Annotated in this window: 103 protein-coding genes, 3 tRNA genes and 2 pseudogenes (1 of these 108 cut by a window edge); 49 read left to right on the forward strand and 59 right to left on the reverse strand. The window is 67.5% G+C overall.

Annotated elements, in window-relative coordinates:
- Positions 1 to 217: 217 nt before the first annotated feature.
- On the reverse strand, positions 218 to 1063 hold the full coding sequence (locus ACZYZ9_RS16815; protein WP_463827392.1) for an LLM class F420-dependent oxidoreductase: 846 nt from the start codon (positions 1061 to 1063) through the stop codon (positions 218 to 220).
- Positions 1064 to 1263: 200 nt separating this feature from the next.
- Here ACZYZ9_RS16815 and ACZYZ9_RS16820 point away from each other — a divergent pair, with 200 nt between their 5' ends.
- The 6 genes and pseudogenes from ACZYZ9_RS16820 (at position 1264) to ACZYZ9_RS16845 (ending at position 9190) form a co-directional block, all read left to right on the forward strand.
- Positions 1264 to 2184: a DUF5336 domain-containing protein gene (locus ACZYZ9_RS16820; protein ID WP_463827393.1), complete on the forward strand. Its 921-nt coding sequence runs from the start codon at positions 1264 to 1266 to the stop codon at positions 2182 to 2184.
- A gap of 39 nt (positions 2185 to 2223) precedes the next feature.
- Positions 2224 to 3396: pseudogene (locus ACZYZ9_RS16825) on the forward strand (cell division protein PerM); the annotation flags it as partial.
- Between the two features lie 145 nt (positions 3397 to 3541).
- Positions 3542 to 4183 (forward strand): phosphoribosylglycinamide formyltransferase, encoded by a 642-nt coding sequence (gene purN / locus ACZYZ9_RS16830; protein ID WP_463827394.1) that lies wholly within the window; start codon positions 3542 to 3544, stop codon positions 4181 to 4183.
- Positions 4180 to 5745, forward strand: a complete 1566-nt coding sequence (gene purH, locus ACZYZ9_RS16835; protein ID WP_463827395.1) for a bifunctional phosphoribosylaminoimidazolecarboxamide formyltransferase/IMP cyclohydrolase — start codon at positions 4180 to 4182, stop codon at positions 5743 to 5745. Before purN ends, purH begins: the two co-directional genes overlap by 4 nt.
- Positions 5746 to 5829: 84 nt before the next feature.
- Positions 5830 to 7212 (forward strand): sigma 54-interacting transcriptional regulator, encoded by a 1383-nt coding sequence (locus tag ACZYZ9_RS16840; RefSeq protein WP_463827396.1) that lies wholly within the window; start codon positions 5830 to 5832, stop codon positions 7210 to 7212.
- Positions 7205 to 9190, forward strand: a complete 1986-nt coding sequence (locus tag ACZYZ9_RS16845) for a vWA domain-containing protein (protein ID WP_463827397.1) — start codon at positions 7205 to 7207, stop codon at positions 9188 to 9190. The genes ACZYZ9_RS16840 and ACZYZ9_RS16845 overlap by 8 nt, the downstream gene beginning before the upstream one ends.
- Here ACZYZ9_RS16845 and ACZYZ9_RS16850 read toward each other — a convergent pair whose 3' ends face one another.
- From ACZYZ9_RS16850 to ACZYZ9_RS16890, 9 genes are all read right to left on the reverse strand, one after another.
- Positions 9191 to 10825: an alpha/beta hydrolase gene (locus ACZYZ9_RS16850; RefSeq protein WP_463827398.1), complete on the reverse strand. Its 1635-nt coding sequence runs from the start codon at positions 10823 to 10825 to the stop codon at positions 9191 to 9193.
- Positions 10822 to 11127, reverse strand: a complete 306-nt coding sequence (locus ACZYZ9_RS16855) for a WXG100 family type VII secretion target (RefSeq protein WP_463827399.1) — start codon at positions 11125 to 11127, stop codon at positions 10822 to 10824. Before ACZYZ9_RS16855 ends, ACZYZ9_RS16850 begins: the two co-directional genes overlap by 4 nt.
- 106 nt (positions 11128 to 11233) lie before the next feature.
- Positions 11234 to 11836: a DUF1707 SHOCT-like domain-containing protein gene (locus tag ACZYZ9_RS16860; protein WP_463827400.1), complete on the reverse strand. Its 603-nt coding sequence runs from the start codon at positions 11834 to 11836 to the stop codon at positions 11234 to 11236.
- Between the two features lie 84 nt (positions 11837 to 11920).
- Positions 11921 to 12694 carry an enoyl-CoA hydratase family protein gene (locus tag ACZYZ9_RS16865; protein WP_463827401.1) on the reverse strand — a complete coding sequence of 258 codons (774 nt, stop codon included), beginning with the start codon at positions 12692 to 12694 and terminating at the stop codon, positions 11921 to 11923.
- The gene (locus ACZYZ9_RS16870; protein WP_463827402.1) at positions 12694 to 13860 is read right to left on the reverse strand and encodes an acyl-CoA dehydrogenase family protein; all 1167 of its coding nucleotides are present in this window, start codon (positions 13858 to 13860) and stop codon (positions 12694 to 12696) included. Before ACZYZ9_RS16870 ends, ACZYZ9_RS16865 begins: the two co-directional genes overlap by 1 nt.
- Positions 13857 to 15839: an acetyl/propionyl/methylcrotonyl-CoA carboxylase subunit alpha gene (locus ACZYZ9_RS16875; RefSeq protein WP_463827403.1), complete on the reverse strand. Its 1983-nt coding sequence runs from the start codon at positions 15837 to 15839 to the stop codon at positions 13857 to 13859. Before ACZYZ9_RS16875 ends, ACZYZ9_RS16870 begins: the two co-directional genes overlap by 4 nt.
- A 5-nt stretch (positions 15840 to 15844) precedes the next feature.
- On the reverse strand, positions 15845 to 17440 hold the full coding sequence (locus ACZYZ9_RS16880) for an acyl-CoA carboxylase subunit beta (protein WP_463827404.1): 1596 nt from the start codon (positions 17438 to 17440) through the stop codon (positions 15845 to 15847).
- A gap of 43 nt (positions 17441 to 17483) precedes the next feature.
- Positions 17484 to 18632, reverse strand: a complete 1149-nt coding sequence (locus ACZYZ9_RS16885; protein ID WP_463827405.1) for an acyl-CoA dehydrogenase family protein — start codon at positions 18630 to 18632, stop codon at positions 17484 to 17486.
- A complete protein-coding gene (locus ACZYZ9_RS16890) occupies positions 18629 to 20329 on the reverse strand; it encodes an acyclic terpene utilization AtuA family protein (protein WP_463827406.1) in 1701 nt (566 codons plus the stop codon). The genes ACZYZ9_RS16885 and ACZYZ9_RS16890 overlap by 4 nt, the downstream gene beginning before the upstream one ends.
- Before the next feature lie 223 nt (positions 20330 to 20552).
- On the opposite strand from ACZYZ9_RS16890, the gene rpmF reads away from it, so the two are divergent.
- The 5 genes from rpmF (at position 20553) to ACZYZ9_RS16915 (ending at position 25080) form a co-directional block, all read left to right on the forward strand.
- Positions 20553 to 20726: a 50S ribosomal protein L32 gene (gene rpmF / locus ACZYZ9_RS16895; protein WP_463827407.1), complete on the forward strand. Its 174-nt coding sequence runs from the start codon at positions 20553 to 20555 to the stop codon at positions 20724 to 20726.
- 79 nt (positions 20727 to 20805) lie between these two features.
- A complete protein-coding gene (gene mprA / locus ACZYZ9_RS16900) occupies positions 20806 to 21492 on the forward strand; it encodes a two-component system response regulator MprA (RefSeq protein ID WP_463827408.1) in 687 nt (228 codons plus the stop codon).
- The gene (locus ACZYZ9_RS16905; protein ID WP_463827409.1) at positions 21492 to 22973 is read left to right on the forward strand and encodes a HAMP domain-containing sensor histidine kinase; all 1482 of its coding nucleotides are present in this window, start codon (positions 21492 to 21494) and stop codon (positions 22971 to 22973) included. Before mprA ends, ACZYZ9_RS16905 begins: the two co-directional genes overlap by 1 nt.
- Before the next feature lie 116 nt (positions 22974 to 23089).
- Positions 23090 to 24535: a S1C family serine protease gene (locus ACZYZ9_RS16910; protein ID WP_463827410.1), complete on the forward strand. Its 1446-nt coding sequence runs from the start codon at positions 23090 to 23092 to the stop codon at positions 24533 to 24535.
- Positions 24535 to 25080, forward strand: a complete 546-nt coding sequence (locus ACZYZ9_RS16915) for a MogA/MoaB family molybdenum cofactor biosynthesis protein (RefSeq protein WP_463827411.1) — start codon at positions 24535 to 24537, stop codon at positions 25078 to 25080. Before ACZYZ9_RS16910 ends, ACZYZ9_RS16915 begins: the two co-directional genes overlap by 1 nt.
- Before the next feature lie 14 nt (positions 25081 to 25094).
- On the opposite strand, the gene mscL is transcribed toward ACZYZ9_RS16915, so the two are convergent.
- The 5 genes from mscL to ACZYZ9_RS16940 all read right to left on the reverse strand — a co-directional run bounded on the left by mscL (position 25095) and on the right by ACZYZ9_RS16940 (position 28239).
- The gene (gene mscL / locus ACZYZ9_RS16920) at positions 25095 to 25568 is read right to left on the reverse strand and encodes a large-conductance mechanosensitive channel protein MscL (RefSeq protein WP_463827412.1); all 474 of its coding nucleotides are present in this window, start codon (positions 25566 to 25568) and stop codon (positions 25095 to 25097) included.
- 64 nt (positions 25569 to 25632) lie between these two features.
- Entirely contained in the window at positions 25633 to 26448 is an 816-nt protein-coding gene (locus tag ACZYZ9_RS16925) for a polyprenyl synthetase family protein (protein WP_463827413.1), read from the reverse strand.
- A 65-nt stretch (positions 26449 to 26513) separates the two neighbouring features.
- Positions 26514 to 27173, reverse strand: coding sequence for an SAF domain-containing protein (locus tag ACZYZ9_RS16930; protein ID WP_463827414.1), 660 nt, complete (start codon positions 27171 to 27173; stop codon positions 26514 to 26516).
- A 61-nt stretch (positions 27174 to 27234) separates the two neighbouring features.
- The gene (locus tag ACZYZ9_RS16935) at positions 27235 to 27567 is read right to left on the reverse strand and encodes an FmdB family zinc ribbon protein (protein ID WP_463827415.1); all 333 of its coding nucleotides are present in this window, start codon (positions 27565 to 27567) and stop codon (positions 27235 to 27237) included.
- Positions 27568 to 27645: 78 nt separating this feature from the next.
- The gene (locus ACZYZ9_RS16940; RefSeq protein ID WP_463827416.1) at positions 27646 to 28239 is read right to left on the reverse strand and encodes a 5-formyltetrahydrofolate cyclo-ligase; all 594 of its coding nucleotides are present in this window, start codon (positions 28237 to 28239) and stop codon (positions 27646 to 27648) included.
- A gap of 78 nt (positions 28240 to 28317) precedes the next feature.
- On the opposite strand from ACZYZ9_RS16940, the gene ACZYZ9_RS16945 reads away from it, so the two are divergent.
- The 7 genes from ACZYZ9_RS16945 to ACZYZ9_RS16975 all read left to right on the forward strand — a co-directional run bounded on the left by ACZYZ9_RS16945 (position 28318) and on the right by ACZYZ9_RS16975 (position 34600).
- On the forward strand, positions 28318 to 29226 hold the full coding sequence (locus ACZYZ9_RS16945; RefSeq protein ID WP_463827417.1) for a UTP--glucose-1-phosphate uridylyltransferase: 909 nt from the start codon (positions 28318 to 28320) through the stop codon (positions 29224 to 29226).
- A 61-nt stretch (positions 29227 to 29287) separates the two neighbouring features.
- Positions 29288 to 30574 (forward strand): molybdotransferase-like divisome protein Glp, encoded by a 1287-nt coding sequence (gene glp, locus ACZYZ9_RS16950; protein ID WP_463827418.1) that lies wholly within the window; start codon positions 29288 to 29290, stop codon positions 30572 to 30574.
- A gap of 15 nt (positions 30575 to 30589) precedes the next feature.
- Positions 30590 to 31243, forward strand: a complete 654-nt coding sequence (locus tag ACZYZ9_RS16955) for a GNAT family N-acetyltransferase (protein WP_463827419.1) — start codon at positions 30590 to 30592, stop codon at positions 31241 to 31243.
- Positions 31244 to 31600: 357 nt separating this feature from the next.
- Positions 31601 to 32644, forward strand: a complete 1044-nt coding sequence (gene sepX, locus ACZYZ9_RS16960) for a divisome protein SepX/GlpR (RefSeq protein ID WP_463827420.1) — start codon at positions 31601 to 31603, stop codon at positions 32642 to 32644.
- 50 nt (positions 32645 to 32694) lie between these two features.
- A tRNA-Ala gene (locus tag ACZYZ9_RS16965) sits at positions 32695 to 32767 on the forward strand.
- Positions 32768 to 32871: 104 nt separating this feature from the next.
- Positions 32872 to 33555 (forward strand): hypothetical protein, encoded by a 684-nt coding sequence (locus ACZYZ9_RS16970; RefSeq protein WP_463827421.1) that lies wholly within the window; start codon positions 32872 to 32874, stop codon positions 33553 to 33555.
- Positions 33556 to 33652: 97 nt separating this feature from the next.
- Positions 33653 to 34600 carry a helix-turn-helix transcriptional regulator gene (locus tag ACZYZ9_RS16975; RefSeq protein WP_463827422.1) on the forward strand — a complete coding sequence of 316 codons (948 nt, stop codon included), beginning with the start codon at positions 33653 to 33655 and terminating at the stop codon, positions 34598 to 34600.
- 5 nt (positions 34601 to 34605) lie between these two features.
- On the opposite strand, the gene ACZYZ9_RS16980 is transcribed toward ACZYZ9_RS16975, so the two are convergent.
- The gene (locus tag ACZYZ9_RS16980) at positions 34606 to 35136 is read right to left on the reverse strand and encodes a hypothetical protein (RefSeq protein WP_463827423.1); all 531 of its coding nucleotides are present in this window, start codon (positions 35134 to 35136) and stop codon (positions 34606 to 34608) included.
- A gap of 156 nt (positions 35137 to 35292) precedes the next feature.
- Here ACZYZ9_RS16980 and ACZYZ9_RS16985 point away from each other — a divergent pair, with 156 nt between their 5' ends.
- A complete protein-coding gene (locus ACZYZ9_RS16985) occupies positions 35293 to 35538 on the forward strand; it encodes a hypothetical protein (protein WP_463827424.1) in 246 nt (81 codons plus the stop codon).
- Between the two features lie 3 nt (positions 35539 to 35541).
- Here the strand turns inward: ACZYZ9_RS16985 and ACZYZ9_RS16990 are convergent, their stop codons facing one another.
- Positions 35542 to 36288, reverse strand: a complete 747-nt coding sequence (locus tag ACZYZ9_RS16990; protein WP_463827425.1) for a class I SAM-dependent methyltransferase — start codon at positions 36286 to 36288, stop codon at positions 35542 to 35544.
- Positions 36289 to 36395: 107 nt separating this feature from the next.
- Between ACZYZ9_RS16990 and ACZYZ9_RS16995 the strand changes: the two genes are divergently transcribed.
- Positions 36396 to 37382: a GNAT family N-acetyltransferase gene (locus tag ACZYZ9_RS16995; RefSeq protein WP_463827426.1), complete on the forward strand. Its 987-nt coding sequence runs from the start codon at positions 36396 to 36398 to the stop codon at positions 37380 to 37382.
- A gap of 1 nt (position 37383) precedes the next feature.
- Here the strand turns inward: ACZYZ9_RS16995 and ACZYZ9_RS17000 are convergent, their stop codons facing one another.
- Both ACZYZ9_RS17000 and ACZYZ9_RS17005 read right to left on the reverse strand, forming a co-directional pair.
- On the reverse strand, positions 37384 to 37860 hold the full coding sequence (locus tag ACZYZ9_RS17000; protein ID WP_463827427.1) for a linear amide C-N hydrolase: 477 nt from the start codon (positions 37858 to 37860) through the stop codon (positions 37384 to 37386).
- The gene (locus tag ACZYZ9_RS17005; RefSeq protein WP_463827428.1) at positions 37860 to 38168 is read right to left on the reverse strand and encodes a hypothetical protein; all 309 of its coding nucleotides are present in this window, start codon (positions 38166 to 38168) and stop codon (positions 37860 to 37862) included. Before ACZYZ9_RS17005 ends, ACZYZ9_RS17000 begins: the two co-directional genes overlap by 1 nt.
- Positions 38169 to 38273: 105 nt before the next feature.
- On the opposite strand from ACZYZ9_RS17005, the gene ACZYZ9_RS17010 reads away from it, so the two are divergent.
- Entirely contained in the window at positions 38274 to 38945 is a 672-nt protein-coding gene (locus ACZYZ9_RS17010; protein WP_463827429.1) for a DUF5642 family protein, read from the forward strand.
- Between the two features lie 27 nt (positions 38946 to 38972).
- Positions 38973 to 39632, forward strand: coding sequence for a DUF5642 family protein (locus ACZYZ9_RS17015; RefSeq protein ID WP_463827430.1), 660 nt, complete (start codon positions 38973 to 38975; stop codon positions 39630 to 39632).
- 10 nt (positions 39633 to 39642) lie between these two features.
- Here the strand turns inward: ACZYZ9_RS17015 and ACZYZ9_RS17020 are convergent, their stop codons facing one another.
- Complete coding sequence (locus ACZYZ9_RS17020; protein ID WP_463827431.1) at positions 39643 to 40239, reverse strand: alpha-ketoglutarate-dependent dioxygenase AlkB; 597 nt, start codon at positions 40237 to 40239, stop codon at positions 39643 to 39645.
- A gap of 68 nt (positions 40240 to 40307) precedes the next feature.
- Between ACZYZ9_RS17020 and arcA the strand changes: the two genes are divergently transcribed.
- A complete protein-coding gene (gene arcA / locus ACZYZ9_RS17025; RefSeq protein WP_463827432.1) occupies positions 40308 to 41513 on the forward strand; it encodes an arginine deiminase in 1206 nt (401 codons plus the stop codon).
- A 416-nt stretch (positions 41514 to 41929) separates the two neighbouring features.
- Here the strand turns inward: arcA and ACZYZ9_RS17030 are convergent, their stop codons facing one another.
- The gene (locus tag ACZYZ9_RS17030; protein WP_463827512.1) at positions 41930 to 43432 is read right to left on the reverse strand and encodes a dolichyl-phosphate-mannose--protein mannosyltransferase; all 1503 of its coding nucleotides are present in this window, start codon (positions 43430 to 43432) and stop codon (positions 41930 to 41932) included.
- Between the two features lie 99 nt (positions 43433 to 43531).
- On the opposite strand from ACZYZ9_RS17030, the gene rsmI reads away from it, so the two are divergent.
- Complete coding sequence (gene rsmI, locus ACZYZ9_RS17035; RefSeq protein WP_463827433.1) at positions 43532 to 44395, forward strand: 16S rRNA (cytidine(1402)-2'-O)-methyltransferase; 864 nt, start codon at positions 43532 to 43534, stop codon at positions 44393 to 44395.
- 9 nt (positions 44396 to 44404) lie between these two features.
- Here the strand turns inward: rsmI and ACZYZ9_RS17040 are convergent, their stop codons facing one another.
- The 4 genes from ACZYZ9_RS17040 to ACZYZ9_RS17055 form a co-directional block, all read right to left on the reverse strand.
- Positions 44405 to 45814: a hypothetical protein gene (locus ACZYZ9_RS17040; RefSeq protein ID WP_463827434.1), complete on the reverse strand. Its 1410-nt coding sequence runs from the start codon at positions 45812 to 45814 to the stop codon at positions 44405 to 44407.
- Between the two features lie 139 nt (positions 45815 to 45953).
- Positions 45954 to 47207 (reverse strand): aminodeoxychorismate synthase component I, encoded by a 1254-nt coding sequence (locus tag ACZYZ9_RS17045; protein WP_463827435.1) that lies wholly within the window; start codon positions 47205 to 47207, stop codon positions 45954 to 45956.
- Between the two features lie 46 nt (positions 47208 to 47253).
- The gene (locus tag ACZYZ9_RS17050) at positions 47254 to 48162 is read right to left on the reverse strand and encodes an RNA polymerase sigma-70 factor (RefSeq protein ID WP_463827436.1); all 909 of its coding nucleotides are present in this window, start codon (positions 48160 to 48162) and stop codon (positions 47254 to 47256) included.
- Positions 48159 to 49346: an NAD(P)/FAD-dependent oxidoreductase gene (locus ACZYZ9_RS17055; RefSeq protein WP_463827513.1), complete on the reverse strand. Its 1188-nt coding sequence runs from the start codon at positions 49344 to 49346 to the stop codon at positions 48159 to 48161. Before ACZYZ9_RS17055 ends, ACZYZ9_RS17050 begins: the two co-directional genes overlap by 4 nt.
- 385 nt (positions 49347 to 49731) lie before the next feature.
- On the opposite strand from ACZYZ9_RS17055, the gene ACZYZ9_RS17060 reads away from it, so the two are divergent.
- The 6 genes and pseudogenes from ACZYZ9_RS17060 (at position 49732) to ACZYZ9_RS17085 (ending at position 59978) form a co-directional block, all read left to right on the forward strand.
- The gene (locus ACZYZ9_RS17060; protein ID WP_463827437.1) at positions 49732 to 51597 is read left to right on the forward strand and encodes a putative bifunctional diguanylate cyclase/phosphodiesterase; all 1866 of its coding nucleotides are present in this window, start codon (positions 49732 to 49734) and stop codon (positions 51595 to 51597) included.
- Positions 51598 to 51609: 12 nt separating this feature from the next.
- A complete protein-coding gene (locus ACZYZ9_RS17065) occupies positions 51610 to 53319 on the forward strand; it encodes a copper resistance CopC family protein (protein ID WP_463827438.1) in 1710 nt (569 codons plus the stop codon).
- Positions 53320 to 53417: 98 nt separating this feature from the next.
- Positions 53418 to 54923: a tyrosine-protein kinase domain-containing protein gene (locus ACZYZ9_RS17070; protein ID WP_463827439.1), complete on the forward strand. Its 1506-nt coding sequence runs from the start codon at positions 53418 to 53420 to the stop codon at positions 54921 to 54923.
- On the forward strand, positions 54920 to 56416 hold the full coding sequence (locus ACZYZ9_RS17075; protein ID WP_463827440.1) for an O-antigen ligase family protein: 1497 nt from the start codon (positions 54920 to 54922) through the stop codon (positions 56414 to 56416). The genes ACZYZ9_RS17070 and ACZYZ9_RS17075 overlap by 4 nt, the downstream gene beginning before the upstream one ends.
- Positions 56413 to 58377 carry an FkbM family methyltransferase gene (locus ACZYZ9_RS17080; RefSeq protein ID WP_463827441.1) on the forward strand — a complete coding sequence of 655 codons (1965 nt, stop codon included), beginning with the start codon at positions 56413 to 56415 and terminating at the stop codon, positions 58375 to 58377. Before ACZYZ9_RS17075 ends, ACZYZ9_RS17080 begins: the two co-directional genes overlap by 4 nt.
- Before the next feature lie 237 nt (positions 58378 to 58614).
- Positions 58615 to 59978 (forward strand): annotated as a pseudogene (locus ACZYZ9_RS17085) (HNH endonuclease signature motif containing protein).
- Between the two features lie 7 nt (positions 59979 to 59985).
- Here ACZYZ9_RS17085 and ACZYZ9_RS17090 read toward each other — a convergent pair.
- The 12 genes from ACZYZ9_RS17090 to ACZYZ9_RS17145 form a co-directional block, all read right to left on the reverse strand.
- On the reverse strand, positions 59986 to 61071 hold the full coding sequence (locus ACZYZ9_RS17090) for a glycosyltransferase family 4 protein (protein WP_463827514.1): 1086 nt from the start codon (positions 61069 to 61071) through the stop codon (positions 59986 to 59988).
- Positions 61072 to 61090: 19 nt separating this feature from the next.
- Positions 61091 to 62179 (reverse strand): transferase, encoded by a 1089-nt coding sequence (locus tag ACZYZ9_RS17095; RefSeq protein ID WP_463827442.1) that lies wholly within the window; start codon positions 62177 to 62179, stop codon positions 61091 to 61093.
- Positions 62176 to 63426, reverse strand: coding sequence for a methyltransferase domain-containing protein (locus ACZYZ9_RS17100; protein WP_463827443.1), 1251 nt, complete (start codon positions 63424 to 63426; stop codon positions 62176 to 62178). Before ACZYZ9_RS17100 ends, ACZYZ9_RS17095 begins: the two co-directional genes overlap by 4 nt.
- Positions 63423 to 65483 (reverse strand): glycosyltransferase, encoded by a 2061-nt coding sequence (locus ACZYZ9_RS17105; protein ID WP_463827444.1) that lies wholly within the window; start codon positions 65481 to 65483, stop codon positions 63423 to 63425. The genes ACZYZ9_RS17100 and ACZYZ9_RS17105 overlap by 4 nt, the downstream gene beginning before the upstream one ends.
- Positions 65480 to 66985, reverse strand: coding sequence for a flippase (locus ACZYZ9_RS17110; RefSeq protein WP_463827445.1), 1506 nt, complete (start codon positions 66983 to 66985; stop codon positions 65480 to 65482). The genes ACZYZ9_RS17105 and ACZYZ9_RS17110 overlap by 4 nt, the downstream gene beginning before the upstream one ends.
- Positions 66986 to 68485, reverse strand: a complete 1500-nt coding sequence (locus tag ACZYZ9_RS17115) for a sugar transferase (RefSeq protein WP_463827446.1) — start codon at positions 68483 to 68485, stop codon at positions 66986 to 66988.
- A 17-nt stretch (positions 68486 to 68502) separates the two neighbouring features.
- Complete coding sequence (locus ACZYZ9_RS17120; protein ID WP_463827447.1) at positions 68503 to 69348, reverse strand: WecB/TagA/CpsF family glycosyltransferase; 846 nt, start codon at positions 69346 to 69348, stop codon at positions 68503 to 68505.
- Positions 69349 to 69384: 36 nt separating this feature from the next.
- Entirely contained in the window at positions 69385 to 69948 is a 564-nt protein-coding gene (rfbC, locus tag ACZYZ9_RS17125) for a dTDP-4-dehydrorhamnose 3,5-epimerase (protein WP_463827448.1), read from the reverse strand.
- 51 nt (positions 69949 to 69999) lie between these two features.
- On the reverse strand, positions 70000 to 70665 hold the full coding sequence (locus tag ACZYZ9_RS17130; RefSeq protein ID WP_463827449.1) for a PIG-L deacetylase family protein: 666 nt from the start codon (positions 70663 to 70665) through the stop codon (positions 70000 to 70002).
- A complete protein-coding gene (locus ACZYZ9_RS17135; RefSeq protein WP_463827450.1) occupies positions 70662 to 71459 on the reverse strand; it encodes a glycosyltransferase family protein in 798 nt (265 codons plus the stop codon). The genes ACZYZ9_RS17130 and ACZYZ9_RS17135 overlap by 4 nt, the downstream gene beginning before the upstream one ends.
- A gap of 154 nt (positions 71460 to 71613) precedes the next feature.
- Positions 71614 to 72792 (reverse strand): PPE family protein, encoded by a 1179-nt coding sequence (locus ACZYZ9_RS17140; RefSeq protein ID WP_463827451.1) that lies wholly within the window; start codon positions 72790 to 72792, stop codon positions 71614 to 71616.
- Between the two features lie 19 nt (positions 72793 to 72811).
- Complete coding sequence (locus ACZYZ9_RS17145) at positions 72812 to 73111, reverse strand: PE family protein (RefSeq protein ID WP_463827452.1); 300 nt, start codon at positions 73109 to 73111, stop codon at positions 72812 to 72814.
- 238 nt (positions 73112 to 73349) lie between these two features.
- Between ACZYZ9_RS17145 and ACZYZ9_RS17150 the strand changes: the two genes are divergently transcribed.
- The 3 genes from ACZYZ9_RS17150 (at position 73350) to ACZYZ9_RS17160 (ending at position 74981) form a co-directional block, all read left to right on the forward strand.
- Positions 73350 to 73487, forward strand: a complete 138-nt coding sequence (locus tag ACZYZ9_RS17150) for a hypothetical protein (RefSeq protein ID WP_463827453.1) — start codon at positions 73350 to 73352, stop codon at positions 73485 to 73487.
- Complete coding sequence (locus ACZYZ9_RS17155; protein WP_463827454.1) at positions 73477 to 74154, forward strand: TetR family transcriptional regulator; 678 nt, start codon at positions 73477 to 73479, stop codon at positions 74152 to 74154. The genes ACZYZ9_RS17150 and ACZYZ9_RS17155 overlap by 11 nt, the downstream gene beginning before the upstream one ends.
- Positions 74155 to 74285: 131 nt before the next feature.
- On the forward strand, positions 74286 to 74981 hold the full coding sequence (locus ACZYZ9_RS17160) for a TetR family transcriptional regulator (RefSeq protein ID WP_463827455.1): 696 nt from the start codon (positions 74286 to 74288) through the stop codon (positions 74979 to 74981).
- Here the strand turns inward: ACZYZ9_RS17160 and ACZYZ9_RS17165 are convergent.
- From ACZYZ9_RS17165 to metG, 3 genes are all read right to left on the reverse strand, one after another.
- Positions 74978 to 75538, reverse strand: a complete 561-nt coding sequence (locus ACZYZ9_RS17165; RefSeq protein WP_463827456.1) for an LbetaH domain-containing protein — start codon at positions 75536 to 75538, stop codon at positions 74978 to 74980. The two genes, ACZYZ9_RS17160 and ACZYZ9_RS17165, sit on opposite strands and share 4 nt — an antisense overlap.
- A 66-nt stretch (positions 75539 to 75604) precedes the next feature.
- Positions 75605 to 75970 carry a PAS domain S-box protein gene (locus ACZYZ9_RS17170; protein ID WP_463827457.1) on the reverse strand — a complete coding sequence of 122 codons (366 nt, stop codon included), beginning with the start codon at positions 75968 to 75970 and terminating at the stop codon, positions 75605 to 75607.
- 71 nt (positions 75971 to 76041) lie between these two features.
- Positions 76042 to 77595, reverse strand: coding sequence for a methionine--tRNA ligase (gene metG / locus ACZYZ9_RS17175; protein WP_463827458.1), 1554 nt, complete (start codon positions 77593 to 77595; stop codon positions 76042 to 76044).
- 59 nt (positions 77596 to 77654) lie between these two features.
- Here metG and ACZYZ9_RS17180 point away from each other — a divergent pair, with 59 nt between their 5' ends.
- The 5 genes from ACZYZ9_RS17180 (at position 77655) to ACZYZ9_RS17200 (ending at position 83588) form a co-directional block, all read left to right on the forward strand.
- Positions 77655 to 78497: a TatD family hydrolase gene (locus tag ACZYZ9_RS17180; RefSeq protein WP_463827459.1), complete on the forward strand. Its 843-nt coding sequence runs from the start codon at positions 77655 to 77657 to the stop codon at positions 78495 to 78497.
- A gap of 180 nt (positions 78498 to 78677) precedes the next feature.
- Positions 78678 to 79805: a transglycosylase family protein gene (locus tag ACZYZ9_RS17185; RefSeq protein ID WP_463827460.1), complete on the forward strand. Its 1128-nt coding sequence runs from the start codon at positions 78678 to 78680 to the stop codon at positions 79803 to 79805.
- Positions 79778 to 80713 (forward strand): 16S rRNA (adenine(1518)-N(6)/adenine(1519)-N(6))-dimethyltransferase RsmA, encoded by a 936-nt coding sequence (gene rsmA / locus ACZYZ9_RS17190; protein WP_463827461.1) that lies wholly within the window; start codon positions 79778 to 79780, stop codon positions 80711 to 80713. The genes ACZYZ9_RS17185 and rsmA overlap by 28 nt, the downstream gene beginning before the upstream one ends.
- A gap of 37 nt (positions 80714 to 80750) precedes the next feature.
- Positions 80751 to 81704, forward strand: coding sequence for a 4-(cytidine 5'-diphospho)-2-C-methyl-D-erythritol kinase (locus tag ACZYZ9_RS17195; protein WP_463827462.1), 954 nt, complete (start codon positions 80751 to 80753; stop codon positions 81702 to 81704).
- A 249-nt stretch (positions 81705 to 81953) separates the two neighbouring features.
- Positions 81954 to 83588: a fatty acyl-AMP ligase gene (locus tag ACZYZ9_RS17200; RefSeq protein ID WP_463827463.1), complete on the forward strand. Its 1635-nt coding sequence runs from the start codon at positions 81954 to 81956 to the stop codon at positions 83586 to 83588.
- 112 nt (positions 83589 to 83700) lie between these two features.
- Here the strand turns inward: ACZYZ9_RS17200 and pth are convergent, their stop codons facing one another.
- The 3 genes from pth to ACZYZ9_RS17215 all read right to left on the reverse strand — a co-directional run bounded on the left by pth (position 83701) and on the right by ACZYZ9_RS17215 (position 86043).
- A complete protein-coding gene (gene pth / locus ACZYZ9_RS17205; protein ID WP_463827464.1) occupies positions 83701 to 84276 on the reverse strand; it encodes an aminoacyl-tRNA hydrolase in 576 nt (191 codons plus the stop codon).
- Positions 84277 to 84282: 6 nt separating this feature from the next.
- Positions 84283 to 84948: a 50S ribosomal protein L25/general stress protein Ctc gene (locus ACZYZ9_RS17210; RefSeq protein ID WP_463827465.1), complete on the reverse strand. Its 666-nt coding sequence runs from the start codon at positions 84946 to 84948 to the stop codon at positions 84283 to 84285.
- 228 nt (positions 84949 to 85176) lie between these two features.
- A complete protein-coding gene (locus ACZYZ9_RS17215) occupies positions 85177 to 86043 on the reverse strand; it encodes an oxidoreductase (protein ID WP_463827466.1) in 867 nt (288 codons plus the stop codon).
- A 92-nt stretch (positions 86044 to 86135) separates the two neighbouring features.
- Between ACZYZ9_RS17215 and ACZYZ9_RS17220 the strand changes: the two genes are divergently transcribed.
- Positions 86136 to 86579 carry a nitroreductase family deazaflavin-dependent oxidoreductase gene (locus ACZYZ9_RS17220; RefSeq protein WP_463827467.1) on the forward strand — a complete coding sequence of 148 codons (444 nt, stop codon included), beginning with the start codon at positions 86136 to 86138 and terminating at the stop codon, positions 86577 to 86579.
- Between the two features lie 12 nt (positions 86580 to 86591).
- On the opposite strand, the gene ACZYZ9_RS17225 is transcribed toward ACZYZ9_RS17220, so the two are convergent.
- The 5 genes from ACZYZ9_RS17225 to ACZYZ9_RS17245 form a co-directional block, all read right to left on the reverse strand.
- Positions 86592 to 87242, reverse strand: coding sequence for an LpqN/LpqT family lipoprotein (locus tag ACZYZ9_RS17225; protein ID WP_463827468.1), 651 nt, complete (start codon positions 87240 to 87242; stop codon positions 86592 to 86594).
- Positions 87239 to 87589 (reverse strand): arsenate reductase (glutaredoxin), encoded by a 351-nt coding sequence (gene arsC, locus ACZYZ9_RS17230; protein ID WP_463827469.1) that lies wholly within the window; start codon positions 87587 to 87589, stop codon positions 87239 to 87241. The genes ACZYZ9_RS17225 and arsC overlap by 4 nt, the downstream gene beginning before the upstream one ends.
- On the reverse strand, positions 87589 to 88569 hold the full coding sequence (locus ACZYZ9_RS17235; protein ID WP_463827470.1) for a ribose-phosphate diphosphokinase: 981 nt from the start codon (positions 88567 to 88569) through the stop codon (positions 87589 to 87591). The genes arsC and ACZYZ9_RS17235 overlap by 1 nt, the downstream gene beginning before the upstream one ends.
- A gap of 70 nt (positions 88570 to 88639) precedes the next feature.
- Positions 88640 to 90103: a bifunctional UDP-N-acetylglucosamine diphosphorylase/glucosamine-1-phosphate N-acetyltransferase GlmU gene (gene glmU, locus ACZYZ9_RS17240; protein WP_463827471.1), complete on the reverse strand. Its 1464-nt coding sequence runs from the start codon at positions 90101 to 90103 to the stop codon at positions 88640 to 88642.
- Positions 90104 to 90204: 101 nt separating this feature from the next.
- Positions 90205 to 90276 (reverse strand) — tRNA-Gln (locus ACZYZ9_RS17245).
- A 255-nt stretch (positions 90277 to 90531) separates the two neighbouring features.
- On the opposite strand from ACZYZ9_RS17245, the gene ACZYZ9_RS17250 reads away from it, so the two are divergent.
- The 9 genes from ACZYZ9_RS17250 to ACZYZ9_RS17290 all read left to right on the forward strand — a co-directional run bounded on the left by ACZYZ9_RS17250 (position 90532) and on the right by ACZYZ9_RS17290 (position 100924).
- The gene (locus ACZYZ9_RS17250) at positions 90532 to 90759 is read left to right on the forward strand and encodes a hypothetical protein (RefSeq protein ID WP_463827472.1); all 228 of its coding nucleotides are present in this window, start codon (positions 90532 to 90534) and stop codon (positions 90757 to 90759) included.
- A 118-nt stretch (positions 90760 to 90877) separates the two neighbouring features.
- The gene (locus tag ACZYZ9_RS17255; RefSeq protein WP_463827515.1) at positions 90878 to 91471 is read left to right on the forward strand and encodes a TetR/AcrR family transcriptional regulator; all 594 of its coding nucleotides are present in this window, start codon (positions 90878 to 90880) and stop codon (positions 91469 to 91471) included.
- Positions 91472 to 91616: 145 nt separating this feature from the next.
- Positions 91617 to 95273, forward strand: a complete 3657-nt coding sequence (mfd, locus tag ACZYZ9_RS17260) for a transcription-repair coupling factor (RefSeq protein WP_463827473.1) — start codon at positions 91617 to 91619, stop codon at positions 95271 to 95273.
- Complete coding sequence (locus ACZYZ9_RS17265) at positions 95270 to 96325, forward strand: nucleoside triphosphate pyrophosphohydrolase (RefSeq protein WP_463827474.1); 1056 nt, start codon at positions 95270 to 95272, stop codon at positions 96323 to 96325. Before mfd ends, ACZYZ9_RS17265 begins: the two co-directional genes overlap by 4 nt.
- 329 nt (positions 96326 to 96654) lie before the next feature.
- On the forward strand, positions 96655 to 97398 hold the full coding sequence (locus ACZYZ9_RS17270; protein ID WP_463827475.1) for a lytic transglycosylase domain-containing protein: 744 nt from the start codon (positions 96655 to 96657) through the stop codon (positions 97396 to 97398).
- Between the two features lie 79 nt (positions 97399 to 97477).
- Positions 97478 to 98767 (forward strand): phosphopyruvate hydratase, encoded by a 1290-nt coding sequence (gene eno, locus ACZYZ9_RS17275; protein ID WP_463827476.1) that lies wholly within the window; start codon positions 97478 to 97480, stop codon positions 98765 to 98767.
- A 6-nt stretch (positions 98768 to 98773) separates the two neighbouring features.
- The gene (locus ACZYZ9_RS17280; RefSeq protein ID WP_463827477.1) at positions 98774 to 99463 is read left to right on the forward strand and encodes an FtsB family cell division protein; all 690 of its coding nucleotides are present in this window, start codon (positions 98774 to 98776) and stop codon (positions 99461 to 99463) included.
- Entirely contained in the window at positions 99456 to 99944 is a 489-nt protein-coding gene (locus ACZYZ9_RS17285) for a DUF501 domain-containing protein (protein WP_463827478.1), read from the forward strand. The genes ACZYZ9_RS17280 and ACZYZ9_RS17285 overlap by 8 nt, the downstream gene beginning before the upstream one ends.
- A complete protein-coding gene (locus tag ACZYZ9_RS17290) occupies positions 99935 to 100924 on the forward strand; it encodes a Ppx/GppA phosphatase family protein (protein WP_463827479.1) in 990 nt (329 codons plus the stop codon). Before ACZYZ9_RS17285 ends, ACZYZ9_RS17290 begins: the two co-directional genes overlap by 10 nt.
- Here ACZYZ9_RS17290 and ACZYZ9_RS17295 read toward each other — a convergent pair.
- The 10 genes from ACZYZ9_RS17295 to ACZYZ9_RS17340 form a co-directional block, all read right to left on the reverse strand.
- On the reverse strand, positions 100887 to 101567 hold the full coding sequence (locus tag ACZYZ9_RS17295) for a response regulator (RefSeq protein ID WP_463827480.1): 681 nt from the start codon (positions 101565 to 101567) through the stop codon (positions 100887 to 100889). The two genes, ACZYZ9_RS17290 and ACZYZ9_RS17295, sit on opposite strands and share 38 nt — an antisense overlap.
- Positions 101564 to 104119 (reverse strand): DUF4118 domain-containing protein, encoded by a 2556-nt coding sequence (locus ACZYZ9_RS17300; RefSeq protein ID WP_463827481.1) that lies wholly within the window; start codon positions 104117 to 104119, stop codon positions 101564 to 101566. Before ACZYZ9_RS17300 ends, ACZYZ9_RS17295 begins: the two co-directional genes overlap by 4 nt.
- A gap of 8 nt (positions 104120 to 104127) precedes the next feature.
- Positions 104128 to 105051, reverse strand: a complete 924-nt coding sequence (locus tag ACZYZ9_RS17305; protein ID WP_463827482.1) for a potassium-transporting ATPase subunit C — start codon at positions 105049 to 105051, stop codon at positions 104128 to 104130.
- A gap of 1 nt (position 105052) precedes the next feature.
- Entirely contained in the window at positions 105053 to 107206 is a 2154-nt protein-coding gene (gene kdpB / locus ACZYZ9_RS17310) for a potassium-transporting ATPase subunit KdpB (RefSeq protein ID WP_463827516.1), read from the reverse strand.
- A 7-nt stretch (positions 107207 to 107213) separates the two neighbouring features.
- Positions 107214 to 108875 (reverse strand): potassium-transporting ATPase subunit KdpA, encoded by a 1662-nt coding sequence (kdpA, locus tag ACZYZ9_RS17315; RefSeq protein WP_463827483.1) that lies wholly within the window; start codon positions 108873 to 108875, stop codon positions 107214 to 107216.
- Positions 108875 to 108964 (reverse strand): potassium-transporting ATPase subunit F, encoded by a 90-nt coding sequence (locus ACZYZ9_RS17320; RefSeq protein ID WP_463827484.1) that lies wholly within the window; start codon positions 108962 to 108964, stop codon positions 108875 to 108877. Before ACZYZ9_RS17320 ends, kdpA begins: the two co-directional genes overlap by 1 nt.
- Before the next feature lie 218 nt (positions 108965 to 109182).
- A complete protein-coding gene (locus ACZYZ9_RS17325; RefSeq protein ID WP_463827485.1) occupies positions 109183 to 110712 on the reverse strand; it encodes a sensor histidine kinase in 1530 nt (509 codons plus the stop codon).
- A gap of 7 nt (positions 110713 to 110719) precedes the next feature.
- The gene (locus tag ACZYZ9_RS17330) at positions 110720 to 111493 is read right to left on the reverse strand and encodes a response regulator transcription factor (RefSeq protein ID WP_463827486.1); all 774 of its coding nucleotides are present in this window, start codon (positions 111491 to 111493) and stop codon (positions 110720 to 110722) included.
- A gap of 492 nt (positions 111494 to 111985) precedes the next feature.
- Positions 111986 to 113170 (reverse strand): PPE family protein, encoded by a 1185-nt coding sequence (locus ACZYZ9_RS17335; protein WP_463827487.1) that lies wholly within the window; start codon positions 113168 to 113170, stop codon positions 111986 to 111988.
- Positions 113171 to 113227: 57 nt separating this feature from the next.
- Entirely contained in the window at positions 113228 to 114109 is an 882-nt protein-coding gene (locus tag ACZYZ9_RS17340) for a PPE family protein, SVP subgroup (RefSeq protein WP_463827488.1), read from the reverse strand.
- A 350-nt stretch (positions 114110 to 114459) separates the two neighbouring features.
- Here ACZYZ9_RS17340 and ACZYZ9_RS17345 point away from each other — a divergent pair.
- A tRNA-Leu gene (locus ACZYZ9_RS17345) sits at positions 114460 to 114533 on the forward strand.
- Positions 114534 to 114548: 15 nt separating this feature from the next.
- Here the strand turns inward: ACZYZ9_RS17345 and ACZYZ9_RS17350 are convergent.
- A protein-coding gene (locus tag ACZYZ9_RS17350; protein WP_463827489.1) for a tyrosine-type recombinase/integrase crosses the window boundary here: on the reverse strand, positions 114549 to 115343 show its 3' portion. It continues 312 nt past the right edge of the window; only the last 795 of its 1107 coding nucleotides appear in the window; the start codon falls outside the window, past its right edge — the gene reads right to left on this strand; it ends in the stop codon at positions 114549 to 114551.

Consider the following 115343-nt stretch of genomic DNA (forward strand, 5'->3'; position numbering starts at 1 on the left):
GTGACGCTCGGCCCGCGAACCGATCGTGGGGGCGCCGCCGCTTGCGGGAGAGCTCACGCCAGTGTGACGTTCGGCGTGCGGCGTCACGCTGGCGTGACGCTCGGCCCGCGAACCGATCGTGGGGGCGCCGCCGCTTGCGGGAGAGCTCACGCCAGTGTGACGTTCGGCGTTGGGGGTCGCGCTGGTGTGACGCTCGGCGCGAAATCGATCGCAAGGGTCAGAACGAAGCCAACTTGCCGGCCAGCCGTTCCACATACGCGGCAACCTTGGCCTCGTCGCTGTCCGGCATGCCGAAGAGCACCTCGGTGACGCCCAGCTCGGCCCAGCGCGCCAACTTTTCGGCGTCCGGCTTGAAGTCCAGCGCGACGATCTGTGGCGCCCCCGCACGCCCGGCAGCGGCCCACGTGTCCTGGAGCAGTTTCACCGGCTCGTCGATATCGATGTCACGCGGCGTGGTGATCCAGCCGTCGGCGCTGCGCGCGATCCACTTGAAGTTCTTCTCGTTGCCCGCTGCGCCCACCAGCACCGGAATGTGCGCCTGCACCGGCTTGGGCCACGCCCAGCTCGGACCGAATTTGACGAACTCGCCGTCGTATTCGGCTTCTTCCTGAGTCCACAGCGCCCGCATCGCCTCGAGGTATTCGCGCAGCATGGTGCGCCGACGACCGGCCGGCACGTTGTGGTCGGCAAGTTCGTCGGTGTTCCAGCCGAAGCCGACGCCCAGGCTGACCCGCCCGCCGGACAGATGGTCCAGCGAGGCGATACTTTTCGCCAAGGTGATCGGGTCGTGTTCGACGGGCAGCGCCACGGCCGTCGACAGCCGGACGCGGGAGGTCACCGCCGATGCCGCGCCCAAACTCACCCAGGGATCCAGCGTGCGCATGTAGCGGTCGTCGGGCAGCGAGGAGTCGCCTGTGGTGGGGTGGGCCGCTTCGCGCTTGATCGGGATGTGGGTGTGTTCGGGCACGTAGAACGTGTGGAATCCGTGTTCCTCGGCGAGTTTGGCGGCGGGCGCCGGGGCGATGCCGCGGTCGCTGGTGAACAGAACGAGGCCGTAGTCCATGCCTCAATTTAGAACGTGTTCTAATTTTGTCCGCAGCCGCCCCTGCCGTCTCGGCGCAGATGCAGGCCGGCAGCGGCGCGCGGCTACGGGCATTTACTTTCCGGGGTGCGCTAGCGTGGTTGATCGAATGGCGTCGCACGGCAGCATGCGCACCGACGCCGCCCGGCAGCCGAAGGCACCGGAAGCAACAGGAGGAGTCCATGACCTTATCGCCTGGTAGCCCCGGCTACCCGCCCGGCCAGCCAGCCGGCCCCTACGGTTCCGGCGCCCCGGCCGCAGCGTCCGGGCAGGCCGAGCCCGCCACCCCGGCGGAAAGCAAGCTCGGCCTGTACCTGTCCATCGCGGTGGCGGCGCTGGGTCTGTTGGCCTACTTCTTCAGCTTCGGCCCGATCTTCACCTTCAAGTCTGAAATGGGCGGCATCGGCAGCGACGTGTCCGGTGACGTCGGTTACGCGGTACCGGTGGCCGTGGTGGCAGCGCTGCTGGCCGGAGTGGGACTGCTACCCAAGGCCAGGAGTTACGTCGCGATATCTGCGGTGCTCTCGGTCGTGAGCGTGCTGATGGTCATTTCCTTCACGTTCAGTCGGCCGGACTCTTACTCCGCCGGCTGGGCCCTGTGGATCGTGCTGGCGTGCGTGGTGTTCCAGGCGGTGGCGGCCGTGGCCGCGCTGCTGCTGGAAGCGGGCGTCATCACCGCGCCGACTCCGCGGCCCAAGTATGACCCGTTCAGCGGCTACCAGCAGTACGGACAGTATGGCCAGTACGGCGGTCAGCCGGGCGGGTACTACGGTCAGCCGGGTGCACAGCAGTCCGCGCCGAACTCGGCCCAGGGGGCGCAGCCGCCCGGGTACGGGTCGCAGTACGGCGGCTACTCGGGACCGAACCCGCAGTCCGGCGGCTTCCCGGCGCAGCAGGCCACCCAGGTGGTGTCCCAGCCGCAGCACCAGCCGCCGGCCAGTCACACACCGCCCACCGGGTTCCCCAGCTTCAGCCCGCCACCTCCGGTCAGCGCCGGCGGCGGATCGCAGGCTGGTTCAGCGCCGGTCAACTACTCCAACCCCCCCAGCGGACCGCAGTCCTACGGGCAGGGTCAGCAGTCGCCTGGTGGGGCACCGGTCTAAGCCTGCGCTCTCGCGCCCAGCCCGGTTCGCGCGCGAAGAGTGACAAGGGTGTCGGCAAGCGAGGACAACCGGACCGCGGGTGCCCGTCAGGCACGTGACCTGGCCAGGGTCGCGTTTGCGCCCGCCGTGGTGGCGCTGGTCGTCATCGCCGCGGTCACGCTGCTGGAATTGTTGATCGCCAACAGCGACATGACCGGTGCGCTCGGCGCCGTCGCCAGCATGTGGCTCGGTGTGCACCAGGTGCCGATCTCGATCGCCGGCCGCGAGCTTGGCGTCATGCCGTTGCTGCCGGCGCTGTTGATGGTGTGGGGGACGGCTCGCGCCACGGCGCGGGCGACCACGCGATACTCGTCGTTCCTGGTGGTGCGGTGGGTGATCGCCTCAGCACTGGGCGGGCCGCTGTTGATGACGGCCATCGCGCTGGCGGTCATCCACGACGCGTCCTCGGTGCTCACCGAACTGCAGACGCCCAGCGCGCTGCGCGCGTTCACCAGCGTGCTGGTGGTGCATGCCATCGGGGCCGCGATCGGGGTGTGGTCCCGGGTGGGACGACGAGCGCTGGCCGCCTCCCCGTTGCCGGGATGGCTGGGCGATTCGCTACGCGCCGCGGTCGCCGGGGTGCTGGCGTTGCTGGGCCTGTCCGGAGTGGTGACGACGGGCTCGCTGGTGGTCCATTGGTCGACCATGCAGGACCTGTTCGCAATCACCGACTCCATCTGGGGCCAGTTCAATCTGACGGTGCTGTCACTGTTGTACGCCCCCAACGTCATTGTCGGCGCGTCGGCGATCGCGGTCGGGTCCAGCGCGCACATCGGCTACGCGACCTTCAGCTCCTTCACGGTGTTCGGCGGCGACGTGCCGGCCCTGCCGATCCTGGCCGCCGTGCCCACCCCCCGCCTCGGGCCGGTGTGGGTTGCGCTGCTGATCATCGGCGCGGCCTCGGGGGTGGCACTGGGGCAGCAATGCGCGCGCCGGGCGCTGCCGTTGGTCGCCGCGATCGCCAAATTGCTGGTCGCCGCGCTGGTGGGGGCATCGGCGATCACGGTGCTCGGGTACGGCGGGGGTGGCCGGTTGGGCAATTTCGGTGACGTCGGCGTGGAGTTGAGCAGCCTGTTCCTCGGCGCGCTCTTCTGGTTCGTGGTCGTTGGCGCGATGACGGTGGTGATGGCCGGCGGGATCAGGCGGCGCCCGCGACGGCCCAGACCCACACCGGTGGCCGAACCGGTGCTGGGATCGTTCGACGACGATCTGGAGCCGGGGGAGTCGGCCGATCTGGCCGAGGAGGACGAAACGCCCAGCGACGAGGACGCCGAGGAGCCACAGGAACAGCCGCGCGAGAGTTGAGTATTGTCGCCGTGTGCCAGAACCGCTCCGTGTGCCCCCGAGTGCACCGGCGCGGCTGGTAGTCCTGGCGTCCGGGACCGGATCGCTGCTCAACTCTCTGCTGGATGCGGCCCAGGGTGACTACCCGGCGCGCGTCGTGGCGGTTGGGGTGGATCGCGACTGCCGGGCCACCGGGGTCGCCGCGGACGCCGGGGTACCGTCGTTCACCGTGCGCGTCGGCGACTATCCGAGCCGCGATGCCTGGGACGCGGCGATCACCGAAGCCACCGCTGCCCACCGCCCAGACCTGGTGGTGTCCGCTGGATTCATGAAAATCCTTGGACCGCAATTTCTTTCGAGGTTCAACGGGCGCACCCTGAACACCCACCCCGCGTTGCTGCCGGCCTTTCCGGGCGCACACGGTGTGGCCGAAGCGCTGGCATACGGTGTCAAGATCACCGGTTGTACCGTGCACCTGGTGGACGCCGGCGTGGACACCGGACCGATTTTGGCGCAGCAACCCGTCGAGGTGTTCGACGGTGACGATCCGGAGACCCTGCACGAACGGATCAAGGTCGTGGAGCGGCGACTGCTGGTGGACGTGGTGGCCGCAATAGCGACACGCGGCGTGACGGTGACGGCGAGGAAGGCGACCCTAGGGATGAGCACAACATGAGCATCGGCAAGAAACCGGTCCGTCGCGCACTGATCAGCGTGTACGACAAGACCGGCCTGATCGACCTCGCCCAAGGTCTCGCGGCCGCCGGTGTCGAAATCGTGTCAACCGGATCAACGGCGAAAACCATTGCCGATAAAGCGATTCCGGTGACGCGGGTCGAGGAACTGACCGGTTTCCCGGAAGTGCTGGACGGCCGGGTCAAGACGCTGCACCCTCGGGTGCACGCCGGGCTGCTGGCCGATCTGCGCAAGCCCCAGCACGAGGCGGCACTGGCCGAACTGGGCATCCAGGCTTTCGAGCTCGTCGTCGTCAACCTCTATCCCTTCACCCAGACCGTCGAATCCGGGGCGTCCGAAGACGAGTGCGTCGAACAGATCGACATCGGCGGTCCGTCGATGGTGCGCGCCGCCGCCAAGAATCACCCCAGCGTCGCCGTGGTCACCGATCCACGCGGCTACGACGGTGTGCTGGCCGCGGTCCGCGCCGGGGGATTCACCCTCGGTGAGCGTAAGAAGTTGGCGTCGCTGGCATTTCAGCACACCGCCGAATACGACATCGCCGTCGCGACCTGGATGCAGTCGACGTTGGCGCCTGAGGAGCCCGCGCAGGAATTCCCGCATTTCTTTGCCCGCAACTGGCAGCGCGAGGCGACGCTGCGTTACGGCGAGAATCCGCACCAGCAGGCCGCGCTGTACTCCGACCCGGCGGCGTGGCCGGGTCTGGCGCAGGCCGAGCAGTTGCACGGAAAAGAGATGTCCTACAACAACTTCACCGATGCCGACGCGGCCTGGCGGGCCGCCTTCGACCACGAACAAACGTGTGTGGCGATCATCAAACACGCCAACCCCTGCGGCATCGCCATCTCCGATGTGTCGGTCGCCGATGCGCACCGCAAGGCCCACGAATGCGACCCGCTGAGCGCCTTCGGCGGCGTGATCGCGGCCAACACCGAGGTCAGCGTCGAGATGGCGGAATACGTCAGCACCATCTTCACCGAGGTGATCGTGGCGCCCGCCTATGCACAGGGTGCCCTGGAGGTGTTGACGCGCAAGAAGAACATCCGGGTGCTGGTGGCCTCCGAACCGCTGGCCGGTGGCCACGAACTGCGGCCGATCAGCGGCGGATTGCTGATCCAGCAGCGCGACCAGCTCGACGCCCCCGGCGACGACCCGAACAACTGGACCCTGGCCACCGGGGATCCCGCCGATCCGGACACACTGACCGACCTGGTTTTCGCCTGGCGGGCCTGCCGGGCGGTGAAGTCCAACGCGATCGTCATCGTCGCCGGCGGTGCCACCATCGGCGTCGGCATGGGTCAGGTCAACCGGGTGGACGCCGCCCGGCTCGCGGTGGAACGCGGCGGCGATCGGGTCAGGGGCGCGGTGGCGGCCTCCGATGCGTTCTTCCCGTTCCCGGACGGCCTCGAGACCCTGACCGCCGCCGGCGTCCAGGCGATCGTGCATCCGGGCGGCTCGGTGCGCGACGACGAGGTCACCGCCGCGGCAGCCAACGCCGGGATCACGCTGTACCTCACCGGGGCGCGCCACTTCGCGCACTGAACCCTTGTCGTCCGTCTCCGGCCTTCAGTGCATTCCGGCCAGCGCGCCTGTGCCGAATCCATCGCACCGCCGTAGCGTGGAGAGGTGACTTCACCGAACAATCTGCCCCGCACCGTCGGCGAGCTGCGCGCTTCCGGTCATCGCGAGCGAGGGGTCAAGCAGGAAATCCGCGAGAACCTGTTGACCGCACTGGCCGACGGCGACGACGTATGGCCCGGGATTCTGGGTTTCGACGACACCGTGATTCCGCAGTTGGAGCGGGCCCTGATCGCCGGCCACGACTTCGTCCTGTTGGGCGAACGCGGCCAGGGCAAGACCCGCCTGCTGCGCGCGCTGACCGGTCTGCTCGATGAGTGGACGCCGGTGATCGCCGGGGCCGAACTCGGCGAGCACCCTTACACCCCGATCACCCCGGAGTCGATCAAGCGGGCTGCCCAGTCCGGTGAGGATCTGCCGATCGCCTGGAAACACCGCAGTGAGCGTTACACCGAGAAACTGGCCACCCCCGACACCAGCGTCGCCGACCTGGTCGGTGACATCGACCCGATCAAGGTCGCCGAGGGGCGCAGCCTGGGCGACCCCGAGACCATCGCCTACGGCCTCATCCCGCGCGCGCACCGCGGCATCGTGGCGGTCAACGAGCTGCCCGACCTCGCCGAGCGCATCCAAGTGTCGATGCTCAATGTGATGGAGGAGCGCGACATCCAGGTCCGCGGTTACACGCTGCGGCTGCCGCTCGACGTCCTGGTGGTCGCCAGCGCCAACCCCGAGGACTACACCAACCGCGGCCGCATCATCACCCCGCTCAAGGACCGGTTCGGTGCGGAGATCCGCACCCATTATCCGCTGGAACTGTCCGCCGAGATCGGCGTGATCGCCCAGGAGGCGCACCTGAGCGCGCAGGTTCCCGACTACCTGCTGCAGGTGATCGCCCGGTTCGCGCGGTATCTGCGCGAGTCCAGCTCGGTCGATCAGCGCTCCGGCGTCTCCGCCCGATTCGCCATCGCAGCGGCCGAGACGGTCGCCGCCGCGGCCCGGCACCGCGCGGCGATCCTGGGCGAGTCCGATCCGGTGGCGCGGGTGGTCGATCTGGGCACCGTGATCGACGTGCTGCGCGGCAAGCTGGAATTCGAGTCCGGCGAGGAGGGCCGCGAACAGGCCGTGCTGGAGCACTTGCTGCGCCGCGCCACCGCCGACACTGCGTCGCGGGTGCTGGGCGGTATCGACGTCGCCACCCTGGTGACCGCCGTCGAACGCGGTTCCGCGGTGACGACGGGTGAGCGGGTGTCGGCCAAGGATGTGCTGGCCGCCGTGCCGGGCCTGCCGGTGGTGGACAAGATCGCAGCGAAACTGGGCGCGGAATCCGAAGGGGAGCGCGCGGCGGCATTGGAATTGGCTCTGGAGGCGTTGTACCTGGCCAAGCGGGTCGACAAGGTGTCCGGGGAAGGGCAGACCGTCTATGGCTAGCAGCGGGCACTCCGCGCGGTATTCGGCGTACACCGGCGGGCCCGACCCGCTGGCTCCGCCGGTGGATCTGCGTGAGGCGCTCGAAGCGATCGGGCAGGACGTCATGGCGGGCACCTCGCCGCGACGGGCGCTGTCCGAGCTGCTGCGTCGCGGCACCGAGAACATGCGGGGTGCCGACCGGCTGGCCGCCGAAGCGAATCGTCGCCGCCGGGATCTGCTGCGGCGCAATAACTTAGACGGCACGCTGCAGGACATCAAGAAACTCTTGGATGAGGCCGTGCTCGCCGAGCGCAAGGAGCTGGCCCGCGCCCTGGACGACGACGCCCGGTTCAGCGAACTGCAACTGGAGGCGTTGCCGCCGTCGCCCGCCAAAGCGGTCCAGGAACTTTCCCAATACGACTGGCGCAGCGGCGAGGCGCGGCAGAAGTACGAGCAGATCAAGGACCTGCTGGGCCGCGAGATGCTGGACCAGCGGTTCGCCGGCATGAAGGAGGCGCTGGCCGGCGCCACCGACGAGGACCGCCAGCGCGTCAACGAGATGCTCGACGATCTGAACAACCTGCTGGACAAGCACTCTCGGGGTGAGGACACCCAGCAGGACTTCCAAGACTTCATGGACTCCCACGGCGAGTTCTTTCCGGAGAACCCGAAGGACGTCGACGAGTTGCTGGACTCGCTGGCAAAACGGGCCGCCGCTGCGCAGCGATTCCGCAACAGTTTGAGTCAAGAGCAGCGCGACGAGCTGGATGCGTTGGCGCAGCAGGCGTTCGGCTCACCGTCGTTGATGCAGGCACTGAGTCGCCTGGACTCCCACCTGCAGGCCGCGCGTCCGGGCGAAGACTGGACCGGATCCCAGCAGTTCTCCGGCGACAACCCGTTCGGCATGGGTGAGGGGGCCCAGGCGCTGGCTGACATCGGTGAGCTCGAACAACTGGCCGAGCAGCTGTCGCAGGCCTATCCCGGCGCCACGATGGACGACGTCGACCTCGACGCGCTGGCCCGGCAACTGGGTGAGGAAGCTGCCCTCGACGCCCGGACGTTATCCGAACTCGAACGCGCGCTGCTCAGCCAGGGCTTTCTGGATCGCGGTACCGACGGACAGTGGCGGCTGTCCCCGAAAGCGATGCGCCGATTGGGTGAGACCGCGTTACGCGATGTGGCGCAACAGCTTTCCGGTCGGCACGGCGAGCGCGACCACCGGCGTGCGGGGGCGGCCGGGGAGTTGACCGGCGGGACCCGGCCCTGGCAGTTCGGGGACACCGAGCCGTGGAACATCCCCCGCACCCTCACCAATGCTGTACTGCGCCAAGCGGGTACCCACACGCTGGATGGTGCCCGCCCGTCGCTGAAGATCACCGTCGACGACGTCGAGATCTCCGAGACCGAGACCCGCACCCAGGCCGCGGTGGCGCTGCTGGTGGACACCTCGTTCTCGATGGTGATGGAGAATCGTTGGCTGCCGATGAAGCAGACGGCTATCGCGCTGAATCATCTGGTGTCCACCCGGTTCCGCTCGGATGCCCTGCAGATCATTGCATTCGGCCGTTATGCCCGCACCGTCACCGCTGCGGAGCTGACCGGCCTGGAGGGTGTGTACGAACAGGGCACCAACCTGCATCATGCGCTGGCCCTGGCCGGACGTCATCTGCGCCGCCACCCGAACGCGCAACCCGTGCTGCTGGTGGTGACCGACGGCGAACCCACCGCACACCTGGAGGACCTCGGCGGCGAGGGCACGTCGGTCTTCTTCGATTACCCGCCGCACCCGCGGACCATCGCGCACACGGTGCGCGGATTCGACGACATGGCCCGGCTGGGTGCGCAGGTCACCATCTTCCGGCTGGGCAGCGATCCGGGCCTGGCCCGCTTCATCGATCAGGTTGCCCGACGGGTGGAGGGTCGCGTCGTGGTGCCCGACCTGGACGGGCTGGGGGCCGCCGTGGTGGGCGACTACCTGCGGTCGCGGCGACGCCGCTGACTAGCGCGGGCCCAGCGCGGGTGGCCGGATGAGGTCGTCGGGCAGACCGGCCAGCACCGCCGCCATGTTGTAGGCACTCATCCGCAGCTGCCCGTTGCTGCCCAGCCGGCCGTAATCCGAGTGACCGTAGGCCCGCTCGTGCAGTTGCCCGTCGCCGTACGCGTTCGGCGGCGCTACCCCCGTGGCCGTCGACAAGGGCACCATGCCGGGCACGTCCTGCAGCCCGGCGCCGAATGCGCCGAAGCCGGGAATGGTCTCTGCCACCACGTCTTCGCGACCGATCATGTAGTAGGCATGACCGGGTTGCACACCGAGTTGCGAGGCGTTGCTGAGCTCACCCCCGGGCGAACCGTAGAGCACCACGTCGCTCACCGGCGCACCCTGCTGCAACGCCAGGCTGGTGACCAGCGAGCCGTAGGAGTGCCCGAACGCCGTGATGTGTTGGTCTGCAACGTTGCTCGCCGCGGCCAAGCCCTGGTAGAAGCTGTTCAACCGGCGCGCACCGTCGCGGGCATGCCAGTCGTGCGTCACATCCCGCAGACTGTCCGGTGCGTCATAACCCAACCAGGCGATCGATGCGACAGCACCGGGGTTGCGCCGGTGTGCCGAGGCCCGCAAGTCGCGCGCCTTATCCCGTTGCAGGGCAGCCTGATTGGTTAAATCTGCGGCAGTGGCGCTGACTCTGGAGTTCAGGCCGGGCACCATGACCCCCACGCATTCGGCGTTGTCGACATCGCCGACTCCGACCGCCGCCAACACCTTCCCCGGGATCCCCGTGGTGTCCAGCAGAATCAGACCGGACTCGGGAACGGTCTCCAGGGTGTGCCGCAGCGCTTGCAGGTCGGCCAGCTTCTCGGGATCGGTGCGCCAGTATCCGGCCCCGTCGTACCATCCCTGCCCTAGCCGGGTGATTTCGTGTTGCAGCTCAGTCCTGTTGAGCCGGCTGCGGACAGCGACCGGAATACCGTCGAGGTTGCGGATGGCGGACGGAAGGCATTCCCTGACCTGATCCTGCTGGCCGGGCAGCAGTGCATGCCACCACCGGCTCACCTGATCGGCGGTGCTGTGGTCCGGGGGTACCGCAGGGACCGCAGGCAGCTGGTGGCTGAGTTGCGCGTCGATCTGAGTCGGCGAGAGGTCGCCGTCGGTGCCGCGGATCGCCGCGGCCAGATCCTCGTCGGCGAGCTCGGCGGCCGCCAGCAGGGTGCGCACGTCTTCGGCCAGCCGCAGCGCTGCGTCGAATATGCGTTGCAGTTCTGCGGCGGACCGCGAATACACGTTGGACGGTGGCAGGACCGCGCCGGTCTGGTCGTCGATGGCCAGCTGGTTTTCCGCTGCGAAGTCGCGCATCGCCCGCAGCCGAGACTTGATGCCGGTCACTTCGTCGGCGGATTGTTCAGCCGCCCGTGCGACAGCTTCACAGGCGCCGGCGTGGTCGTCCAGGACGACGTTGGTGTGCTGGGTAGCCGCCTGCGCGGCTTCGGCGGCGACACCGCCGAAGTTGAGCAGCCGCATCATCTCCGCGACCGCGGCCGATGCGGTGCGGGTGCCGTGTGCGCGGCGGATCGCGGCATCGAACACCGTCCGGATCGCCTCGGGATCCCAGCGGTCGACGTCGGCCAGAGTGACCGTCATGACGCCGACGGGCCGGCCAGGCGCGCAGCGCTGTGCTGCTCGGACTCGGCGAAACCGCCGGCGGTGACATGCAAGCCGACGGAATGTTCGCCGAGTCGGCTGATGTGCACATCGCTGGCCGCCGCCCAATGGTCCAGCAACGTCGATAAGGCGGTAGCCGAGGAACCCACCCACCCCGCCCGGGCACCGTCGGCGTCGCGGTGGCACACCTGTTGCAGGTTCCACAACACCTGACCGTGGTCGGCCAGCGCGGTGCCGACCCGGATGAGCTCGTCGGGAATCGCCCGTAGTTGTTCTGCCATATCTGCCCGTCTGCCGAGGTGACTTTGGGCGAAAGATTGGCAGCGCGCAAAACAGCGGACCACTCACCAGGAGTGGCCCGTGTGGATACCGAAATGGCGTTGTGGATTACTTGCGCGGTTTGCGCGCCTTGCGCCGGATTCCCACGCCGCCCCAGAAGGAGAACCCGCGGATCCGCACGTTCGGCGCTCCCGGGCTGCCCCCGGCGACCACCGATTGATCGAAGTTGCCCATGATCCCCCGGCCGTCGATCTCGACGTTGACCTCCGGTGGCAACAGGATGGTCTGGGCGCCCATGATCGAGTACGCCCTGATCTCGACCTCGGTGGAGGTGAAGTCGGCGTAACGCAGATCGACCACACCGTTGCCCCAGAATGTGACGGTGGTCAGCTTCTTCGGCACGTTCCACCGGCCGCGGCGCTCGAAGCCGCTCATGATGGCCAGCAGCAACGTCGACGGCGCCGGATTGCATTTGCCGCCGCGGCGCGAGCTCACTGCCGTACCGGGCAGGTCGGCGCGCAGTTCGTCGAGCTCCTGATAGGTCGTCGCCGCGTAGGCCTTGGTTAGCCGATCTTCGTAGTCGTTGAGTTGCAGGCGTCCCTGTTCGGCCGCGTAGGCCAGCAACTGCGCGACTTGGATGCGGTCGGTGTCGGCCGCGCGCGCCATATCGTCGCGCGAGGTTTGAACGTCATGCTGGGCTGGGTTGGTCATCTCACCCGCGAGCTTACGACTTCACGATTTTGCTGCAAGAGGTGTTGGCTAAACTGCAACGTTCGTCCGCTGCGAAACGCCGTCTCAGGACGAAGAAGCCCAGCTCGGCGCGCGTTTCTGCAGAAATGCGAGCATGCCTTCGCGGGCTTCCTCGGAGACGAACAATCGGGCCGATTCCTCGGTGAGCCGCTGTGCGTCGCGGTCGAACCCCTCGAGCACGGCGGCGGTGGTCAGCGCCTTGGACGCCGCCAGACCCTGCGGAGACCCGCGGCTGACGTCGGCGACCAGCCCGGCCACCGCGGCGTCCACGTCGTCGGCGGCCAGGCTGATCAACCCGATCTCGGCGGCTTCGCTGGCGCCGAACGTTTCACCGGTGAGGTAATAGCGGGCTGCCGCCCGGGCGGAAAGTTTCGGCAGCAACGTCAGCGAGATGATCGCCGGGGCGACCCCGATCCGGGCTTCGGTCAAGGCAAAGGTGCTGCGGGGTCCCGCGACCACCATGTCGCACGCGCCGATCAGACCGAACCCCCCTGCGCGCACGTGCCCGTTGATGGCACCGATCACCGGCAACGGCGAGGCGACGATCGCGCGCAGCAGGTTGGTCATCTCCTGTGCCCGCGCCACGGCGAGGTCGAAGGGGTCGCCGCTGGCGCCCTGGCTGAGGTCGGCGCCCGCGCAGAACGTGCCACCGGCATGGCCGAGTACCACCACCCGCACCGCCGGGTCTTGGGCGGCGGCCCGCAGGCCGTCGTGGAGTTGGCTGACCAGGGCGGTCGACAGGGCGTTGCGGTTGTGCGGCGAGTTCAGCGTCAGCCTGGCGGCCGCACCGTCGCGGGCGTACTCGACGAGGGTGTCCATCAGTACGAACGGGGCAGACCGAGCGAGGTCTGAGCGACGAAGTTGAGCACCATTTCCCGGCTGATCGGCGCGATCCGCGCCAGCCGGGATGCGGTCAGCATGGCGGCCACGCCGTACTCCTTGGTCAGCCCATTGCCACCCATGGACTGCACGGCCTGGTCGACCGCGCGCGTCGAGGCCTCGCCGGCTGCGTACTTGGCCATGTTGGCCGCCTGGGCGGCGCCACCGTCGTCGCCGGCGTCATAGAGCGTCGCCGCCTTCTGCATCATCAGCTTGGCCAGTTCCACCTCGATGTGACACTGCGCCAACGGGTGCGCCAGCCCCTGGTGCGCGCCGATCGGAGTGCCCCAGACCTGGCGGGTCTTGACGTATTCGACTGCCTTGTCCAGCGCGAAACGTCCCATGCCGACGGCGCTGGCCGCGCCCATGATGCGTTCCGGGTTCAGCCCGGCGAACAGCTGTGCGATGGCGGCGTCTTCGGCGCCGACCAGCGCGTCGGCGGGCAGTCGCACATCGTCCAGAAACACCTGGAACTGACGCTCGGGACTGATGATCTCCATATCGATGGGCGTGAAGGTGAAGCCCGGAGCATCGGTGGGCACCACGAACAACGCCGGGCGCAGCTTGCCGGTCTTGGCCTCTTCGGTCCGGCCCACCACCAATACCGCCTGCGCCTGGTCGACACCGGAGATGTAGACCTTCTGCCCCTTGAGGATCCAGTCGCTGCCGTCGCGGCGGGCGGTGGTGGTGATCTTGTGCGAGTTGGAGCCGGCGTCGGGTTCGGTGATGGCGAACGCCATGGTCAAGGAACCGTCGGCGATGGCGGGCACCCAACGCTTCTTCTGTTCTTCGGTGCCGAACTTGCTGATGATGGTGCCGTTGATGGCGGGCGAGACCACCATCAGCAGCAACGCGCTGCCCGCCGCTGCCATCTCCTCCATCACCAGTGACAGCTCGTACATGCCGGCACCGCCACCGCCGTACTCCTCGGGCAGATTCACCCCGAGAAAGCCGAGTTTGCCTGCCTCAGTCCACAATTCGTTGGTGTGCTCTTGGGCGCGAGCCTTCTTCAGGTAGTAGTCGGCACCGTAGCCGGACGCCCATTCGCGCACCGCCTTGCGCAGTGCCTGACGATCTTCGCTTTCAATGAAGCTGGTTTCGGTCATTGGGAATCCCCTTCTGATTCGGGTGCTTCGACGCGTGCTAGCACAGCGCCGACTTCGACTTGCCGGCCTGGTTGGACATTGAGTTCGGCGAGGACGCCGTCGTTCGGTGCGGTGATGGTGTGTTCCATCTTCATCGCCTCCAGCCAGATCAGCGGCTGGCCGGCGGTGACGGTGGCGCCGACTTCGGCCCCGATGCGAATGACGTTGCCCGGCATGGGTGCGATGAGTGAGCCTTGCGCGACGGCCGATTCCGGTTCGGGATAGCGGGGTAGCGCGACGAGGTGCACCGGTCCGCGCGCGGAATCGATGTAGACGTCGTCCCCGAAGCGGGCGACCCGAAAACCGGTGGCCACGCCGTGCTCCGCCAGCACCACTTCGTCGGGCGACGCGGCGACCAGTTGCACGCTCGGATCGTCGGGCAATGCCAATCCGGTTCTGGTGTAACGGTATTGGATCCGCTGCTCGGTCTCGGCGTCATCCCGGTAGGTCTTGACCTGGAACCCCGACGTCAGGTTACGCCAGCCACTGGGGAGCGCGGGCAAGGCCGTGGCGGTGGCGCGGTTGTGCGCGGCGTCGGCCAGCGCCGCCGCGATCGCCGACAACCGGACGGTCTCGGCATCGGCCAGCGGCGCCGAGAGTTCGGCCAGGCCGTGGGTATCGAAAAACGCTGTGTCGGTGGCACCGTCGAGGAACGCAGGGTGGCGCAGCACGTGCACCAGCAGCTCACGGTTGGTGCGCAGGCCGTGCACCCGGGCGCGGGCCAGCGCGTCGGCGAGCACCAGCGCCGACTGCCGGCGGGTCGGTGCGTAGGAGATGACCTTGGCCAGCATCGGGTCGTAGTAGATCGATACCGCCGAGCCGTCGACGATGCCGGAGTCCAGCCGGATGCCGGTCCGGTGACCCAGGGTCTCGAACTCGGCGCGCACCGAGGGCAGTCGCAGCGCGTGCACCACCCCGGCCTGCGGCTGCCAGCCCTGCGCCGGATCCTCGGCATAGAGCCGGGCCTCGATCGAATGACCTTGAGCTGCAGGAGGTTCGGCGCTGAGCCGGCCACCGTCGGCCACTTCGAGTTGCAGCTCGACCAGGTCCAACCCGGTGGTTTCCTCGGTGACCGGGTGCTCGACCTGCAGGCGGGTGTTCATCTCCAGGAAGAAGAACTCCCCGTTGTCGTCGGCGAGGAACTCCACGGTGCCCGCACCGGTGTAGCCGATCGCGGCGGCGGCCAGCCGGGCTGCCTCGAAAAGCTTCTCGCGCATGCCCGGGGTCCGCTCGACCAACGGCGACGGCGCCTCTTCGATGACCTTCTGGTGTCGTCGCTGAATGGAACACTCCCGCTCGCCGATGGCCCAGACCGTGCCGTGCTTGTCGGCCATCACCTGCACCTCGATGTGGTGTCCGGTGGGCAGGTAGCGCTCGCAGAACACCGTCGGATCGCCGAACGCGGATTGGGCCTCGCGCTGCGCGGCCTCGACTTCGCCTGGCAACGCCGATAATTCGCGGACGACCCGCATCCCACGCCCGCCGCCGCCGGCGGACGCCTTGACCAGCACCGGCAGTTGCGCCTCGGTGACGGTGGCCGGGTCCAGTTCTTCCAGGACCGGGACCCCGGCGCCGGACATCAATTTCTTGGATTCGATCTTGGAGCCCATCGCGCGCACGGCGTCCACGGGTGGTCCGATCCAGGTCAGACCCGCGTCCTGCACCGCCGCGGCGAATTCCGCGTTCTCCGAGAGGAAGCCGTATCCGGGGTGGACGGCGTCGGCCCCGGCGGCCTGTGCGGCTGCGATGACGGCATCAGCGTTGAGGTAGTCGGTCGTCTGCGGAAGGCGCACCGTGGCGTCGGCCTCGGCGACGTGCGGTGCGGCGGCATCCGGGTCGGTGTGGACCGCGACGGTGCCCAACCCGAGTCGTCGGCACGTGGCGAACACCCGCCGGGCGATCTCGCCACGGTTGGCCACCAGCACTCTCGTGATTCCCATGCCGCTCACATCCGGAAGACGCCGAAGCTCGACGTCCCCTCGATCGGGCCATTTGCAATGGCGGACAGACACATTCCCAACACGGTGCGGGTGTCGCGCGGGTCGATCACGCCGTCGTCGTAGAGCATCCCGGACAGCACCAGCGGCAGCGACTCGGCCTCGATCTGTCCCTCGACGGCCGCACGCATCGCGGCGTCGGCCTCCTCGTCGACCTGTTGGCCACGGGCTTCGGAGGCGGCCCGGGCGACGATCGACAACACCCCGGCCAATTGCGCGCCACCCATCACCGCGGACTTGGCGGTGGGCCAGGCGAACAGGAACCGCGGGTCATAGGCGCGGCCGCACATGCCGTAGTGGCCCGCGCCGTACGATGCGCCGATCAGCAGCGAGATGTGCGGGACCTTCGAGTTGGACACGGCGTTGATCATCATCGAGCCGTGCTTGATCATTCCGCCTTCCTCGTAGTCCTTGCCCACCATGTAGCCGGTGGTGTTGTGCAGGAACAACAGTGGCGTGTCGTAGCGGTTGGCCAGCTGGATGAACTGGGTGGCCTTCTGCGATTCCTCGCTGAACAGCACACCGCGGGCGTTGGCCAGGATGCCGATCGGATAACCGTGCAGTTGGGCCCAGCCGGTCACCAGCGACGAGCCGTAGAGCGGTTTGAACTCGTCGAATTCGGAGCCGTCGACGATGCGGGCGATCACCTCGCGCGGGTCGAACGGGATCCGCAGATCCGCGGGCACGATGCCGATCAGCTCCTCGGTGTCGAACAGCGGTTCGGTTACCTGCCTGGGTGTCGGTCCCTGTTTGCGCCAGTTGAGCCGGGCCACGATGCGGCGTCCAATGCGGATCGCGTCGACCTCGTCCTGCGCGAAGTAGTCACCCAAACCCGAGACTCGGGAGTGCATTTCGGCACCGCCGAGGGACTCGTCGTCGGATTCCTCACCGGTGGCCATCTTCACCAGGGGCGGGCCGGCCAGGAAGACCTTCGAGCGCTCTTTGATCATCACCACGTGGTCGGACATTCCCGGCACATAGGCCCCACCCGCGGTGGAGTTGCCGAATACCAGTGCGATGGTGGGTATTCCGGCCGCGGACAGCCGAGTCAAGTCGCGGAACATCCGCCCGCCGGGGATGAAGATCTCTTTCTGCGTCGGCAGGTCCGCACCGCCGGACTCCACCAGCGATATGACGGGAAGCCGGTTCTCGAAGGCGATCTGGTTGGCCCGCAGGATCTTTTTGAGGGTCCACGGATTGCTGGTGCCGCCTTTGACGGTGGGGTCGTTGGCGACGATCATGCATTCGACGCCTTCGATCACCCCGATTCCGGTAACCGTGCTGGCGCCGACTCGGAAAGCGCTGCCCCACGCCGCCAGTGGGCTCAACTCGAGAAATGGTGAGTCGGCGTCGACGAGTAGCTCGATACGTTCGCGTGCCGTGAGCTTGCCGCGGGCATGGTGGCGTTCAACATATTTGGGGCCGCCGCCGTCGATTGCGTTGGCGAACTCGGCAGCGATCTCGTCGAGCTTGGTGGTGGTCGCGGCCGCCGCTTCGGCAAAGGCCGCACCGGTGGGATCCAGGGTGGACTGCAGTGTGGTCATTGCCAACTCCGACGATGCAGAGCGCCGCGATAGGTAACTGTGATCATTGTTGATACCCCAGGAGTTTGGCGGCCAGTGCGGTCATGATCTCAGTGGTTCCGCCGCCGATACCCAGGATCCGCATGTCCCGATACTGGCGTTCGATCTCGGATTCAGCCATATAGCCCATGCCGCCGAACAATTGAACGCCCTGGTTGGCCACCCACTCACCCGCTTCGACCGCGGTGTTCTTGGCGAAACACACCTGCGCGATCAGGTTCGTCTCACCCGCCAACTGACGCTCCACCACGTTGCGCGAATACACCCGGGCCACGTCGACCCGGCGGGCCATCTCGGCCAGCGTGTTCTGCACCGCCTGCCGGGAGATCAACGGCCGGCCGAAGGTCTCCCGGTCCCGGCACCACTGGGCGGTGATGTCCAAACACCGCTGCGCACTCGAATATGCCTGGGCGGCAAGCCCGATGCGCTCGGAGACGAAGGCCTGCGCGATCTGACCGAAGCCGCTGTTCTCCGCGCCGACCAGGTTTGCCGCCGGTACCCGGACATCGGTGTAGGACAGCTCCGCGGTGTCGGAGGACCGCCAGCCCATCTTGTCCAGCTTGCGGGTGACCTCGAAACCGGGTGTGCCCTTGTCGACGACGATCAGCGACACCCCCGCCGCGCCGGGTCCTCCGGTGCGCACCGCGGTGACCACGAAGTCGGCCCGCACCCCGGAGGTGATGTAGGTCTTGGCGCCGTTGATCACGAAGTGGTCGCCGTCGCGCACCGCGGACGTGCGCAGGTGCCCGACGTCGGAGCCGCCACCGGGTTCGGTGATGGCCAGCGCGCCGATCTTCGCACCGGCCAGCGTCGGACGCACGTAGGTGTCGATCAACCTCTGGTCACCGGTGGCGATGATGTGCGGCACGGCGATGCCGCAGGTGAACAGCGAAGCGAAAACCCCACCGGGAGCGCCGGATTGGTGGAACTCTTCGCAAATGACCACCGCGTCGGCGCCGTCGCCCCCGCCGCCGCCGACGGCTTCGGGGAAGTTGGCACCCAGCAGCCCGGCTTCCCCGGCGCGCAGGTGCAAGGCGCGGGGCAGGTCACCGAAGCGTTCCCACTCGGCGACGTTGAGCAGGATCTCCCGTTCGACGAATGACCTCGTGGTCTTGCGCAGCTGTTCGCGCTCGGGTGTGGTCCAGATGCTCATAGAAAACTTTCCGGCATGTCGACGTGACGGCTGCGCAACCATTCACCCAGCCCCTTGGCCTGCGGGTCGAAGCGCGCCTGGTAGGCGACGCCCTGACCGAGAATTCCCTCGATGACGAAGTTCACCGCCCGCAGGTTCGCCAGCACGTGGCGGGTGACCTGCAGCGGCGCCGCTTCGGGCAGCAGCTCTTTGAGTAACTCCACGGTCAGCGTGTGGGCCAGCCAGCGCCACTGGTCGTCGGTGCGCACCCACACACCCACGTTCGCCGAGCCGCCCTTGTCGCCGCTGCGGGCGCCGGCGATCAGGCCCAGCGGGACGCGCCGGGTCGGTCCGGCCGGCCACGGCTCGGGCAGAGCTGGCGCATCGGCCGGTTCCAAGGTCAAAGTCTCGATGGCGCAGGGAATGTCGGTCCGGGTGCCGTCGGCGTGGACCGCGACGTGGGGCACCAGGGCGGCGTCGACGTAACCGGGGGTGAACACCCCGTACACCTGGCCGTCACCGGGCGGGGTGGTGGCGGTGAACCCCGGGTAGCTGGCCAGCGCCAATTCGACTGCCGCAGCGGAGAATTTGCGTCCCACGTTGGCGGGGTCGGGGTCGCGGACCACGCAGCTGAGCAGCGCGCTGGCGGTCTCTTCGGTGTCGGCGTCGGGACGGTCGGTGCGCGACAGTGTCCAGTCCAGCTCGGCCGGCTTGACGGTCAAGGTGGCCTCGAGCTGGTGGCGCACCAACTCCGCCTTGGCCTCGATGTCCAGCCCGGTCAACACGAAGGTCATGGCGTTGCGGAATCCGCCGATGCTGTTCAGCGACACCTTCAGCGTCGGCGGCGGTGGTTCGCCGACAACGCCGCTGATCCGCACCCGGTCCGGGCCGTCGCTGGACAACGAGATGGAGTCCAGCCGGGCCGTCACATCCGGGTTCGCGTAGCGGGCGCCGGTGACCTCGTAGAGCAACTGCGCGGTGATCGTGTCGACGCTCACCAGACCACCGGTGCCGGCGTGCTTGGTGATGACCGACGAACCGTCGGCATACACCTCGGCGAGCGGGAAACCCGGGTAGGTCAGGTCCGCCACCTCGGTGAAGAACGAGAAGTTCCCGCCGGTGGCCTGGGTGCCACACTCGATGACGTGACCGGCCACCACCGCCCCGGCCAGCTGGTCGTAGTCGGTGCGGCGCCAATCGAAGTGCGCGGCCGCCGAACCGACGATCACCGAGGCGTCGGTGACCCGTCCGGTGACCACCACGTCGGCGCCGGCGTTGAGGCAGTCCGCGATGCCCCAGCCGCCCAGGTAGGCATTGGCCGTCAGCGGCGAACCCAGACCCAGCTCGGCCGCCCGGGGTTGCAGGTCGTCACCCTCGACATGGGCGACCCGGACCGGGACGCCCAGCCGCTCGGCCAGGGCGCGCACCGCCGCTGCCAGTCCGGCCGGGTTCAGGCCACCGGCGTTGGCGACGACGCGCACACCGCGCTCGTGAGCCACGCCCAGGCATTCTTCGAGCTGGGTGAGAAACGTCTTCGCATAGCCGCGGTCGGGGTTCTTCATCCGGTCGCGACCCAGGATCAGCATGGTCAGCTCGGCCAGGTAGTCGCCGGTGAGGAAATCGATCTCACCGCCGATCAGCATCTCGCGCATCGCCGAATGCCGGTCACCGTAGAAACCGGAGCAGTTCGCGATCCGGACAGCGCCCGGAGATGCCATGCGCATCCTCCCCTCACGGATCAGCGTGCATCGAACCAACCAACCGGTAGGTTAGCGGGTACCGGCGGTGTCGCGTCAACCCGGCTCCAGCCCCGCGTTGCCCCAATTTTGGTGACGGGAAGGTCGACCGACTATTCTGGTCAGCAACTGTCGCCGTGCGGCCAATCAGCCTGGAACCGCGACACGCCCCACCGAAACCCCGAACGAGGAGTTAGGCCCGACCATGGCCGTACCCAAGCGCAGGATGTCGCGCTCGAATACCCGCAGCCGGCGCTCGCAGTGGAAGGCCACCGAGACCGGTCTGGTCGGCGTCAACGTCGCCGGTCAGAAGCACAAGGTGCCGCGCCGGCTGCTCAAGGCCGCTCGGCTGGGCCTGATCGACCTCGACAAGCGCTAGCCGGTGCGGCGTCGTCTCTGACGCCCGTTTCGGCGCGCCTCTCAGCCCAGTCTCAGGCGTCCATACGAAACTGGACCGCGTGCGAATACTTGTCGTCGACGACGATCGCGCGGTGCGCGAGTCGCTGCGCAGATCGCTTTCCTTCAACGGCTACTCGGTGGAGTTGGCTCACGACGGTGTCGAGGCGCTGGAAAAGATCTCCAGTGACCGGCCCGACGCGGTCGTGCTGGACGTGATGATGCCCCGGCTGGACGGGCTGGAAGTGTGCCGTCAGCTGCGCAGCACCGGTGACGACCTGCCCATCCTGGTGTTGACCGCGCGTGATTCGGTTTCCGAGCGCGTAGCCGGCCTGGATGCCGGAGCCGACGACTACCTGCCCAAGCCGTTCGCCCTGGAAGAGCTGCTGGCCCGGATGCGGGCGTTGCTGCGCCGCACCAAGCCTGAAGACGCGGCGGAGTCGGTGGCGATGACGTTCTCGGACCTGAGCCTGGACCCCGTGACCCGGGAGGTGATCCGCGGGCAGCGTCGCATCAGCCTGACCCGTACCGAGTTCTCCCTGCTGGAGATGCTGATCGCCAACCCGCGCCGGGTGTTGACCCGCAGCCGCATCCTGGAGGAGGTGTGGGGGTTCGACTTCCCCACCTCGGGCAATGCCCTGGAAGTGTACGTCGGATACCTGCGCCGTAAGACCGAAGCCGACGGCGAGCCGCGGCTGATCCACACCGTGCGCGGGGTGGGTTACGTGCTACGCGAAACACCCCCCTGATGCTCGGTCTGCGCCGCAAACGGCGGGCGCCGCTGCGAGCGACCAGTTCCCTGTCACTGCGCTGGCGGGTCATGCTGCTGGCGATGTCCATGGTGGCGATGGTGGTGGTGCTGATCTCGGTGGCCGTCTACGCGGTGATTTCGGCGGCGTTGTACAGCGACCTCGACAACCAGCTGCAAAGCCGTGCGCAGTTGCTCATCGCCAGTGGTTCGCTGGCCGCCGACCCTGGCAAAGCCATCGAGGGCACCGCCTATTCGGACGTCAACGCCATGTTGGTGAACCCGGGACGGTCGATCTACACGGCCAACCAGCCGGGGCAGACACTGCCGGTCGGAAGCCCGGAGAAGGCGGTCATCCGCGGTGACCTGTTCATGTCCCGGCGCACCGCCGCCGGCCAGCGGGTGCTCGCCATCCACCTGCCCAACGGCAGCTCACTGCTGATCTCCAAAAGCCTCGAGCCGACCCAGCACGTGATGAGCAAGCTGCGGTTCGTGCTGCTCCTGGTCGGTGGCGTGGGTGTCGCAGTGGCCGCGGTGGCCGGCGGGATGGTGACCCGGGCCGGGTTGCGGCCGGTGGGTCGGCTCACCGAGGCGGCCGAGCGGGTGGCCCGCACCGACGACCTGCGTCCCATACCGGTCTTCGGCAGCGACGAGCTCGCCAGGCTCACCGAGGCGTTCAACCTGATGCTGCGCGCGCTGGCCGAATCGCGGGAGCGCCAGGCGCGTCTGGTCACCGACGCCGGACACGAACTGCGCACCCCGCTGACGTCGCTGCGCACCAATGTCGAGCTGCTGATGGCGTCGATGGCGCCGGGGGCACCGCGGCTCCCGGAACAGGAAATGGTCGGCCTGCGCGCCGACGTGCTGGGGCAGATCGAGGAATTGTCCACGCTGGTCGGCGATCTGGTGGATCTCACCCGCGGTGACGCCGGTCAAGCGGTACACGAACCGGTCGACATGGGCGAGGTCATCGATCGCAGCCTGGAGCGAGTTCGACGTCGCCGCAACGACATTCACTTCGACGTGGAGGTGGTTCCGTGGCAGGTCTACGGTGACCCCGCCGGGTTGTCGCGGGCGGCGCTCAACCTGATGGACAACGCGGCCAAGTGGAGTCCGCCGGGCGGCCGGGTGGCGGTGCGGCTGCGCCGGGTCGATGCGTCCCACGCCGAACTGGTGGTCGCCGACCACGGGCCGGGCATCCCGCCGCAGGAGCGGCGCCTGGTATTCGAGCGGTTCTACCGCTCCGCGTCGGCACGCGCGATGCCCGGTTCGGGTCTGGGGCTCGCGATCGTCAAGCAGGTGGTGCTCAACCACGGCGGATCGTTGCGCGTGGAGGACACCGACCCGGGCGGCGACCCGCCGGGGACGTCGTTCTACGTGCTGCTGCCCGGTCGTCCGCTGCCTGGTCCGGACTATCCGTCATCCGCCGACGAGCCCGAGAGTTCACGGGGTTCGGCGAATGTCATCTCAGTCGATTCTTAGTCCGCGCGCGCAAGGTGGTTGTGCAGTTAGTGTTGAAAACCAAGCCATGCAAGCAACGCATGCTCCAGTAGGCCTTCAGTAAGCCCCTAGAAGTAGAGGAAGAGCGTCTTAGCGACATGACGAATCACCCGAGGTATTCGCCACCGCCGCAGCAGCCGGGATACGGTGCCACATCTAGTCAGCCGGTACCGCCCGCCTATGCCCAGGGGCAGCAGAGTTACACCCAGCCGTTCGACTGGCGCTATCAACCGCCGTCGCATCAGCAGTACCGCTCCTACGACCCGCTCAGCGGCACCGGGGCCGGGCCGATACCGGGCAACACCGGATCGGGTGCGATACCCGGCGGTACCGGTTCGCGTCCGATACCGACCGTGTCGGGTCCCGGTCCGCTGCCGGGTCAGACCATGCATGGTCCAGTGCCCGGGATGATGCCCCCGATGGCGCCGCCGCGCCGACGGCGGTCAGGCGGCCTGATCCTCGGTGCGCTGGCGATCGCGGTGGTGTCCGCCGGTATCGGAGGCGCCGCCGCGTCGGTCGTCGAACTGGGCCACCAGGCCGGCGGCGGTAAGAGCACCACGGCGTCGTCCGGCGCGGCCCCCAGCGTTCCGGCGGCCAACATGCCGCCAGGATCGGTCGAGCAGGTGGCTGCCAAGGTGGTGCCCAGCGTCGTCATGCTGGAAACCGATCTGGGCCGGGCCTCCGAAGAGGGATCCGGCGTCATCTTGTCCGCCGACGGGCTGATCCTGACCAACAATCACGTCGTCGCGGCGGCCGCCAAGCCGCCGGCCAACGGCCCGGCGCCGAAGACGACGGTGACGTTCTCCGACGGGCGCACCTCCACCTTCACCGTGGTCGGCGCCGACCCGACCAGCGACATCGCCGTCGTACGCGTCCAGGGCGTCTCCGGATTGTCCCCGATCGCGATGGGATCGTCGTCGGGCTTGCGGGTCGGTCAGCCGGTGCTGGCCGTCGGCTCACCCCTGGGCTTGGCGGGCACGGTGACCACCGGGATCGTCAGCGCGCTCAACCGGCCGGTGTCGACGACGGGTGAGGCCGGCAACCAGAATACGGTGCTGGATGCTATCCAGACCGATGCCGCCATCAACCCGGGTAACTCCGGTGGCGCACTGGTCAACATGAACGCGCAACTGGTCGGCATCAACTCGGCGATCGCCACCCTCGGCGCCGACTCCGGCGACGCGCAAAGCGGCTCGATCGGACTGGGCTTCGCAATCCCGGTCGACCAGGCCAAGCGCATCGCCGACGAGCTGATCAGCACCGGTAAGGCGTCGCACGCCTCGCTGGGCGTTCAGGTCACCACCGACAAGGGTGCCCCGGGCGCCAAGGTGATGGAAGTGGTGGCCAACGGCGCGGCGGCCAATGCGGGGGTGCCCAAGGGGGTCATCGTCACCAAGGTGGATGACCGTACGATCAACAGCGCCGACGCGCTGGTGGCCGCGGTGCGTTCCAAAGCACCCGGAGACAAGGTGTCGCTGACTTATCAGGATCCAGCGGGCGGCAGTCGCACTGTGCAGGTCACCCTCGGAAAGGCGGACCAGTGATGAAGGCCGAGGCGCAGCTGTCGGACCTCGGATATACGGTGGCACCCATGGAACAGGGCGCTGAATTGGTGGTCGGACGGGCTCTTGTCGTCGTCGTCGACGACCGCACCGCGCACGGGGATGAAGACCACAGCGGCCCGCTGGTCACCGAATTGCTGACCGAGGCAGGGTTCGTCGTGGACGGCGTGGTGGCGGTCGAGGCGGACGAGGTCGAGATCCGCAACGCGTTGAACACCGCTGTGATCGGCGGGGTCGACTTGGTGGTGTCCGTCGGCGGGACCGGGGTCACGCCCCGTGACGTCACGCCCGAAGCCACCCGCGACATCCTGGACCGGGAGATCCTCGGCATCGCTGAGGCGATCCGCGCTTCGGGCTTGTCCGCCGGGATCACCGACGCGGGTCTGTCCCGCGGGCTGGCCGGCGTGTCCGGCAGCACCCTGGTGGTCAACCTGGCTGGATCCCGCTATGCGGTACGCGACGGGATGGCGACCCTGAACCCGTTGGCGGCCTACATCATCGGCCAGCTGTCGAGTCTGGAGATATAGCTCTCCGGACCGGGTCAGCGGTCGGCGCGGGGCCCGTAGTTCGGCGGCGGCGACAGCGGGGTGGCTTCGACCGCCGGTGCGCTGCCGTGGCGGCCGGACGATGCCGCACCGTTGGTCTGTGCGAGCAGGTCGCGGATCTCTTCGAGGAGGACGACCTGTGCGTCGTCGGCCTGCTCGACTTCACCCTGCCTGCGCAACTTGCTGTACGGCAGCACAACCAGGAAGTACACCACCGCAGCCACCAGCAGGAAATTGATTGCGGCCGACAGCACCACGTTGAGGTCGATGAATTGATCGGTGCCCGGAATCTGGATTTTCAGAAGTCCGTGTTCCTGCTTCTGGTTCATGCCGATCGAGCTGACCAGCGGTTTGATGATGCTGTCGGTGAAGGCGGTGACCAGCGCGGTGAACGCGGTACCGATGACCACTGCAACGGACAGGTCGACGATATTGCCGCGCGAGAGAAACTCTTTGAACCCTTTGAGCATGGGGACGTCCTTTCTGCAGCGGGCATCCGATGATCCCGGAATTTGACCCCAGGAAAAATTTAACTCAGTTGGTGGCGTTTGCCACGACCCCCTCCGTGTCGTCCCGCCCGGAGTGCACGCAATCGATCAATGTCGAGAAGGCATGACGGGCCGCGCAGTCCGGTAGACCGGCCAGTTCCGCGTGGGCCAGATCGGCGTACCGCGCCGCGCCGGGGTGGGACGCGAGGTGCGATACGGTGCCGACCAGCCGGCCCAGTCGCGACAGCCGCTGCACGGTGCCGTCGGGCGCCCCGGCGCACAGGGCGCCCAGCTGTCCGCAGGCGGCGATCAACGAGCCGGAGCGCTCTTGCGCCACCCGCAGCTGATGTTCGGCGGGATCGACGGTCGCCGCGCTGCCGCGGGTTGCGCGCAGCTGTCCGGTCACCAGCTCGCCGAAGGTCTCCGCGATCACCGAGAAAGCCTCCGGACCCAGCCGCGAACCCAGCCGGGACGCCGCCGCGTACCGGTAGTCGCCCGCGAGGATCGCCAGGTTGCTGTTCCAGCGGGCGCCGGCGTCGTCGGCCACGTCGGCATCGTCGGCGACGCCCGCGTGACACAACGTCGCCAGGTGGATCAGCTCGAGCGCGGCTCCGACGACGCTGACCTGCCAGGCGTCCGATTCGGGGCCGAGCTGCGCCGCCAGCACCGTGAAGAGCGGCCGGAGCTGAGTGCGTTCGTCGGCAAACGGATGCTGCATAGCATCGCGAATCATGTCGTCACCCAGGGTGAGCTCGCTGCTCATCAGCGCCTCGATGCGGGCGACACCGTCGCGCACGCCGGCGGCGAATCGGGAGTCGTCGAGCTGCAGACACTCGAGCGCGCTCCCCGGTGCAATGCTCACCGGTCCAACAGTAGGGGGTGCGCCGCCGCGACGCCGTTTTGCGTTGGCACGGCACGGATTCGCCGTCAGTGCAGAACGAGGGTCACCGTCTGGCCCAGCGCCGCTCCCGCCACCGCCGCTGCCAACCGGGCCGGCAGTGCCACCAGCACCACCCGATCGTTGCCCGGCCCCAAGGCCTTCTGCTGGGCGGAGATCAGGACCACGATCGCGTCGGTGGCCAGCAACCGCGAGGGGGCGGCCGCGTCGGATGCCGGCGCGGCCAGCACGTCGACGACGTCGCCGACCCGCACCAGGTCGATCAGGGCGGCGTCGGCCAGATGCAGCGGCACGATCCGGGCGTTGGGCCCGGCGGCGGAATCGGCCAGCCGGCTGCCCAGCAGCCGCAGGTCGGTGAGCACTTCGCCGCGCCGAGTGGGACTGGCCAGCGTCGATCCGAGCACGACCTCGAGCTTGCCCTGAGATCCATCGGGAACCGTTGCCGCCGAACGCTTTTCGAGCCGGACATCATTGGCGCTGAGGGCGGTGCCGGACTTCAGGTCACGGGCGGCCACCAATACGTCGACCCGGTCACCGTCCGGGTTCGAACGCACCGCGGCAACGCAGGCGAGGACGACGAGGGCGCCGGCGGCCACCCGGCGGGCCCGCACAGTCCGCATCCAGTCCGGCCGCAGCACGGTCGAAATGCGGTTCAGCAGTGAGGGATTGAGTGAGGACGATTCCCGCACCTCCCCAGGGTAGGCAGGGTGGGGCCAGGCTGGTTGCGCGTCGGAGGCCGGTTGTGGATAACTAGCTGGCGGAGCTGGCCGCGGCCGCCTTGGAACTGCCGGCCTTGTCGCCCGAGCCCGCTGATTTGCTGTCACTGGAACTCGAAGACTTGGCGTCCGCGGACCCCGAGTCGCTCGTCGAGGAGCCGTTGGTCGAACTCTTCTCTTTCTTGCCGGCCTCGCGACTGTCGGTGCGGTAGAACCCGCTGCCCTTGAACACGACCCCGACCGAGTTGAACAACTTGCGCAGTCGGCCTGAGCATTGGTCACAGGTCGTCAGGGCATCGTCAGTGAAGGCCTGCACCTTGTCGAAGCGGTTGTCGCATTCGGTGCACGCGTAGCTGTACGTGGGCACAAGAACCTCCGGGTGAATGTAAGTCTGCTGCGTTAGCACTCTACCGTCTCAAGTGCTAGAACCGCCACGTGTTGCCGGTCATTCCCGGATCGGCAGCGCGAGCAGGCCCCGCGCGGGGGTCAGCACATGGCTCATCGGCACGTCATGCGGCTCCGACGGCAACTCGTCGACCAATTCCACATCGCGGACCACCGCCACCAGCGCCGCCTGCGGATCTCGCGCCGGCAGGGATCGGTCGTAAAAACCGCGACCGCGGCCCAATCGCACACCGCGCCGGTCGACCGCCAGGGCGGGCAGCAGCACCATCCCGGCCTCGCCCAGCGCACTCGCCGGCAGCCACGGCCCGGGCGGCTCGAGAAGTCCCCAGCGCCCGGTCCTCAGCGCGCCAGGGGAATATTCGCCCCATGACAACGGCAGCGCGGTGTCGTCCGGACCGGTGCGCGCCACCGGCAACAGCACCCGCCCGGCGCGGCGCAGCAACACGTCGAGCATGTCGATCGATCCGGGTTCGGTGCCGACCGGAACATACGCACAGACGGTGACACCGCTGGTCACCACCTGTTCCAGCTGCCGGATCAGCATTTCGGCCTCGGCGGCGCGGACGCCGGCCGCAACGTGCCGGCGAGCCCGAGCCAGCTGGCTGCGCAACGCGGCCTTGCCCCCCGTGGTCATGGTGCTAACGATGACAGACCCCGGCGGGCGCGGTGTTCTCGCCGACCGCGCGGCCGGTGCGGGCTATGGTTGTGAACGATGTCACGACCGCAAACATCGATCCCGTTCACCGCGATCGTTCCCGCCGCCGGCCTAGGAACCAGGTTCCTGCCCGCGACCAAGACAGTGCCCAAAGAGCTGTTGCCCGTCGTGGACACCCCCGGCATCGAGTTGGTGGCCGCCGAGGCGGCCGACGCCGGCGCCGAACGCCTGGTGATCATCACCTCCGAGGGCAAGGACGGTGTCGTCGCGCACTTCGTCGAGGACCTGGTGCTGGAAGGCACCCTGGAAGCGCGGGGCAAGAAGGCCATGCTGGCCAAGGTCCGTCGCGCCCCGGCGCTGATCAAGGTCGAGTCGGTGGTGCAGGCCGAGCCGTTGGGCCTGGGGCACGCGATCAGCTGCGTCGAGCCCACCCTGATGCCCGACGAGGACGCCGTCATGGTGCTGCTGCCGGATGACCTGGTGCTGCCGACCGGGATCCTGGAGACGATGTCGCAGGTCCGGGGCCAGTACGGCGGCACGGTGCTGTGTGCCATCGAGGTCTCGCCCGAGGAAATCAGCGCCTACGGCGTGTTCGACGTCGACCCGCTGCCCGACACCACCGACGTCCTGCGGGTCAAGGGCATGATCGAGAAGCCCAAGACCGAGGACGCGCCGTCGTTGCTCGCCGCCGCCGGTCGCTACGTGTTGGACCGGGCGATCTTCGACGCGCTGCGCCGCATCGACCGGGGTGCCGGCGGCGAGGTGCAGCTCACCGATGCCATCGCGTTGCTGATCTCCGAAGGGCATCCGGTACACGTCGTCGTTCATCGCGGATCCCGACACGACTTGGGAAATCCCGGCGGCTACCTCAAGGCTGCGGTTGACTTTGCATTGGATCGTGATGACTACGGCCCGGACTTGCGGCGGTGGTTGGTGGCGCGATTGGGCCTGACCGAACAGCAGTAGGCGCTCGGGTCCGGTTCGCCAGACCGCGCCCGCCACTTTGGGGGCAGGAAGGCGCTGCACTGTGCGTTCTGTGGAGGAGCAACAGGCCCGGATATCGGCGGCCGCGGTGGCCCCGAGGCCGATCAAAGTCGCCATCGCCGAGGCGCAGGGACTGCTGTGTGCCGAAGAGGTGGTGACCGAACGTCCGCTGCCCGGCTTCGACCAGGCCGCCATCGACGGGTACGCAGTGCGCAGCGTCGACGTGCTCGGCGTCGGTGACGGTGGCGCGAGTGAACCCATAGCGGCCGTCGCCGACGACGGCAGCGTCGAAGCCCGTGCCGTCGTGACCCTGCCGGTGATGGGGACGATCGAGGCCGGGGCCCGCACGCCCAGCCGGCTGCAGCCGCGCCAGGCCGCCCGGGTACAGACCGGGGCGCCGTTGCCCACCCTGGCCGACGCGGTGTTGCCGCTGCGCTGGACCGACGGCGGCATGAACCGGGTGCGGATCCTGCGCGGTGCGCCGTCCGGCGCCTACGTGCGGCGCGCCGGCGACGACGTGCAGCCCGGCGACGTGGCGGTGCGGTCGGGCACCATCATCGGCGCTGCTCAGGTCGGATTGCTGGCGGCGGTGGGCCGTGAACGGGTGCTGGTGCATCCGCGCCCGCGGTTGTCGGTGATGGCCGTCGGCGGCGAACTCGTCGACATCTCGCGCAATCCGGGCAACGGGCAGGTCTACGACGTCAACTCCTACGCGCTGGCGGCGGCCGGCCGCGACGCCGGCGCCGAGGTCAACCGCGTCGGCATCGTCAGCAACAACCCCAAGGAACTTGGCGAGATCGTCGAAGGCCAGCTCAACCGGGCTGAAGTGCTGGTGATCGCCGGGGGAGTAGGTGGTGCGGCGGCCGAGGCGGTGCGTTCGGTGCTGTCCGAACTCGGTGACATGGAGGTGGTGCGGGTCGCCATGCACCCCGGCTCGGTTCAGGGCTTCGGGCAGCTCGGCCGCGACGGTGTGCCGACCTTCCTGTTGCCCGCCAACCCGGTCAGCGCGCTGGTGGTGTTCGAGGTGATGGTGCGCCCGCTGATCCGGCTCTCGCTGGGTAAGCGGCACCCGATGCGCCGGGTCGTGCAGGCGCGCACCCTGTCACCGATCACGTCGGTGGCCGGACGCAAGGGTTACCTGCGCGGCCAGCTGATGCGCGACCAGGAGAGCGGCGAGTACCTGGTTCAGGCGCTGGGGGGTGCGCCCGGTGCGTCTCACCTGCTGGCCACGCTGGCCGAGGCCAACTGTCTGATTGTGGTCCCCAGCGGCGCCGAGCAGATTCGCACCGGGGAGATCGTCGATGTCGCCTTCCTGGCTCAGCACGGCTGAGCGCGCTTCGGTCCCGTGAACCTGCTGCGATCCAGCTCCCGCCACCCTGGCTGGCCGATGAGTGTCGGTTCGCTGCGCGTCGCCGCCGGGGTGATCCGGTTGCGGCCGGTGCGGATGCGCGACGGCGCACAGTGGAGCCGGATCCGGCTGGCCGACCGCGCGCAGCTCGAACCGTGGGAACCGAGCGCCGACGGCGACTGGGGCATCCGGCACACGGTGGGCGCGTGGCCGGCGGTCTGTTCCGGGTTGCGCGCCGAGGCACGCAAAGGTCGGATGCTGCCCTATGCGATCGAACTCGACGGACGGTTCTGCGGGCAGTTGACCGTCGGCAACGTCGTGCACGGGGCGCTGCGGTCGGCGTGGATCGGCTACTGGGTGTCCAGTGAATGCACCGGCGGGGGCGTGGCGACCGGTGCGGTGGCGTTGGGACTCGACCACTGCTTCGGTCCGGTGATGTTGCACCGCGTAGAGGCCACCGTGCGTCCGGAGAACGCGGCGAGTCGGGCAGTTTTGGCCAAGGCCGGGTTCCGGGAGGAAGGCCTGTTGCGGCGTTATCTCGAGGTCGACCGGGCCTGGCGGGACCATCTGCTGGTCGGGTTGACCGTCGAAGAGGTATACGGCTCGGTCGCATCGACGCTGGTCAGGGCGGGTCACGCCAGCTGGGTCTGACGGTTGCGGGTGCACGCCTGCCCGAGCGTTGCGGGTCGTCGCCCGCCGAGCGTCACGCCAGCGTGGCGTTCGCTGCCGAGCGTCACGCCAGCGTGGCGCCGGCCGGGCGTTGCGGATCCTTGCCCCGCCGAGCGTCACGCCAGCGTGGCATTCCCCGCCGAGCGTCACGCCAGCGTGACACCGACGCGGCAATGGTGCACAAGTCGAAATAATTCTGTGGCTAACGTGACATATGTGGCGTGTGATGCTTGGAAAAGGCAAATTACAGGTGTGTAATTGCCCTGGTCACTACAGACCCGGCCGCGCAGGTCACCCGAGGGGCCTCGCGGGGATCGGAACCGAAGAGAGCAGGTCATGATGCCAAGCATCCCGCAGTCGTTGTTGTGGATATCGCTTGTGGTGCTGTGGTTGTTCGTGTTGGTGCCGATGCTGATCAGCAAACGCGACGCTGTCCGGCGCACCAGCGACGTGGCATTAGCCACCCGCGTGCTCAACGGGGTCGCCGGTGCCCGCCTGCTCAAGCGGACCGGACCCGCGGCCGGTCATCGCAGCGACCCGGACTGGAAGCCGGAAGAGGAATGGGAAACCGAGCCGATCGACGGACCGTACGCGGACGCCGACCAGAACCACGACGAGGACATGCCCGTCCTCGACGACGAAGACACCGATGTGGTGATGCGCCGCCGGTCGGTGGTCACTGCGTTGAGCAAGACGGACAAGGTCGAAGAGCCGGCAGAACCCGACTACCTCGACGTCGACGTGATCGACGAAGATGCGGCCGCGCTGCCGGTGGGTGCCAGTGCCCAGGCGGAAGCGACTCCGCAGCCCACGGCCGACGACGCGGCTGAGCAGGACGAGGGGCTTGCCGACGACGAGTACGAATACGTCGACGACTCTTCGGGTTTGGAGCCCGAGGAGGACGAGGTGGACGACGCCCCGCCCGTCTACGCCTCGGGTGTGTCGCGTCGGCGCCGCTATGACAGCAAGACCGCCGCCGCGGTCAGCGCGCGCAAGTACGCCTTCCGCAAGCGGGTGCTGGTCGCGATGGCGCTGGTGCTGGTCGGCTCGGCGATCACCGCCTTCGAAGTGACCGACACGGCATGGTGGATCTGCGGAACCGCCACCACCATCACCCTGTTCTATCTGGCCTACCTGCGTCGACAGACCCGCATCGAAGAAAAGGTGCGTCGCCGCCGGATGAAGCGGATGGCCCGGGCCCGTATGGGCGTCGAGAACACCGAGGACCGCGACTACGACGTGGTGCCGTCCCGGTTGCGGCGCCCCGGTGCAGTGGTCCTGGAAATCGACGACGAGGACCCGATCTTCCAGCACCTGGAATATGCGATGTCCGCCCGCAACTACGGGTGGCCGCGGGACCTGCCGCGCGCCGTCGGGCAGTAGCCGCGCGGTTCGGCCCATCGGGGTGGCGGCTGGTAGCCTGCTAGCGGTCAGGGGCTATGGCGCAGTTGGTAGCGCGACTCGTTCGCATCGAGTAGGTCGGGAGTTCGAATCTCCCTAGCTCCACAGGGTTCCAGCACGTCAGGTCAGCGATCGCTCGGCTCTTTCAACGCCCATCGCCTGTTCGGCCATAATCACGATGATCTTGGTCGCACAGCGCGGGGGGACATGTGGACGACGGCAGGGCCGGCAGCGCCGAATCCTCGGGATCGGCACGCATGGCGCGCTGGGCAGGCACGCTCGGGGTACTGCTCCCGGCCCTCGGGATCGTTGTCTATCCGATCTGGTCGTTCCCGCTCACCAGCACGCCGGGCGCCGACGTCGGGCGGTGGGCCGCCACCTACCACGACCGGCTGGCGGCGACGCAGACTCTCTATACGGTCGGTGTAGCCCTGTGGCTGGTGTTCGGGGCGGCGGTCTGGGCTTTCCTGCGGGAGCGCCTACCCTCGGGGTCCCCGTTGCCGCCTGTATTCGCCGCCGGCTTCGTCGCACTGGTCACGCTGATACTCGCCGGGTTCACCGCGTTCAACCTCCTGCTCTACCGCGACCTTGGCGCCGAGCAGGCGACGCTGCTCTACGACCTGACCTTCGGGCTGTTGGCGATGTCCGGAATGCCCACAGCCGTGGCCCTGGGAGCATTCGCCACCGCGGTCTATCGCCACCGGGTGCTGCCGCCCTCAACCGCTCATCTGGCGATCGTTGCCGTCGTTGGGCACGTGCTCCTGCTCGCCGCTTTCATCGTTCACGACGGTCCGTTGTCACTCGAAGGTTTCTTGACCACCTGGGGGATCCCGATCTTGCTGTTCGCCTGGATACTGCGAACCGCCTTGACAATTCCCCGCCGCTCCCACTGACCCGCCGGGTTCGTCAACGCCCGCGAAATCGTGGATACTGGTAGAAATCGGTTCAGAAACGATGCCGAGCGGCTCGATTCCGGCCAAGAGTGAGGCAATGCCCACCGTTCTGCTCGATACCACAGACCTAGACCACGCCCAGAGCGCGTTGAGCGCAAACTTCTCCAGGATGCACATCCACGCGAAGTCTGGGGCGCAATCCACTTCGATGCGGGTGGAGCGGCATTTCGTCGGACCTGTCTGCATCGATTCCGCCGACTACGGCCGTGATTTCAGCTACGCCATGGACCCTCCCGAACAGATCCTGGTGTGCCAGGTGGTCTCCGGTCTGCTCGAAGCGGGCCACGCACGGCAGCCGGTTGCCCGGTATCGACCCGGGGACTTCTACGCGTTCGGGGCCGTCGACGGCGCGTCCTACAACGGCCGCGTCCGGCCGGGGCACTACAACCACCTCGTCGTGAACCGCAGGGAGTTGAGTACGTTCGCGGCGGCATACCGCGGCGCCGATACCACGGTCCACCTGACCGGATCTGTTCCCGTGTCGAGGTCGGCCGGCCAACGCCTCACCAAGGGCATCAGTCATGCGCATCGTCTTGCCGCCCGCGGCGACGCCGAGGCCAACCCGCTACTCGGCGCCCGATTGGCGCGCTACCTGGTGAGCTTGCTGTTAGCCACGTTTCCGACTACCGCGGTGCCGGAACCCGCCGTCGAGCACCAACTCGACAGTGCGACGATGCGCCGTGCCGCGGCATTCATCGACGACAATGCCCACACCGACATTTCGCTGAGTGATATCGCGGCGGCGGTGTACGTCACGCCGCGGACCTTGCAGTACACCTTCCGCAAGCACCAGGACTGCACCCCAATGGAATACGTCCGGCGGGTGCGCCTGGGTTACGCCCACCTCGACCTGCTGGCCGGTGACCCCGCCACCGTCACCGTCGGCGATGTCGCCCGGCGCTGGGGGTTCGGGCACGTCGGACGTTTCGCGGTCTACTACCGGCAGACCTACGGCCAGAGTCCGCACGTCACCCTGCGCAGCTGACCCCGCTAATCCGAACTGCCATCGCGCTCAGCTGAGAACAGTTCCGCTGCAACGGGTTTGGTCGCATACGTGCGCGCTCCGGACGAGACCGTCAGAACGAATTGAGTCGGTTCCGAAGTGGTGCCCTCGGCGAAATGCTGAGCGTGCTGCAGTTCGGTCAGGAAGACGGCGGTACCCCCCGGCGGGATGTCGTGCGGAATCTCGGCCCCGGCGATCGGCTTCTCCAACGGCACCAGCGACGTGCCGTCTGCATCGGAGCGGATGGCCCACCCAGCAACGTGAAAAGCCAGTCGGCCCGCGTTGACGACCTTCACGCCGATGATCGTGTCCTCGGGCCGTTCGGCGGCATTGGCCAGCGCCTCGCGCACGTCGCTGCCGGCGTCGTTGGTCACCAGCCCGTCGGGCGTCAATCGACCGACCAGGGGCGTCAGTTTCGGCCGCGGTCTGTGGCGCAGGAATGTGCCGAGCTGCCAGCCCAGTGCGATCACCGCCAGCACGGTCCCGACCAGACCGAGGACGAATCCGGCGACGCTCACTGCCCAACCCTGATGTCATCCATGGCGCCAACGCTACTGGCATGGATCTGGGAGCCGGGGCGAAGGCTGATGACTAACAAAAATTCCGCTGAGCATTCGCTGAGATCGGGGTTTTGGGCTCGGTTCCGGCGCCCGCTCACCCCTAGTGTCAGACCGATGAGCACCAAGTACTACTTGCGCAAGGTACCCGTCGAATCCGTCGAGCCGGGATTCTCACTGGCCATTCCGAACGGCGGCAAGTATCGGCTTTTCCAGGTCGAATGCACTCAGATGTCTTATCGCAGTGGACAACCCGCGCTGATTACGTTGATTTCGAAGGGCCATCCCGACCAGGTGCTGGAGTACGAATTCGGCACACCGGTGGTCCGGCTCTTCGGCGTGTGCGAAGCTGCTGCGTCGTAGCTCTCAATCCGGCTTGGCTGCGGTGACGAACTGCAGGGCACGCTGGGCGTGCTGCTCGATGTCGATCAAACCGGCGGAGGAGAACAGGTCGACGAAGGCGTGCCCGTCGAACATAGTCAGTCCGATCGCCCGCGCGGTGGTTTTGAGGGCGAAGCTGATCGGCTGGGGTTGATCGGCGTAGCTGGTCAGGATGGCGATGCGACCGCCCGGACGCAGCACCCGCACCATTTCGTGGGCGACCCGAAACGGTTCGGGGATCAGGTACAGGGCGCCGAAACAGCAGACCGCGTCGAAGGTTTCGTCGTCAAACGGCAGATCGCGCGCGTCGCCGCGCACGTAGCAGGTGCGCGGGCCGCTGTTGTCCTGCACGGCCCGGGTCAACATCGGTTCGGAGATGTCGAACCCGACCGCGAGGCTGCCGGTGGCCAGCTTTGCAGCCAGCGGTGCGGTGAAATTGCCGGGCCCGCAGGCAACGTCGAGCAGCCGCGTCGCGCTGCGCAATTGTAGGGCGGTCGCCGCGCGTCGCTGCTCGGCTCCGGTGGTGACCCCGCTGGCCAGGTAGAACGATGTCGGTCGCCACAGCCGCTCATAGACCGTCGCGACCAGCGGACTGTTCATCGCAAGCTGCGCGACCGTCGGGACGGGACTCGCCGTGGATTCACCCAGCACATCGAGGTAGCCGTGCCGCAACACGGCGGGCTTGTTGAGCAGACCCCGAGTCAACTCGAGTCGGTCCTGGTTATCGATCATCGTCGGTTCATCCCTCCCGTCGCCCAGGCTAGTGCCCGTGTTTGCAGGGTCGGCAACCTTACCCATAACGTGGGCCATAGCCTGGGGCCGCAGCAGACCCCGGAGGGGTGGCGGAATTGACCGGCGTGGGGATCGCGGAACTCGCGGAAATGGACATCTTTCAGGGATGCCCTGTCGAGGACCTGTTGCCGCTGGCCTCGTGCCTCGCCCCGTTACATGCCCGCACCGGTCAGGTGTTGATGCGCCAGGGTGAGCAGGCTGTCTCCTTCCTGCTGATCGCGTCCGGCAGCGCCGAGGTGATGCATGTCGGGGACGACGACGCGGTGATCGTGGAGCTAGCGGTGCCGGGCATGATCGTCGGTGAGATCGCTTTGCTGCGCGATATTCCGCGAACAGCGACGATCACCACTCTGGAGCCGTTGACCGGCTGGATCGGCGGCAAGGACGCGCTGACCCAGATGGTGCACGTCCCGGGGATCATGGACCGGTTGGTGCGCACGGTGCGCCAACGCCTCGCCGCGTTCATCACGCCGATCCCGGTCCGGCTCCGAGACGGATCTGAGCTGATGCTGCGTCCGGTGCTGCCCGGAGACAGCGAACGCACGGTGCACGGACACGTCCACTTCTCCAGTGAGACGATCTACCGGCGGTTCATGTCCGCGCGGGTGCCGAACCTGGCGATGATGCAGTATCTGGCCGAGGTCGACTACGTCGACCACTTCGTCTGGGTGATGGTCGACGGCACCGATCCGGTGGCCGACGCACGTTTTGTTCGCGACGCGACGGACCCGACGGTCGCCGAGATCGCGTTCACGGTCGCCGACGCTTATCAGGGACGTGGAATCGGGACTTTCCTGATCGAAGCGCTGTCGGTGGCAGCGCAGGTCGATGGCGTCGAAAGATTCTCTGCGCGAATGCTTTCGGATAATCTGCCGATGCGCACCATCATGGATCGCACCGGCGCGGTATGGCAGCGCGAGGACATCGGTGTCATCGCCACGGTGATCGACGTGCCACGCAAGCTGAGCCTGGACCGCAAGATGGTCGAACGGATCAGGCAGGTCGCCCGGCAAGTCATCGATGTGGTGAGCTGAGTCAGAAGGCTGGCTGGCGCGCGGTGAATCGTGCCGTCACATTGCCGATCGGCGATTCGTCATAGGCGTCGACCGCGCTCGGCTGACCACCTTCGCTGAGGTAGAGACCGTCGAGTTCAACCCAGATCGCATTCGGGCTGGTGATCAATTGAAAGAAGTACAACCGATCGGTGAGATCGGACTCCGGCAGCAGCGCAAGGTAATTCGCCGCCCGCTGGAAGCGGTCGACGGGATTGACGTTTCCGCGCAACGGCATATCTCGGCTGGAATGGGAAAAGTATTGTCGCGAAAGCAATTCGCGTCGCTTGTTGTAGCTGGGATCGTTGGTCATCAGGGTGTATTGACGGCCTTGGTGCACCACCATCTGGCCGTGGTCGAATCCGATGCTCGCGGAGTCGCCGGCGGCGTCCTCGAGGGCCAGGCGCAGCGTGCCCTGGCGTCCGCGGGCACCGACCATCACCAGCTGCACCTCATCCATCAAACTGAGCGCCTCGGCGACGGTGCCGGCCTGGTCGAGCAGGCATTGCGCCTGCAGGCCGGTGTGCAATGCCGGTCTGGCGGGTCGCGCGAGCCGACATCGGTGGATTTCAGGTACAGCGCAGGCGCGGCCAAGCCGTGTTCGTTGACGCCGTCCACGGTTCCGATGCCGTAGACGATGATGACCAGGCCGCCGTACCGACTGGTCCAGCGCCTGGCACTGTCGGCGACCACCGGCTGCCCGCCCAGCAACCCGCTGCCGCGCGGAAACGCCACGATCAGCGGTTCGGTGGTCTCCCGCCAATCCATGCTCCGGCCGCACAGAACGGGATGGCCGTCGGTATTCCACAGCACTCGGGTGCACACGACCGCCGAGCTACCGGACTCCGCCCGGCACCCGTGATATCAACGATCATGCGGCCGTCGTGGATTGGCCCCCCGCTGGTGGTCCTGCTGGCCGCATGCGGCCCGCAGAGCGCACCGCCGCCCGTGTCCTCGTCGTCGTCTCCGGAGCTACCGACTGTCGCGGTAACCCCGGCAAACATCAGGCGGGTTGCCCGCGAGCTGCCGCCCGGGTACGAGGTGACGCAGGTGCCACGCGCGCCGTCGCCGCGGGCAATCTGGGGACTCGGTGCCGATACTGCGGCGGATCCTGCGGCCTGCACCACGCTGTCCGATCCGGCCGGCGGCCGCGAAAAGTCCGCCCAGGGCGTTTCCGGGTCGGGGTCGGGCGGCATCGTGGATGCGGTGGTGGTGGCGCTGCCGAGGCCCGCGCAACTGGACCACCATGTCGTAACCGGTTGCGCGCACTGGGATCTGACTGCGGGGCGCACTGTCGCGAGTATCGCGCTGATCGATGCGCCGCACATTGACGGCGCGCAAACCGTCGGCATGGTCGCCGACATCCGGTCGGCCGTCGAGTCGGGCAGCGAAATCGTTTCCCGGGCATACACATTCGGCGCCTATCTGGGCGATTTCTACGTATTCACCACGTTGACCAACGACCCGGGCTCGATGCTGCCGGCGCTGCCGGCGCAGTACGCCGCCGATCTGCTGGTCAAAACCGTGTCGACGTTACGCAGCTGAGCATCCGCGTTGGGTAGATTGGCGACGATGTTCAAGCTGGTGCTCGCCCTCGGATCGGTGTGCGTCCTGGTCGGCTGTTCGCCGGATTCCAAGTCCGCGCAGCCGATCAAGGCCGACATCGCCAAGATCGCGGAGGCGAAGTCCACCTTCGGGCCGGAATTCAAGGTCACCAACATCACGCCGCAGGCGATCGATCCCCAGTTTTTCGCCGCACGCAAGCTGCCCGACGGGCTCACCTTCGATCCGGCGAGTTGCGCCAAGGCAGCGGTCGGGCCGGACATGCCGCCGGGCCTGCAGGGCAACATGGCCGCCATCTCAGCCGAAGGCAACGGCAACCGGTTCGTGGCGATCGCGATGGAAACCTCCACCGCGCTGCCGGTCAACGATCCCGGCAAGGACTGCGCGCGCGTGGGCTTCGCCGGTGCTCAGCTGCGCGGCGCGATCGAAGTCGTCGACGCACCCCACATCGACGGGGTCCACACCCAGGGCGTGCACCGCGTGCTGCAGGCACTCCTTCAGGGCGCGGCCCGCACCGGCGAACTGTACGACTATTCCGCGCAATTCGGGGACTACCAGGTGATCGTGATCGCCAACCCGCTGGTGATACCGGGTCAGCCGGTGGCCAAAGTCGACACCCAGCGCGCCCGCGACCTACTGGTCAAAGCGGTTGCCGCAGTGCGCGGTTGACGCTTGGGATCTATCGCACATTGCGGGGGCGGAACTGGATGCTCACGCGTGGACCCGCCGACGCCGACGTCTTGGGCACCGAATGCTCCCAGGTGCGTTGGCACGAGCCGCCCATCACCAGCAGATCCCCGTGCGCCAGCGGCAGGCGCAGCGACGGCCCGCCGCCCCGCGGACGCATGGCGAAGGTGCGGGTCGCGCCAAGGCTGAGGATCGCCACCATGGTGTCTTCGGAGCTGCTGCGCCCGACCGTGTCGCCGTGCCACGCCACGCTGTCCGATCCGTCGCGGTAGCAACACAGCCCGATGGTGGTGAACGGCTCACCCAGTTCTCCGCCGTAGATGTCGTTGAGTCGACGCCGCAGCCGGGACAACTCGGGATGCGGTGGATCCTCGACGGTCAGGTCATGAAAGCTGACCAGTCGAGGCACGTCGACCACCCGGTCGTACATCTGCCGGCGCTCGGCCCGCCACGGCACGCAGGTCAGCAGTGCTTCCAGCAGACCATCACAGCCGCGCAGCCAGTTCGCCCGGACATCGATGAAAGCACCGTCGCCGAGGAATCGTCGCTCGTTGTGCTCGAATAGCGAGCCCTGAACCGCGATCGCCACGGGCCGAGTTTATCGCACATCAGTTCGATGTCGCGCCTGCTGGCCCCGGCGCGGCTACCGTTTGAGGCGTGTCAGCGGCGTGGGGGACCAATTCCGAGGTGGGGACGTTGCGGGTCGCCATCCTGCACCGGCCGGGCGACGAACTGCGTCGACTCAACCCGCGCAACAACGACCAACTGTTGTTCGACGGGTTGCCCTGGGTTTCGCGTGCGCAGGACGAACATGATCAGTTCGCTGACGTGCTGCGATCGCGCGGCGTGGAAGTACTGCTGCTCGCACAGCTGTTGACCGAGGCGCTGCAGCACAGCGGTGCCGCGCGGATGCAGGGGGTTGCCGCGGCCGTCGACACGCGCCGACTCGGAACGCCTCTGGCGCAATCACTTTCGTCCTACCTGCGCGGACTCGAACCTGAGGCGCTGGCCCACGTGCTGACGGCCGGACTGACCTTCGACGAATTGCCGGCCGCTACCCGTCCCCAGGTTTCCCTGGTGTTGCGCATGCAGCACGGCGCGGACTTTGTCATCGACCCGCTGCCCAACCTGGTGTTCACCCGTGACTCGTCGATCTGGATCGGGCCACGGATGGTGATTCCGTCGCTGGCCCTGCGGGCGCGGGTCCGCGAGGCGTCGCTGACCGACATCATCTATGCCCACCACCCGCGGTTCACCGGCGTGCGGCGCGCCTACGAATCGCGCACCGCTCCGGTCGAGGGCGGTGATGTGCTGCTGCTGGCGCCGGGGGTGATCGCGGTGGGGGTGGGGGAGCGAACCACCCCGGCCGGTGCAGAAGCGTTGGCGCGCAGTCTGTTCGACGACGACCTGGCGCATACCGTGCTGGCGGTGCCGATCGCCCAGCAGCGCGCGCAGATGCACCTGGACACGGTGTGCACCATGGTCGACACCGATGCCGCGGTGATGTACGCCAACGTCGTCGACACGCTCTCGGCCTTCACCGTTGCGCGCACCGCTGAGGGGGTGACCATCAGCGACGCCGTCCCGTTCGTCGCGGCCGCCGCCGAGGCGATGGGGATCGACAAGCTGCGAGTGATCGACACCGGCGACCCGGACGTCGCCGAACGCGAACAGTGGGACGACGGGAACAACACACTGGCGCTCGCGCCGGGTGTTGTCGTCGCCTACGAACGCAATGTGGCGACAAACGCCTGCCTGCAGGACGCCGGCATCGAGGTGCTCACCATCGCCGGGTCGGAATTGGGGACGGGGCGCGGCGGGCCCCGGTGCATGTCCTGTCCAGCCGCCCGCGACCCGCTGTGAGCTCTTGTGTCGGGTGGGGCGTCACGCTGGTGTGACGCTCGGCGTCAGCGGGGGTGCGGTTCGGCGATGCGTGGGGGGCGTTCGGCGTCTTGCGTCACGCTGGCGTGACGCTCGGCGTTCTGCGTCACGCTGGCGTGACGCTGGGCGACAGCGGGGTGACGTTCGGCGATGTGTGGGGGCGTTCGGCGTCCAGCGTCACGCTGGCGTGACGCTGGGCGACAGCGGGGGTGCGATTCGGCGATGTGGGGGGGCGTTCGGCGTCTTGCGTCACGCTGGTGTGACGTTCGGCGTTCTGCGTCACGCTGGTGTGACGCTGGGCGACAGCGGGGGCGACATTCGGCGATGTGTGGGGGCGTTCGGCGTCTTGCGTCACGCTGGTGTGACGTTCGGCGTTCTGCGTCAGCCTGGCCCTGGCGCTACCGCCAGCTGGGCAGCCAGATCTCCATGTCCCAGGTCTGCTGGGAGATGGGCAATCCGGTCAGCACCGGGAACAGCCACGCGAAGTTGGTCACCACCAATGCCACATAACAGGACACCAGGATCATCCCCAGCGTGCGCCGTTCCTTGTTCTGGCCGGGCTGGTGCAGGATGTCGCCGAGGATCAGCGCGATCGCCATGGCCAGGAACGGGCCCATCGTCGCCGCGTAGAAGAAGTACATCTGCCGGTCGATCTCGGCGAACCACGGCAGCCACCCGGCGCAGTAGCCCACCCACACCGCGGCGTATCGCCAGTCTCGGCGAATGAACATCCGCCAGGACGCATACACCAGCACCGGCACCGCCAGCCACCACATCGCCGGGGTGCCGACCAGCATGACTGCTTTGACACACGATTGGGCGCCGCACCCCGGCACGTTGTTCTGGTCGATCGCGTACAGCACCGGCCGCAGCGACATCGGCCAGCTCCACGGTTTGGATTCCCACGGGTGATAGTTGCCCGCGGAATTCGTCAGGGTCGAATGGAAGTGGAAGGCCTTCGTGGTGTACCACCACAGCGAGCGGATGGCGTCGGGCAGCGGGACCACGCTGTGCGGACCGATCGTCTGGCCGACCTGGTGACGATCGATCGCCGTCTCGGACGCGAACCACGCCGAATAGCTGGCCAGGTAGACGGCGAAGGGGATCACCAACAGCGCGTATGCGGTGGGGAGCAGGTCGCGGCGCACCGTGCCCAGCCACGGGCGCGGTACTTGATATTGGCGGCGGGCCGCCACATCGAAGGCCAGCGACATGACGCCGAAGAACGCAATGAAATACAACCCGGACCACTTCGTCCCGAACGCCAGCCCGAGCAGCACCCCGGCGCCGAACCGCCACCACCGCACGCCCAGGCGCGGACCCCACACCGTCGCTGCGCAGCGTCCCTCGAGGAACGCGACGTGCATGCGTTGCCGCACCTGGTCGCGGTCGACGATCAGCGCGCCGAATGCGGCGACCACGAAAAACGTCAAGAAGCCGTCCAGCAACGCGGTCCGGGCGGTGACGAAGCTGACGCCGTCGCAGATCACCAGCACGCCGGCGATGCCGCCCACCAGGGTCGAGCGGCTGATCCGGCGCACGATCCGCGTCACCAACACGACCATGATCACGCCCAGCAACGCGCTGGTGAACCGCCAGCCGACGCCGGTGTACCCGAACAGTGCCTCGCCGATTGCGATCAGTTGCTTGCCGACGGGCGGGTGTACCACCAGGCCGAACCCCGGATTGTCTTCCACCCCATGGTTGTTGAGCACTTGCCAGGCCTGCGGCGCGTAGTGCTTCTCGTCGAAGATGGGGGTGCCGGCGTCGGTCGGCGAGCCCAGGTTGAGGAATCGGGTCAGCGCCGCGAACGCAGCGATCACCCCGGTGGTAATCCAGCCGCGCGAACGATCCAGCGGACCGAAGTCGGCGACGGGACGTAACAGCCCGGGGCTGGCCATGGGTATCTGGGGCGTCGCAGGCCGCTCGACGGGGTCCTCCGGCAAGACGGAGGTTTCTCGGGGCGGGGCTGTCATCACGTCGATCGTAGGCTGTCGGTCATGACCAGTGGGCGACTGTTGCTCGGCGCGACTCCGTTGGGCCTGCCATCGGATGCGTCGCCTCGCCTGATCAGGGCGCTGGCCGAGGCCGACGTAGTGGCCGCCGAGGACACCCGGCGGGTGCGCAACCTGGCCAAGGCGCTCGACATCCGGATCGCGGGCCGGGTGTTGAGCCTGTTCGACCGGGTCGAGTCGACCCGGGTTGGCGCCCTGGTCGAGGCCATCAGCTCCGGGGCGACGGTGCTGGTGGTCAGCGACGCCGGCATGCCGATCATCAGCGATCCCGGCTACCGGCTGACCACGGCGTGCGTCGAGGCCGGCCTGCCCGTGCAGTGCTTACCCGGACCGTCGGCGGTGACGACGGCGCTGGTGGTCTCGGGGCTGCCGGCAGAGAAGTTCTGCTTCGAGGGTTTCGCGCCGCGGAAGGGTTCGGCGCGGCGCAGCTGGCTGGCCTCACTCGCCGAGGAGCGGCGTACCTGTGTGTTCTTCGAGTCGCCGCGTCGGTTGGCCGCCTGCCTGCGTGACGCGGTGGAACAGCTCGGCGGACAGCGTCAAGCGGCGGTCTGTCGCGAGCTGACCAAGGTGCACGAGGAAGTGGTGCGCGGCTCGCTGGACGAGTTGGTGGCGTGGACGGCCGGTGGGGTGCTCGGCGAGATCACCGTCGTGCTGGCCGGGGCCAGCCCGCGCACCGACGTGCCCGCCCTGGTGACCGATCTGGTCGTGGAGGTGGAGAACCTGATCGACGGCGGCATCCGGATCAAGGACGCCTGCAGCCATGTCGCCGCCGGTTATCCGGAAGTGCGTCCGCGGCAACTCTACGAAGCGGTTCTGCAGTCCCGGCGCGACGAGTCTGGCGAGGAGTAACCCCTCACGTCAGATGCAGGGCCCCATGGGGATACACAGCGGCGGGTGCGGCGGCGGGCCGGGCAGTGCCGGCAGGGCCGGTAATGCTGGAAGTGCGGGCAGCCCCGGCAGGCCCGGCAGGGCCGGAAGGCCGGTCGGGATGCCGGCAGCGGCCGCCAGCGCCGGAAGCGCCGCAGCCAGCATGGCCGGGTCCACGCCCGGCAGCGCCGGTGCGCCGCCGAGCAGCGCCGGCAGGGCGGCGGCCAGCATGGCCGGATCCACACCGGGCAGGGCGCCGCCGGCCAGGGCGGGCAGTACCTGGGCCAGCATGGCCGGGTTCAGCGCCGGTAGTGCGGCGGCCAATGCGGGCAGCGCGGCCGTCAGCATCGCCGGATCGATGCCGGGGATCGGGGGCAGACCCGGGATGCCGGCCGTCAGCGCCGGCAGGGCGGCCGCGAGCACGGACGGGTTGACCGCCGAGAGCGTGGGCAGGCCGGGGATGCCGCCGGCCGCTGCCATCGCCAGTACGTCAGTCGGCGACACACCCGGCAGCCCGGGCAGTGCGTTGGAGGCCAGCGACATCAGGCTGGCCGGCGATATGCCGGGCAGTCCCGGCAGGTTCACCCCGGGTAGACCGCCCGCCCCGGCCAGACCGATCAGTCCGGCCGGCGAAATCCCGGGCAGCCCGGGCAGGTTCAGGTTCGGCAGTCCCGGCAGGCTCAACCCCGGCAGCGCCGCCGCCGGCAGGATGCCCCCGGCCGTCGGCAACAGCATGCTGCTGACCGAGTTCAACGCCCCTTGCACGCCGTTCTGTGCGACCGGAAGGATGCCCGATGACTGCAGGGCGTTGTAGGCCAGCACCACGTAGGTGACGGCCAGCGCGCTGGTACTGACCACGCTGGCCACCGTGTTACCGACACCCAGCACGCCGTTGACGACGGCCGATGCGGCGTTCACCCCGTAGGGCAGCCCGGCCAGCCCGGCCATACCGCCGGCGTAACCGTATAGGTCGGGCACACCCGGGATGCCGACGCCGGGAATCGGGCCGATGCCCGGCAGGCCGTCGTTGTAGCCGGGCGGCAGTGCCGCGGCCGGCGGCAGGGACGGGCTGGTGGCGCTCGAGGCATCGGGAAGTATCGCCGAGCCGTTGCTGCCGCCGCCGGGATTGGTGTACGCCGCCGGTGCCGGGCCGGCGGGCCGGGCTAATGCCGACGATGGCGTCTGCGGGGGTTCGATCACCGAGGGTGCGGCCTTGGGTGCCACCGCAGACGGCTTGCCGGTTTCCGGCATCAGCACCGACGCGAGTTTGTCGCACTGCTTGCCGGCGGTGCAGGTGCCGCCGGACAGGACCTTGCTCTGGTTGGAGACGGTCAGCGGCGCAACCGCCAGTGCGCCACCCAGGACGACAGCCGCCGCAGCGCCGACGATGGCAACTCTCATGACAGACCTTTCGCACCCGCTCGCGTCCCTGATGCGCGGAAACACGCATCGATGGCAGCAGCTTATGCGCACCCGGCGACTCATGTGGGCGTTCGGCGAAATCCGCGGCAGCTGCTCGAGCCGCTCGATATTTGCTCAGCTAACTCACGCGACTGGAGGTGGTGCTGGGCAGGCCGATCACCGGAGCGGCCTTGTGCAGACATTCCGCCCACTCGGCGGCGGGTACAGAATCGGCGGTTATCCCGCCGCCGACACCGAGGACGGCCCGACCCTCAGCGTCGAATTCGACGGTGCGGATCGCGACATTCAACTCGCAACCGGCCACCGGAGATATCAAACCGATTGTGCCGCAGTATATTCCGCGCCGACGATGTTCCCACTGTGAAATGAGTTGGCGGGCACGGATTTTAGGAGTACCGGTAACCGATGCCGGGGGAAAAGCGGCGTCCAGCAGCGCTGCGGTCGGCAGCTCGGGTTGCACCCGCGCCGAGACCGTGGACACCAGATGCCATACGCCCGGCGCGCGCCTGACCACCAACAACTCCGGAACAGTGACAGTGCCGGTAATCGCTACCCGGCCAAGGTCATTACGGACCAGGTCCACGATCATGATGTTCTCGGCCACTTCCTTGGGAGATGCCCGCAGTGCCGACGGCCAGGCGTCCAGCGGCAGGGTGCCCTTGATCGGACTGGACGTCACGAACTCACCCCGACGGCGCAGGAACAGCTCGGGAGACAGCGAGGCCACCGCACCCCACCGTCCGGCGAGATAGGCGGCCCGGGACGGGGCGGTGCGGGCGATACCGTCGGCGAAGAAATCCAGCGACGAACCGCGCACCGTCCCGGTGAACTGAGTGCAGACGCACGCCTGGTAGACCTCGCCGGCGCGTATCGCATCCAAACACGCCAGCACACCTTTGTAGTGTGCTGCCCGGTCTGCGGCATCCCATTCGATCTGGCACATTGGTGCCGTTCTTGCTGCCGGGGCCGCCAAGGAGTCGGCCAGCCAATCCGGCATCGCGGCACCCGAGAGGCTCTCGTACCACCACACCCCGGCGGGGTCGCGGCGCAGTACGCAGTCGGTCCAGCCACCGGCCGCCTCGGGAATCCGGTGTGGCCGTCCGTCCGCGCCGGGATCGGGGTAGGACAGGTAGCCGATCCAGCCGCCCCCCACGGCACTGAGCTGCGATGACACCGCACCCGCAGTCCCGGCGAACGCGTCGCGCACGGCGACTGGCCGCACTGCGACGCTGGGGGCGATCACGGCCAGCGCGCCGAACCACTCGCCGGTCAGCGCCGCCGGCGGCGGCAGGCCCAGGCGCACCGTGGCACGGCCGACCGCGCGCAGCACCTGCGGTGCGCCGCCCAGATCGCCGAGACGCTCGATTCGCACCGCCCTAGCTTGACAGAACGGCGGATTTCCGCACGCCAGGGTGGTATCAGCGCCGACTGATCTGTCGCGGGTTGCCCAGGGCCACCAATTTCTCCGGGTTGCGCATCGCATAGAAGTTGGTGATCTTGTCCCCGACGATCTCCACGGTGATCACACCCTGCAGTTGACCGCCCAGGTACAGCACCACGGCCGGGGCGCTGTTGCAGGTGACGGTCTGCACCTGCAGTTGCGCCTGCGTCTTGCGCAGCAGACCGATAATCGCCTTGGCCACCTTCTCGGCACCCGCGATGGGTTTGCGGGCTGCAGTGGCCTTGCCGCCGCCGTCGGCCATCCAGACCGCGTCCGGCGCGAGCATTTCCAGCAGCGCCGCCACGTCGCCGTCGGCCGCTGTGGTGAGGAACTGCCGGGTGATCTGCGCGTTGCGCTCCGGGTCGACGTCGCCGAACCGTTTGCGCCGCGCCTGGACGTGTTCCCGCGCCCGGTGCGCGATCTGGCGCACGGTCGGCGTGGGTCTGCCGACTGCGCCGGCAATCTCGGCGTAGTCGAAGCCGAACACCTCCCGCAGCACGAACACCGCGCGCTCGTCCGGGCTCAGTGTCTCCAACAGCACCAACATGGCCATCGAAACCGATTCCGCCAGAACGACATCGGCCGCCGCATCCTGGTCGTCGAGCAGCAGCGGTTCGGGCAGCCAGGGTCCGACGTACTCCTCCCGACGCCGGGCCTGGGCCCGCAATGCGTTGAGTGACTGGCGGGTGACCAGCTGGGCCAGGTAGGACTTGGTGTCGCGGACCGTCGCCAGGTCCACCTCCGCCCAGCGCAGGTAGCTGTCCTGCAGCACGTCGTCGGCTTCGGTTGCCGCACCCAAGATCTCGTAGGCGATGGTGAACAGCAGCGGGTGCAGCAGGGTGAATCGTTCTGCGTGCCCGCCGCTGTCCTTCGGCGGCTGCGTCAACGGACCGCGACCTGCTCGTCACGGGTCAGCTGCGCGGGTCGGCGACCACCCTTGAGCCAGCGGTACCAGCCGGGCTTGGCGCTCTCCTTGCGCAGGCCCCACACCGTGCCCTTGCAGACCACCTCTTTGATCGACGCGGCCAGCCGGCCACCGATGTAAAACCTGATCGGGGTGTCGTCGGTGCGGGCCAGCTGAATGGTGCCGTAGCGGCGCCCGACGCTGACGCACTGCCCGGTGAAGGCCTGGTTCAGCGCGGCCGGCGCGGTCCCGGCGACGCGAGCCAGCACGGTGTTGGCGGCTTGGGCGGCCAGCGGGATCGCCGCCTGGCAGCTCATCCGCAGCGGCTGGTTGGATGGTGCGGCAGCGTCCCCGGCGGCCACGATGCGCTGGTCGGTGATGCTGGTCAGCGTTTCGTCGGTGAGCAGACGGCCCAGCGTGTCGGTGCGCAGACCGCTGCGGGTGGCCAGGTCCGGCACGCCGAATCCGGCCGTCCACACCGTCACCGCGCTGGACGCGATCGTCCCGTCACCGAACACCACCGAATTCCACCGCACCTCGCTGACGGTGGCGGACTCGAGCACGGTGACACCCAGCTTGCGCAGGTGCCGCGCCACCGAACGCCGGCCCGGGCCACTCAACGACGGACCCAGGATGCCCCCGCAGGCCAGGGTCACCGGAAATCCCCGCTCGGCGAGTTCGCCGGCCGCCTCGATACCGGTCAAGCCGCCGCCGACCACGGTCACAGTGGCGGTGTCGGGCAGGTCGGCCAGCGCGTAGTGCAGTCGTTGCGCGTCTTCCAGTTCAGCGAGGCTGTAGGCGTACTCGGCCGCGCCGGGCACCGCGACCGGAGTGGCGCCGGTGCTGCCGACCGCATAGATCAGGTAGTCATATTCCAGCGCGCCCCCCGAGGCCAGCGACACCCGCCGCGCGGGTGCGTCGATGTGCTCGGCGCTGTCGACGACCAGACGGATGCCGCCGCCCAGCAGGGTGCCGTAGTCGACGGTGGCGGTGCCGCTCCCGGCGGCCAGTTGGTGCAGGCGGATCCGCTCCACGAATTGCGGACGGGGGTTGACCAGGGTGATGTCAACGTCGGCGCGCAGCCGAAGGTGGTTGGCGGCCATCGTCCCGGCGTAGCCACCGCCGATCACGACGACGCGCGTGCGGGCGCCGGACGGTTCGAACATTTCAGACATCGTTGTCTCCGTTTCTGGTGCGGGGTTATGTACTGGAGACACCGCAGCCCGCCGAAGCGTGACAACGGCGGCCGGCTTTGTGAGCTGTCTCACGTTCGCCGGCCGGGAGTCCGGCCCGCGGGCGGGCAGGGTGACCAATATTTCAGCGGCCGGATCGGGGCCGCGTGCTAATCTCAGATGACTGACAAACCATCCGTGACCTGCGCCGGTCCGGGTACTTTCCCAGGCAACCAGGCCGATTGAGAGCCATCCGAAGGGCTGCTTCGATTTTCGTCGGCAGGCATCGGGAAGCCGCGGCCCGCGGAGACTGCCGCTCACTGGGTTAGTCGCCCATACTGGGTGCAGTCGTTCGACACGTGCCCAGACGGAGGACCCGGTGCCGCGCAGCTTGGACCTCGTGGTCACCTCCGTAGCTACCCAGCTCATGGAGGCGACAGCGTCGACCGCTACGCAGGTCAGCGAGAAGGTCCTGGCCCAGCTCGTCGAGCAGTTCGACGTCGACGCCAGTTTCCTGCGTCACCACGACCACGACATCCGTGCCTCGGTGCTGGTTGCGGAATGGCCGCCACGTACCGACGTTCCAGACCCGGACCCGCAGGCGGTGGTGCACTTCACCAGCGCCGATCCGGTACTCGCGCAGTGTGAGCACGGCCGCAAGCCGGTGGTGATCCGGCCCGACCAGAGCAACCGGACCCTGCCGCGCTGGGTCGGCGGCGCCAAGCACACGGCTTCGCCGTCGGTAGCTGCTGCACCGCTGGTCTCGGGGGACAAGACCACCGGGGTGCTGGGTTTCGTCAAATTCGGCGCCCGGAAATGGAAGCAAGAGGAAATCAACACCCTCGAGGCGGTGGCGGCGCTGTTCGCCCAGCTGCAGGCCCGGATCGCCGCCGAGGAGAAGCTGCGTTACCTCGCCGAGCATGACGACCTGACCGGGTTGTACAACCGTCGGGCGCTGGTGGCGCACCTGTCCGACCGGCTGGCCAGTGGCAATCCCGGCCCCGTTGCAGTGCTCTACATGGACCTGGACCGGTTGAAGTCGATCAACGACTACCTCGGCCACACCGCCGGCGACTGGTTCATCCGCGTCTTCGCCCAGCGGCTGCGGGTGTGCGCCGGAAGTCAGAGCATGATTGCCCGACTGGGCGGCGACGAATTCGTCGTCATCCCCGACCAGACCATGTCCAGTGGCGCGGCCGAATCCTTCGCCCGCCGGCTCGGCACCATGCTGCGCGAACGGCTGTCGATCGGCGGCCACCAGATCACCCGCACGGTCAGCATCGGGCTGGCGGTCGGCATGCCGGGCCGCGACAACAGCACCGACCTGCTGCGCCGGGCCGACGAGGCGGTGCTGACGGCCAAACGGGCCGGCGGCAACCAGGTCGCCCTGTCCACCGACGACATGTCGCTCAAGAGCGCTTTCCGCAACGACATCGAACTGCACCTGCAGGGCGACATCGACAGTGAAGCCCTGCTGCTGCACTACCTACCCGAGGTCGACCTGTGGACCGGCGCCATCGTGGCAGCCGAAGCGCTGGTGCGCTGGCGGCACCCGATCTGGGGTCTGTTGCTGCCGGATTCGTTCATCGGCGTCGCCGAATCCACCAATCTCGCCGGTGAACTCGGCCGCTGGGTGATGCGCAGCGCCTGCGCCGAATTCAGCCGCTGGCGGTCCAACGGGGTGGGGCAGAGCGCGATCCTGCGCATCAACGTCTCGCCCGTGCAACTGATCACCCGCGGCTTCGTCCGCACCGTCGCCGATACCATCGAAGAGTTCGGCATCGACGGGGGCTCGGTGTGCCTCGAGATCACCGAGCGTGCGGTGGTGCACGACATCGAAGCGACCCGCAAGACGCTGCACGAGCTCAAAGAGGTCGGTGTGCAGATCGCGATCGACGACTTCGGCACCGGCTACGCGGTGCTGTCGCATTTGAAGTCGCTGCCCGTGGACATGCTCAAGATCGATACCGGCTTCGTCCGCGACCTCGGCACCAACGCCGGTGACCTGGCGATCGTGCGCGCCATCATCGGTCTGGCCGAGGCGTTCGGGCTGCAACTGGTCGCCGAGGGAGTCGAAACCCCGGCTGCCGCACTGACTTTGATGCAACACGGATGCCACCGGGCGCAGGGATTCCTGTTGTCGCGCCCCGTTCCGGGCGACGCCATGGAGGCGTTGCTGTCCGCGCGCTGGATGCCGATGCCGTTCCTCGCCGACCGCGAGGCGCTCACGCTCGGCGCAATCTGACCCAAGCAGAGAATGGTTCGAACAATCAGAAAATTCACGTTAATCGCTGTCGCGTGCGTGACCGTCGTGGTCGCCGGCACGGCTCTGTTGATCGGCGGATGCGGTCGCAGCCACACCGATCCCGGTCCGTTGACGGCGATGGTGAGTCCGGCCATCCCGGCGGCCGCCCAGGAAATATCCAACCCGCTGCGCGGCCAGTACGAGAACCTGCTGGAACCGCTGTTTCCGCAGGGGGATACCGCGCAGCAACGGTATCCGGCGTGGCCCGCGTCCTTCGACGCCAGCCTGCGGGTGACCTGGCGCCAGCTGCAACCGGTCGACCCGGCCACGCTGCCGCCGGACGCGCCGGATGAGCTCAGGTTCGACTTCAGCGTCATCGACGACGCGTTGAACAAGCTGGCCGAACGCCACATGCGGCTGACGCTGCGGGTCCAGGCCTACAACTCCTGCTGCAACGTCACCTATCCGAACAACACCAATATCGAGATTCCCGACTGGGAACGCGCCAAGTCGACCACCAACACCAGCTACAACGGACCGGCCACCGGGCCGGCGGCCGGGGTGACGCAGGTGGTGCCGAACTTCAACGACCCCACCTACCTCCACGATTTCGGGCAGTTGCTGGCCGCGCTCGGCCGACGCTACGACAACGACGAACGGCTCAGCGTCTTCGAGTTCTCCGGTTACGGGGACTTCAGCGAAAACCACATCTCGTTCTTGAAGGAGGCGCTGAACGCGCCGGGTCCGGCGCCGCAGGACAGTGAACGCCTGCTGGGGTATTACAGCCAGTACGGCGACCAGAACATCACTAAGGCGTCCATCACCGAGCTGGTGGCGGCCAACGTCAATGCCTTCCCGCACACCCAGCTGGTTGCCACGCCGAACAACCCGGAGATCATGCGGCAGCTGTTGGCCGACGATGTCACCAGGAAACTGGTCGCGCCGGTCGGTGTCCGGTCGGACTGCCTCGGCGTCTACGCGCCGCTACCCACCTGGGCCGAATCCTCGTCGCACTATGCGCAGACCCAGGATCCGCTGGTCCAACAGCTCACCGAACGCCTCGCGAAGGCGCCGGTGATCACCGAGTGGTGTCAGCTGCCGAACGGGATCACCCCGCAGCAGTACTACGAGAAGGGTCTGCGCGACGTGATTCGCTATCACGTGTCGATGACGTCGAGCACCAACTTCCCGGACCAGGACGCGACCTCGCCGATGGATCCCAAACTGTATGTCCTGTGGGCACAGGCCAACGCCGTTGCCGGGTACCGCTATTCGGTGGAAGCCCGGCCAGGTTCGCAGTCGCTGCAGGACAAGGTCGCCTCGATCTCGGTCAACTGGACCAACTTCGGTGCTGCCGCGGCGACCGAGAAGTGGACCGTGAGCTACCGGGTGGTCGACTTCGCCGGACAGACGGTACGGACCCTGCCCGGCACCGTAGACCTCAGAACCCTGGTGCCCGACGCGTCCGGCGACCGCAATGTCGACCAACCACCGCCGGCGTCGGCGACCGAGACGGTGAAAGTCGACCTCAAAGGTCTGCCGCCGGGCCACTACACGGTGCGCGCCGCCGTCGAGTGGCAACAGCACAAGCCCAACGGCTCGCATGCGGTGACCTATCCGCCCATGCGGCTGGCGCGCGACGGCCGCGACGACTCCGGCTTCTATCCGATAGCCACCCTCGATGTGCCCCGTGCGACGCTGGCAACCCCGGCCGCGTCGTGACCGAAAAGTGCCGCTACTTGCGGCGGCGGCCCTGCGGCCGGTATGCAGACAGAACTGACGCTATTCAGGCGGCGTCCGCTCAGGAGGTTTAGTGGGGGATGGATTTCCGTACCTTTGTTCGGACTCTCCTGCTGCATTGGAAGCTCTTCACGGGCGCGGTGCTGGCGTGTTTGGCTGGGGCAGCGGCCATTACGGTTCTGCAGACCAAGAGTTATGAGTCCACGGCCACCGTCTTGGTGTCGTTCTCGGGTGAGACGGATCTGATGCAGGTGTACCAGGGCACGCAGGCCGCGCAGGAACGATTGTCGTCGTATGCGGCGATCGCCGGCGGGCACGCGGTGGCCGAACGTGCGGTGGCGCAGTTCCACCTCCCGATCAGCCCGGACGACCTGGCCAACCAGACCAAGGTGGCGTTCACGCCGAAGTCCACCCTGTTCACCATCACCGTCACCGACACCGATCCCAATCGGGCCGCGAAGCTGGCCAAGGCCGTCGCCGACGAGTTCACCCTGATGGTCGGCACGCTGGGCGGCAGTCCGAAGGCGCTGGGCGCGCCGGCGAGCACCGCTACGTCGCAGCCCCCGTCGCCGACGCCGTCGGCTCCGCCTACCGACGGCGAGCAACCCACCCCGACACCACCCACCGAGACGACGACGACGTCGGAAACAGCGACGACGCCAACGAACCCGAACGGTACGGTGCTGCCGGTGGCCCGTGCGACGGTCATCGAACAGCCCGGGGTGCCGGACAAGCCGTCCAAGCCGGTACCGGTGCGCAACATGGCGATGGGTCTGGTGGCTGGTCTGTTGTTGGGCACCGGGGTGGCGCTGACCCGCGAGGCCGCCGACCGCACGGTGCGCGACCGCGCGAAGCTGGAGAACCTCACCGGTCTGCCGACGCTGGCCGAGTTGCCCGGACACCGGGGCAACGCACCACGATTCGGCACCGACATCTCGTTCGACGACGCGGTGCGCGGCCTGCGGGCGCGGCTGCTGCGGGCGATGGGACCCGGCGCCAACCGGGTGCTGCTGACCGCGCCCTTCGGCGGCGAGGGGACCACGACGACCGCGATCAACCTGTCCCGGGCCTTCGCCGAACTCGGTGAGGACGTGCTGCTGATCGAAGGCGACACCCGGCGACCGGTGATCGCGCCGCTGCTGAAAGTCGAATCGGGGGAGGGACTGTCCAACGCGCTGTCCAACCCCGAGATCGCCACCGAGGCCACCAAGCCGACGTCGATTCCCAAGCTGTTCGTGCTGGCGGCGCGCTCGGTGCGCCGCGAAACCCTGCCCATCAGCGCGTATCTGCCCGAGGTGTTGGACACGGTGCTCAAGGATGTCGCGAAGACGTTCGAGCGGACGGTTGTCGACGGCCCGGCGGTGCTGGCGACAGCCGACTCCGGTCTGCTCGGCGGCGCGGTGGATGCCACGGTGCTGGTGGCCCGGGCCGGGCGCACCACCGAGGACGAGCTGTCCGACGCGCTGACCGCACTGCGGGCGGCCGGTGCCAACGTGGTGGGCACGGTGCTGACCGACGCCCGGATCGCCCGGCACACCCGGGCGGCCACCCGCACCTACCGCGCCAAGGTCAGTGGCCCGGCGTGATTCTCTACCTGCGGAGTCGTCATCGCCTGGCGGTGGCCGCCGTGGTGTTGACGGTGTTTCTGCTGGGCTGCTTCGTTTACGGCGCACTGTCGGTGCGCAACACCACGCAGGGCATCATGCTGGTGGGGTTGACGTTCTTCCTGATCGTCTATTGGGCCAAACCGGAATTGATGATCGGGTTGGCCCTGTTTCTGGACTTCGCGGCGCTGCCGCAAGGCCTGCACGTCGGCAAAGTGGTTGGGCCCGTGTCGATTTACGCCTCGCACGTGGTGCTGATTCTGGCGATCTGCTTCGTGCTGCCCGTGGTGCGGCTGCGCATGTCCGAGTACCTGTTGCCGGGGATGTTCGCGCTGACAGTGATTTACTTTGCCGCGGTTGGGTTTTCGACCGGACACAATCCCGCGATCGTGGTGCGCGAAGCGACTTTCCTGTTCGAGATGATCGCGGGTTTTGTGCTGGCGCTGGTGATTGTGTACGGCGACTACATCCTGCTCTCGATCCACGCGATGGCGTTCACGCTGTGGTTTTCAGCGGGAATGGCGTTGCTCGCTTCGTCGGGCGGTATCCGACTGGCGGGCCGGACCGAGAGTCTGCAGGCCGACACCGGCGACGCCGCCAACCGGGTGATCACCAACAGCCTGATACCGGCCATCGCCGTGCTCACCGCGCTGGTCGCCGCGCAGATCGCCGGGCGGGTGAAGCCGATCGCCTACCTCGCGCTCGGTCTTCCGGCACTGGTCATCGCCGTTCTTGCGTTCTCCCGCAACACAATACTGTCGGTGGGCGTCGCCGCCATCGTCGCGTTCTTCGCCAGCATGGGCTGGTCTGCGGTGCGCCGGGCCGCGCGGCTGGCGCTCACCGGGGCCGGAATTCTGGCGGTGACGATTCCCGGTGCGCTGTTCCTGCTGGGCGATTCGTCGGCGGGGGTGTGGCTGGCCCACCAGATCACCGGCTTCAGTCACCGGGTGCTGGGTCGATCGACCGGCGCCGCACTGACCGCCGACCCGTCGACGCTGGCCAGATTCGCCGAGGACCGACATCTGAACGAGGAGATCGCGGCGGCGCCGGTGTTCGGCCACGGGCTCGGTTATGCCTATCAGTTGCCGTTCGGGGGCGGTGACGATCCCAACGAATTCACCGAGACGCTGGGCACCACGTATGCGCACAATTTCTACCTGTGGTGGCTGGCCAAGTCCGGTGCGGTGGGGATGACGGCGTTCGCCGTGTTCGCGCTGACCCCTTTGGTACGGGCGCTGCGCAGCGCGTCGGTGCCGGCGAAGATCAGCGCGGCGACAGCCACCGGCCTGTTGGTGATGTCCATCATCGATCCGTTGCCGGAGGACCCGGCCAACTCAATGACGTTGGGTCTGGCGCTGGGTGCGGCGTTGGCGTTCGCCAAGGTCGGCCGGCGATCAGCCAAATACGCTGAAGCGCAGGAATTTGCAGCTGATGTGCCGGCTGACCCCGCACCGGCGGCACAGGCGGTCCGGTGACGGCGAAGCGGCCGGCGCTGCGGGTTTTGGTGGTGGGTCCGGCGCCGGCGCAGGCGGCCAGCCGTGGCGGCATGGCCACGGTGATCACCCTGATGGCTGCGCACCCCGATGACCGCGTCCGGATCACCGTGGTGCCCACCTACATCGAGGGTTCCTTCTGGTACCGGCGCTGGGTCGGTCTGTCCGGAATGCTGCGCGCCACCTGGCTGCTGCTGCGGGATCGGGCCGACGTTCTGCACATCCACCTCGCGCACGGCGGCAGCGTGGTGCGCAAGGCGTTGCCGTTGGCGGCGGCGCGGCTGGCCAAGGTGCCCACCGTGGTGCACGCGCACAGCTACGACTTCGGCGGCTGGTTCGACGGGTTGCCGCCGTGGGCGCAGTGGGTGGTTCGGCGGGTGCTGGTGGCCGACCAGTGGTTGGTGTTGGGCACCCGGCACGTCCAGGAATACGCCGACCGACTGCGGTTGGCCGACGACCGGATCCAGGTGCTCAACAACGCCGTGCCGATTCCGCACCGCCCGGTCGCTCAATCGAATGTCGAAGCGGTACATGCGGTTTCGCTCGGCAGGCTGGGTGTGCGCAAGGGCAGCTATGACCTGATCGACGCCGTCGCCGCCCTCGATCCCGAAATTCGCGGCCGGCTACGGTTGACGCTGGCCGGCGACGGTGAGGTGGACCAGGCACGCGCGGCGGTGGCGGCGGCCGGCGTCGCGGACACGATTCATGTTGCGGGATGGGTGGATCCAGCGGCCAGGGACGAATTGCTCGGCGCCGCACACATCTTCGTGCTGCCGAGTTACGACGAGGGCTTACCGATGGCGTTGCTGGAGGCGATGGCCTACGGCCTGGCGCCGGTGACGACGTTGGTGGGCAGCATCGGCGAGGCGATTACCGACCGGGTGAATGGTCTGGTGGTCGAGCCCGGCCGTCCCGACCAGATCGCAGCTGCACTGACCGAACTACTCAAGGACGATGCGCTGCGCGCCGAGCTCGGCGCAGCGGCCCGCGACCGGGCCGGGGACTTCGGCCTGGACCGCTGGTATCAGCGGCTGGATCAGGTGTGGGCGGATGTGCGTGCCACCGCCGGGGAAGGTGAGACATTGTCAGCGAAAGACCGCTTGCTGCACAGCAGCGCCGCCAATTGGGCGGCGAAGTTCGTGACGGTGCGCAACGTGGGCCGGGTGCTGGGCCGGACCGCGATGGCGACGGCGACCGAGGCGTTGTGGCGCCGCCGGTCGACCCAGGATCTGGCCATGGTCGTGGCAGATCACTTCTCGCCCAGCGGCGCAACCGTGGTCGACGTCGGCGCCAGCTGGGGGTTGTTCACCTATCACCTGGCTCGCCGGGTCGGAAAGTCCGGTCAGGTCTACAGTTTCGAGCCGCACCCGGACAACGCGCCGATGTTGCGCAAGCTCGACCGGGCGCTGCCCTACGTCCACTTCAACCAGGCCGCGGTTTCCGACGAGCCCGGCACCGCGCAACTGTTGGTGCCCGCGCGGCACAACCGGCAGGTGACGGCGCAGGGCAGCCTGGCGCACGGGTTCGACGGGCAGGGGGTGGACGTCCGCAAGATCGACGTGCCCCTGGTTCGCCTCGACGACGTGTTGACCGACGTTGCCGTCGACTTCGTCAAGATCGATGTCGAAGGACACGAGATGTCCGTTCTGCGTGGGGGTTCGGCGATGTTCCGGCGCTGCCGGCCGACCATCCTGATCGAGATCGAGCAGCGGCACCTGTCGGTGCCCATCGCGGAGGTCTTCCGGCTGATCGAGGATCTCGGTTACCACCTGTTCTACGTCCGCGACACGGCGCTGCGGCCGATCGCTGATTTCGACGTGGCGCGCGACCAGGTGTCGATGGTGGATTCGGGTGAGTTCCATCCCTTCGCCATGCCGAAGGGGTACGTGCATGACTTCTGCGCGGTCTCGTCGCCGGAGTTGGTGTCGGCGTTTGTGCGCTGAACTTACTGAGCGAGATGGCTTGTCCCACGCGTCACGTCTGTAACTCCAGGGGCGCGGTGATGTCTTCTGAATTGTGGTGGCGCATCTGCTATCACCTGGCGTCCGGGGTGCGGTGGCCGCTAATGTGTTAGACGCATTCCGGTGCCGTTCGGTTCCGTCTATCTTGAGCGAATGATGTTCTGGCGCAATCGTTTATCGCTCATCTGGTTGTCGGTGGTGGTTCGTAGAATCATCGGTATGGCAACGAGTTCGCGTGATGAGATCGTGGCGGTCTTCGACGCCCTGGATGCTGGGGTGGATCGGTTGTGTGGGTTGTCGTTTGAGGTGTTGACCACCCCGGAGCGGTTGGCGCGTTGGAGCGTCTGGAACGGGTGGCGCGGCGGTTGCGGGTCCCGCAGCACCCGTTGATCAATCAGCTCGCCGCCCAGGCCGACAAAACCGAGTTGGGTGGCACGTTGTGTGAGGCGCTGGCCACCGGGTTGGGCATCACCAAACCCTGCGCCGGGCGCCGCATCGCCGAGGCCGCGGATCTGGGTCCGCGCCGGGCGTTGACCGGCCAACCGTTGGAGCCGGTGCTGACCGCGACCGCAGCCGGCCAGCGCGCCGGGCGCATCGGCGACGGGCAGATCGCGGTGATCCGCGACTTCTTCAAACATCTGCCCGCGGCGGTCGATGTGTTGACCCGCGAGGCCGCCGAAGCCGACCTGGCCGACAAAGCCACCTGGCAACGCCCCGATGAGCTGGCCGGCTACGCCCGCCAAATCATGAACTGCCTGCACCCTGACGGGGACTTCTCCGATGAGGAACGCACCCGATCGCGCGGGATCACCCTAGGTGCCCAGCAGCGTGACGGCATGTCCACGATCAGCGGGCTGATCACCCCCGAGCTGCGGGCGGCGATCGAAGCGCTGTGGGCGAAACTGGCCGCCCCGGGCATGGCCAACCCCGCCGACCAAGCCCCGGTCATCGACGGTGAACCCGACCCCGAGGTCGCCGGTGGGGATCGGCGCAGCACCGCCCAGCGTCAGCACGACGCGACGCTGGCCGCCATCCGGGCGCTGTTCGCCTCCGGGGACCTGGGCACCCACCGCGGGCTGCCGGTCACCATCATCGTCACCACCACCCTGCACGACCTCGAAGCCGGTACCGGCACAGGGCGCACCAGCGGCGCCACCCTGCTCCCGATCTCCGATGTGATCCGCATGGCCAGCCACGCCCACCACTACCTGGCCCTATTCGACAGAGCCAAACCCCTAGCGCTGTACCACACCCAACGCCTGGCCAACCCCGCCCAACGCATCATGCTGCACGCCAAAGACCGCGGCTGCACCAAACCCGGCTGTAGTGCCCCGGCCTACCACAGCGAAGTCCACCACGTCACCGGCTGGACCAAAACCCAGCGCACCGACATCACCGACCTCACCTTGGCCTGCGGCATCCACAACCGCCTGGCCGAACACGGCTGGACCACCCGCACCAACACCCGCGGCCACACCGAATGGCTCCCCCCACCCCACCAAGACCACGGCCAACCCAGAACCAACACCTACCACCACCCCGAAAAACTCCTCAACCCCGACAACGACGACGCATCCGCTTGACGGGTGATCAGCCTCGTGCCGAGCTGCGGGCGTGGCCCCGGCCCACCCGGTCACCTGGTGCTCGACGCACATCGTCGATCACTTCGAGAAGTCGGCCGGCGGCCCGGTCGACGGCGAAACGGCGAGCATAGTGCTGCGCCGCCACCGCACCCTGCCGCGCTGCGGTCTCCGGGTCGGCGAGCATGTCGAAAGTGGCTGCCAGACCGGCGATGTCGTCGACCCCGACCGGGGGGCAGTCCGACGGCTGGTATTCGGGCAGGCCGCCCATCGTGGATACGATCGGCATCACCCCCAACTGCATGGAGAGCACCTGCACCCCGCTCTGCGAGGCACGCCGGTAGTGCGCGACCGACCCCTTCGCGGCCGCGAGGGTGCCCACCATATCGGCGTAGCGGTACCGACCCGAGCGCCACCGGGTGTGCGGCGGCAGGTACGCGGCGTCTACCGACCCATCTCCGACCAGCACCAGATCATCTCCGCGCCAACAGCTTCCGTCGACATGCCGCTGCCAGGCCGCTAACACCACGTCGAGATTCTTGTACGGGTTGAGCCGGCCGATCATCACGAAATCACGGCGCTGGTCGGGACCGGCCAGCGGCGGAACGAGACCGGGGTCGAGGTCACTGGTGAGCGGGACGACGCGCACGGACGTGCCCGCCACGTCGCGCCGGCCAACTATCCCGGCTGCCACGTAGTCGCTGTAGGCGATGGTGGCCGCGGAGTGAGCGCCCCACCGATCGAACACCGCCAGTTCGTAGGAGGGCCGCTGCTCGGCGGCATCGTGTGGTCGGTCGTCATGCACGAGTTGGATTCGCGGGACCCGTCCGGCCAACGCTATCCAGCGCGGATCGCGAATCAGTTCGGTGATCACGATGTCGGGACGGTAGTCGCGGATACGACGCCAGGCGGTATAAGTGGCCGGCCAGGTCGCAGCCGTCCGAAACCGCGGGTCGAGTACCAGTTCGTAGTCGCGGGGAGCGTCAGACTCCGGATGCTGGTCGGACGTCACCAGCAGCACCTCGGCTCCGTGGCGGCTCAACGCCTCGGCCTGGACCCGCGCCAAGGGTCGCATCCAGGGTGAAAGCCACAGCACCCGGGGGGATTTCACGTTGTCACCGGTCCCGCTGCGGTCCGTTGTCCACCCACCAGCGCCCGTCGAACTGCGGGTACGTTCGCTGCAGCTCGTCATAGAGATCGGGAAGGGTCAACAGGATTCGGTCGGGGTCGGCGGCCAGCAGTTGCTCGGGGGAGATGATCTCCACATCGGTGCCAGGCAACCGGCGTCCCTGTTTGGCCGGCGATCCATCGGCAATGCCACTGATCAGGTTCCGGTTCACTTGCGCGATGCTGAACAATGCCGGCACCCGCGACCCGGCGGCATAGCCGTACACGGTGTGCCGCTGCTCGGCCTGGGCCTCCAGCCATGCGCGCAGCTGGGCGGCGTGGCTGTCGACCGCCTGCTGCAGGCCCTGCAGCACCGCCGGCTTGGTCACTCCGAATGCCTGTTCGCGCGCGAGGATGTCGTTGGCGCGCGCGTCGCGCTCGACGTGCCCGTGCACCGCGGCCACCAGGAAAGTTCCCCCGTAGAGGTCGAACTCCCACGCGGTAGCCACGCTCATGTCGACGGCGCGCAGCAGGTTCGTCACCGCCGTGAGCGAGTAATAACCGAAATGCCCGTGGCGCAACGAATTCCACTGACCCTGTTGGACCATTGCCATCAGCGACGGGAATTGCACCAATAACACCCCGCCAGGTTTGGTGACCTTGGCCCGCAGCTGGAATCCGGCCCGCTGATCGGCTTCGTGCATCACGCCGAAGGAGTCGAGCACCAGATCTGCGACTTCGGCCTCGGCGTAACCGCGCTCGGCGAGCAACGGCAACCAGGTGCCGCCGTGCGGGCTGCCGAACTCACGAACTGTGCTGCCGCGCAGCCAGCCGGCCGTCGCGACCCGCTGCACCGCGTCGGCAGCCTGGTCACGCAGCGCCTGCGGTTCGATGCCGCGGGGTTCCTCCGTCACGGTGTCGTCATCGGCGAGTTGCGCCAGGCCGCAGCAGCCGCACAGGTCCATCGCCAGCGCATGCGCTGTCTCCTGCGGGCTCACCGGCTCACCGGCGAGTGGAAAGTGGTCGGCGGCAGGCACATTCCCCAGGTCCAGCACCCGGGTCAGGTCATCCTCACCGCACCCGCGGCAGCCGCTCACCGCAGCGCGGCACTACGCGTCACATCGGTCGCCATGTGCAGGGTGGGGAGTGGGTAGACGATCTGGCCGCCCCACTCGCTGACGTAACTGAGCTGTTCGGTGATCTCGGTCTCCAGGTTCCAGGGCAGCACCAGCACCACGTCCGGGCGGTCTTTGGCGATGAGCTCGGGATCGTGAATCGGTATCCGGGTACCCGGCGTGAAATGACCGTGCTTGTAAGGGTTCCGGTCCACCGTGTACTCGAGCAGATCGGTGCGGATACCGCAGTAGTTGAGCAGCGTGTTGCCCTTACCGGGCGCGCCGTAGCCGACCACCCGCTTGCCCTCCGCGCGGCACTGAAGCAGGAAACGCAACAGGTCCTGGCGGATCTGCTCGGTGCGCCGGCGCAGTTGCAGGTACCCCTCCGGATGGTGCAACCCGGCTGCTTCCTCGATGCGCAGGATCTTGTTGACCCGGTCGGTCGGGCGGCCGGCCACCTGGATCGGCCGGGCCCAGACGCGGATGGAACCACCGTGCGTGGGGAGCAGTTCGACGTCGACGACCGCCAAACCCGCACTGGCAAGCGCGTTCTGCGCCGAGAAGACGGTGTAGTACTGGAAATGCTCGTGGTAGATCGTGTCGAACTGGCCCAGGCACACCAGGTTCAGCGCATGGTGCACCTCGATGCTCAGCCAGCCGTCGTCGGCCAGCAGTCCGCGCAGGGACTGGGTGAAGCCACGCAGATCGGGAATGTGGGCATAAACGTTGTTGGCGACCACCAGATTCGCCGGGCCGTGTTCGGCACGCACCTTGCACGCCAGTTCCTGATCGAGGAACGCCGAGACTGTGGGCACGCCACGCTCGGTGGCCGCGGCGCCGACGTTGATCGACGGTTCGATACCCAGGCACGGGATGCCGCGGGCCACCGCGTGCTGCAGTAGATAGCCGTCGTTGCTGGCGACCTCGACCATGAACGAGTCGGGACCCAGGCCGAGACGCGTGGCCGCATCCGCCACGAATGTTTCCGCGTGCTGGACCCAGCTGTCGGAATAGGAGGAGTAGTAAGCGTACTCGGTGAAAGTTTCCTCAGGGGTGATCAGCGCCGGGATCTGCAGCAGCAGGCAGTCTTCGCACAGCCGCAGGTGCAGCGGATAGGTGGCCTCGGGCAGATCGAGTTCGTCTGCGGCAAGGATCTTTTCGCACGGCGGAGTCGCGCCCAGGTCCAGGATGCTGAGCATGCGGTCTGAGTCGCACAGGCGGCACTTCATCTGACACTCGTTTCTGTGGTTTTCGTGCTGTTGGAGGTTACGGCACCGATCGCGTCGAGGTAGGCATCGGTCATGGCCTGCACCGTGTAGTGCGTGCGCAGGCGCTCCCAGCCGCGCTGCCCGACCTCCGGCAGTGTGCCGGGATCGGTGAGGATCTGGGCCAGCTGGTCGCGCCATGCCGATACCGCGACCGGCTCGACGACGAATCCGGCCCGGCCGAAATCCAGCATCTCGGGAACCGCGCAGATGCCGGAGGCGGCCACCGGCACCCCGCGCGACATTGCTTCCAGTATCACCAGGGGAAAGGCTTCGGAGCGACTCGGCACGCACAGCAGGTCGGCGTCAGCCAGTGCCGGCCCGGGTCCGCGTGACCAGCCGCACCACTGCACCCGATCGCGCAAGGCAGCCGGGGTGCGGGACTCCAACCTCTCCCGGTCTGGCCCGTCCCCGAAAATCGAGAGTTTCCAGGGAAGTTCGGTCAGCCCACTCAGTGCCTCGATGAGCACGTGCGGATTCTTGTGTTCCACGATGCGCGACAACATCACCAGATGGGGCGGTTCGCCCGCGGCGCGGACCCGACGGGTGGGCTGCCCCGGTGCGTCGACGCCGTTGGGGGCGATGAACGGCTGTGCGCTCAGCTTGTGGTGGGGAGTGAGCATGTCCCAATGCCGTTGTGCCAGCGCGATGAAACCGTCGGCGCGGCTCATCGCGGCGGTCAGCGGCCGGGAGTAGATGGGCCGGTCGGTCTCCGGCGGTACGTGCGGGGCGACCAGCCAGCGCCGTTCGCGGGAAGCGGCCCGCCAGAGCGTGGCAAACCCGGTCTCGGTGTTGGTGTCGCCGCTGATCAGGACCGCCGGACCAGCGGGCAGGTCGACCATCGGCGCCCACCATGGCTGACGCACCACCCGCACGCTGTGCGGGATCTCCTTGATCAGCGGGCCGAACCGTTGCATGCACACGATCGTGACGGAATAGCCACGGCGGTCCAATTCTGCCGCCAATAACGCTTTTTGGCGCTCCGCGCCGCCGTACACCAGACGGTTGGTGGTGATCACGATGGACGGCTTGCCGGTGTTCCTGGCTGCGGTGGTGGCCAGGGTGCGGTTGCGTATCTCGCGTTTGGAGCGCTGTACCCGGTCCAACACCGATGTGGCGGCCAGGTAGACGTCGGCGTGGTGGACGCTGTCGCGCCGTTCCAGCAGCAGGGCGATGTTGGCGCGCAACAAATCCCGGTTGCGGAAGCGCTCGACGGTGGACACCTGTGCACCGTGCGCCGACGCGGAGTCGCGGGCGCCGTCGGCGGCCGCCGGGTTGCCGTGTTCGACGTCGAGTTCGTCGGCGAGCAGAACGCGCCAGCCCGCGGCACTGGCCCGTTCCTGCCAGTCGGTCTCCTCGCCGTAGAGGAAGAACTCCTCGTCGAAGCCGCCGATCTGATTCCAGGCGGCCCGCTTGATCGCCAGGCAGATGCCGGCCACATAGCCTTCGATGCTGTGCGACTCCGCGGGCTGCTCGGTGTACAGGTGTGAGAGCGGGGTGCCCCGCAACCGGTCGGAGTAGCCGGCAGCGGCCACCAGGGCGCGGGTCAGGGTGCGGCGACGGGTCGCGATGTCCCAACGCTGTGGGCCGGCCGCGGCAGGGTCCTCGATCAGTGGTGAGACCGCTGCCACCCCGGGCCGGCGGAGCAATTCCCTGGTGCGCGTCAGCGGCCCGGTCAGCCGGGTGTCGGCGTTCAGCAACAGCAGATCGGTGTCTGCCGGTGTGTGCTCGACCAGGGCGTTGAAGGCAGCGCCGAAACCGAGGTTCACCGCGCCCAACACCCAGTGCACATCCGGGTGGCGGGCGGCCAGTTCCTCGCGGCCCGGGTACTCGTCACCGCTGTTCTCGTAGACGTACACCGGCAGCTCCGGGGCATGCTCGGCCAGTCCGGCCAGGCACTGCTCCACGAGGTCATGACTCTTGTAGGTGACGATCAACGCCGAGAGCGGCCGATCGGCCTGCAGGACGGTGTCGCTCTGGGTGGGGGGTTTGAGATACGCGCGGTCCAGCTGGGTTGTCATGCGGTCACCTGTTTCCGGAAGAGTGCGGTCAACATCGACAATTTGACGGGGCCGATCGCCAGGTTGACGGCGAGGTAGGTTGCCGCGGCGGCGCCCAGCACGAGTACCACGTGCAGGCCCGAAAGCAGCAGCACCACAACGGCACTGGCCGCGGTCGGGACCAGCAGCCGCAGCAGGAAGTTGAACGGCGTGTGGTAGCCACAGTGGCGACGCAACCGCCAGCTGGCCAACACCAACCCGAACAGCTCGGTGCAGACCAGACCGATGCCGGCACCGACGGCACCGAAGCGACCGTCGAGACCGAGGTTGAGCGCAACGTTGACGAAAAGCGTTGCCACGAAAACCCGGAAGAAGAATCGTTGCTCGTGGCACGCGAACAGGCCCTGGCCCAGGGTTCCGGTGACGAACCGCAATGCGGCGGCGATGAGCAGCAGTGCCAGCGTCGGCGCCCCGCGGCTGACGAATTCCCGGTCACCGAACAATTCGATCAGGGGTGCGGCCAGCAGGCTGCCGACCACGGCGACCGGCAGGGCGACGAAGCTCATCAGTTCGACGCTGCGGCGCAGGAAGTCGACGTAGGCGCTGACATCGCGGGAGTACAGCGTGGTCGCCGTCGACAGCGTCGATTTCTGGAAGAAGATCGACAACGCTTCGGTATTGAACGCGATCATGTAGGCCAGGCCGTACACGCCGACCTCGGCATGGCTGCTCAGCAACGACAGGATCACCCCGTCGGCGCGCCAGTACAGGATGCCGATCACCGCAACGCCCATCAACGGCAGGCTTTCCCGTAACAGGTCGACCGACTCGCGAACGGAGAAGATCGGGCGCAGCGCGACGTGCCGGGCTGCCGCCGTACCCTGGATCACCAGCTGGACAACTGGCGGAATGAGCTGTGCGACCGCGAACCAGACCACATCGGCGTGCGTGGCCACCAACGAGCTGACCATGGCCAGCGTGGCCAGCCGACCCACCACATCGGAGGCGGCGACCGCGGAAAAGCGCACCGTGGAAAGGAATACCGGATCGAACCGCGTCCGTACCGTCAACATCAACAGCTGTCCGGACAGCACCACCAGCATCACCCGCACGTCGGCGTCGCGATAGAGCAGCCATCCGGTGACCGCGGCCAGCATCGCCAACGGCGCGCAATAGACCAGGGACAGGCCACTATTGACGCGAACAAGTCGTTCCAGCTCACCTCGGCCGGAGGTGACGCGCCGCACGATCACGGTGGTGATACCGAGATCGGTCATGCTGGTCCACATTCCGATGAAAGCGACCGCAACCATCAGCTGGCCGTATCCGCCGGGACCCAGGTAGCGGGCGGTCATCGAAACCGACACCACCGACGCCAGCATCCCGAGCACCCGGCAGATCAGCTGAATCGAGATCGCGTGCGCGATCCGGGACTGTGGCACATCCGCTGCCGGTGGCCCGGACTCCGGTGCCGCGTCGTGAATTTCACGAGCCGTCGGCTCGATCACGGTGTCGCCCTTCATCTAGTAGGCTCCGTCGCTGGCCAGGACGGCGCGCAGAGTTCGGGCGATGATCACGACATCGCCGGCCATCGACCAGTTGTCGACATAGGACAGGTCGAGTCGCACCGAGTCCTCCCAGGACAGATCGGAACGGCCACTCACCTGCCATAGGCCGGTCACCCCCGGCTTGACGAGCAGGCGCCGCTTGACCTCCCCGGCGTAGTTCTCCACTTCGCGGCGCAGCGGCGGGCGCGGGCCGACCACACTCATGTCCTGCTTGAGCACATTGATGAACTGCGGGAGTTCGTCGATGCTGAAGCGGCGCAATATCTTTCCGACGGGCGTGACTCGCGGGTCCTGATGTATCTTGAACAGCATGCCGCCGGCACCCTGGTTCAGTGGGAGCAGCTGATCGATCTGCCTGTCCGCGCCGTCGACCATGGTGCGCAACTTCAACATCGTGAAGGGGCGGCCGTCCAGACCGATCCGTTCGGCGCGGTAGAAGACAGGTCCCTTGCTGGTCAATTTGATTGCCACCGCGGCTGCCAGCAGCACCGGTGCGGTCCCCAGCAGGGCGGCCAGAGCGAAGCAGAAGTCGAACGCGCGCTTCTGCAGGCGTTGTGTCCCTTCGTATTGCGGCTTCTCCACGTGCAATAAGGGGAATCCCGCGATGGGCCGCATGGTCAGCCGCGCGCCGGCGACATCCATCACTCCGGGCGATACCACCAGGTCGACGTCCATCGTCTCCAGCCGCCACATCAGGTCGCGGATGCCGTGGACGCCGAAATGTTCGGTGCGGGTCACAGCGACGGTGTCAGCGCCGCAGTGTCCGATGGCGGTGACCGCGGCGGACTCGTCACCCAGGATCGGGATTTCCCGGCCGCCCACGGTGAGCATCTCGCCGCGTTGCGGGCCGTAACCCGGGATGCACACCCCGACAACGACGTAGCCGTCTCGTGGGTTGCGAATCAGCTCCCGGGCCAGGTGCGCCACACCGGACCGGTCACCGATCGCCAGCACCATGGTCTGGTACTGACCCTTGATCCGCATGCGCCACACGTACTTTCGCCACAGGTTGCGGCTGGCCACCAGGCCCAGCGTGCCGACCGGAAGGGCGACCGCCAGATACCCGCGGGCCAGGTCGATCTTGGCCAGCAGCGTGATGATCGCGATGATGCCGAACACCGAGAACGACGCGCTGACGATGCGTCGATACTCGTCGATTCCGGCGCCGATGATCCGCGGGGAGCGCGTGTGGAACACGGCGATCGAGGTAAGCCACAGTGCCGCGAAGACGCAGGAGAACAGCGTCATCACCGGACCCGGGTAACCCGACATGTGCGGGTCGTCACCGAACCGGAGGAACTGCGCGAGCATGATTGCCGCGCACACGATCAGCGAGTCGGTGACGCGCAACCGCGCCGAGTATCGCTGCTGCCAGCGCGGGATGGCACTCACACGCCGCGGGGGCAACGTGAGTACGGACGGCAGGCTGGTGTGTGCCGGCAGTGTGGCAGTCATGCTGGCCGCTCCCTCGGTCATGCGGGCACCGCTTCGGTTGCGGTGCCGGAGGTTTCGACGTGGGCTGGGGTGGCGACATAGTGGACGCCGGGGTAACAGATGAGCTGGGCGCGCGCGGCGCGCAGCAGCGCGATCGGTCCCTGCAACAGGTACCGGCGGGCCAGCCGCCGCGGTTCGCGGGTCAACCGGTACAGCCACTCCAGCCCGGACCGTTGCATCCACTGCGGCGCCCGGTTGGTGGTGCCGGCCAGAAAGTCGATGGCACCGCCCGACGGCAGGAAAACCTTTGCGCCCGTGGCGTGTCCGTGCTGGTCGACCCACTGTTCCTGGCGCGGCTTGCCTAGGCTCACGATCAGGATGTCGGTGCGGGCGGCACGGATCGCCGCACACAAGGACGTTGAACGTTTTTCGATGTCGTCGGCGCCCGGCGCCCACATGCCCGAGATCACCAGTGCGGGATAGCTTTCCCGCAGCCGGGTGGCCAGCCGTTGATGCGTCTGGGCGGTGCCGCCGAAGAAGCCGACGCGGTGCCCGCCCGCTTCGGCCAGCGCCAGCACGGCGGGCAGCAGGTCTGCTCCGGTCACACGGGGCCACGGCTGTGCGGTCAGCAACTGACCCCGCCACGCGATCGGCATACCGTCGGCGAGCAGCAGCCATTCCAGTTGTCCAGCGGGAGCGGCGGCCACCGTGCGGAAATGATGCAGGTGATCGAGGTTGACCGAGCCTACCGCCAGCCCGCGGCCGGACGGCGAGTCGAGGCGCGACCCGATGATCGACAACACTTCGTCGGTTTTGCAGCGTTCGACGATGCTGCCGCTGACGACCATGCGGACGGCGGCCCGGGGGAGGGTGTCGTGCGTCATATTCGACCTAGCCCGAACGTGTTTCGTGTGTGTCGGTCATGACGCCTCGCTGTGTGGCTCGGTCAGTGCGATCGATTCCAATAGCGGCCAGCTGGCGTCCTTTTCGGAGATGACGGTGACCGGCAGCGGCCACTGGATGGCGAAGGTCGGTTCGTTCCAGCGGAAGTTCTCTTCGCTGCCCGGCACGTAGGGACCGCTGATCTGGTAGATGATCTCGGTGTCGTCGGTCAGGGTCTGGAAGCCGTGGGCGACGTACGGGGGCAGGAACAGCGCGCGGTGGTTGTCGGCGCTCAGTTCCACCATCACATGCTTGCCGTAGGTCGGCGATGTCGGCCGCACGTCCACGGCGACGTCGGCGATGGCACCGCGAATGCAGCGCACCAGTTTCGCCTCGGCGTGCGGCGGCAGCTGGCGGTGCAGACCGCGCACGGTGCCCCGGGTCTGGTTGAAGCAGATGCTGGTCTGGGACACCTCGGCGATAAGGCCGTGCTGCGCGAATTCCTCGGCGCAGAATACCCGCGAAAAGAACCCGCGGTGGTCGCGGTGTGGTTCGATGTCGACGATCGTCACGCCCGCAACGCTGGTGGGTGTGTATTTCATGCGGATCTCTTGTCCCCTCTGCTGATTCGGTGCGGTGGTTCGCGGTACTGGCTAGCTGCGCCGCGTCCCGACGGTCGGATCCAGCACGGCTTTTTCCACTACGAATGCCTCCGCGTACCGGGCGCGGCACTGCACGCCCCGGATCCGCATCAAGCCGAGGAACGTCTCGTCGTCGAACCAGTCCCGCCCCAGCTGTGACGGGTAGGACTCGGCCAACAGCTGGGCCTTCTGCTGCGCCAGCTCGTCTGGAATCGGCACGTAGAACGTGGGATTGGGTAGATCCGACTCCCACTTCAAGATTTCGTAGCCCAGCACCAGGTGCGCCCGGAACTCGGTGGGAAGCAGCTCGGCGAGCAGACGATGATCCTGGTGGTAGTCACCGCGCTGTGGTCCGAGGACGAGGTCCGGCTCGCAGCTGCGGCGGAAGTCGGCGAGGTGCCTCTTGACCGATCCCCAGTGTTCCGGCAATCGCCCGTCGGGTAGGTCTGTCACGGTCAGACGCACGTCGGCCTGCGGCAGAAGTGCTGCCAGAGCGCTCTTTTCCTCGACCTCGCGTTCGGTGCCCGCGCCGGTGAGCACCAGGGCGTGGACGACCAGGCCGGGGTTGTTGCGCTCGAGGTGCATCAGGGTGGCACCCGCGCCGATCGCGATGTCGTCGCAGTGCGCGCCGATTACGGCAACGGAACCGATCCCGGTGCCCAACGACAGTGGCATCATGCCGATTGGCCCGCCGCGACCGGTGCTTCCCAGACCGCCCAGGGACGGATGCCTCTGTTGTAGTCGGCGTCGAGTTCAGCGCGCTCCTTGAACGTGTCGGCCGGCTTCCAGAAGCCGTCGTGCTGGTAGCCCAGCAGCCGGCCGGTGCCCGCCAGCGTCATGCACGCATCGCCGACCAGGTCGCCGTTCTCCGGGATCAGGTCGATGACGTCCTGGCGCAGCACGAAGTAACCGCCGTTGACCCAGATGGGGAACTTGGCGATGGGGGCGATCTCTTTGATGTCGCCGTCGGTGCTGACGTCGACGCAGTGGAACGATGACTGCGGGGGGACCACCAGCATCGACGCTGCGGCGCCCGCGTCGTGGAATCGGTCGATCATGGTGTCCAGCGGGGCATCGGTGAGCACATCGGCGTAGTTGGCCAGGAAGTACTCGTCGTTGCCGAGGTACTTGCGGACCCGCCGCAGCCGCTCGCCGATCGGTGACTCCAAGCCGGTGTCGACGAAGGTGATGGTCCAGTCCGACATGTCGGTGTCGAGCAGCTCGACGTTGCCGCCGCGCATGACGAAGTCGTTGGACTCGGTCTCGCGGTAGTTGACGAAGAAATCCTTGACCATGGCCTGGCCGTAGCCCAGGCACAGGATGAACTCGGTGTGCCCGTAGTGCGCGTAGTAACGCATCACGTGCCACAGCAACGGGCGGGGGCCCACCATTTGCAGGGGTTTGGGAATCAGGTCGCCGTCGGCGCTGCGCATCCGCATGCCGTAACCGCCGCAAAAAAGTACGACCTTCATTCCGTGCCCCTTCCAGGCGGACCGACAAACTCGGCCACTAGTTACTACTCAGTATACATACTATTAAGATGGTTTATAGCGTAAAAATCAACGTTGAGTTTGTTATCGACTGGATTGTCCTTGTTCCGGTGCAGGGACTCGCGTCAGCTCCGGGTCACAGCACGGCGCCGTAGCCCGCTGACGGCGGCTGCGCCATCACGGTGGGAACCAGGCCGTATCGGGGGCCGGGAGCCGGGCCCGCGGCCGCTGCACCGCGCGGCATGCCGCCCAGCAGACTCGGCGGCACCGCCCCCAGGGCGGCGCCGTTGGCTCCCGGCAGTGCCGAGCTGATGCCGGTCAGGTGCGCCGTCGGAATCACGCTGGTCCACGTCGGCGGCACCGACAGGGAGCCGAGGCTCGCGGCCTGACCCATCGCACCCAATGCGCCCGCACCGGCAGCCTCCGCACCTGCGGCGGCCGCCCCCGCCGCGGCCTCTGCTGCCTCGGCGGCCACTTCACCGGCCACCACGCCGGCCGTCTGGGCCATGCCCTGCATGGTCTGGGCAATGCTCAACAGGCTGCTCAGCGCGAAGAGCGGCATGACCGCGATGTTCAGATAATTGGCCATGTCGCCGCTGGACATCGCGCTGCTGGTCGGCAGGACGGCCGCCGCGGCAGCGGACTCCGCCGAAGCCAGCGAGGTCGGGGCCGCCAGGCCCTGCAACGCGGTGGGCAGCGAGTTCACCAACGAGGACAGCGTGGTCTGGGTGGCGGCGGCCTCGCCGGTGGCCTCGGACACCGCGGTGGCCTGGCTGGCCAGCCCAGCTGCATCAGTGACCTGCGGCGGCGCCTCGAACGGTGCGAGCGTGGTAGCCGCAGCCGAGTTGGCCGCATAGCTGTACATGGCCAGGGCGTCCTGCGCCCACATCTCGCTGTAGTGCGCCTCGGTGGCTGCAATGGCCGGCGAGTTCTGACCGAAGAAATTGGTGGCGACCAATGCCGCCAACAGCGTCCGGTTGGCGGCGACCACCGCCGGGGGGACCGTCATGGCGTAGGCGGCCTCATAGGCGCCGACTGCGGCCCTGGCCTGGCTGGCTGCCTGCTCGGCCTGGGCTGCGGTCGTTCCGACCCAGACCGCATAAGGGGTGGCCGCTGCCGCCGCGGCGATCGCCGCGGGACCCAACCAGGGTCCACTGGTCAGGCCGCTGATCACCGACGAGTACGACGAAGCCGCCGTCTGCAGTTCGGCCGCCAGCTCGTCCCATGCCACGGCAGCCGTCAGCAAGGGTGCCGCGCCTGCGCCGAGGTACATCCGCGCGGAGTTGATCTCCGGTGGCAGTGCCCCATAGTCCATTGCTCTTATCCCCCGTGCGTCAACTGGTCGCAGCTACGTTGGCGGCCTCTGTGGCGCCATAGGATTCCGCGCTGACCTGCATGGTCTGCACCAACATCTGGTGAATTGCGGCGGCCTGAGCGCTCACGGCCTGGTACATCTGCCCGTGTGCGGCGAACTGCATCGCGGTCAGGGCGGATACTTCGTCGGCCGCCGCCGGGGCCAGGCTGGTCGTGGGTATCGCTGCGGCAGCGCTGCCTGTGCTGACGGCGGCGCCGATACCTTGCAAGGAACCGGCCGAGGCCGCTAACACTTCTGGGTGCGTGGTAACGAACGACATGCGCCCCTCCCCATCCATCGGACTCGATCTCGACCGCGTCGCGGCTTCCGGCTCCCGGTTGCCCAAACCAGCATCCTGTTCAAACCGAACTATACATACTTTTTGTACGCTCGCGAGTCCTCAGATTGACTTCAAGTATTTGTAGAGGGGTTTTCCGGTCTTGTGTGGCGTAGAACACATCGGATCAGGACCAGACTGCTAACCTCGCAGTGGCGTGTAATTGCTACGTGAGGCATAAGTGCCGGTACCTTCGTCCTACGAACCCGGCGGTCCGCTCGAGGAAGGCATCGTGATGGTGGAAGCGACGCGCATCGGTGCCAGGGGCGACGCCGCGGTCTCGGCGGGTCACCCGACCAACGGGTCGTATGACGACTGAACAGGCCGACGGACGGGCCGACACCACCCGGCAACATATTCTGCGGGCCGCCGCACACCAGTTCGCTCGACGTCCCTACCACGATGTCGGCCTGGACGATATTCTCGCCGAAGCCGAACTGACCAAAGGCGCGATGTACTTCCACTTCCGGTCCAAGCACGCGCTTGCGGTTGCCATCATCAACCAGCACACCTCGGCGGGGCGGACGGCGGTCGACGATCTGCTGGCCAGGCACCTTTCCGGCTTGGAGACCCTGGTCGACTTCTGCTACCTGGCCGCTGTCCAGGACATGACAACGGATGTGGCCCGGGCCGCGTCGCACCTGCTCGAGACGGTCGGGCGGACAGAGGGGCTGCAGGCGCAACTGCTCAACGGCTGGATGGAGATGCTGGCCGGGGTCGTCGAGAGGGCGATCGCCGAAGGTGATGTCGCTGCCCGCTGGGAACCGCGTGACGTGGGGCGGCTCATCGTATCGATGTACATGGGGCTGCGACAGACCAGCGACCTCGACGATCCGCAGCGCTACCTGCTCGATCTGGAAAGAAACTGCATGCTGGTGCTGGCGGGGATCCTGGAACCCGACCGGCTCGATTACTTCACCCAATTCGTCCGTCGGCGCACCGCGCTGGCCATCTCTGCCGCCGGGGCGTCCCCGTCCGCGCGGTGAACGGCGCGGAACGAAACCACGCATAGTCAGAGACGCCGCTCCGGCGGCTGTTAGGCTTACCCGCTGACCAGGAAGAACGAGACGTGCAGGTCCGGAGCCTAACCGGAAGAACATGCTGCGGAGGGCGGGATATGGCGCGCCAGGTTCGGTCTGAGGTGACCCGCCGGAAGATCCTCGATTCCGCGATCGACGTTTTCAGCGAAGTCGGGTATGCCGCGGCCGGCTGGGGCACGATCATCGAGCGAACCGGCATGACCAAGGGCGCGCTCTACCACCATTTCGATTCGAAGGAAGCCCTGGCCTCCGACATCATCGACGAGGGTGCCGAGGTTCTGCTCGCAGCGTTTCGCAACGTCTGCGGATCGGCGTCTCCGGCCCTGGAGAACATGATCCACGGCACGTTCGCCATCGCCGCGGTGCTCAATGCGGACAAGACGGCCCGCGCGGCCGGCCAACTGGTCGCCGCGCTGAGCGGATACAACGACGCGGCGGCGCGCTCCTGTTCGGCCTGGGTTGCCGAGGTGACCGCGCAGGCGCGTCGGGCAATCGCCGAAGGTGATCTGCGCGAAGACGTCGACCCGGTCGCACTCAGCGAGGTGATCGTCGGGGCGATGGTCGGAACGCGCCTGCTGTCCATCGCGATGGCGCGCGGCCGCAGCACAGACGGTCCGCGAACCGAACGCACCTCGCAACTGAGCCAGATCTGGCTGCTACTGCTGCCCGGCGTTGCCTCCGACGCATCGCTGCCGTACTTCCAGCAGTTCCTGGCCCGAGAGGCGATGCGCCACAACCGTCCCAGTATCGCCGTCGTGCCGGACGGCAACTAGCCGACTGCGCTCGCGGCGTTACTGGGCCGGCGGTCCCTGATGATGCGGGCCGGGACGCCGGCGACGTCGACGTCGTCGGGCACCGGCTTGGTGACGACCGCGCCCGCATAGATCCCGACGCGGCTGCCGACGTCGACACCGAGGATTACCGCGCCGGGAAAGATGAACACGTCGTCGCCAATGGTCGGATACTCGCCGGGTCGCCCTTCACCGATGGTGACTCCCTGATGAATCCGGCAGTTCGCGCCGATTCTGGCGAGGTGATGGACGTGCACCCAGCCGACATGGGCAACCGATAGGCCCGGCCCGAACGAATTCAGCGAGATGCCGAAGCCGAGTTTCTCGCCCAGAAATTTCAATCGCAGCCGCAAGTAGGCGGCGACGAGGTGACCGGCCGGCGTCCGGGCGGTGTTCGTCCAGTATTCGGTTTTGCGCAGCATCCGCTGGAAGTACGGCGCGCGTTGGGTGATGCGGTAGCGATGCCGCCAGCGCTCCAAGCCTTGTGCCTGCAAATCCGCCGCCAGGTAGGCGTCAAGGTCACTGCGCGTCCTGATCACCCGCCAAACCATACTACAAGTATCAGAAAATGGGTAGAGCGTGACTTGCAGTCTGAGGCAGGTGCCTCAGCGTTCCTCTTCCCACAACTGCTCGGTGAGGTCCTGGAAAGCGGCCAGGGCGAACTTGTCGTCGGCGCGCATCACCGCCGAGCGGCTCATCAGGGCCCGCACCACCGAGCCGTCCTTATGTGCCAGTTCCACCACCATGTTCGCCAGGGCGTGCACGAAGGAGAGCAGTGATGACTCCGATTCGGGAGCCTGGTGGAAGATCTCGTGGAACCTCAGCGTCAGGACCTCTTCGGGCTCGCAGCCCACCATCTGTGCAAATGCCGTATTGGTGAACAGGATGCTGCCGTCGTCGGCGACAGCAAGGACGGGAACCGGGATCCGTTCCAGCACCACCAGAGCAGGCAGCTGCTTGAGGGTGGTCATCGGCGATTGGCTGACCTGCCGAGTCCGTCTGCGCTCCACAGCCCGATTATGGCCTACGGCGAAACTTCACTTCACCCGACTTCGGTGGGAGCCTGATACCGCGGGAAAACCCCGGCCGGCGCCGGCAGTTCGGTGCCCGGTCTCAGTCGTGTACCGATCGCGCTGAACGACCGCTGATCGTCGGGCTGGCCCAGCAGGTCGAGCAACTTCGCGGCCGACTCCGGCATCACGGGAGCGACCAGCAGCGCCGCGATGCGGACCACCTCGCAGGTGACGTAGAGCGTCGTGCGGAACCGGTCCTGGTCGGCATCGGTTTCGCTCTTGCGCAACACCCAGGGCTGCTGCGCCGAGAAGTACTTGTTGGCATCGCCGAGCATCAGCCAAATAGCTTCCAGCGCAAGGTGCATCGACTGAGTGTCGAAATGTGCGCGCACCCGCTCCAGCAACCCGTCGGCCGTCGTCAGCAGTTCGGTGTCGGCGCCGATGAACTCACCGGGATCGGGCACCGTCCCGTTCAAGTTCTTGGCCACCATCGACAACGACCGCTGCGCCAAGTTTCCCAACTCGTTGGCCAGGTCGGTGTTGATCCGCGTGATGATGGCCTCGTCGCTGTAACTGCCGTCCTGACCGAACGGCACTTCGCGCATCAGGAAGTAGCGGATCTGGTCCACCCCGAATGTGTCGACCAGAGCCACCGGGTCGACGATGTTGCCCACCGACTTGCTCATCTTCTCGCCACTGTTGAGCAGGAATCCGTGCGCGAAAACCCTTCGAGGCAGCGCGATTCCGGCCGACATCAGGAACGCGGGCCAGTAGACGGCGTGAAACCTGATGATGTCCTTGCCGATGATGTGCAGGTCGGCCGGCCAGTACCGGCGGAACGACTCCGATTCGGTATCCGGAAAGCCAACGCCGGTAAGGTAATTCGTCAATGCGTCGATCCAGACGTACATCACGTGGTCGGGATGTCCCGGCACCTGCACGCCCCAGTCGAACGACGTCCGCGAGATGGACAGGTCGCGTAACCCGCCGGAGACGAAGCTGACCACCTCGTTGCGGCGCACGTCGGGTCCGATGAAATCGGGATTCGCCTCGTAGTGGGCCAGCAGCTTGTCGGCGTACGCCGACAGCCGGAAGAAATACGTCTGCTCCTCGGTCCAGGTGACCGGGGTGCCGGTCTCCACGGCGATCCGGGTTCCGTCGACGACCGTGGTCTCCGATTCGACGAAGAACCGCTCGTCGCGCACCGAGTACCAGCCTGAGTACGCGTCCAGATAGATGTCGCCTGCGGCCTCGATGCGCTGCCAGATCTGCTTGGACGCCTCGTGATGGTCGGCGTCGGTGGTGCGGATGAACCGGTCGAACGAGATGTTCAGCTTCTCCTGCAGCCGCTGGTAGACGTCGGAGTTGCGGCGCGCCAGCGCGGCGGTGGGCAATCCTTCGGCCGCCGCGGCCTGGGCCATCTTGAGTCCGTGCTCATCGGTGCCGGTCAGGTACCGCACGTCGAAGCCGTCGAGGCGCTTGAAGCGTGCGATGACGTCGCTGGAGATGAACTCATAGGCGTGCCCCAGATGCGGCGCGGCATTGGGATAGGTGATGGCGTTGGTGACGTAGTAGGGCTTCATCGGGATTCACCCTATTGGGTGCGGCGGGTGCGTGGGCGCGACGTGAGAGGGTGTGCAACGTGAGCCCCACCCGCGCAGCACCGCCGCCGCCGGAACCGCTCTCGCCGTTGATCGACGCGCACACCCACCTCGATGCCTGCGGCGCGGTCGACGCGGCCGACGTGCGCGCGATCCTCGACCGCGCGGCCGCCGTCGGCGTGGTGGCGGTGGTCACCATCGCCGACGACATGGACTCGGCCCGCTGGGTCACCGACGCGACCGAGTGGGACTCCCGGGTTTACGGTGCGGTGGCCCTGCACCCCACCCGCGCCGATGCGCTCACCGGGGCGGCCCGCGCCGAGATCGAGGAACTCGCGGCCCACCCGCGGGTGGTGGCCGTCGGCGAAACGGGAATGGACCTGTACTGGCCCGGCCGGCTCGACGGTTGCGCGCAGCCGCAGGTGCAGCGCGAGGCCTTCGCGTGGCACATCGATCTGGCCAAACGGCTGGGCAAGCCGCTGATGATCCACAATCGGCAGGCCGACCGCGACGTGCTGGACGTGCTGCGCGCCGAAGGCGCTCCCGACACCGTGATCATGCACTGCTTCTCCTCGGACAGCGCGATGGCCCGGGAGTGCGTAGCCGCCGGATGGTTGCTGAGCCTGTCCGGGACGGTGAGCTTTCGCAATGCTCGAGAGTTGCGCGAGGCCGCCCTGCTGATACCGGTGGAGCAGCTTCTGGTGGAGACCGACGCGCCATTTTTGACGCCGCACCCGTACCGCGGTGCAGCAAATGAGCCTTACTGCCTGCCGTATACCGTTCGCGCCCTGGCTGAGCTGGTCGACCGGCCGGCCGAGGAGCTGGCGCAGATTACTGCCAGCAATGCGGTAAGGGCCTACGGACTGCAGGGGTGCGGCCGCTGAACGGTCCTGAATTCGACATGCTCGAGTTGCTCAGCACCCGACGTTTCGTTACCGTCTTGTGATCGTACGGGTGGGCCTCTGGGCCCATTTTGTCATTTCAGCTGAATATGGTCGGTAGCTCAATGCTGAGTTGTTGCTGCGTAACGGTCGCTGTAGGTCGGGACTAACTGGGATTAGACATTGAATCTGCTTACTAAACTTCATCAAACTGAATCGCCGATGTTGCGCCTGGTGGTTGGCGCTTTATTAGTGGTACTGGCATTCGCCGGCGGCTTCGCCGTGTCCGCGTCCAAGACGGTGACCTTGACCGTGGACGGCACGTCCATCCAGGTCAACACGATGAAGTCGCGGGTCAGCGACATCATGGCGGAGAACGGCTTCGACGTGGACGCGCGGGACGACCTCTACCCCGCCGGGGACGTCTCCGTCGGCGACGCCGCCACCATCGTGCTGCGCCGCAGCCGCCCGCTGCAGATCACTCTGGACGGCCAGAACTCCCGGCAGGTGTGGACCACCGCGTCCACCGTGGACGAGGCGCTGGCGCAGTTGGCGATGACCGACACCGCCCCCGCCGCCGCATCCCGGGCCAGCCGCGTCCCGTTGAACGGCATGGCTCTGCCGGTGGTCAGCGCCAAGACGGTCCAGATCGACGACGGCGGCGTGCAGCGCACGGTGCACCTGCCCGCGCCCAACGTCGCCGGGTTGCTCGCCGCGGCCGGCGCCCCCCTGCAGGACAGCGACCAGGTAGTACCCGCCGCCAACGCGCCCGTCGTCGACGGCATGCAGATCCAGGTCACCCGCAACCGCATCCAGCGGGTCACCGAGCAGATGCCGCTGCCGCCCCCGGCGCGGCGCATCGAGGACCCGGAGCTGAACATGAGCCGCCAGGTCGTCGAGGACCCGGGCAGCCCCGGCACCCAGGAGGTGACCTTCGCGGTGGCTGAGGTCAACGGTGTCGAAACCGGTCGCCTGCCGATCGCCAACACGGTGCTGGCCCCGGCCCGCGAAGCCGTGGTCCGGGTCGGCACCAAGCCCGGCACCGAGGTTCCCCCGGTCAGCGACGGTGGCGTCTGGGACTCGCTGGCGGGCTGCGAGGCCGGCGGGAACTGGGCGATCAACACCGGCAACGGCTTCTACGGCGGCGTGCAGTTCGACCAGGGCACCTGGGAGGCCAACGGCGGGCTGCGTTACGCGCCCCGGGCCGACCTGGCCACCCGGGAGGAACAAATCGCCGTCGCCGAGGTGACCCGGCAGCGCCAAGGTTGGGGTGCCTGGCCCGTGTGCAGTGGCCGGGTGGGTGCGCGCTGACGATCCGGCTGCTCGGACGCACCGAAATCAGGCGGCTGGCCAAAGAGCTTGATCTGCGGCCACGGAAATCACTCGGACAGAACTTCGTTCACGACGCCAACACGGTGCGCCGCGTGGTGACGGCCTCCGGCGTCGGCAAGTCCGATGTGGTCCTCGAAGTCGGGCCGGGGCTGGGGTCGCTGACGCTGGCGCTGCTGGACCGCGGCGCGACCGTCACCGCCGTCGAGATCGATCCGGTGCTGGCGGCCCGGCTGCCGCAGACCATCGCCGAACATTCCCACAGTGAGATGCAGCGATTTTCGGTGATCAACCGCGACGTGCTGTCGCTGCGTCGCGAAGAACTCGACGTGCAACCCACCGCGGTGGTGGCCAACCTGCCCTACAACGTGGCGGTGCCGGCGCTGCTGCATCTGCTCGCGGAATTTCCCTCCATCCGTGTCGTGACGGTCATGGTGCAGGCCGAGGTGGCCGAACGGCTGGCTGCCGATCCCGGTGGCAAGGAATACGGGGTGCCCAGCGTCAAGATGGGTTTCTACGGCCGGGTACGCCGCTGCGGCACGGTGCCGCCGACGGTGTTCTGGCCCATCCCGCGGGTGTATTCGGGGCTGGTGCGCATCGACCGCCACGAGACGTCGCCGTGGCCCACCGACGAAGCGTTCCGCCGGCGCGTCTTCGAGCTGGTCGACATCGCCTTCGGTCAGCGGCGTAAGACGTCGCGCAACGCCTTCGTGCAGTGGGCCGGTTCCGGCAACGAGTCCGCGAGTCGGCTGCTTGCCGCCAGCATCGACCCCGCCCGGCGCGGTGAGACGCTGTCGATCGAGGATTTCGTGCGGTTGCTGCAGCGTTCCGAGTCGGCGTCAGACCACCCCGGGGGCGGGGAGGATCCCGCACAGGTCTCGGCCGGCTGACGGGATGCGCCGCGATAGTCTGCTGCGGTGGTCGCGGATGTCTGAGAGCAACACCGCCGAGTTGTGGGTGCCCACCGGGTCGGTCACCGTGCGGGTGCCGGGCAAAGTCAACCTCTATCTGGCCGTCGGTGACCGGCGGGATGACGGCTATCACGAGCTGACGACGGTGTTCCACGCTGTCTCGCTGTTCGACGAGGTCACGGTGCGCAACGCCGACGTGCTGTCGCTGGAGTTGGTCGGCGAAGGCGCCGACAAGCTGCCCACCGACGAGCGCAACCTGGCCTGGCAGGCCGCCGAGCTGCTGGCCGAGCACGTGGGCCGGGCGCCGGACGTCTCCGTCCTGATCGACAAATCCATCCCGGTGGCCGGTGGCATGGCCGGCGGCAGTGCCGATGCGGCCGCGGTGCTGGTGGCGATGAATTCGCTGTGGGAACTGAACCTGCCGCGCCGTGATCTGCGCCTGCTCGCCAGCCAGCTGGGCAGCGACGTGCCGTTCGCGCTGCACGGTGGCACCGCGCTGGGCACGGGGCGCGGCGAGGAGCTCGCTACGGTGTTGTCGCGCAACACGTTCCACTGGGTGCTGGCGTTCGCCGACAGCGAGTTGCTGACCGCGACGGTATACGGGGAGTTGGACCGGCTTCGAGAGGTGGGCGATCCGCCCCGGCTGGACGAGGCGGGCCCCGTGCTGGCGGCCCTGGCGGCCGGGGACCCGCACCAGCTCGCGCCGCTGTTGGGCAACGAGATGCAGGCCGCGGCGGTCAGTCTGGACCCGGCGTTGCGCCGGGCGCTGCGGGCGGGAGTGGATGCGGGCGCGCTGGCGGGCCTGGTGTCCGGTTCGGGTCCGACCTGCGCCTTTCTGTGCGCCTCCGCGGAGGCGGCGGTCGATGTCGCCACGCAGCTGACCGGGGCAGGGGTGTGCCGCACGGTCCGGGTCGCCACCGGTCCGGTGCCGGGAGCCCGGGTGGTGCCGACCCCCGCCGACGGTGCCTGACGGCCGTCGTCGATGTGAGATCGCACTCAAATCCCGTCACCGTTTGGCAGTTACTTAAGAGTTGCTTAAGATAAGCCGCGGTGACGAGTCACGGTTGGCAAAAGCAAACCCAGCGCAGGACCGCGTTCATCACCAAATCGAGACCTAACCGCTCCCCAAAATGTGTGCGCGCCTGCCCTCAAGCGAGATCTGGCGGGTGCAACATGAAAACCCGGACCTTGGGGATGCGCTGGAACCGAGGAGGTTTGCGTGAGCAGGTTTACCGAGAAGATGTACCGCAGTGCCCGCACCGCGACGACGGGCATGGTCACCGGTGAACCCCACGAACCCATCCGGCACACCTGGGGCGAGGTGCACGAGCGGGCCCGCTGCATTGCCGGCGGGCTGGCCGCCGCGGGCGTAGGTCTCGGCGACGCTGTCGGCGTCCTCGCGGGTTTCCCGGTGGAGATCGCGCCGACCGCGCAGGGCCTGTGGATGCGCGGCGCCAGCCTGACCATGCTGCACCAGCCGACGCCGCGGACAGACCTGGCGGTGTGGGCCGAGGACACCATGACGGTGATCGGGATGATCGAGGCCAAGGCCGTGATCGTCTCCGAGCCGTTCACGGTGGCGATTCCGGTGCTCGAAGACAAGGGCATCAAGGTCCTGACAGTCACCGATCTGCTCGCGTCGGACCCCATCGACCCAATCGACGTCGGCGAGGATGACCTGGCGCTGATGCAGCTGACCTCGGGTTCGACGGGTTCGCCGAAGGCGGTCCAGATCACCCACCGCAACATCTACTCCAACGCCGAGGCGATGTTCGTCGGCGCCGAATACGACGTCGACAAAGACGTGATGGTCAGCTGGCTGCCCTGCTTCCACGACATGGGCATGGTCGGCTTCCTCACCATCCCGATGTTCTTCGGGGCGGAGCTGGTCAAGGTCACCCCGATGGACTTCCTGCGGGACACGTTGCTGTGGGCGAAGTTGATCGACAAGTACCGGGGCACCATGACGGCGGCGCCGAACTTCGCCTACGCGCTGCTGGCCAAGCGGCTGCGACGGCAGGCCAAGCCGGGGCAGTTCGACCTGTCCACGCTGCGTTTCGCGTTGTCCGGCGCCGAGCCGGTCGAACCCGCCGACGTCGAGGACCTGCTGGACGCCGGCAAGCCGTTCGGGCTGCGGTCGTCGGCGATCCTGCCGGCCTACGGCATGGCCGAGACGACGCTGGCCGTGTCGTTCTCGAAGTGCAACTCCGGCCTGGTGGTCGACGAGGTCGACGCCGACCTGCTGGCCGCGCTGCGCCGGGCCGTCCCCGCGACCCACGGCAATACCCGCCGGCTGGCCACGCTGGGGCCGCTGCTGCAGGATCTGGAAGCCCGCATCGTCGACGAGGACGGCACGGTGATGCCGTCGCGCGGCGTCGGTGTCATCGAGTTGCGCGGCGAGTGCCTCACGCCCGGCTACATCACCATGGGCGGCTTCATCCCGGCGCAGGACGAGCACGGCTGGTACGACACCGGTGACCTCGGCTACCTCACCGACGAAGGCCACGTCGTGGTGTGCGGCCGCGTCAAGGACGTGATCATCATGGCTGGGCGCAATATCTACCCGACCGACATCGAGCGGGCGGCGGGTCGGGTCGACGGGGTCCGTCCCGGCTGCGCGGTGGCGGTCCGCCTCGACGCCGGGCATTCGCGGGAGTCCTTCGCCGTGGCCGTCGAGTCGAACGCTTTCGAGAACCCGGCCGAGGTGCGTCGCATCGAGCACGACGTGGCACACGAGGTCGTCAAGGAGGTCGACGTGCGTCCGCGCAACGTGGTGGTGCTGGGGCCCGGGACCATCCCGAAGACGCCGTCGGGCAAGCTGCGCCGCGCCAACTCGGTCACGCTGGTTACGTAGCGCGGGCGGGTGTGAGCCGGTGGCTTTGAGTGTGAGCCGGTGGCGCTCGGCACGGCGTGTCGCCCGCCCCGCGTTCACACTCAAAGCAGTGCTAGCACAATGGATCTGGCTTCTACCAGGCGTGCACCCGGTTCTGCGCGGGTTCGAGGCCCAGTTCGATCAGTAGCTCCGCGGCATCGGCGGCCTGCTCGCAGATGGTCGGCACTTCGGCGCGTTCGGTTGCGTTGAACGGCTCCAGCACGAAGGCTGCCGGGTCTTTGCGTCCGGGCGGCCGGCCGATCCCGATCCGGACCCGCTGAAAGTCCTTGCTGCCCAGCGCCGATGCCACCGAGCGCAGCCCGTTGTGGCCGCCCTCGCCGCCGCCCAGCTTGAGCCGGATGCGGCCGAACTCCAGGTCGAGCTCGTCGTGGATGACGATGATGTCGGCGGGGGGCACCGAATAGAACTTGGCCAGCGGCCCCACCTGGCGCCCCGACTCGTTCATGTAGCAGCGCGGCTTGGCCAGCACCACCGACCGGCCGGCCAACCGGCCGGTGCTCACCTCCGCGCCAGAACGTTTGTGCACCTTGTACTTTGCACCGATTCTGGCGGCGAGTACGTCGGCAACCAGGAAGCCGACGTTGTGGCGGGTCCGGGCGTAGTTGTCGCCCGGGTTGCCCAGGCCGACCACCAGAAGCGGTTCGGCCACGCTTTCCTACTCGGACTCGGCCTGGTCGGCGTCGGCGTCGCCGCCCTCGTCGCCGGCTTCCGCGCCCTCCTCGGCGGCCTCGCCTTCCTCACCCGCGCCCTCCTCGGCCAGGTCCTGGGCGGTCGGCGCCGGAACCACGTTGACGACCAGCAGCTCGGGGTCGGAGACCAGGCTGACACCGTTGGGCAGCTCGATCTGGCCGGCGGTGAACTGGGTGCCGGCGGTCGCGCCTTCAACGGAGACGGTCAACTGCTCGGGGATCGACAGCGCCTCGGCCTCGATTTCGATGGCGTTGGCGTCCTGGGTGACCAGCGTGTCCGGACCCGCTTCGCCCTCGACCACGACGGTGACCTCCACGGTGACCTTCTCGCCGCGGCGCACGACCAGCAGGTCGGCGTGCTGGATGCTGCGGCGGATCGGGTGGATGTCCAGCGCTTTGGTCAACGCCAGCTGTTCCTTACCGGCGATGTCCAGGCTAAGCACTGCGTTGGTGCCGGAGTGGCGCAGCACGGCGGCGAAGTCGTGGCCGGGCAGTTCGAGGTGCTGGGGTTCGCTGCCGTGGCCGTAGAGAACGGCGGGAATCCTGCCTTCGCGGCGGGCCCGGCGGGAGGCGCCTTTGCCGGTCTCGGTACGCACGGTGGCGGTGAGCTGGTTGGCGGTGGCTTTAGCCATGTGTGTCGCTCCTGTGTTTCGGGGCACGGCCAGGAACGCGACGATTTGTCGGTCTCCGTCGATAACGGTGCTGGTCGAACCGGTGCACCCTCGCCGTGACGCCCGGCTAGGTTACCGCATCGGCGGGTCGCGGCGGAAATTCGGGACCGGCTGTTGACGCTGCGGCTGTGGCGACTTCGGACGAGAGACGCCCGCCGTCGGCGCAGAGTCAGCGACTCTGGGGCGGCTTCAGAGCGCGAACTTGGTGTCGGTGAGCTGCTCGGAGAGTTCCCACAGCTTGGTCGCGGTGTTCGTGTCCTTGGCGGCCCGGCTGCGTGCGACGGGCTGGCTGCGGCCGAACTGGCCGAAGCGGGGCCCGATGAACGTGTCACCGAGCACATCCTGGGACGCCGCATACAGCGTCTGCCGGGCGCCGAAATCGGCGTCGGTGGCCAGGAACCGGGTCACCGTCGACATGACGGCGTCCTCGAGTTTGCGACCGGACGCTCCCTGCAGGTGGGTGCGCGAGTAACCCGGGTGCGCCGCCACTGCGCGCAGCGACGACCCGGCGCCCTCGAGTCGCCTCTGCAGTTCGCTGGTGAACAGCAGGTTGGCCAGCTTGGACTGGCAGTAGGCCAGCCAGGGCGAATACTTGCGGCGCTGCCAGTTCAGGTCGTCCAGATCGACCCGGCCCGGCCAGTGCATGATCGACGACACCGTGACCACCCGGTCGGTGAGCTTGGGCAGCAGCAGATTCGTCAAGGCGAAATGCCCGAGGTGGTTGGTGCCGATCTGGCTCTCGAAGCCGTCGGTGGTCAGGGCGTACTGGACACCCATGATCCCGGCATTGTTGATCAGGATGTCGGCGCCGTCGACGCTCTCGGCGAACTGCCGCACCGAGGACAGATCCTGCAGGTCCAGCGCGCGCACCTGCACATCACCGTCGATCTCGGCCGCGGCTTTCTCGCCCTTCTCGGTGTTGCGGACGGCCATGACGACCGTGGCGCCGGTACGGGCCAGTTCGCGGGCGGTGACCGCGCCCAGCCCCCCGTTGGCGCCGGTGACGATCACGGTGCGGCCGGCGAACGAGGGAAGGTCAGCAGCTGTCCAAGTCATGGTCCCCACTGTATTGGCGTGCACAGTGCGGCCTCGGACAGGGCGGCTCTGCCGGCTGGTCAAATGCGGCGTGACTCCATAAGACTGAGGCGATGACATCCTCGTCCGAGCGGTTGCTTTTCAAGTTCCTCAGCATTCACGACAAGATCTATCAGGCCACGAACGGCCGGATAGGCCATCGGTTGCCGGGGATGCCACCCAACCTGCTGCTGCACACGGTGGGAGCCAAGACGGGTCAGCCGCGCACGACAACGCTGACCTACGCCGAAGACGGCGACGACTACCTGGTGGTGGCGTCGAAGGCCGGGTATCCCAAGGCGCCCGGCTGGTATCACAATCTGAAGGCCGACCCCAACGTCGAAATCAATGTCGGTGCAAAGCGGTTGGCCGTCACCGCGCACCCGGTGTTGCCCGATGATCCCGACTACGCGCGACTGTGGAAACTCGTCAACGCCAACAACTCCGACCGGTACATCGGGTACCAGAAGAAGACCTCGCGGCCGATCCCGGTGATTGTGCTGACACCGAAGGCCTGAGGAGGACCGGCGCTACTTCTTGGCGACCACGAAGCCGCGGATGATCGCCTCGACGTCATTGGACTCGGCGACGGCCTCGTCGGCCAGGCTGGTGATGATCAGCTGCACCAGATACTGCTGATTTCCCGGCGCTGCACCGGTGGGCAACACCACCCGGTTCCAGCTGCGCATCCGCGCGCCCTTCAGCTCGTAGGTACCCTGCACCATCGACGAGGGAAAGCCGTTGAAATCAGCGGTGGACGCGTCCAATTGGTGGAAGTCCTGCGGCAGATCGGCATTGGCGTGCTTGATCGCCTCGCGAGGGTTGAATTCTCCGCGCAGCCTGATTACCACCATGATTGCCGCCGGGTAGTTATTCCCCTTAGAGATCATTGTTCTGGCGGCGGTGACCTTCGGATCGCCGCCGCGTGCTGACCACCCGGGCGGCGTGGGAATCGACACCGTCAGATCGGTCAGGTCACCTGGCGAGACCGGTTCACCGGTAACTCCTTCACCCTCAAGATATTTCGACAACGGGACCGGCGGGGCCGTCGGCTCGGCAGACCCGCTGGTAGTCGCACTGGTCGTCCAGATCGATTGATAGTCGGGGGCTTTGGCGCCGCAGGCGACCCCCGATAACGCCAGGACAGTAACCACGAGGGTGCTGAAAAGCTTGTCTCTCACAAAATCTCGCGGACCGCATCGATCGGTCGGGCCAGTCGGGTGCCCTTGGGGGTGACGACGAACGGCCGTTCGATCAGGCTGGGATGCTCGGCCATCGCGTCGAGCAACTCGTCGTCACCGGCGTCGGCCAAATCAAGTTCGGTGTACAAAGACTCGCGTTTACGCACCGCGGCACGCACCTCGATGCCGGCATCGGCGATCAGCTGCACCAATTCGTCCCGAGTGGGCGGCGTCTTCAGATACTGGACGACCTCAGGCTCTAACCCGTTGTCCCGCAACAAGTCCAGCGTCTTGCGCGACGTACTGCACTTAGGGTTGTGGTAGATCACGGTGCGACCAGAACCCATTACGCGTCCCCGTCGAACAGTCCTGTGACTGAGCCGTTTTCGAAGACCGCCCGGATGGTGCTGGCCAGCAGCGGCGCGATGGACAGCACGGTGAGCTGCGGGAAGCGCTTCTCCTCACCGATCGGCAAAGTGTTGGTGACGATCACCTCACGCGCCCCGCAGGCGGCCAGTCGCTCAGCGGCCGGGTCGGACAGCACGCCGTGGGTGGCCGCGATCACCACATCCTTGGCGCCGTCGTCGCGCAACAGCTTGACCGCGCCGGCGATGGTGCCGCCGGTATCGATCATGTCGTCGATCAGCACGCAGGTGCGCCCCTGCACCTCACCGACCACGCGGTTGGACACCACCTGGTTGGGCACGCGGGGGTCGCGGGTCTTGTGGATGAACGCCAACGGCACGCCGCCGAGGGAGTCGGCCCACTTCTCCGCGATGCGGACCCGCCCGGAGTCGGGGGAGACGACCACCATGTTGCCGTCGGGATAGTTGTCGCGGATGTAGCCGGTCAGCAGGTTCTGCCCGCGCATGTGGTCCACGGGTCCGTCGAAGAATCCCTGGATCTGGTCGGTGTGCAGGTCGACGGTCACGATCCGGTCGGCGCCCGCGGTCTTCAGCAGGTCGGCCACCAGCCGTGCCGAGATCGGTTCGCGGCCGCGGTGCTTCTTGTCCTGCCGGGCGTAGGGATAGAACGGCAGGACCGCGGTGATCCGCTTGGCGCTGCCCCGTTTCAGCGCGTCGATCATGATCAGTTGTTCCATCAGCCAGGTGTTGACCGGCACCGGATTGGACTGCAGCACGAAGGCGTCGCAGCCGCGCACCGACTCGTGGAACCGCACGAAGATCTCGCCGTTGGCGAAGTCGCGCGCCGTCTGCGCGGTGACGTGAACGTCGAGTTCCTTGGCTACCTGCTCGGCCAGCTCCGGGTGGGCGCGGCCGCTGAACAGCATCAGGTTCTTGCGGTTGTCGGTCCAGTCGTGGCTCAACGTGCTGCCCTCGCCGTGTCGGGATCGGGAATGGAAGGCCTCATCGTAGCCGGGTTTCCGGGAAACCAATTCACGGTGTCTGTTCTGATTCGGGCTTGCGGCCGGCGTCGTCGGCCGCTTTTGCCGCTGCCGACCCGGGGCGTTTGTGCTGCACCCAGTTCTCGATGTTGCGTTGGGGACCGGCTGACACCGCCAGGGCGCCCGGCGGCACGTCTTCGCGGACCACGGTTCCGGCGCCGGTGTACGCGCCGTCGCCGATGTTCACCGGGGCGACGAACATGGTGTCCGAGCCGGTCCGCACATGGGAGCCGATGGTGGTGCGCCGTTTGGTCACGCCGTCGTAGTTGACGAACACGCTGGAGGCGCCGATGTTGCTGTGGTCGCCGATGTCGGCGTCGCCCACGTACGTCAGGTGCGGCACCTTCGTTCCGGTGCCGATGGTGGCGTTCTTGACCTCGACGAATGCGCCGAGTTTGCCGTCGGCTCCGAGCACGGTCCCGGGCCGCAGATAGGTGAACGGTCCCACCGTGGCGCCGTCGCCGATCGTCGAGGACGAGCCGTGGGTGCGGCAGACCGTTGCGCTGTCGCCGACGCTGACGTCGGTCAGCGTGGTGTCCGGTCCGATAGCGCAGCCGGCGCCGATCTGGGTACGGCCGAGCAGCTGGGTGCCCGGCTGGATGACGGTGTCGCGGCCGACGGTGACGTCGACGTCGATCCAGGTGGTGGCAGGGTCGATCACAGTGACTCCGGCAAGTTGGTGGGCGGCCACCACGCGGCGGTTGAGTTCGGCGCCCAACTCCGCGAGCTGGACGCGGTTGTTGACCCCGGCCACCACCGCACTGTCCTCGATGTGGCGGGCGCTGACCGTGTGGCCGTCGCGACGCAGGATCGCGATCACGTCGGTCAGATAGAGCTCCTGCTGGGCGTTGTTGGAACTCAGCCGGCCCAGCGCCGAGCGCAGGGCGGCGATGTCGAACGCGTAGACGCCGGTATTGACCTCACGGATGCCGCGCTGCGAGGCGGTGGCGTCGGTCTGCTCGACGATCGCCATCACCTCGTCGTCCTGGGTGCGCAGGATGCGGCCGTAGCCGTGCGGGTCGTCCAGCGTGGTGGTCAGCACGGTCACGGCCGCAGACGTCGAACTATGCGTGGCGATCAGGTCGGCCAGGGTGTCGGCGTCCAGCAGCGGGGTGTCGCCGGCGGCAACGACGACGATGCCGGCGTAGTCGTCGGGCAACGCGGACAGACCACACAGCACCGCGTGCCCGGTGCCCAGCGGCCGATCCTGCAGCGCGACGTCGATGCTGCGGCCCAGATTGTCGGCCAGCTCGCCGACCAGCGGGGATATGCGCTGGTGGTCGTGGCCTAGTACCACGACCAGATGTTGCGGCGCGAGCTTGGTCATCGCGTGCAGGGAGTGTGACAGCATGCTGCGCCCGCCGAGGGTGTGCAGCACCTTGGGGGTGTCCGAGCGCATCCGGGTGCCGGGCCCGGCCGCCAGGACCAGGACCGCGGTGTCACCACGAAACGTCATCGACCCTCCTCACCGAAGTTTGGCGCGCTGAGCGTGCGCATTTGTACGCCGACACGCCGTTAAGAGTGGCATTTCATGCACGCTCGCGGCAAAAAACGGGGCTCCGTCGCCAGGACTCGAACCTGAACTATCTGAACCAAAATCAGAGGTGCTGCCGATTACACCACGACGGATTGGGAGTGGCCGGTGCGCGACCGCCCAGATGACTTTAGTCTGCCGACGATGCCGGGCGCTTGCGGCCGGAGGAGGAGGCTGACCGTGGGGCTGAGTCTGCCGACGATGCCGGGCGCTTGCGGCCGGAGGAGGAGGCTGAGTGTGGGGCTGGGTCTGCCGACGATGCCGGGCGCTTGCGGCCGGAGGAGGAGGCTGGCCGCCGGGTGCTTGCGGCCGGCTAGACCGCCACGTGCGTCGACGGCAGAATGTCTGAGATGGACAACCTGGGCGAGCTGTGGCCGATTGCGGTGTTCTCGGTCGTCCTTTCGGTGTTGTGCGGGCTGTACGCGGTCAGGGTCGCGCGACGCAAGAACCGCGGCGTCGGCGAGTCTTTTGCCCTCGGCGCTTTGCTGGGTCTGATCGGCATCGTGATCGTCGCCTTATTGCCGGCCGGGACCAAGGGGTCCATGGAACAGTCGGGGCAGCCGGGCAAGGCCGCTTGACCGCTCCGCAGCCGACCCGTCGACGTTCGGTGCAACGACCGCAAACACCGATACCCTGATTCCCGTGGCTGAGCCGCTGAAAAGTGTGGAGAAGGAAGCGCGGACGCCCCGCGCCCGGATGACCGGCAGCGAGCGCCGACATCAGCTCATCGGCATCGCCAGGTCGCTGTTCGCCGAACGCGGCTATGAGGGCACGTCGATCGAAGAAATCGCCCAGCGCGCCAATGTGTCCAAGCCCGTCGTCTACGAGCATTTCGGTGGCAAGGAGGGGCTGTACGCCGTCGTAGTCGACCGGGAGATGTCGGCGCTGTTGGACGGCATCACGTCGTCGCTGACCAACAACCGGTCCCGGGTCCGTGTCGAGCGGGTGGCGTTGGCGCTGCTCACCTACGTCGAAGAACGCACCGACGGCTTTCGCATCATGATCCGGGACTCGCCCGCCGCGATCAGCTCGGGCACCTATTCCAGCTTGCTCAACGATGCCGTCAGCCAGGTCAGCTCCATCTTGGCCGGCGACTTCGCCCGGCGCGGTCTGGACCCGGGCCTGGCGCCGCTGTACGCCCAGGCGTTGGTGGGTTCGGTGTCGATGACCGCGCAGTGGTGGCTGGACACGCGCGAGCCCAAGAAAGAAGTGGTCGCCGCGCATCTGGTCAACCTGATGTGGAACGGCCTGACGCATCTGGAAGCCGACCCGCAGCTGCGGGACGAATAAGCCAGCTCGGTGCGCGGGCGCGGTTGATTCTGCGGCTGTGGCGGGGAAGTGCGAGTGAGCGCGCCCTGAGCGCAGAGTCAGCACCCCGAGGGACGCCCGCCGCCCGACGGGCTGCGGAATTGAAGCGCCCTAGAATGGGCGCATCATGACCGCACCGGGGGCTGCTAGCCCAGATACCCCGATCGCGGGGCTCGTCGAATTGGCGCTGACCGCACCGACATTCCAACAGCTCATCGAGCGTGCCTCCGATCGGCCTGCCGAACTGCCGCTGGTAGGACCCGCTAGCGCGCGGGTGTTCGTAGCCAGCGCGCTGGCCAGCAATGGTCCGTTGCTGGTGGTCACCGCCACCGGCCGGGCAGCCGACGACCTGACCGCCGAGCTGCGAGGAGTCTTCGGCGACGCCGCCGCGGTCTTCCCGTCGTGGGAGACCCTGCCGCACGAGCGGTTGTCGCCCGGCGTCGATACCGTGGGCAGCCGGATGATGGTGCTGCGCCGGCTGGCCCACCCCGACGACGCGCGGCTGGGTCCGCCGCTGCGGGTGGTGGTGACGGCAGTCCGATCGCTGCTGCAACCCATGGCCCCGCGGCTGGGGCATCAGCAGCCGCTCACGCTCACCGTCGGTGACGAGATGCCGTTCGAGGACGTGGCGCAGCGGCTGGTGGAGTTGGCCTACACCCGGGTGGACATGGTGGGGCGTCGCGGCGAGTTCGCGGTCCGCGGCGGGATCGTGGACGTCTTCGCGCCCACCGCCGAACATCCGGTGCGCGTCGAGTTCTGGGGCGACGAGATCACCGAGATGCGGATGTTCTCCGTCGCCGACCAGCGTTCGATCCCCGACGTCGAGGTGGACACGCTGATTGCGGTCGCCTGCCGCGAATTGCTGCTCACCCCTGAGGTGAAAGCACGTGCGGCCGAACTCGCCAAGGAGCATCCGGCCACCGAGAACACCGTGACCGGCAGCATCATCGACATGCTCGCCAAGCTCGCCGAGGGCATCCCGACCGACGGCATGGAGGCGCTGCAATCGGTGCTGCAGCCCGCAGAAGACGGGGCTCATGCGCAGCTCACCGATCAGCTACCCGACGGCACCCCGGTACTGGTGTGTGACCCGGAGAAGGTCCGCACCCGCGCGGCCGACCTGATCAAGACCGGCCGGGAGTTCCTCGAGGCGTCGTGGTCGGTGGCGGCGCTGGGTACCGACGCGCCCGTCGACGTCGAACAGCTGGGCGGGTCCGGGTTCACCGAACTCGACGAGGTGCGCGCCGCCGCGACCAGCGCCGGTCATCCGTGGTGGACCTTGAGCCAGTTGTCCGACGAGTCGGCGGTCGAGCTGGACATCCGGGCCGCGCCGTCCGCGCGGGGGCATCAGCACGACATCGACGGCATCTTCGCGATGTTGCGCGCGCACGTCGCGACCGGCGGGTACGCCGCGATGGTCGCGCCCGGCGCCGGCACCGCCCACCGGATGGTGGAACGGCTGGCCGAGTCGGACATCCCCGCGGCCATGCTGGAGTGTGGGTCCGCCCCGACGGCCGGTGTGGTCGGTGTGCTCAAGGGCCCGCTGCACGACGGGGTGGTGGTCCAGGGGGCCAACCTGGTCGTCATCACCGAGGCCGACCTGACCGGCAGCCGCGCCACCGCCGTCGAGGGCAAGCGGCTGGCGGCCAAGCGCCGCAACACCGTCGACCCGCTGGCGCTGTCCGCCGGCGATCTGGTGGTGCACGATCAGCACGGCATCGGCCGGTTCGTGGAGATGGTCGAACGCACCGTCGGCGGCGCCCGGCGCGAGTACCTGGTGCTCGAATACGCATCGAGCAAGCGTGGCGGCGGGTCCGACAAGCTCTACGTCCCGATGGATTCGCTGGACCAGCTGTCGCGGTATGTGGGCGGTCAGGCGCCGGCGCTGAGCAAACTGGGCGGCAGCGACTGGGCGAACACGAAGACCAAAGCACGCCGCGCGGTGCGTGAGATCGCCGGCGAACTGGTGGCGCTCTACGCCAAGCGGCAGGCCAGTCCGGGCCACGCGTTCGCCCCGGACACCCCGTGGCAGGCCGAGATGGAGGACGCGTTCGGCTTCACCGAGACCGTCGACCAGCTCACCGCGATCACCGAGGTGAAGGCCGACATGGAAAAGCCGATCCCGATGGACCGGGTGATCTGCGGCGACGTCGGCTACGGCAAGACCGAGATCGCGGTGCGGGCGGCATTCAAAGCGGTGCAGGACGGGCGGCAGGTCGCCGTGCTGGTGCCCACCACACTGCTGGCTGACCAGCATCTGCAGACGTTCACCGACCGGATGGTCGGGTTCCCGGTGACTGTCAAGGGCCTGTCGCGCTTCACCGATCCTGCCGAGTCCCGCAAGGTCGTGGAAGGCCTGGCCGACGGGTCGGTGGACATCGTGATCGGCACCCACCGGTTGTTGCAGACCGGGGTGCGCTGGAAGAACCTCGGACTGGTGGTGGTCGACGAGGAGCAACGGTTCGGCGTCGAACACAAGGAGCACATCAAGAGCCTGCGCACCCACGTCGACGTGCTGACCATGAGCGCCACCCCGATCCCGCGCACGCTGGAGATGAGCCTGGCCGGGATCCGGGAGATGTCGACGATCCTGACCCCACCCGAGGAGCGCTACCCGGTGCTGACCTACGTGGGTCCGCATGACGACAAACAGATCGCCGCGGCGTTGCGCCGCGAGCTGCTGCGCGACGGGCAGGCGTTTTACGTGCACAACCGGGTCAGCTCCATCGACTCCGCCGCTGCCCGGGTGCGTGGCCTGGTCCCCGAGGCGCGCGTCGTCGTCGCACACGGTCAGATGCCCGAAGACCTGCTGGAACGCACTGTCCAGGGGTTCTGGAACCGCGACTACGACATCTTGGTGTGCACCACGATCGTGGAGACCGGCCTGGACATCTCCAACGCCAACACATTGATCGTCGAGCGCGCCGACACGTTCGGTCTGTCCCAGCTGCATCAGTTGCGCGGACGGGTGGGGCGCAGCCGGGAACGCGGTTACGCCTATTTCTTGTATCCACCGAATGCGCCGCTCACCGAAACGGCCTACGACCGGTTGGCGACCATCGCGCAGAACAACGAACTGGGCGCCGGCATGGCGGTGGCGCTCAAAGACCTCGAGATCCGCGGCGCGGGCAACGTCCTGGGCGTCGAGCAGTCCGGGCATGTCGCCGGGGTCGGCTTCGACCTGTATGTGCGGCTGGTGGGGGAGGCCGTCGAGGCGTACAAGGCCGCCGCCGACGGCGAGACGGTGAGCACCGCCGAGGAGCCCAAGGACGTGCGGATCGATCTGCCGGTCGATGCGCATCTACCGCCGGACTACATCGCCAGTGACCGGCTGCGGCTGGAGGGTTATCGCCGGCTGGCGGCCGCCGCGTCGGACAGCGACATCGCCGCGGTCGTGGAGGAGCTCACCGACCGGTACGGCCCGCTGCCCGAACCGGCCGAGCGGCTGGTGGCGGTGGCGCGGCTGCGGCTGCTGTGCCGGACCTCCGGGATCACCGAAGTCAGTGCCGTGTCGGCGACGACGGTGCGGCTGTCCCCGATGACGTTGCCGGACTCTGCCCAGGTGCGGCTGGCGCGGATGTACCCGGGTGCTCGCTACCGCGCCACCACGTCGACGGTCCAGGTTCCCGTTCCGCGGGCGGGCGGAATTGGTGCCGGACACATCCGTGATGTCGAATTGGTGCAGATGGTGGCCGACTTGGTGACCGCAATGGCGGGTAAACCGCAGCAAGATATTGGTATAACGGAGCCCGGACCGCCGAGTAAGGAGCGACAAGGCAGATGATTGTCGTCCTCGTCGACCCCCGCCGGCCGGCACTGGTTCCGGTCGATGCCATCGAGTTGCTCTGCGGGAAGGTGCAGTACACCGAGGAGATGCCGATCGCGGTGCCGTGGTCGCTGCCCGATGCGCACCCGGCCCATACCGGTGAGGATGCGCCGGTGCTGCTGTCGTCGGATCCCAGTCACCCGGCGGTCACCGCGCGGCTGGCCGCCGGAGCCCGGCTGATCTCGGCGCCGGATCGCCAACGCGGCGAACGGCTGCTGGATGCCGTCGCGATGATGGACAAGCTGCGCACCGCGGGGCCGTGGGAAAGCGAGCAGACCCACGACTCACTGCGCCGATACCTGCTGGAAGAGACCTACGAACTGTTGGACGCAGTACGCAGCGGCAACGTCGACGAACTGCGCGAAGAACTCGGTGACCTGCTGTTGCAGGTGCTGTTCCACGCCCGTATCGCCGAGGATGCGGCGCAGCTGCCGTTCACCATCGACGACGTCGCCGACACCTTGATCCGCAAGCTCGGCAACCGGGTTCCGGGAGTGCTTGCCGGAGAATCGATCTCGCTGCAGGACCAGCTCGCACAATGGGAGGCGGCCAAGGCGGCCGAACGGTCCCGAAAGTCGCGGCACTCCGTGCTGGACGACGTGCACACCGGTCAGCCGTCGTTGGCGTTGGCGCAGAAGGTGATTGAGCGCGTCACCCACGCCGGGCTGCCCGCGGAGTTCATTCCCGCCGAGCTGACCATCATCACGCTATCTGCTGATGTGGATGCCGAAAACACTTTGCGCGCAGCAGTTCTGGATTTTGTGGACACTGTGCACCGGGTGGAGGGAGCGATTGCCGCGAGCCGCCGCGGTGACAGCATCGCCGAAGAGCTGGACATGACCCCGCTCGGTTTCGTCACCGAGGAGGAGTGGCGCAGTCACTGGGTGGCCGGCACCCCGACATCCGATGTCGTCGACGGGGAAGCCGCGGCGCCGGAAACCGAGCAGCCGGCCACGTCGCAGAAGGAATCTCGCGGCGGGTCATCCAAGAAGCGCAAAGGCCGGCGATAGCCGTTTGCACGCGACGGCAGTGATCGCGCTCGGCACCGGCGTTTGCGCCCGGCACCATCGACAGTGTGCGAAGGCAGCGTCTGAGGGCGCCGACAGACCGTCTCCGTGATCTTTGCGGCGACTCAGGGGCACTCCACAAATAGCGCCGTGAATATGTCCCTGAGGCGCTGGCCGAGCTGCTTCAGATGGGATGCGGCAGCGTCCCAAATATCGGACGCGCACGTTTGCTAGGCGTACCGGTCAACCGGGCCCGCCCGCAACCCGTGGGACGATGAGCGGGGAGAAAACACCGTTGCGGGGTCCGACAGGGAGATCCGACAGGGAGAGTTGTGTCGCCGAGACGCTGGTTGCGCGCGGTCGCCGTGATAGGGGCGACCGCGATGCTGCTGGCTTCAAGTTGTACGTGGCAGCTCAGCCTTTTCATCCCTGACGGTGTGCCACCGCCCGCGGGGGACCCGGTACCGCCGGTGGACACCCATGCCGCCGGCCGTCCCGCCGACCAGTTACGGGAGTGGGCGCAGCAGCGGGCGCCTGCTCTGGAGATGCCTGTCACCGCGCTGGAGGCCTACGCCTACGCCGCCCGGGTGGCTGAGGTCGAGAATCCCAAGTGTCATATCGCCTGGACAACGCTGGCGGGTATCGGGCAGGTCGAGAGTCATAACGGCACCTACCGGGGGGCGACGATCGCGCCCAACGGCGACGTCAGGCCGCCTATTCGTGGGGTGCGCCTCGACGGCACCGGCGGCAATCTGCGGATCGTGGACGAGGCCGACGCGGCCGCGTCGAACGGCTCCAGTGACGACGACGGCGTGCAACGCGCGATGGGGCCCATGCAGTTCATCTCCGAGACGTGGCGGCTGTACGGCGTCGACGCCAACAACGACGGCGCCGCCAGTGCGGACAACATCGACGATGCCGCGCTCTCGGCCGCCGGATATTTATGTTGGCGCGGAAAGGATCTCGCGACGCCCCGCGGCTGGATCACGGCGCTTCGCGCCTACAACAATTCCGGGGTGTACGCACGCGCGGTGCGGGACTGGGCGACCGCCTATGCGGCGGGTCATCCGCTGTAGAAAGATGAAGCGCTGACCCAGGCTTTACGCTAAACGTTGCCGGGGGTGTGTCAGAAGTCAGCAGGCGAAGGAGAGCCCAGTGCCCATTATCGAGCAGGTCGGAGCCCGCGAGATCCTCGACTCTCGCGGCAACCCGACCGTCGAGGTCGAGGTTGCGCTGATCGACGGAACATTTGCCCGCGCTGCGGTGCCGTCGGGCGCCTCGACCGGGGAGCACGAGGCCGTCGAACTGCGTGACGGTGGTGACCGGTACAGCGGCAAGGGCGTGAAGAAGGCCGTCCAAGCCGTGCTGGACGAGATCGGTCCGGCGGTGATCGGGCTCAACGCCGACGATCAGCGGCTGGTCGACCAGGCGCTGGTCGACCTGGACGGCACGCCGGACAAGTCCCGGCTGGGCGCCAACGCCATCCTGGGGGTGTCGCTGGCGGTCGCCAAGGCGGCCGCGGACAGTGCCGCGCTGCCCCTGTTCCGGTACATCGGCGGCCCGAACGCGCACATCCTGCCGGTGCCGATGCTGAACATCCTCAACGGCGGCGCGCACGCGGACACCGGCGTCGACGTGCAGGAGTTCATGGTGGCCCCGATCGGTGCCCCCAGCTTTCACGAGGCGCTGCGCTGGGGTGCGGAGGTTTACCACGCGTTGAAGGCGGAGTTGAAGAAAGACGGGCTCTCCACCGGCCTGGGCGACGAGGGCGGCTTCGCCCCGGACGTGGCCGGCACCAGCGCCGCGCTGGACCTGATCGTCCGGGCCATCGAGTCGGCGGGCTTCAAGTCCGGTGCCGACATCGCCCTGGCGCTCGACGTCGCTGCCACCGAGTTCTACACCGACGGCACCGGTTACAGCTTCGAAGGTTCCACCCGCACCGCCGAGGAGATGGCCGGGTTCTACGCCGAGCTGCTCGGCAACTACCCGTTGGTGTCCCTGGAAGACCCGCTGTCCGAAGACGATTGGGACGGCTGGGCCGCGTTGACGGCCAGCATCGGCGACCGGGTGCAGATCGTCGGTGACGACCTGTTCGTCACCAATCCCGAACGCCTCGAAGAAGGCATCGAACGCGGCGTGGCAAATGCGTTGCTGGTCAAGGTGAATCAGATCGGAACGCTGACCGAGACGCTGGATGCGGTGGCGCTGGCCCACCACAGCGGATACCGCACCATGATGAGCCACCGCAGCGGCGAGACCGAGGACACCACCATCGCCGATCTCGCGGTGGCGGTCGGCAGCGGGCAGATCAAGACCGGTGCGCCGGCCCGCAGCGAGCGCGTCGCGAAGTACAACCAGCTGCTGCGCATCGAGGAGGCGCTGGGCGACGCGGCCCGCTACGCCGGCGACCTGGCATTCCCACGATTCGCGCTGGACCCGAAGTAAAGCCGCTTGGCCGCCAAGTCTGATCCGAAGCGTCGTTCCCCGGCATCGCGGCCGGGGAAGGCCGGCGACTCGGCTCGGGGCCGGCGCGCCAGCTCCAAACCGGTCGCCAAACCGGGCTCCAGGCCGCAGTCCAAGCCCGCGCAGACCGCGCCCGACGAGAGCCGCAGCTCTGCGCATTCGCTGCAGGACCACGTCGTCGAGCCCATTAAGCGCAAGTTCAGCGAATCCGTCGACCAGCGCTCCGACCAGCGACTCGGCTTCACCGCGCGCCGAGCCGCCATTCTGGCCGCGGTGGTCTGCGTGCTGACGTTGACCATTGCCGGCCCGGTGCGCACCTATTTCGCGCAGCGCACCGAAATGGCGCAGCTGACCGCGACCGAAACCGCGCTGCGCCGCCAGATCGCCGACCTGGAGCAACGCAAGGGCCAGCTGGGCGACCCGGCTTACATCGCGGCGCAGGCGCGCGAACGGCTGGGATTCGTCAAACCCGGCGACATTCCGTTCCAGGTGCAGCTGCCGCCGACGGCCGCGACCGCGCCACAGCCGGGCGGTGAGGGCAACCCCCAGGCCAAGAACGAACCCTGGTACACCTCGCTGTGGCACACCATCGCCGATGCGCCGCACCTGCCGCCCACTGTTGCCCCGGCACCCGAACCGGGGCCGGTGCCGCCGAATCCACCGGATTCCGGTGGTTGATCGGGCGGACCTGGAGGCGGTGGCGCGACAGCTCGGGCGCGAGCCGCGTGGGGTGCTCAGCATCGCCTTCCGGTGTCCCGACGGCACCCCGGGCGTGGTGAAGACCGCTCCGAAACTTCCTGACGGAACGCCTTTTCCGACGTTGTACTACCTGACGCATCCGGCGCTGACGGCGGCTGCGAGCAGACTGGAGACCACCGGCTTGATGCGTGAGATGACGGAACGGTTGGGCCGGGACGCGGACCTGGCGGCCGCGTACCGCCGGGCGCACGAGTCGTATCTGGCTGAGCGCGACGCGATCGAGCCACTGGGAACCACGTTTTCCGGCGGTGGCATGCCGGACCGGGTCAAGTGCCTACATGTGCTGATCGCACACTCGTTGGCCAAGGGGCCCGGGATCAACCCCTTCGGGGACGAAGCGCTGGCACTGTTGGCTGCTGAGCCTGCGACCGCGAATCTGGTTGGGAGACAATGGGTATGAGCCGTCTAGCCGGAATCGACTGCGGTACCAACTCGATTCGTCTGCTGATCGCCGATGTCGCCGACGGCCGGCTGACGGACGTCCACCGGGAAATGCGGATCGTGCGGCTGGGCCAGGGGGTGGATGCGACCGGCGCGTTCGCTCCGGGCGCGATCGCCCGCACCCGGGCCGCGCTGACCGACTACGCTGAATTGCTGGCGCAGCACGGCGTGCAGCGGGTGCGGATGGTCGCCACTTCCGCCACCCGCGATGCCAGCAATCGCGACGAATTCTTCGCGATGACGGCCGAGGTGCTGGGCACGGTGATCCCCGGTGCGGTCGCCGAAGTCATCACCGGTGCCGAGGAGGCCGAGTTGTCGTTCCGCGGTGCGGTCGGCGAATTGGACAGCGCTAACGCGCCTTTCCTTGTTGTCGACCTCGGCGGCGGCTCGACCGAGATCGTGCTCGGCAAGGCGGCTGACGAGGTGATCGCCAGCTACTCGGCCGACATCGGTTGTGTCCGGCTGACCGAGCGCTGCTTGCATTCCGACCCGCCGACCGCGGCGGAAGTCGAGGCGGCCGCACAGGTGGTTCGCGAACGACTCGAGGTCGCACTGCGCGCAGTGCCCGTCGAGGGGGCACGGACCTGGGTGGGACTGGCCGGGACGATGACCACCTTGTCGGCCCTGGCCCACGAGATGACCACCTATGACGCTGCAGCCATTCATCTTTCGCGGGTGGCGCTGGCCCCATTGCTGGACGTCTGTGATCGGTTGATCGCCATGACCCGCGCTGAGCGCGCCGCGTTGGGACCTATGCACGAGGGCCGCGTCGATGTGATCGGCGGCGGTGCGATCGTGGTGCGGGAGTTGGCCCGCGAACTGCACGACCGGGCCGGTATCGCCGAGTTGACGGTCAGCGAACACGACATCCTGGACGGCATTGTGCTGTCGATCGCCGCGCCTACACTTCGAATCGGTAGCCCATACCCGACTCGGTGAGCAAATGCCTAGGGTTGGCCGGATCGTCTTCGAGTTTGCGCCGCAACTGCGCCAGATACACTCGCAGATAATGGGTTTCGGTCGCGTACGCCGGTCCCCACACCTCTTTGAGCAAGTCTTCGCGGCCCACCAGCTTGCCCCGATTGCGCACCAGCACCTCGAGCATGCCCCACTCGGTGGGGGTCAGATGCACCTCGGTGCCGTTGCGGGTGACCTTCTTGGCGGCCAAATCCACGGTGAACGCCTCGGTTTCGATGACCGGCTGGTCCAGCTCCGAGGCCGCGGTGTTGCGGCGTACCGCCGCCCGTAACCGGGCCAGAAACTCGTCCATGCCAAAGGGTTTGGTGACATAGTCGTCGGCACCGGCATCCAGTGCTTCGACCTTGTCGGCGGAGTCGGTGCGGGCGGACAGCACGATCACCGGTGCGCTGAGCCAGCCGCGGAGACCCGCGAGCACGTCGATGCCCGACATGTCGGGCAGCCCGAGGTCCAGAATCACCACGTCGGGGGGATGGTCGGCGGCGGCGCGCAGCGCGCCGGCCCCGGTGGACGCGGTGATCACCTCGTATCCGCGTACCGAAAGGTTGATGCGCAACGCCCGCAGGATGTGCGGCTCGTCGTCGATCACCAGCACGCGGGTCATCGTTCACCGCCTTCGCACGGGGCAGGCAGATCCACCAGCACGGTCAGCCCGCCACCGGGCGTATCACCGGCGGAAATCGCGCCGCCCATCGCCTCGACGAAGCCGCGCGCCACCGACATGCCCAGGCCCACGCCGGTGGTGTTGTCCTGATCCCCAAGGCGCTGGAAGGATTCGAAGACGTGCTCTTCGGTGCCGTGCGGGATGCCCGGGCCCTCGTCGACGACGTTGATCAACACCCGGGCGCCGACGCGGCCCGCGTTGACCCGGACCACACAGTCGGGCGCATAGCGCAGCGCATTGTCGATCAAGTTGGCCAGCACCCGCTCCAGCAGCCCGGCGTCGGCCATTGCCACGGCGTCGCCGACGTCGACCTTGACGCGGTCGATGGCTGACCGGTAGAAGCCGGTGGCGCCCTTGCCGATGCTGACCAGGGCGCGCTGCACCACTTCCTCGACGTACACCAAGTGCCGTTCGGGACGCACCACGCCGGCGGCAAGCCGCGAGGAGTCGAGTAGGTTGCCCACCAACGCGGTCAGCTGATCAATGGATTCTTCGATGGTGGCCAGCAATTCGGCGGTGTCCTCGGGGGAGAACGCGATGTCGGCGGCGCGCAGACTGGACGCCGCCACCTTGGCCGCGGCCAGCGGCGTGCGCAGGTCGTGGCTGACCGCCGAAAGCAGTGACCGGCGCAATTCGTCAGCCCGCACAATGGCTTCGGTACGGCCGGCCTCTTCGGCGAGTTCGCGCTGGCGGACCAGCCCGGCAGCCTGCTTGGCCACCGCGCCGAGCACCCGGCGGTCCCGCGCCGCAAGTTTGCGCCCGGCCAGCAGCATCCAGAACTCGTCGTCCCCGACCTCGATCGCAGTATCCGCGGAATCGACTGTGGCGCAGGCGTCTTTGCCGACGGAGGCAATGACCTTACGGTGACCCGATTGTTCGCGCAGCATGCTGACGCTGCGCTGCGAGTACGTCTCGCGCACCCGCTCCAACAGCGTGGCCAGATCGGCACCGCGCAACACCGATCCGGCGAACAGGGTCAGCAGCTCGGCCTCTCGGGCGGCGCGGCGGGCCTCCCGGGTTCTCTTGGCGGCACTGTCCACCAGCACCGACACCGCGACCGCGATCAGCAGCAGCACCAATTCGGTCACCGCGCTGTTGGGTGCGGCGATGGTGAAGCTGTGTCGCGGAGCGATCAGGAAATAGTTCAGCAGCAGTCCGGACAGCACCGCCGAAAGCACCGCCGGCGCAACGCCTCCCAGCAGACCCACCAGGAGCACGCCGATGAAGAACAACGCGCTCTGGCCACCGGTGTCCAGGTAGGGATCTAGCAGCGTGACCGCGATAGTGCATATCGCCGACGGGATGATTACCGCCGCCAACCAGGAGATCAGCCGTCGTTCACGGGGCGACGAAGGTGTCCGGGTGCCCCGCTTGGCTTGGTCGTGGGTGACGATGTGAACGTCGATCTTGCCGGAACGTTGCACGATCGCGGCGCCGATGCCCTCGTCGAACAGGCGTGCCCACCGAGACCTGCGGGAGGTGCCGATCACCAGCTGGGTGGCGTTGATCTCGCGGGCGAAGTCGAGCAACGCATCGGGCACGTTGTCGCCGACGACGGTGTGCAGCGAGGCGTCCAAACTGTTTGCCAGTTCCCGGATTTTGCTCATCCGGGACTCGGACAGCCCGGCGAGCCCGTCGCCGCGCAGCACGTGCACCACCATCAGTTCGGCACTGGATTTCGAGGCGATCCGCGACGCCCGTCGAACCAGCGTCTCTGACTCCGGGCCGCCGGTGACAGCGACCACCACTCGCTCGCGGGCCTCCCACGTGTCGGTGATCTTGTTCTCCGCGCGGTACTTGGCCAGCGTGGTGTCGACCTGATCGGCCAGCCACAACAGCGCCAATTCCCGCAGTGCGGTGAGATTTCCACGCCTGAAATAATTGGACAGCGCCGCGTCGATCTTCTCAGCCGCGTAGACGTTGCCGTGGGAAAGCCTGCGCCGCAACGCCTCCGGGGTGATGTCAATGAGCTCGACCTGGGCGGCCTGTCGCACGATCGAATCCGGAATCGTCTCTTTCTGCTCGATCCCGGTGATCTGGGCGACCACATCGTTGAGGCTTTCCAGGTGCTGGATGTTGACGGTGGAGATTACGGTGATCCCGGCGTCGAGCAGTTCTTCGACGTCCTGCCAGCGTTTCTCGTTCCGGCTGCCCGGGGTGTTGGTGTGGGCGAGCTCGTCGACCAGGACTACCTGCGGGTGTCGCGCCAGCACCGCCGGAACGTCGAGTTCGGGAAAGCGGCCGCCACGGTAGTCGATGTATTGCGGTGGGATGACCTCGATGTCGTCAAGCAGCTCAGCGGTTTTCGCCCGCCCGTGGGTTTCCACCACCGCCGCCACCACATCGGTGCCGCGTTCGAGTCGACGGTGCGCCTCGCTCAACATCGAGAAAGTCTTGCCGACGCCGGGCGCCGCACCGAGATAGATGCGCAGCTCGCCGGGCTTGGGACGGTGCACTGTGAAGCCGGGGTCGGTCACATCAACATCATCCACCTTCGGCGCTAACCCGTGGCCGGGTACCTGCGGTCCAACGCGAGATTGAGTTGGACGACGTTGACTGCGGGCTCACCGATGAAGCCCAGCGTGCGATCGCTGCGATACTGCTGCACCATGTGGCGGATCTGATCGGGTGTGGCATGTCTGGCCTTGGCGACCCTGTTCACCTGGATCTCGGCGTAGCCGGGGGAGATGTCCGGGTCCAGGCCGCTGCCGCTGGCGGTGACGGCATCCGCGGGCACCTGGGGCCGGCCGGGCGCGGCGCCGCGCACCGGCACGATCATGCCGCTGGCGTAGTCCTCGCCGAAGACGGCGCATTCGACTCGCACGCCCTGGTAACTGTCCACGAAGGGCAGCTTGGTGGACGCACAGGGCTCGTTGATGCTGACCACCCGCGTCGGGTGCACCACCTGGCCGCGCTCGTTGCGGGGACCCAGCACCGCCAGCACCGAACCGACGCCCGCCGCCGTGCAGAAGGGACGCGACCCGTCCACGCCCTCGAGTCGCCCCACGGCAACGCTGCGCGAGCAGACCAGGGTGAGCAGGCTGGCCTTGAAGCCGGCGTCGGCCGCACTCTTTCCGGCGGCCATCTTGGCCGGATCGGCCATGGTGTCGATGACGTTCTCGGGTCCCAGGTTGCTGCCGCCGGTGGACATCGGGTCGTATCCGGCGCCTGCGGCCGACGGGCGGGACTGGAAGTACTGCGGGAGCGGGTTGCCGGCTGAGTCGGTGAACGATTGCCCGATCAGCTTGCTGCCGAGCGTTGTACCGCCGACCCGCAGCAGGGACCCTTCTGCTCGGTCGTGCAACCCGGGCAGCAGCGCCACCAACCAGATCAGCAGCGGGTAACCGAGGCCGAGCAGCACGGTGAAGACGAGCAACGCGCGCAGTGCGGCCCAATGTTGACGAATCGTGTTGGCGAAGTTCATCTCAGGCGATCCCCGGCAGCAGTTGAACGATCAGGTCGATGAGCTTGATCCCGACGAACGGGGCGAGGATGCCGCCGAGTCCGTAGCGGTAAAGGTTGCGGCTCAACAGCTTTGCGGCCTGGCTGGGCGTGTACCGAACGCCGCGCAGCGCCAACGGAATCAACGCGACGATGACGACGGCGTTGAAGATGACCGCGGACAGTATCGCCGATTGCGGGCTGTGTAATCGCATCACGTTGAGCAGGTCCAGGCCGGGGAACAAGGTGACGAACAAGGCCGGGATGATCGCGAAGTATTTGGCGATGTCGTTGGCGATGGAGAAGGTGGTCAGCGCGCCCCGGGTGATCAGCAGTTGTTTGCCGATCTCGACGATCTCGATCAGTTTGGTGGGGTCGGAGTCCAGGTCCACCATGTTCCCGGCTTCTTTGGCCGCCGAGGTGCCGGTGTTCATCGCCACCCCGACATCGGCCTGGGCCAGCGCGGGGGCGTCGTTGGTGCCGTCGCCGGTCATCGCCACCAGTCGCCCGCCCTGCTGCTCGCGCTTGATCAGCATCAGTTTGTCTTCGGGGGTGGCTTCGGCGAGGAAGTCGTCGACTCCGGCTTCCTCCGCGATCGCCTTGGCGGTCAACGGATTATCCCCGGTGATCATCACCGTGCGGATGCCCATCTGCCGCATCGCGTCGAATCGGCCCCGCATGCCCTGCTTGACAACATCTTTGAGGTGGATGACGCCCAGCACCCGGGCCTCGTCGTCGGGGCGGCCGCCCTGGCGCACCCGGCCCACCACCAGCGGGGTGCCGCCCGCCGCGGAGATGCCGTCGACGATGTTGCCGAGTTCGGCGGGCACGGTGCCGCCATGGCTACGGACCCACTCGGCCACGGAGCTGGCCGCACCTTTGCGCAACTGCCGTCCGTCCAGGTCGACGCCCGACATCCGGGTTGTCGCACTGAACTCGACCCACGAAGCGTTGCCGAGCTCGCCCGGCGTCCGCGCCCGCAACCCGTAGGCCGACTTGGCGTAGACGACGATCGAACGGCCCTCGGGGGTCTCGTCGGCCAGGCTGGACAACTGGGCGGCGTCGGCCAGTTCCTCGTGCGTGATACCGGTAACCGGAATGAATTGTGCGGCTTCGCGATTGCCCAGGGTGATGGTGCCGGTCTTGTCCAACAGCAGGGTGTTGACGTCGCCGGCCGCTTCCACCGCACGGCCGGACATAGCCAGCACGTTGCGCTGCACCAGCCGGTCCATGCCTGCGATGCCGATCGCGGACAGCAGCGCCCCGATGGTGGTGGGAATCAGGCACACCAACAGTGCCACCAGCACGATGCCGCTGATGCCGTCACCGCTCAGCGCCGAGGTGTCCGCCACCCCCGGGTTGTCGGCCTTGGCATAGATCGCCAACGGCTGCAGGGTGGCGACTGCGAAGACGAAGATGATGGTCAGCGCGGCCAGCAGAATGTTGAGCGCGATCTCGTTGGGCGTCTTCTGCCGGTTCGCGCCCTCGACGAGGGCGATCATCCGGTCCACGAAGCTTTCGCCGGGCTTCTGGGTGATCCTGACGACGATGCGGTCGGACAGCACCGTCGTCCCGCCGGTCACCGCGGACCGGTCACCACCGGATTCCCGGATCACCGGCGCGGATTCCCCGGTGATCGCCGATTCATCAACGGAAGCAATACCTTCCACGACGTCACCGTCGCCGGGTATGACCTGACCGGCGGTGACCACCACGATGTCGCCCTGCTGCAGCAGCGGTGCGGCCACCTCCTCGGCCGGGCCGGGACTGCCCGGGGTCCAACTGGTGAGGCGATGGGCGATGGTGTCGGCCTTGGACTTTCGCAGCGAATCGGCCTGCGCCTTGCCGCGTCCCTCGGCCACCGCTTCGGCCAGGTTCGCGAAGACGACGGTGAGCCAGAGCCAGCCGACGGTGATCCAGCTGAACCAGGTCTCTTCCCCGAACGCCAACACCGTGGACCACACGGCACCGATCTCGACGATGAACATCACCGGGTTGCGCCACAGCGTGCGGGGATCGAGCTTGCGTAGTGCGTCGGGCAGCGACGTGACCAGCATGGTGGGGTCGAGCAGGCCGCCCGGCAGCTTTGCGGCCGCGGCGTGGCCGCTGTGCTGGTTCGTCGGTGGTTCGGTGGTGATCGTCACGTCAGTGGATCCCTTCGGCGAGCGGCCCGAGCGCCAGCGCGGGCAGGAAGGTCAGCGCGACCAGGATGAGCGTCACCCCGACCACCAGGCCGACGAACTGTGGTCGGTGGGTGGGCAGGGTGCCGCGGGACTCCGGGGTAAAACCTTGGCGGGCAAGCGAACCGGCCAGGGCGAGGACCAGGATGATGGGGAGGAACCGGCCGAACACCATCGCCAGTCCCAGCGCGGTGTTGTACCAGACGGTGTTGGCGCTCAGACCGGCGAACGCCGAGCCGTTGTTGTTGGCTGCAGAGGTGAACGCGTAGAGCACCTCGGACAGCCCGTGCGGCCCGGAGTTGGCCATGCCGGCCCGTTGGCCGGGCAGCGCCATCGCGACGGCGGTTCCGACCAGCACGATGAGTGGCGTCACCAGGAAGTAGCTTGCCGCCAGCTTCATTTCGCGGGGGGTGATCTTTTTGCCGAGGTATTCCGGGGTGCGGCCAACCATCAACCCGGCGACGAAAACCGTCAGCACGGCCAGGATCAGGATGCCGTATAACCCCGAGCCGGTACCGCCGGGCGCGACCTCGCCCAGTTGCATGTTGAACATCGTCATCAGACCGCCCAGGCTGGTGTACGAGTCGTGCGTCGAGTCGACCGCACCGGTGGACGTCAGGGTGGTGGCGTCGGCGAAGATCGCCGAATCGATGACTCCGAAACGCTGTTCGACGCCCTCGCTGGCGGCACCGACGGCCGTCGGGACGGTGCCGTGGTGCTGCAGCTGGAACACCATCATCAGGGTGACGCTGAGCGTGGCCAACGCGCCGACGACCGCGGCGACCGCGTAGCCCTGTTTCTTGTTGCCCACCATCCGGCCGAAGGTGCGGGGCAGCGAGAAGGGTATGACGACCAACAGGAAGATCTCCACCCAGTTGGTCCACGCCGTCGGGTTCTCGAACGGGTGCGCGGAGTTGGCGTTGAAGAACCCGCCGCCGTTGGTGCCGAGCTCTTTGATCGCCTCCTGGCTGGCGACCGGACCGCCGGGAATGATCTGCGGCGCGCCGGCCAGTGTGCTGGCCACCTGGTCATGCAGGTGGAAATTCTGCACGGCGCCGCCGGCGACCAGGACGATCGCGCCGAGGATCGAGATCGGCAGCAGGATACGCACCGTACCCCGGGTCAGGTCCACCCAGAAGTTGCCGAGCTCCTCGGTGCGGTGGCGAGCGAATCCGCGGATCAGCGCGACGGCGACGGCCATGCCGACCGCGGCGGACAGAAAGTTCTGCACCGCCAACCCGGCCATCTGCACCAGGTGCCCCTGCGTCGATTCGCCCGAATAGGCCTGCCAGTTGGTGTTGGTGACGAAGCTGACCGCGGTGTTCCAGGCCAGCGCCGGACTCAGGTGGGTGGCCGGGTCGGACAGGTGCAGCGGCAGTCGGCTCTGACTGAGTTGCAACAGGTACAGAAAGACGACGCTGACCGCCGAGAATGCGAGCAGGCTGCGGGCGTAGGTCTTCCACGTCTGCTCGGCCGCGGGATCGGCGCCGACCATGCGGTAGACGAGAAGCTCTGCCCGAGAATGCTTGTCGGAGCTGTAGACGCGGTACATGTAGTCGCCCAGCGGGACGTGCGCGGCCGCTATCGCGATCATCAGCAACGCCAGGAACAGCGCACCGGGGCCCATCAGAATTTCTCCGGATAGAGCAGGGCTGCCATCAGCAGCGCCGCGACCAAGACGGCCAGCACCAGGCCCACGGTGTTGGCGAAACTCATCTGTCCAACTTCAGCAATGCCCCGAGCGTGGCGAAGATCGCCACGGTCAGCGCGAGATAGGCCACCACCGACATCTCCGTCTCAACTTTCGCGCACGTGGACCCTCGGGGTGAGGGCCGGATCGAACGTTAGGCGCGACGGCGGCCCGGGGGCCGCGGCCTTGACGGTTTCTTTACGGAGTGGGCCGCGACCTTTACGGCGCAGGCAGCGGCGGCGCGTTAGGTGGCGTCGACCGGCGGATCGATCAGTGGCAGCCGCACCCGGAACACGGTCAGACCATTGGCGGATTCGGCGGCCACCGTGCCCTCGTGCGCCTTGACGATCGAGCTGACGATGGCCAGTCCCAGTCCGTGACCGGAACCGTTGGAACGTGCCTTATCGGCCCGGACGAACCGCTCGAACAGATAGGGAAGGACCTCCGGGTCGATGTCGGGTCCGTCGTCGGCGACCGTCAGCTCGACGTAGGGCCCGCCCGCGCCGTCAGGGTCGGGGTTGCCGGCGGCGTGGCAGGTGATGGCGGTGGTCACCGTGACGTCCGGGGGAGTGTGCACCCAAGCGTTGGTGAGCAGATTGCTCAACAGCTGGTGCAGCCGGGCGTGGTCCCCGTTCACCCACACCGGCACGTCGGGCAGCTTGGTGACCCAGCGGTGCGTGGGGGCGGCCACGGCCGCGTCGTTCACCGCGTTGATCACCAGATCGGCGAAGTCCAGCTCTTCGGTTTGCAGGTCCTGGCCCTCACCCAGCCGTGACAGCAGCAGCAGTTCGTCGACCAGGGACGCCATTCGCCGCGCCTCGGACTCGATGCGTGCCAGCGCGTACTCGGTGGTGGGCGGCAGATCGGAACTGTCCTGGCGGGTCAGCTCGGCGTAGCCCTGGATGGCCGCCAGCGGTGTGCGCAGCTCGTGGCTGGCATCGGTGATGAATTGGCGCATGCGCAAGTCGGATTCGACGCGGTGGGCCAGCGCGCTGTCGACGTTGTCGAGCAACTTGTTCAGGGTGTGCCCGACGATTCCGACTTCGTTGTCCGGGTCGGTGTCCTCCGGACGGACCCGCACCCTGATCTGGTGGTCGTCGTGCGCAAGCGGCATCGCCGCCACCTCCGCGGCGGTTGCGGCGACGCGGCTCAACGGCCGCAGCGCATAGCCCACCACCCACGCCGTCAAGGCGGCGGTGACCAGCAGTGCGGTGGCAACCAGGGCGGCGGTGGTGAGTTGTTTGCGGGAGATGATCGCCTCGGCGATGCTCAGCGAGACACCGACCACCAGGCGGTCGGATCCGGCGATGCGGCTGTCCACCTGATGCGGGCCGAGGGTGCCCAGATTCTCGACGCGCGACGAGCCGTCGGTCCACGACTGCGCTTCGATGGCGCGGATGACATCCGGTGGCGCCGGTCGTGGCTCGTCCTCGGAGAAGACGGCCGACGCGATGACCTTCCCGTCGCGAATCACGGCGATGAGGTTTCCGGGGGTCTGGCCGGTGAACTCCAGCAACGCCTGCGACACCGGCGGTATCCCGTTGTGAACCGAGGTGTGTTCCCCGTTGCGGTACCGCGCGTAGGCGTGGCTGAGCGCGTGCATCGATTCGGCGACTTCGGCGTCGTTCATGGCGGTGACGTAGCCGCGCAGCGTCCACACCGAGACGACGCCGACAGCCACCAGCACCACCGACACCACGCTCAGCACACCCAGCAGCAACTGACGGCGAAGCGAGCGCGGGAACCACCGCGGGGTGTAGCGATCCCCCGTCATGCCGAACTCATTCGGGTGGTCGGAGCATGTATCCAATCCCACGCACGGTGTGGATCATGGGCTCTCTGTCGGCGTCGATCTTCTTCCGCAAGTAGGAGATGTACAGATCGACGATGCTGGTGCGGCCGGCGAAGTCGTAGTTCCACACCCGATCGAGAATCTCGGTGCGGCTCAGGGCACGCCGCGGGTTGCGCATCAAGAAGCGCAGCAGTTCGAATTCGGTCGACGACAGCGACATCGGGGTGCCCCCGCGGGTCACCTCCCGGCTGGCTGCATCGAGCTTGAGGTCGCCGACCTTCAGGGACTCGTCGGCTGGTGGCGCCAGGTGGCTGGAGCGGCGCAGCAGCCCGCGCAACCGGGCGACCAGTTCCTCGAGGCTGAACGGCTTGGTCATGTAGTCGTCGGCGCCCGCGGTCAGGCCGGTGACCCGGTCCATCACCGAGTCCCGGGCAGTGAGGAACAAGGTAGGTGTGTAGGTGTCGGATTCGCGCACCCGTTGCAGGATCTGCAGGCCGTCCACGTCGGGCAGCATGATGTCGAGAACCAGTACGTCCGGGCCGATGCGGTCGAACTTGGCGATGGCCTCGCGCCCATTGTGCGCGATCTCGACATCCCAGCCTTCGTAGTGCAGCGCCATCTTGACCAGATTGGTCAGAGCCGGTTCGTCGTCGACCAGCAACACTCGGATCGGCGAGCCGTCGGCCCGGTTGATTCGCGGCAGTTGCCCAAGAATTGCTTGGCGTGGACGTTGCGCGCGCCCGTATCCCGTCATTGCTGTCATATTCGAGCATTCTTTCAACCGCATATGTGGTTGTCACTGGCTTCATAGATTTCTCAAAACTAATGACCATGGTACGCGGCGGCCGCGGAGCGATCGGATATGCGTTCGATATGCATCGAAGCGGTGCAGACCATCCGCCGGAACTTCCAAAGACTCTGTGATAGCGCATGATTCATCGGTGGGGCAGGTTTCGCAACGGGCGATCCTGCTCCTTTGGGGCCGTCGGCCGGCGACCGTTGGGAGATGTGGGCCGACGACCGGTGCTCGGTGTGCCGACGGGTGTGGGTGAGTTCTGCCGGCCCGGATTCGACGGGGCTGGTACGGCTGCCGAAGGAGTCGGTCGAAGCGATGGGGCAGCAGGCCGGGGGCCCGGAAATTGCCGTTGCTGTAGCAAACTAACGACCTGGTCAATACAAACGCGCGTGGCCGCACCCCCGAAGGAATGCGGCCACGCGTCGAAACGTGCCGGTGTGATCTACCGGGATCGTCGCGTCAGCAGACGACCTGTTTGGGCATGACGATCGGCCGGACGCCGTAGCGCGGGCCGGCAGCGGCTCCGGCGCCCTTGGCGGCCGCGGCCATGCCCGGCATCCCAGCCATCATTCCCGGCGCCGCGGCTTCCCCGGCGACGGTCCAACCACTGCCCGCCAGCGCGGTTCCGGCGTTGGCGGCCACCGGAGCGGCCGCGGCCCAACTCGCCGGTACCGACAGGGTGCCCACCAGCGACGCTTCGCCCATGCTGGCGGCGGCGCCGGCTGCTCCCACGTCGCTGATCAGTCCCGCGGCCGCCCCTTCGGCCGCAATGGCACCCACCCCGGCCGCCTCGGCCGCGGCGGCAATGTTGCCGTCGATGGTGTGGGCGGCGAAGATCCCATTGGGGATCGCGGCGAACATGAACCACGACGCCGTCACGCCGACCTGCTGGATGCCGTTGAAGATGAATGGGGTGCCCAAGAAGCCGTCGAGTGCCGTGATCAGGTCCTGTGCACCGGCCGGCAGCGCCTTGTAGATGCCATCGCCGATCCCGGTTGCCCCGGTGAGCAAGTTGGACATTTCGCTCTGCAAACCGGTGACGATGTCGCCCAACCCGGCGGCGGGTCCCACCGCCTGCGCGGCGGCGACGGCGGCAGCCTGAGCTCCCGCGCCGCCGGGGTTGGTTTCCGGCGCCAACGGAGTCACCGGTTCCAAGATTCCCGCGACGGCCGAACTGGCCTGGTAGGTGGTCATCGCAAGGACGTCCTGGACCCACATCTCCAGGTACTGGGCCTCGGTTGCCATGATCGCCGGGGTGTTGATGCCCAGGAAGTTGGTGGCGACCAGGGTGGCCAACAGTGCGCGGTTTGCGGCGATCACCGCCGGGGGCACCGTGGCCGCGAAGGCGGCTTCGTAGGCAGCTGCCGAGGCGGAGGCTTGAATGCCGGCCTGCTCTGCCGCTGCCGCTGTCGAGGTCAGCCATGCCACGTAGGGCTGGGCCGCGGCGGCGGCCGCCGCCGACCCGGCGCCGGTCCACTGCTCGGTGGTCAGCGACGTGATGATCGACTCGTACTGGGTCGCGGTCGTGCTCAGCTCGGCGGCCAGGTTGTTCCACGCCGTCGCGGCCGCCATCAGCGGGCCGGCGCCTGCGCCGGCGTACATCAGCGCGGAGTTGACTTCCGGGGGGAATCCTAAGAAAGACATGTCCTATCCGTTTCTTTTAGTTTGATTCCGATTAGTGGCAGGCTCGGCGTGCGGGGCTTAGACGCTCACCGGTTTCGGCATGACGATGGGCTTGACCCCGTAGCGAGGTGCACCGAAACCGGCGCTGTTGCGGGCCGCCGACGCCACGCCAGGCATGCCGGGATAGAACGCGCCGGGTGCAGCCGCGGGCGCTGCGGTCGTCCAGCCGGCTCCGGAGAGCGCACCCGTGGTGGAACTCGACACCAGGGTGGTGCCCGCGGCCCAGCTCGGTGGCACCGACATCGAGCCGACCATCGCGGCCTCGCCGACCGCCGCGATCGGCGCGCCGCCGCTCACCGCGCTGACCGCTGAGGCGCCTTCGGCCGCGGTTGCGGCTTCGGCTGCCGCGGCAAGTTCTTCGGGGACGCCGTATCCCTCCGGCATCAAGCCGCCGCTGGTCAGACCGAGCATGTTCGACGAGGCCGAGGCGAAGTTACCGATCTCGTAGCTGGCGATGTTGGCCATGTTCCCCGAGAGGCTGAGGGGCTCACTGTTCACGCTTCCGACCGGTCCGCCGAGCAGCGTCGCAAGTTCGGTGAAGATGTCCGAGACGGGGTCGGAGGCCGCCGGGGCGGCGGCGGCGGAGCCGACGGCGTCCGCCAGAGTCGCCGCTGCGGCGTTCGCCGACTCCGATGACTCGTAGGTACCGCTGCTCATGCCGAGGGTCTGCACGAACTGTTCCTGAATTGCCTGAGCTTCGGCCGCAAGTTGCTGATACAGAGCGCCGTAGGCGGTGAAGATCCCGGACTGGATGATCGACACCTCGTCGGAAGCCGCGGGAGAAATGAAGGTGGTCGGGGCCGCCGCGCCCGCGTTCTGCGCCGCCAAAGCACTGCCGATGGCACCCAGCTGTGCCGCTGCGGCGGACAGTTCTGCAGGTACCGCTGTCAGGTATGACATCTGTTGCTCCTTGTATCCGGAAACATGGCCGACCTGTACTGCCCGTCGGCCCTGAGTGTTTGCGTAACGGCTGCTGTGCGTTGGCGTAACGCTAACGAGCTACTGCCCCACAGTTCCCGCCGAAGCGCACAGGGTGACGGACGTTTACGGCCTCTTAACGATCGCGTGGATGCTTTTAACAAGCTCTTGGCGGCTGATACGGCCGTGTCATATGCCCCAACGGGGTGGGCGCGCCTATTCAGATGCGCGGCGCGCGATCCTAGCGGAGTCCCCGCCCCGCCGCACATTGGCGTTGCGCGGCCGACGGCATGCCCGATCGGGGCGCATCGCACACTAGATTCACTCGCTGAGCCCCCATAGCCCAATTGGCAGAGGCAGCGGACTTAAAATCCGCACAGTGTCGGTTCGAGTCCGACTGGGGGCACAGAGAAAGCGCTGCTCAGTAGCGTTTTTGCTCGAATGCCTTTGCCTGCAGTGGAGAAATCGTCCGCAGATCGTCCGCAGCAGTTTGTACGGCAGCGTCGAAAGCGTCCGCGATGCTGCCCAGGTCATCAGGGAACAGGTGGCCGTAGCGGTCCAATGTCAGGGTGGCCGTCTTGTGGCCCAGCAGTGTCTGCAGCACCTTCACATTCGCCCCCGCGCTGATCGCCGGTGATGCGCACGTATGACGCAACTCCTGTGGGGTGATCTCGGGAAACTCCAAAGTGGTCGCTTCGCCTGTTTCCTTGAGCTCTTGCGCGCGTTGCGCCCTCTCGGAGGCGAGGACGGCCTGCACTGCCGGGTCAAATACCCACCGAACTTCTCCCAGCGTGAGATAGCCGCCGCGCCGTGAGAAAAAATCAATCGCTGCGCCCTTGTTGCCCTGTATTTCGGTTCTCAGGAGCGGTGCTAAGAACTTGGGCACCGGCACGGTGCGGGCACTGTGATTCTTGGTCGGCCCCTCAACCAGCCCCGCACCGGGAACGTAGGTCACTGACCGGGTGACCCGAATGCGCCGCGCCTCAAGGTGCAGGTCCCCCACGCGGAGGGCGGCAGCTTCACCGAACCTCAGCCCGCAGTAACCCAGCACCAGGACAAACGTGTGGAACCGGCCCGAGGCGATCGCCAGCCGGTGCAGCTGCTCATGAGTGAGATAGCGCTGCTCTAACTCGGGCAGCCTGGGCAGTTCGATCCCGTCAGCAGGGTTGGCGGGCAGGTGTTTGGCCTTGACGGCGAACTTCAGGACCGCACCGAT

Source organism: Mycobacterium sp. IDUB_28 (assembly GCF_055419285.1).

Bases quoted from the DNA above. Each gene is read 5' to 3' on its own strand.
- ACZYZ9_RS16815 (WP_463827392.1), bottom strand. From the start codon at position 1,063: ATGGACTACGGCCTCGTTCTGTTCACCAGCGACCGCGGCATCGCCCCG.
- ACZYZ9_RS16820 (WP_463827393.1), top strand. From the start codon at position 1,264: ATGACCTTATCGCCTGGTAGCCCCGGCTACCCGCCCGGCCAGCCAGCC.
- purH (WP_463827395.1), top strand. From the start codon at position 4,180: ATGAGCATCGGCAAGAAACCGGTCCGTCGCGCACTGATCAGCGTGTAC.
- ACZYZ9_RS16845 (WP_463827397.1), top strand. From the start codon at position 7,205: ATGGCTAGCAGCGGGCACTCCGCGCGGTATTCGGCGTACACCGGCGGG.
- ACZYZ9_RS16850 (WP_463827398.1), bottom strand. From the start codon at position 10,825: ATGACGGTCACTCTGGCCGACGTCGACCGCTGGGATCCCGAGGCGATC.
- ACZYZ9_RS16855 (WP_463827399.1), bottom strand. From the start codon at position 11,127: ATGGCAGAACAACTACGGGCGATTCCCGACGAGCTCATCCGGGTCGGC.
- ACZYZ9_RS16860 (WP_463827400.1), bottom strand. From the start codon at position 11,836: ATGACCAACCCAGCCCAGCATGACGTTCAAACCTCGCGCGACGATATG.
- ACZYZ9_RS16865 (WP_463827401.1), bottom strand. From the start codon at position 12,694: ATGGACACCCTCGTCGAGTACGCCCGCGACGGTGCGGCCGCCAGGCTG.
- ACZYZ9_RS16870 (WP_463827402.1), bottom strand. From the start codon at position 13,860: ATGACCGAAACCAGCTTCATTGAAAGCGAAGATCGTCAGGCACTGCGC.
- ACZYZ9_RS16875 (WP_463827403.1), bottom strand. From the start codon at position 15,839: ATGGGAATCACGAGAGTGCTGGTGGCCAACCGTGGCGAGATCGCCCGG.
- ACZYZ9_RS16880 (WP_463827404.1), bottom strand. From the start codon at position 17,440: ATGACCACACTGCAGTCCACCCTGGATCCCACCGGTGCGGCCTTTGCC.
- ACZYZ9_RS16885 (WP_463827405.1), bottom strand. From the start codon at position 18,632: ATGAGCATCTGGACCACACCCGAGCGCGAACAGCTGCGCAAGACCACG.
- ACZYZ9_RS16890 (WP_463827406.1), bottom strand. From the start codon at position 20,329: ATGGCATCTCCGGGCGCTGTCCGGATCGCGAACTGCTCCGGTTTCTAC.
- rpmF (WP_463827407.1), top strand. From the start codon at position 20,553: ATGGCCGTACCCAAGCGCAGGATGTCGCGCTCGAATACCCGCAGCCGG.
- ACZYZ9_RS16905 (WP_463827409.1), top strand. From the start codon at position 21,492: ATGCTCGGTCTGCGCCGCAAACGGCGGGCGCCGCTGCGAGCGACCAGT.
- ACZYZ9_RS16910 (WP_463827410.1), top strand. From the start codon at position 23,090: ATGACGAATCACCCGAGGTATTCGCCACCGCCGCAGCAGCCGGGATAC.
- ACZYZ9_RS16915 (WP_463827411.1), top strand. From the start codon at position 24,535: ATGAAGGCCGAGGCGCAGCTGTCGGACCTCGGATATACGGTGGCACCC.
- mscL (WP_463827412.1), bottom strand. From the start codon at position 25,568: ATGCTCAAAGGGTTCAAAGAGTTTCTCTCGCGCGGCAATATCGTCGAC.
- ACZYZ9_RS16940 (WP_463827416.1), bottom strand. From the start codon at position 28,239: ATGACCACGGGGGGCAAGGCCGCGTTGCGCAGCCAGCTGGCTCGGGCT.
- ACZYZ9_RS16945 (WP_463827417.1), top strand. From the start codon at position 28,318: ATGTCACGACCGCAAACATCGATCCCGTTCACCGCGATCGTTCCCGCC.
- sepX (WP_463827420.1), top strand. From the start codon at position 31,601: ATGCCAAGCATCCCGCAGTCGTTGTTGTGGATATCGCTTGTGGTGCTG.
- ACZYZ9_RS16975 (WP_463827422.1), top strand. From the start codon at position 33,653: ATGCCCACCGTTCTGCTCGATACCACAGACCTAGACCACGCCCAGAGC.
- ACZYZ9_RS16985 (WP_463827424.1), top strand. From the start codon at position 35,293: ATGAGCACCAAGTACTACTTGCGCAAGGTACCCGTCGAATCCGTCGAG.
- ACZYZ9_RS16990 (WP_463827425.1), bottom strand. From the start codon at position 36,288: ATGATCGATAACCAGGACCGACTCGAGTTGACTCGGGGTCTGCTCAAC.
- ACZYZ9_RS17000 (WP_463827427.1), bottom strand. From the start codon at position 37,860: ATGGATGAGGTGCAGCTGGTGATGGTCGGTGCCCGCGGACGCCAGGGC.
- ACZYZ9_RS17005 (WP_463827428.1), bottom strand. From the start codon at position 38,168: ATGGATTGGCGGGAGACCACCGAACCGCTGATCGTGGCGTTTCCGCGC.
- ACZYZ9_RS17010 (WP_463827429.1), top strand. From the start codon at position 38,274: ATGCGGCCGTCGTGGATTGGCCCCCCGCTGGTGGTCCTGCTGGCCGCA.
- ACZYZ9_RS17015 (WP_463827430.1), top strand. From the start codon at position 38,973: ATGTTCAAGCTGGTGCTCGCCCTCGGATCGGTGTGCGTCCTGGTCGGC.
- ACZYZ9_RS17030 (WP_463827512.1), bottom strand. From the start codon at position 43,432: ATGGCCAGCCCCGGGCTGTTACGTCCCGTCGCCGACTTCGGTCCGCTG.
- rsmI (WP_463827433.1), top strand. From the start codon at position 43,532: ATGACCAGTGGGCGACTGTTGCTCGGCGCGACTCCGTTGGGCCTGCCA.
- ACZYZ9_RS17040 (WP_463827434.1), bottom strand. From the start codon at position 45,814: ATGAGAGTTGCCATCGTCGGCGCTGCGGCGGCTGTCGTCCTGGGTGGC.
- ACZYZ9_RS17055 (WP_463827513.1), bottom strand. From the start codon at position 49,346: ATGTTCGAACCGTCCGGCGCCCGCACGCGCGTCGTCGTGATCGGCGGT.
- ACZYZ9_RS17065 (WP_463827438.1), top strand. From the start codon at position 51,610: ATGGTTCGAACAATCAGAAAATTCACGTTAATCGCTGTCGCGTGCGTG.
- ACZYZ9_RS17070 (WP_463827439.1), top strand. From the start codon at position 53,418: ATGGATTTCCGTACCTTTGTTCGGACTCTCCTGCTGCATTGGAAGCTC.
- ACZYZ9_RS17100 (WP_463827443.1), bottom strand. From the start codon at position 63,426: ATGAAGTGCCGCCTGTGCGACTCAGACCGCATGCTCAGCATCCTGGAC.
- ACZYZ9_RS17105 (WP_463827444.1), bottom strand. From the start codon at position 65,483: ATGACAACCCAGCTGGACCGCGCGTATCTCAAACCCCCCACCCAGAGC.
- ACZYZ9_RS17110 (WP_463827445.1), bottom strand. From the start codon at position 66,985: ATGAAGGGCGACACCGTGATCGAGCCGACGGCTCGTGAAATTCACGAC.
- ACZYZ9_RS17115 (WP_463827446.1), bottom strand. From the start codon at position 68,485: ATGACTGCCACACTGCCGGCACACACCAGCCTGCCGTCCGTACTCACG.
- ACZYZ9_RS17120 (WP_463827447.1), bottom strand. From the start codon at position 69,348: ATGACGCACGACACCCTCCCCCGGGCCGCCGTCCGCATGGTCGTCAGC.
- rfbC (WP_463827448.1), bottom strand. From the start codon at position 69,948: ATGAAATACACACCCACCAGCGTTGCGGGCGTGACGATCGTCGACATC.
- ACZYZ9_RS17130 (WP_463827449.1), bottom strand. From the start codon at position 70,665: ATGATGCCACTGTCGTTGGGCACCGGGATCGGTTCCGTTGCCGTAATC.
- ACZYZ9_RS17135 (WP_463827450.1), bottom strand. From the start codon at position 71,459: ATGAAGGTCGTACTTTTTTGCGGCGGTTACGGCATGCGGATGCGCAGC.
- ACZYZ9_RS17140 (WP_463827451.1), bottom strand. From the start codon at position 72,792: ATGGACTATGGGGCACTGCCACCGGAGATCAACTCCGCGCGGATGTAC.
- ACZYZ9_RS17145 (WP_463827452.1), bottom strand. From the start codon at position 73,111: ATGTCGTTCGTTACCACGCACCCAGAAGTGTTAGCGGCCTCGGCCGGT.
- ACZYZ9_RS17155 (WP_463827454.1), top strand. From the start codon at position 73,477: ATGACGACTGAACAGGCCGACGGACGGGCCGACACCACCCGGCAACAT.
- ACZYZ9_RS17160 (WP_463827455.1), top strand. From the start codon at position 74,286: ATGGCGCGCCAGGTTCGGTCTGAGGTGACCCGCCGGAAGATCCTCGAT.
- ACZYZ9_RS17170 (WP_463827457.1), bottom strand. From the start codon at position 75,970: ATGACCACCCTCAAGCAGCTGCCTGCTCTGGTGGTGCTGGAACGGATC.
- metG (WP_463827458.1), bottom strand. From the start codon at position 77,595: ATGAAGCCCTACTACGTCACCAACGCCATCACCTATCCCAATGCCGCG.
- ACZYZ9_RS17195 (WP_463827462.1), top strand. From the start codon at position 80,751: ATGTCTGAGAGCAACACCGCCGAGTTGTGGGTGCCCACCGGGTCGGTC.
- ACZYZ9_RS17210 (WP_463827465.1), bottom strand. From the start codon at position 84,948: ATGGCTAAAGCCACCGCCAACCAGCTCACCGCCACCGTGCGTACCGAG.
- ACZYZ9_RS17215 (WP_463827466.1), bottom strand. From the start codon at position 86,043: ATGACTTGGACAGCTGCTGACCTTCCCTCGTTCGCCGGCCGCACCGTG.
- ACZYZ9_RS17220 (WP_463827467.1), top strand. From the start codon at position 86,136: ATGACATCCTCGTCCGAGCGGTTGCTTTTCAAGTTCCTCAGCATTCAC.
- arsC (WP_463827469.1), bottom strand. From the start codon at position 87,589: ATGGGTTCTGGTCGCACCGTGATCTACCACAACCCTAAGTGCAGTACG.
- glmU (WP_463827471.1), bottom strand. From the start codon at position 90,103: ATGACGTTTCGTGGTGACACCGCGGTCCTGGTCCTGGCGGCCGGGCCC.
- ACZYZ9_RS17250 (WP_463827472.1), top strand. From the start codon at position 90,532: ATGGACAACCTGGGCGAGCTGTGGCCGATTGCGGTGTTCTCGGTCGTC.
- ACZYZ9_RS17255 (WP_463827515.1), top strand. From the start codon at position 90,878: ATGACCGGCAGCGAGCGCCGACATCAGCTCATCGGCATCGCCAGGTCG.
- mfd (WP_463827473.1), top strand. From the start codon at position 91,617: ATGACCGCACCGGGGGCTGCTAGCCCAGATACCCCGATCGCGGGGCTC.
- ACZYZ9_RS17265 (WP_463827474.1), top strand. From the start codon at position 95,270: ATGATTGTCGTCCTCGTCGACCCCCGCCGGCCGGCACTGGTTCCGGTC.
- ACZYZ9_RS17290 (WP_463827479.1), top strand. From the start codon at position 99,935: ATGGGTATGAGCCGTCTAGCCGGAATCGACTGCGGTACCAACTCGATT.
- ACZYZ9_RS17295 (WP_463827480.1), bottom strand. From the start codon at position 101,567: ATGACCCGCGTGCTGGTGATCGACGACGAGCCGCACATCCTGCGGGCG.
- ACZYZ9_RS17305 (WP_463827482.1), bottom strand. From the start codon at position 105,051: ATGAACTTCGCCAACACGATTCGTCAACATTGGGCCGCACTGCGCGCG.
- kdpA (WP_463827483.1), bottom strand. From the start codon at position 108,875: ATGGGCCCCGGTGCGCTGTTCCTGGCGTTGCTGATGATCGCGATAGCG.
- ACZYZ9_RS17320 (WP_463827484.1), bottom strand. From the start codon at position 108,964: ATGAGTTTCGCCAACACCGTGGGCCTGGTGCTGGCCGTCTTGGTCGCG.
- ACZYZ9_RS17325 (WP_463827485.1), bottom strand. From the start codon at position 110,712: ATGACGGGGGATCGCTACACCCCGCGGTGGTTCCCGCGCTCGCTTCGC.
- ACZYZ9_RS17330 (WP_463827486.1), bottom strand. From the start codon at position 111,493: ATGACAGCAATGACGGGATACGGGCGCGCGCAACGTCCACGCCAAGCA.
- ACZYZ9_RS17335 (WP_463827487.1), bottom strand. From the start codon at position 113,170: ATGTCTTTCTTAGGATTCCCCCCGGAAGTCAACTCCGCGCTGATGTAC.
- ACZYZ9_RS17340 (WP_463827488.1), bottom strand. From the start codon at position 114,109: ATGTCATACCTGACAGCGGTACCTGCAGAACTGTCCGCCGCAGCGGCA.